General features: G+C 60.1%; 104 protein-coding genes (2 of these 104 running past the window's edge). 58 read left to right on the plus strand and 46 right to left on the minus strand.

Annotated features, from left to right (window positions below):
* The 4 genes from ptsP to V8689_RS04430 all read left to right on the plus strand — a co-directional run.
* Positions 1–1216 carry the final stretch of a phosphoenolpyruvate--protein phosphotransferase gene (gene ptsP, locus V8689_RS04415; RefSeq protein WP_056789547.1) on the plus strand. Its footprint begins 1643 nt before the window's first position, so the window shows 1216 of its 2859 coding nt (coding positions 1644–2859); its start codon lies off the left edge, out of view; it ends in the stop codon at positions 1214–1216.
* Positions 1217–2137 carry a 1-phosphofructokinase gene (pfkB, locus tag V8689_RS04420; RefSeq protein ID WP_056789550.1) on the plus strand — a complete coding sequence of 307 codons (921 nt, stop codon included), beginning with the start codon at positions 1217–1219 and terminating at the stop codon, positions 2135–2137.
* A gap of 11 nt (positions 2138–2148) precedes the next feature.
* Positions 2149–3858 (plus strand): PTS fructose-like transporter subunit IIB, encoded by a 1710-nt coding sequence (locus V8689_RS04425; protein ID WP_056789552.1) that lies wholly within the window; start codon positions 2149–2151, stop codon positions 3856–3858.
* Between the two features lie 190 nt (positions 3859–4048).
* Positions 4049–5590, plus strand: a complete 1542-nt coding sequence (locus V8689_RS04430) for an alkaline phosphatase D family protein (protein WP_056789555.1) — start codon at positions 4049–4051, stop codon at positions 5588–5590.
* Positions 5591–5674: 84 nt separating this feature from the next.
* On the opposite strand, the gene V8689_RS04435 is transcribed toward V8689_RS04430, so the two are convergent.
* Together V8689_RS04435 and V8689_RS04440 are read right to left on the minus strand one after the other, a co-directional pair.
* Positions 5675–8200: a PepSY domain-containing protein gene (locus V8689_RS04435; protein WP_056789557.1), complete on the minus strand. Its 2526-nt coding sequence runs from the start codon at positions 8198–8200 to the stop codon at positions 5675–5677.
* Positions 8201–8323: 123 nt separating this feature from the next.
* The gene (locus V8689_RS04440; RefSeq protein ID WP_056789560.1) at positions 8324–10609 is read right to left on the minus strand and encodes a TonB-dependent receptor; all 2286 of its coding nucleotides are present in this window, start codon (positions 10607–10609) and stop codon (positions 8324–8326) included.
* A 205-nt stretch (positions 10610–10814) separates the two neighbouring features.
* Here V8689_RS04440 and V8689_RS04445 point away from each other — a divergent pair, with 205 nt between their 5' ends.
* Both V8689_RS04445 and V8689_RS04450 read left to right on the plus strand, forming a co-directional pair.
* Complete coding sequence (locus V8689_RS04445; RefSeq protein WP_056789563.1) at positions 10815–11495, plus strand: Fe2+-dependent dioxygenase; 681 nt, start codon at positions 10815–10817, stop codon at positions 11493–11495.
* Between the two features lie 2 nt (positions 11496–11497).
* Positions 11498–12241 carry a tetratricopeptide repeat protein gene (locus V8689_RS04450; protein WP_056789566.1) on the plus strand — a complete coding sequence of 248 codons (744 nt, stop codon included), beginning with the start codon at positions 11498–11500 and terminating at the stop codon, positions 12239–12241.
* Between the two features lie 121 nt (positions 12242–12362).
* Here the strand turns inward: V8689_RS04450 and V8689_RS04455 are convergent, their stop codons facing one another.
* The 5 genes from V8689_RS04455 to V8689_RS04475 form a co-directional block, all read right to left on the minus strand.
* A complete protein-coding gene (locus V8689_RS04455; RefSeq protein WP_014716890.1) occupies positions 12363–13526 on the minus strand; it encodes a type III PLP-dependent enzyme in 1164 nt (387 codons plus the stop codon).
* A 459-nt stretch (positions 13527–13985) separates the two neighbouring features.
* Positions 13986–15143, minus strand: a complete 1158-nt coding sequence (locus tag V8689_RS04460; RefSeq protein WP_003188471.1) for an osmoprotectant ABC transporter ATP-binding protein OsmV — start codon at positions 15141–15143, stop codon at positions 13986–13988.
* A complete protein-coding gene (locus tag V8689_RS04465) occupies positions 15140–15793 on the minus strand; it encodes an ABC transporter permease (RefSeq protein WP_003188473.1) in 654 nt (217 codons plus the stop codon). Before V8689_RS04465 ends, V8689_RS04460 begins: the two co-directional genes overlap by 4 nt.
* A 12-nt stretch (positions 15794–15805) precedes the next feature.
* On the minus strand, positions 15806–16699 hold the full coding sequence (locus tag V8689_RS04470; RefSeq protein WP_032893595.1) for a glycine betaine ABC transporter substrate-binding protein: 894 nt from the start codon (positions 16697–16699) through the stop codon (positions 15806–15808).
* A 19-nt stretch (positions 16700–16718) separates the two neighbouring features.
* Entirely contained in the window at positions 16719–17435 is a 717-nt protein-coding gene (locus tag V8689_RS04475) for an ABC transporter permease (RefSeq protein ID WP_003188475.1), read from the minus strand.
* 332 nt (positions 17436–17767) lie between these two features.
* On the opposite strand from V8689_RS04475, the gene V8689_RS04480 reads away from it, so the two are divergent.
* The 3 genes from V8689_RS04480 to V8689_RS04490 all read left to right on the plus strand — a co-directional run bounded on the left by V8689_RS04480 (position 17768) and on the right by V8689_RS04490 (position 20905).
* On the plus strand, positions 17768–19351 hold the full coding sequence (locus V8689_RS04480; protein ID WP_003188476.1) for a peptide chain release factor 3: 1584 nt from the start codon (positions 17768–17770) through the stop codon (positions 19349–19351).
* Between the two features lie 249 nt (positions 19352–19600).
* Positions 19601–20416 carry a DUF6252 family protein gene (locus V8689_RS04485; protein WP_056789569.1) on the plus strand — a complete coding sequence of 272 codons (816 nt, stop codon included), beginning with the start codon at positions 19601–19603 and terminating at the stop codon, positions 20414–20416.
* A gap of 234 nt (positions 20417–20650) precedes the next feature.
* Positions 20651–20905, plus strand: coding sequence for a hypothetical protein (locus V8689_RS04490; RefSeq protein ID WP_056789572.1), 255 nt, complete (start codon positions 20651–20653; stop codon positions 20903–20905).
* A gap of 72 nt (positions 20906–20977) precedes the next feature.
* Here the strand turns inward: V8689_RS04490 and V8689_RS04495 are convergent, their stop codons facing one another.
* From V8689_RS04495 to V8689_RS04550, 12 genes are all read right to left on the minus strand, one after another.
* Positions 20978–23236 (minus strand): TonB-dependent siderophore receptor, encoded by a 2259-nt coding sequence (locus tag V8689_RS04495; protein ID WP_056789575.1) that lies wholly within the window; start codon positions 23234–23236, stop codon positions 20978–20980.
* Between the two features lie 425 nt (positions 23237–23661).
* Positions 23662–24633: a peptide ABC transporter ATP-binding protein gene (locus V8689_RS04500; RefSeq protein ID WP_056789577.1), complete on the minus strand. Its 972-nt coding sequence runs from the start codon at positions 24631–24633 to the stop codon at positions 23662–23664.
* Positions 24633–25601 carry an ABC transporter ATP-binding protein gene (locus tag V8689_RS04505; protein WP_034126279.1) on the minus strand — a complete coding sequence of 323 codons (969 nt, stop codon included), beginning with the start codon at positions 25599–25601 and terminating at the stop codon, positions 24633–24635. Before V8689_RS04505 ends, V8689_RS04500 begins: the two co-directional genes overlap by 1 nt.
* Before the next feature lie 10 nt (positions 25602–25611).
* Positions 25612–26523 carry an ABC transporter permease subunit gene (locus V8689_RS04510; RefSeq protein WP_003188486.1) on the minus strand — a complete coding sequence of 304 codons (912 nt, stop codon included), beginning with the start codon at positions 26521–26523 and terminating at the stop codon, positions 25612–25614.
* 10 nt (positions 26524–26533) lie between these two features.
* Positions 26534–27544, minus strand: a complete 1011-nt coding sequence (locus V8689_RS04515; protein ID WP_003171721.1) for an ABC transporter permease subunit — start codon at positions 27542–27544, stop codon at positions 26534–26536.
* 76 nt (positions 27545–27620) lie between these two features.
* Complete coding sequence (locus V8689_RS04520; RefSeq protein WP_056789580.1) at positions 27621–29219, minus strand: ABC transporter substrate-binding protein; 1599 nt, start codon at positions 29217–29219, stop codon at positions 27621–27623.
* 80 nt (positions 29220–29299) lie between these two features.
* Positions 29300–30694 (minus strand): OprD family outer membrane porin, encoded by a 1395-nt coding sequence (locus tag V8689_RS04525; protein WP_003188488.1) that lies wholly within the window; start codon positions 30692–30694, stop codon positions 29300–29302.
* A gap of 171 nt (positions 30695–30865) precedes the next feature.
* On the minus strand, positions 30866–32410 hold the full coding sequence (locus V8689_RS04530) for an ABC transporter substrate-binding protein (RefSeq protein WP_370874668.1): 1545 nt from the start codon (positions 32408–32410) through the stop codon (positions 30866–30868).
* A 366-nt stretch (positions 32411–32776) separates the two neighbouring features.
* Positions 32777–34405, minus strand: a complete 1629-nt coding sequence (locus V8689_RS04535; RefSeq protein ID WP_034126282.1) for an ABC transporter substrate-binding protein — start codon at positions 34403–34405, stop codon at positions 32777–32779.
* Between the two features lie 258 nt (positions 34406–34663).
* Entirely contained in the window at positions 34664–36265 is a 1602-nt protein-coding gene (locus V8689_RS04540) for an ABC transporter substrate-binding protein (RefSeq protein ID WP_056789583.1), read from the minus strand.
* A gap of 80 nt (positions 36266–36345) precedes the next feature.
* Entirely contained in the window at positions 36346–39720 is a 3375-nt protein-coding gene (locus V8689_RS04545; RefSeq protein ID WP_434520686.1) for a dermonecrotic toxin domain-containing protein, read from the minus strand.
* A gap of 184 nt (positions 39721–39904) precedes the next feature.
* Entirely contained in the window at positions 39905–40618 is a 714-nt protein-coding gene (locus V8689_RS04550; RefSeq protein WP_056789587.1) for an SIMPL domain-containing protein, read from the minus strand.
* A 205-nt stretch (positions 40619–40823) separates the two neighbouring features.
* On the opposite strand from V8689_RS04550, the gene V8689_RS04555 reads away from it, so the two are divergent.
* From V8689_RS04555 to V8689_RS04565, 3 genes are all read left to right on the plus strand, one after another.
* Positions 40824–42086, plus strand: coding sequence for an ATP-binding protein (locus V8689_RS04555; protein WP_003188495.1), 1263 nt, complete (start codon positions 40824–40826; stop codon positions 42084–42086).
* Positions 42079–42639: a response regulator transcription factor gene (locus V8689_RS04560; RefSeq protein ID WP_003171731.1), complete on the plus strand. Its 561-nt coding sequence runs from the start codon at positions 42079–42081 to the stop codon at positions 42637–42639. Before V8689_RS04555 ends, V8689_RS04560 begins: the two co-directional genes overlap by 8 nt.
* A 100-nt stretch (positions 42640–42739) precedes the next feature.
* Positions 42740–44464, plus strand: a complete 1725-nt coding sequence (locus V8689_RS04565; RefSeq protein ID WP_056789589.1) for an ABC transporter ATP-binding protein/permease — start codon at positions 42740–42742, stop codon at positions 44462–44464.
* A 708-nt stretch (positions 44465–45172) separates the two neighbouring features.
* Here the strand turns inward: V8689_RS04565 and V8689_RS04570 are convergent.
* Positions 45173–45610, minus strand: coding sequence for a YhcB family protein (locus tag V8689_RS04570; protein ID WP_003171734.1), 438 nt, complete (start codon positions 45608–45610; stop codon positions 45173–45175).
* Positions 45611–45756: 146 nt separating this feature from the next.
* On the opposite strand from V8689_RS04570, the gene V8689_RS04575 reads away from it, so the two are divergent.
* From V8689_RS04575 to zapE, 3 genes are all read left to right on the plus strand, one after another.
* On the plus strand, positions 45757–46386 hold the full coding sequence (locus tag V8689_RS04575; protein WP_032893584.1) for an alpha/beta hydrolase: 630 nt from the start codon (positions 45757–45759) through the stop codon (positions 46384–46386).
* Between the two features lie 16 nt (positions 46387–46402).
* The gene (locus tag V8689_RS04580) at positions 46403–47758 is read left to right on the plus strand and encodes a tryptophan--tRNA ligase (RefSeq protein ID WP_056789592.1); all 1356 of its coding nucleotides are present in this window, start codon (positions 46403–46405) and stop codon (positions 47756–47758) included.
* Positions 47759–47837: 79 nt separating this feature from the next.
* Positions 47838–48932 (plus strand): cell division protein ZapE, encoded by a 1095-nt coding sequence (zapE, locus tag V8689_RS04585; protein WP_003188500.1) that lies wholly within the window; start codon positions 47838–47840, stop codon positions 48930–48932.
* Between the two features lie 138 nt (positions 48933–49070).
* Here zapE and V8689_RS04590 read toward each other — a convergent pair whose 3' ends face one another.
* Complete coding sequence (locus V8689_RS04590) at positions 49071–49991, minus strand: GlxA family transcriptional regulator (RefSeq protein WP_169855855.1); 921 nt, start codon at positions 49989–49991, stop codon at positions 49071–49073.
* A gap of 220 nt (positions 49992–50211) precedes the next feature.
* On the opposite strand from V8689_RS04590, the gene V8689_RS04595 reads away from it, so the two are divergent.
* Positions 50212–51348, plus strand: coding sequence for an acyl-CoA dehydrogenase family protein (locus V8689_RS04595; protein ID WP_056789595.1), 1137 nt, complete (start codon positions 50212–50214; stop codon positions 51346–51348).
* Positions 51349–51475: 127 nt separating this feature from the next.
* On the opposite strand, the gene V8689_RS04600 is transcribed toward V8689_RS04595, so the two are convergent.
* Positions 51476–52516 (minus strand): NADP(H)-dependent aldo-keto reductase, encoded by a 1041-nt coding sequence (locus V8689_RS04600; protein WP_032893580.1) that lies wholly within the window; start codon positions 52514–52516, stop codon positions 51476–51478.
* A 250-nt stretch (positions 52517–52766) separates the two neighbouring features.
* Between V8689_RS04600 and rplM the strand changes: the two genes are divergently transcribed.
* The 8 genes from rplM to V8689_RS04640 all read left to right on the plus strand — a co-directional run bounded on the left by rplM (position 52767) and on the right by V8689_RS04640 (position 58564).
* Positions 52767–53195, plus strand: coding sequence for a 50S ribosomal protein L13 (rplM, locus tag V8689_RS04605; RefSeq protein WP_003188508.1), 429 nt, complete (start codon positions 52767–52769; stop codon positions 53193–53195).
* A gap of 14 nt (positions 53196–53209) precedes the next feature.
* Positions 53210–53602 carry a 30S ribosomal protein S9 gene (rpsI, locus tag V8689_RS04610; RefSeq protein WP_002555064.1) on the plus strand — a complete coding sequence of 131 codons (393 nt, stop codon included), beginning with the start codon at positions 53210–53212 and terminating at the stop codon, positions 53600–53602.
* A 266-nt stretch (positions 53603–53868) separates the two neighbouring features.
* Complete coding sequence (gene petA, locus V8689_RS04615) at positions 53869–54462, plus strand: ubiquinol-cytochrome c reductase iron-sulfur subunit (protein ID WP_003188524.1); 594 nt, start codon at positions 53869–53871, stop codon at positions 54460–54462.
* Complete coding sequence (locus tag V8689_RS04620) at positions 54462–55673, plus strand: cytochrome b (protein ID WP_003188526.1); 1212 nt, start codon at positions 54462–54464, stop codon at positions 55671–55673. Before petA ends, V8689_RS04620 begins: the two co-directional genes overlap by 1 nt.
* Positions 55673–56452 carry a cytochrome c1 gene (locus tag V8689_RS04625; RefSeq protein ID WP_014716911.1) on the plus strand — a complete coding sequence of 260 codons (780 nt, stop codon included), beginning with the start codon at positions 55673–55675 and terminating at the stop codon, positions 56450–56452. The genes V8689_RS04620 and V8689_RS04625 overlap by 1 nt, the downstream gene beginning before the upstream one ends.
* A gap of 148 nt (positions 56453–56600) precedes the next feature.
* The gene (locus V8689_RS04630; RefSeq protein ID WP_003188529.1) at positions 56601–57218 is read left to right on the plus strand and encodes a glutathione S-transferase N-terminal domain-containing protein; all 618 of its coding nucleotides are present in this window, start codon (positions 56601–56603) and stop codon (positions 57216–57218) included.
* Between the two features lie 17 nt (positions 57219–57235).
* Complete coding sequence (locus tag V8689_RS04635) at positions 57236–57655, plus strand: ClpXP protease specificity-enhancing factor (protein WP_014716912.1); 420 nt, start codon at positions 57236–57238, stop codon at positions 57653–57655.
* Between the two features lie 159 nt (positions 57656–57814).
* Positions 57815–58564: a FadR/GntR family transcriptional regulator gene (locus V8689_RS04640; RefSeq protein ID WP_056789597.1), complete on the plus strand. Its 750-nt coding sequence runs from the start codon at positions 57815–57817 to the stop codon at positions 58562–58564.
* Between the two features lie 141 nt (positions 58565–58705).
* On the opposite strand, the gene V8689_RS04645 is transcribed toward V8689_RS04640, so the two are convergent.
* Positions 58706–59863: a hypothetical protein gene (locus tag V8689_RS04645; protein WP_056789600.1), complete on the minus strand. Its 1158-nt coding sequence runs from the start codon at positions 59861–59863 to the stop codon at positions 58706–58708.
* A gap of 233 nt (positions 59864–60096) precedes the next feature.
* On the opposite strand from V8689_RS04645, the gene kdgD reads away from it, so the two are divergent.
* The 5 genes from kdgD (at position 60097) to V8689_RS04670 (ending at position 66761) form a co-directional block, all read left to right on the plus strand.
* A complete protein-coding gene (kdgD, locus tag V8689_RS04650) occupies positions 60097–61008 on the plus strand; it encodes a 5-dehydro-4-deoxyglucarate dehydratase (protein WP_032893575.1) in 912 nt (303 codons plus the stop codon).
* 54 nt (positions 61009–61062) lie between these two features.
* The gene (locus V8689_RS04655; RefSeq protein ID WP_056789604.1) at positions 61063–62508 is read left to right on the plus strand and encodes an aldehyde dehydrogenase family protein; all 1446 of its coding nucleotides are present in this window, start codon (positions 61063–61065) and stop codon (positions 62506–62508) included.
* Positions 62509–62691: 183 nt separating this feature from the next.
* Positions 62692–64056: an MFS transporter gene (locus V8689_RS04660; protein WP_003188541.1), complete on the plus strand. Its 1365-nt coding sequence runs from the start codon at positions 62692–62694 to the stop codon at positions 64054–64056.
* Between the two features lie 10 nt (positions 64057–64066).
* Entirely contained in the window at positions 64067–65620 is a 1554-nt protein-coding gene (gene garD / locus V8689_RS04665) for a galactarate dehydratase (RefSeq protein ID WP_056789605.1), read from the plus strand.
* A gap of 199 nt (positions 65621–65819) precedes the next feature.
* Complete coding sequence (locus V8689_RS04670) at positions 65820–66761, plus strand: AEC family transporter (RefSeq protein ID WP_056789608.1); 942 nt, start codon at positions 65820–65822, stop codon at positions 66759–66761.
* 109 nt (positions 66762–66870) lie between these two features.
* On the opposite strand, the gene V8689_RS04675 is transcribed toward V8689_RS04670, so the two are convergent.
* The 6 genes from V8689_RS04675 to gatC all read right to left on the minus strand — a co-directional run bounded on the left by V8689_RS04675 (position 66871) and on the right by gatC (position 72070).
* Positions 66871–67254 (minus strand): carboxymuconolactone decarboxylase family protein, encoded by a 384-nt coding sequence (locus tag V8689_RS04675; RefSeq protein WP_044271602.1) that lies wholly within the window; start codon positions 67252–67254, stop codon positions 66871–66873.
* Positions 67251–68306: a calcium/sodium antiporter gene (locus V8689_RS04680; RefSeq protein ID WP_177343026.1), complete on the minus strand. Its 1056-nt coding sequence runs from the start codon at positions 68304–68306 to the stop codon at positions 67251–67253. The genes V8689_RS04675 and V8689_RS04680 overlap by 4 nt, the downstream gene beginning before the upstream one ends.
* A 50-nt stretch (positions 68307–68356) precedes the next feature.
* On the minus strand, positions 68357–68728 hold the full coding sequence (locus V8689_RS04685) for a septal ring lytic transglycosylase RlpA family protein (protein WP_003188549.1): 372 nt from the start codon (positions 68726–68728) through the stop codon (positions 68357–68359).
* 130 nt (positions 68729–68858) lie between these two features.
* Entirely contained in the window at positions 68859–70304 is a 1446-nt protein-coding gene (gene gatB, locus V8689_RS04690; RefSeq protein WP_005784800.1) for an Asp-tRNA(Asn)/Glu-tRNA(Gln) amidotransferase subunit GatB, read from the minus strand.
* Positions 70305–70314: 10 nt separating this feature from the next.
* A complete protein-coding gene (gene gatA, locus V8689_RS04695) occupies positions 70315–71766 on the minus strand; it encodes an Asp-tRNA(Asn)/Glu-tRNA(Gln) amidotransferase subunit GatA (protein ID WP_014716920.1) in 1452 nt (483 codons plus the stop codon).
* 16 nt (positions 71767–71782) lie between these two features.
* Positions 71783–72070 carry an Asp-tRNA(Asn)/Glu-tRNA(Gln) amidotransferase subunit GatC gene (gatC, locus tag V8689_RS04700; protein WP_003188556.1) on the minus strand — a complete coding sequence of 96 codons (288 nt, stop codon included), beginning with the start codon at positions 72068–72070 and terminating at the stop codon, positions 71783–71785.
* A gap of 210 nt (positions 72071–72280) precedes the next feature.
* On the opposite strand from gatC, the gene mreB reads away from it, so the two are divergent.
* The 8 genes from mreB to tldD all read left to right on the plus strand — a co-directional run bounded on the left by mreB (position 72281) and on the right by tldD (position 83469).
* Entirely contained in the window at positions 72281–73318 is a 1038-nt protein-coding gene (mreB, locus tag V8689_RS04705) for a rod shape-determining protein MreB (RefSeq protein ID WP_002555108.1), read from the plus strand.
* Positions 73319–73487: 169 nt separating this feature from the next.
* Positions 73488–74555 (plus strand): rod shape-determining protein MreC, encoded by a 1068-nt coding sequence (mreC, locus tag V8689_RS04710; RefSeq protein WP_056789611.1) that lies wholly within the window; start codon positions 73488–73490, stop codon positions 74553–74555.
* Entirely contained in the window at positions 74555–75043 is a 489-nt protein-coding gene (gene mreD, locus V8689_RS04715; RefSeq protein ID WP_003188558.1) for a rod shape-determining protein MreD, read from the plus strand. Before mreC ends, mreD begins: the two co-directional genes overlap by 1 nt.
* 51 nt (positions 75044–75094) lie before the next feature.
* Positions 75095–75691 carry a Maf family protein gene (locus V8689_RS04720; RefSeq protein WP_032893566.1) on the plus strand — a complete coding sequence of 199 codons (597 nt, stop codon included), beginning with the start codon at positions 75095–75097 and terminating at the stop codon, positions 75689–75691.
* A 70-nt stretch (positions 75692–75761) separates the two neighbouring features.
* Positions 75762–77219 (plus strand): ribonuclease G, encoded by a 1458-nt coding sequence (gene rng, locus V8689_RS04725; protein WP_003188562.1) that lies wholly within the window; start codon positions 75762–75764, stop codon positions 77217–77219.
* 78 nt (positions 77220–77297) lie between these two features.
* Positions 77298–81113, plus strand: coding sequence for a YhdP family protein (locus V8689_RS04730; RefSeq protein WP_056789612.1), 3816 nt, complete (start codon positions 77298–77300; stop codon positions 81111–81113).
* Between the two features lie 48 nt (positions 81114–81161).
* Positions 81162–82010: a carbon-nitrogen hydrolase family protein gene (locus V8689_RS04735; protein ID WP_056789613.1), complete on the plus strand. Its 849-nt coding sequence runs from the start codon at positions 81162–81164 to the stop codon at positions 82008–82010.
* A 16-nt stretch (positions 82011–82026) separates the two neighbouring features.
* On the plus strand, positions 82027–83469 hold the full coding sequence (tldD, locus tag V8689_RS04740; RefSeq protein ID WP_003188566.1) for a metalloprotease TldD: 1443 nt from the start codon (positions 82027–82029) through the stop codon (positions 83467–83469).
* 45 nt (positions 83470–83514) lie between these two features.
* Here the strand turns inward: tldD and yjgA are convergent, their stop codons facing one another.
* Positions 83515–84036, minus strand: coding sequence for a ribosome biogenesis factor YjgA (gene yjgA, locus V8689_RS04745; protein WP_003188568.1), 522 nt, complete (start codon positions 84034–84036; stop codon positions 83515–83517).
* Between the two features lie 108 nt (positions 84037–84144).
* On the opposite strand from yjgA, the gene pmbA reads away from it, so the two are divergent.
* The 6 genes from pmbA (at position 84145) to V8689_RS04775 (ending at position 89397) form a co-directional block, all read left to right on the plus strand.
* Positions 84145–85491 (plus strand): metalloprotease PmbA, encoded by a 1347-nt coding sequence (pmbA, locus tag V8689_RS04750; RefSeq protein WP_032893561.1) that lies wholly within the window; start codon positions 84145–84147, stop codon positions 85489–85491.
* A 146-nt stretch (positions 85492–85637) separates the two neighbouring features.
* The gene (locus tag V8689_RS04755) at positions 85638–86033 is read left to right on the plus strand and encodes a hypothetical protein (RefSeq protein WP_032893559.1); all 396 of its coding nucleotides are present in this window, start codon (positions 85638–85640) and stop codon (positions 86031–86033) included.
* Complete coding sequence (locus tag V8689_RS04760) at positions 86026–87402, plus strand: class II fumarate hydratase (RefSeq protein ID WP_056789617.1); 1377 nt, start codon at positions 86026–86028, stop codon at positions 87400–87402. The genes V8689_RS04755 and V8689_RS04760 overlap by 8 nt, the downstream gene beginning before the upstream one ends.
* A 27-nt stretch (positions 87403–87429) precedes the next feature.
* The gene (locus V8689_RS04765; protein ID WP_056789621.1) at positions 87430–87858 is read left to right on the plus strand and encodes a hypothetical protein; all 429 of its coding nucleotides are present in this window, start codon (positions 87430–87432) and stop codon (positions 87856–87858) included.
* Between the two features lies 1 nt (position 87859).
* Complete coding sequence (locus V8689_RS04770) at positions 87860–88471, plus strand: superoxide dismutase (RefSeq protein WP_044271631.1); 612 nt, start codon at positions 87860–87862, stop codon at positions 88469–88471.
* A gap of 32 nt (positions 88472–88503) precedes the next feature.
* Entirely contained in the window at positions 88504–89397 is an 894-nt protein-coding gene (locus V8689_RS04775) for a ZIP family metal transporter (RefSeq protein ID WP_056789623.1), read from the plus strand.
* Between the two features lie 118 nt (positions 89398–89515).
* On the opposite strand, the gene V8689_RS04780 is transcribed toward V8689_RS04775, so the two are convergent.
* The 10 genes from V8689_RS04780 to V8689_RS04825 form a co-directional block, all read right to left on the minus strand.
* Positions 89516–89788 (minus strand): HPr family phosphocarrier protein, encoded by a 273-nt coding sequence (locus tag V8689_RS04780; RefSeq protein ID WP_056789626.1) that lies wholly within the window; start codon positions 89786–89788, stop codon positions 89516–89518.
* 16 nt (positions 89789–89804) lie between these two features.
* Positions 89805–90662: an RNase adapter RapZ gene (rapZ, locus tag V8689_RS04785; protein ID WP_003188578.1), complete on the minus strand. Its 858-nt coding sequence runs from the start codon at positions 90660–90662 to the stop codon at positions 89805–89807.
* 2 nt (positions 90663–90664) lie between these two features.
* Positions 90665–91129: a PTS IIA-like nitrogen regulatory protein PtsN gene (gene ptsN / locus V8689_RS04790; RefSeq protein WP_056789628.1), complete on the minus strand. Its 465-nt coding sequence runs from the start codon at positions 91127–91129 to the stop codon at positions 90665–90667.
* 10 nt (positions 91130–91139) lie between these two features.
* Positions 91140–91445 carry a ribosome hibernation-promoting factor, HPF/YfiA family gene (gene hpf / locus V8689_RS04795; protein WP_003171804.1) on the minus strand — a complete coding sequence of 102 codons (306 nt, stop codon included), beginning with the start codon at positions 91443–91445 and terminating at the stop codon, positions 91140–91142.
* A gap of 75 nt (positions 91446–91520) precedes the next feature.
* Positions 91521–93014, minus strand: a complete 1494-nt coding sequence (locus tag V8689_RS04800; RefSeq protein WP_003188580.1) for an RNA polymerase factor sigma-54 — start codon at positions 93012–93014, stop codon at positions 91521–91523.
* A gap of 184 nt (positions 93015–93198) precedes the next feature.
* Positions 93199–93924, minus strand: a complete 726-nt coding sequence (gene lptB, locus V8689_RS04805; RefSeq protein ID WP_003188582.1) for an LPS export ABC transporter ATP-binding protein — start codon at positions 93922–93924, stop codon at positions 93199–93201.
* The gene (lptA, locus tag V8689_RS04810; protein WP_056789631.1) at positions 93924–94457 is read right to left on the minus strand and encodes a lipopolysaccharide transport periplasmic protein LptA; all 534 of its coding nucleotides are present in this window, start codon (positions 94455–94457) and stop codon (positions 93924–93926) included. Before lptA ends, lptB begins: the two co-directional genes overlap by 1 nt.
* Positions 94444–95016, minus strand: a complete 573-nt coding sequence (gene lptC, locus V8689_RS04815; protein WP_056789633.1) for an LPS export ABC transporter periplasmic protein LptC — start codon at positions 95014–95016, stop codon at positions 94444–94446. Before lptC ends, lptA begins: the two co-directional genes overlap by 14 nt.
* Before the next feature lie 8 nt (positions 95017–95024).
* Complete coding sequence (locus V8689_RS04820) at positions 95025–95549, minus strand: KdsC family phosphatase (protein ID WP_056789636.1); 525 nt, start codon at positions 95547–95549, stop codon at positions 95025–95027.
* Entirely contained in the window at positions 95550–96524 is a 975-nt protein-coding gene (locus V8689_RS04825) for a KpsF/GutQ family sugar-phosphate isomerase (protein ID WP_003188589.1), read from the minus strand.
* A gap of 310 nt (positions 96525–96834) precedes the next feature.
* On the opposite strand from V8689_RS04825, the gene V8689_RS04830 reads away from it, so the two are divergent.
* The 10 genes from V8689_RS04830 to hisC all read left to right on the plus strand — a co-directional run bounded on the left by V8689_RS04830 (position 96835) and on the right by hisC (position 104862).
* On the plus strand, positions 96835–97644 hold the full coding sequence (locus V8689_RS04830) for an ATP-binding cassette domain-containing protein (RefSeq protein ID WP_003188590.1): 810 nt from the start codon (positions 96835–96837) through the stop codon (positions 97642–97644).
* Positions 97644–98441, plus strand: coding sequence for a lipid asymmetry maintenance ABC transporter permease subunit MlaE (gene mlaE, locus V8689_RS04835; RefSeq protein ID WP_003188592.1), 798 nt, complete (start codon positions 97644–97646; stop codon positions 98439–98441). Before V8689_RS04830 ends, mlaE begins: the two co-directional genes overlap by 1 nt.
* Complete coding sequence (mlaD, locus tag V8689_RS04840) at positions 98441–98908, plus strand: outer membrane lipid asymmetry maintenance protein MlaD (protein WP_003188593.1); 468 nt, start codon at positions 98441–98443, stop codon at positions 98906–98908. Before mlaE ends, mlaD begins: the two co-directional genes overlap by 1 nt.
* Positions 98909–98919: 11 nt before the next feature.
* Complete coding sequence (locus V8689_RS04845) at positions 98920–99567, plus strand: MlaC/ttg2D family ABC transporter substrate-binding protein (protein WP_056789639.1); 648 nt, start codon at positions 98920–98922, stop codon at positions 99565–99567.
* Positions 99564–99869 carry an STAS domain-containing protein gene (locus tag V8689_RS04850; protein WP_003188596.1) on the plus strand — a complete coding sequence of 102 codons (306 nt, stop codon included), beginning with the start codon at positions 99564–99566 and terminating at the stop codon, positions 99867–99869. Before V8689_RS04845 ends, V8689_RS04850 begins: the two co-directional genes overlap by 4 nt.
* Positions 99870–99983: 114 nt before the next feature.
* Complete coding sequence (locus tag V8689_RS04855; protein WP_032893547.1) at positions 99984–100223, plus strand: BolA family protein; 240 nt, start codon at positions 99984–99986, stop codon at positions 100221–100223.
* A gap of 23 nt (positions 100224–100246) precedes the next feature.
* Entirely contained in the window at positions 100247–101512 is a 1266-nt protein-coding gene (gene murA / locus V8689_RS04860; RefSeq protein ID WP_056789643.1) for a UDP-N-acetylglucosamine 1-carboxyvinyltransferase, read from the plus strand.
* A 213-nt stretch (positions 101513–101725) separates the two neighbouring features.
* On the plus strand, positions 101726–102361 hold the full coding sequence (hisG, locus tag V8689_RS04865; RefSeq protein ID WP_003188599.1) for an ATP phosphoribosyltransferase: 636 nt from the start codon (positions 101726–101728) through the stop codon (positions 102359–102361).
* A gap of 128 nt (positions 102362–102489) precedes the next feature.
* The gene (gene hisD / locus V8689_RS04870) at positions 102490–103806 is read left to right on the plus strand and encodes a histidinol dehydrogenase (protein ID WP_003188601.1); all 1317 of its coding nucleotides are present in this window, start codon (positions 102490–102492) and stop codon (positions 103804–103806) included.
* A gap of 3 nt (positions 103807–103809) precedes the next feature.
* Positions 103810–104862: a histidinol-phosphate transaminase gene (gene hisC / locus V8689_RS04875; RefSeq protein WP_056789647.1), complete on the plus strand. Its 1053-nt coding sequence runs from the start codon at positions 103810–103812 to the stop codon at positions 104860–104862.
* Positions 104863–104985: 123 nt separating this feature from the next.
* On the opposite strand, the gene V8689_RS04880 is transcribed toward hisC, so the two are convergent.
* Positions 104986–106263 carry a uracil-xanthine permease family protein gene (locus V8689_RS04880; protein ID WP_032893544.1) on the minus strand — a complete coding sequence of 426 codons (1278 nt, stop codon included), beginning with the start codon at positions 106261–106263 and terminating at the stop codon, positions 104986–104988.
* Between the two features lie 2 nt (positions 106264–106265).
* Positions 106266–106904, minus strand: a complete 639-nt coding sequence (gene upp / locus V8689_RS04885) for a uracil phosphoribosyltransferase (RefSeq protein WP_003188608.1) — start codon at positions 106902–106904, stop codon at positions 106266–106268.
* A gap of 164 nt (positions 106905–107068) precedes the next feature.
* Here upp and V8689_RS04890 point away from each other — a divergent pair, with 164 nt between their 5' ends.
* From V8689_RS04890 to V8689_RS04900, 3 genes are all read left to right on the plus strand, one after another.
* The gene (locus tag V8689_RS04890) at positions 107069–107626 is read left to right on the plus strand and encodes a hypoxanthine-guanine phosphoribosyltransferase (protein WP_003188610.1); all 558 of its coding nucleotides are present in this window, start codon (positions 107069–107071) and stop codon (positions 107624–107626) included.
* A 3-nt stretch (positions 107627–107629) separates the two neighbouring features.
* Entirely contained in the window at positions 107630–108097 is a 468-nt protein-coding gene (locus tag V8689_RS04895; protein ID WP_056789650.1) for a WbuC family cupin fold metalloprotein, read from the plus strand.
* A gap of 201 nt (positions 108098–108298) precedes the next feature.
* Positions 108299–108586 carry a PA4642 family protein gene (locus tag V8689_RS04900; protein WP_017845962.1) on the plus strand — a complete coding sequence of 96 codons (288 nt, stop codon included), beginning with the start codon at positions 108299–108301 and terminating at the stop codon, positions 108584–108586.
* A gap of 103 nt (positions 108587–108689) precedes the next feature.
* Here the strand turns inward: V8689_RS04900 and mqo are convergent, their stop codons facing one another.
* A complete protein-coding gene (gene mqo, locus V8689_RS04905) occupies positions 108690–110228 on the minus strand; it encodes a malate dehydrogenase (quinone) (protein ID WP_434520687.1) in 1539 nt (512 codons plus the stop codon).
* Positions 110229–110956: 728 nt separating this feature from the next.
* On the minus strand, positions 110957–111190 hold the full coding sequence (locus V8689_RS04910) for a hypothetical protein (RefSeq protein WP_003188617.1): 234 nt from the start codon (positions 111188–111190) through the stop codon (positions 110957–110959).
* Positions 111191–111372: 182 nt separating this feature from the next.
* Between V8689_RS04910 and V8689_RS04915 the strand changes: the two genes are divergently transcribed.
* Positions 111373–111957 carry a YajG family lipoprotein gene (locus V8689_RS04915; RefSeq protein ID WP_003188618.1) on the plus strand — a complete coding sequence of 195 codons (585 nt, stop codon included), beginning with the start codon at positions 111373–111375 and terminating at the stop codon, positions 111955–111957.
* Positions 111958–112016: 59 nt separating this feature from the next.
* On the opposite strand, the gene V8689_RS04920 is transcribed toward V8689_RS04915, so the two are convergent.
* Positions 112017–112226, minus strand: a complete 210-nt coding sequence (locus V8689_RS04920) for a hypothetical protein (protein ID WP_003188620.1) — start codon at positions 112224–112226, stop codon at positions 112017–112019.
* Between the two features lie 182 nt (positions 112227–112408).
* Between V8689_RS04920 and V8689_RS04925 the strand changes: the two genes are divergently transcribed.
* Complete coding sequence (locus tag V8689_RS04925; protein ID WP_056789656.1) at positions 112409–112666, plus strand: hypothetical protein; 258 nt, start codon at positions 112409–112411, stop codon at positions 112664–112666.
* A gap of 164 nt (positions 112667–112830) precedes the next feature.
* On the opposite strand, the gene V8689_RS04930 is transcribed toward V8689_RS04925, so the two are convergent.
* Positions 112831–113557, minus strand: partial view of a 1-acyl-sn-glycerol-3-phosphate acyltransferase gene (locus tag V8689_RS04930; protein ID WP_177343023.1) — the 3' portion only. 437 nt of this gene lie beyond the right edge of the window; only the last 727 of its 1164 coding nucleotides appear in the window; its start codon lies off the right edge, out of view — the gene reads right to left on this strand; its stop codon occupies positions 112831–112833.

Genomic DNA, 113557 nt, shown 5'->3' on the forward strand with positions numbered 1-113557 from the left:
GGTGATGGAAGAAGTCGGCCCTTCGGACGTGGCGCGCTTGGATCCGGTCCGCGTTGCCGGCATTCTCACCGCCCGGGGTGGCGCCACCGCCCACAGCGCCATCGTTGCCCGCGCCCTGGGTATTCCGGCCTTGGTGGGCGCTGGCGCTGCGGTATTACTGCTCAACGCTGGCACGCCGCTGTTGCTCGATGGCCAACGCGGTCGTCTGCATGTCGACCCCGACACCGCCACCCTGCAACGCGCTACCGTGGAGCGCGACAGCCGCGAACAGCGCTTGCAAGCCGCTTCGGCCCAACGCCATGAAGCGGCGCTGACCCGCGACGGCCACGCCGTGGAAGTGTTCGCCAACATTGGTGAAAGCGCCGGCGTGGCCAGTGCAGTGGAGCAGGGCGCCGAAGGTATCGGCCTGTTGCGCACCGAACTGATTTTCATGGCTCACCCCCAGGCGCCGGACGAGGCCACCCAGGAGGCCGAATACCGTCGCGTACTCGACGGCCTCAACGGTCGCCCGTTGGTGGTGCGCACCCTGGATGTGGGCGGCGACAAGCCCTTGCCCTACTGGCCGATCGCCGAAGAAGAAAACCCCTTCCTCGGTGTGCGCGGCATTCGCCTGACGCTGCAACGCCCGCAGATTATGGAAGCGCAACTGCGCGCATTGCTGCGTGCTGCGGATAACCGCCCGCTGCGCATCATGTTCCCCATGGTCGGCAGCGTGGATGAGTGGCGCGCCGCCCGGGACATGACCGAGCGCCTGCGCCTGGAGATCCCCGTGGCGGATCTGCAACTGGGGATCATGATCGAAGTGCCTTCAGCCGCGTTGCTGGCGCCGGTGCTCGCCAAGGAAGTCGACTTCTTCAGCGTCGGCACCAACGACCTGACCCAGTACACCCTGGCCATCGACCGCGGCCACCCGACCCTGTCGGCCCAGGCCGATGGCTTGCACCCGGCAGTTTTGCAACTGATCGACATCACCGTGCGCGCCGCCCATGCCCACGGCAAATGGGTGGGCGTGTGCGGCGAGTTGGCGGCGGACCCGCTGGCGGTGCCGGTGCTGGTCGGCCTGGGTGTGGATGAGTTGAGCGTGTCGGCCCGCAGCATTCCTGAAGTGAAGGCGCGGGTGCGCGAGTTCAGTCTGAGCGAGGCCCAGGGCCTGGCGCAACAAGCACTGGCGGTGGGTTCGCCCGCGCAAGTGCGTGCCCTAGTGGAGGCCGTGTAGATGGCGAATATTCTGACCCTGACGCTGAACCCGGCGTTGGACCTCACGGTACGCCTGGCGCACCTGCAACCCGGTGAGGTCAATCGCAGTGAAGCGATGCTCACCCACGCGGCGGGCAAGGGCGTGAATGTGGCGCAAGTGCTGGCGGACCTGGGCCATTACGTCAGCGTGGGCGGGTTCCTCGGCAGTGCCAACCCCCAGGCGTTCAATGCGCTGATCAAGCGCCGTGGGTTTGGCGATGCCTTCATCCGTGTCCCCGGCGAAACCCGCAGCAACATCAAGATTGCCGAACAGGATGGGCGGGTCACCGACATCAATGCACCGGGGCCGCTGGTGACTGAAGAGGCGCTAAAAGCGCTGCTCAAGATGGTCGCGATCATTGGCCCGGAGTTCGATGCGGTGGTGGTGGCCGGTAGCTTGCCGCGCGGCGTCAGCCCGCAGTGGTTTAAAGGCTTGCTGGAGGCGTTGAAGGACCTCGGTTTGAAAGTCGCCCTGGACACCAGCGGCGAAGCGCTGCGCCTGGGGTTGGAGGTTGGCCCATGGCTGGTCAAACCCAATACCGAAGAGTTGGCCGAGGCCCTGGGTAGCACCACCGATGCCATCAGCCGCCTGCATCAGCAAGGCGTCGAACATGTGGTGGTCTCCGACGGGGCCGCAGGCGTGACCTGGTACCGCCCAGGTGCGGCGCTGCACGCCACGCCGCCCAAGGTGGCAGTGGCCAGTACCGTGGGCGCCGGCGATTCGCTGCTGGCCGGGATGCTCCACGGTTTGCTCAGTGGCGATACGCCGGAGCACACCCTGCGCCGGGCCACGGCGATTGCCGCGATGGCAGTGACACAGATCGGTTTTGGCATCAGCGATGACGCGCAGTTGGCGCATCTCGAAAGCGGCGTCGATGTGCGCACGCTGACAGAACAATAAGAGGGTTTGTGATGAAGTTAGCCATTGTTACTGCCTGCCCGAACGGCATGGTCACCAGTGTGCTGTGCGCCCGCTTGCTGGACGCCGCCGCCCAGCGCATGGGCTTGCACACCAGTGTTGAAGTCGTCGATGTACAGCGCCCGGAGCGCCAGTTGTCCCAGGCGACGATTGATGATGCCGAGTGGGTGCTGCTGGTCAGCAGTACCCCGGTGGATATGCAGCGGTTTGTCGGAAAGCGCGTGTTCCAGAGCACGCCGGCCCAGGCGTTGGCGGATGTCGAAGGCGTATTGCGCCGGGGCGCCGAAGAAGCCCAGGTGTATGTCGCCGACGCCGTCCCGGTGGCGGCCAAGGCTGCGCCGCGTATCGTTGCGATTACCGCGTGCCCCACTGGCGTGGCCCACACGTTCATGGCCGCCGAAGCCTTGCAGCAGACGGCCCAGCGCCTGGGTTATGACTTGCAGGTCGAGACCCAAGGCTCGGTGGGCGCCCGCACGCCGTTGAGCCCGCAAGCGATTGCCGATGCCGATGTGGTATTGCTCGCGGCCGATATCGAAGTGGCCACCGAGCGTTTCGCCGGCAAGAAGATTTACCGCTGTGGCACCGGCATTGCTCTCAAGCAATCCGAAGCCATCCTCAACAAGGCCCTCGCCGAAGGCGCAGTGGAAAGCGCGGCCAGCGGTGCAGCGGCCAAGGCGGAGAAAACCGGCGTCTACAAACACCTGCTCACCGGCGTGTCGTACATGCTGCCGATGGTGGTGGCGGGGGGCTTGCTGATCGCCTTGTCGTTTGTGTTCGGCATCCATGCCTTCGAACAGCCCGGCACCTTGGCGGCGGCGCTCAAGTCCGTGGGTGACCAGGCGTTCCTGTTGATGGTGCCGCTGCTGGCGGGCTACATCGCCTACTCGATTGCCGACCGTCCTGGCCTGGCACCCGGCATGATCGGCGGGCTGCTGGCGGGCACGCTGGGGGCTGGGTTTATCGGCGGCATCCTCGCCGGTTTCGTCGCCGGGTATTGCGTCAAGCTGATCAGCCGCGCGGTGCAACTGCCCCAGAGCCTGGAAGCGCTCAAGCCGATCCTGATCATTCCGTTATTGGCAAGCCTGTTTACCGGCTTGGTGATGATCTACCTGGTGGGCCCACCGGTCGCGCGCTTGCTCACGGGCCTGACGGACTTTCTCAGCACCATGGGCACCACCAACGCGGTGCTGCTGGGCATTTTGCTCGGCGGCATGATGTGCGTGGACTTGGGCGGGCCGATCAACAAAGCGGCGTATGCGTTCTCGGTTGGCCTGCTGGCCGCCTCGAGCGGCGCGCCGATGGCCGCGACCATGGCCGCCGGCATGGTGCCGCCGATTGGCATGGGCATCGCTACGTTACTGGCCCGACGCAAGTTCGCCCAGACCGAACGCGAAGCCGGCAAGGCGGCGATGATCCTGGGGCTGTGCTTTATCTCCGAAGGCGCGATTCCCTTCGCCGCCAAAGACCCGCTGCGCGTGATTCCGGCCAGCATCGCCGGTGGTGCGTTGACCGGTGCGCTGTCGATGTACTTCGGCTGCAAACTCGCCGCGCCCCATGGCGGCTTGTTTGTGCTGGTGATTCCGAATGCGATGAACCATGCGTTGTTGTACTTGTTGGCGATTGTGGCGGGCAGTGTGTTGACCGGCTTGGTGTATGCCCTGCTCAAGCGACCGGAAGCGGCCGAGCTGGCCGTTACTGCCTGACACTCGCAAAAAATGTGGGAGCTGGCTTGCCTGCGATAGCATCGACTAGGTTTGCCTGATACACCGAGGTGTTTGCATCGCAGGCAAGCCAGCTCCCACAGCTGAACTCGACCGTTCTGCTAATCGGTGTCATATCCGCTTCATCCCATCATGCTTAAGTGGCCCTTTTGATACTCAAGAGGGCACCTGCATGAGCCACTTCGATCTCGGTCGCCGCCGTGTGATGCAAGCCGTGGGCGCCGGCCTGTTGTTGCCGGGCCTGGCGCCGGCGGTGATCGCTTCGGTGAAGGACCGGCCGCAACTCACTGACGGCGTGCAGTCGGGCGACCTGCAGGGCGACCGCGCGATAATCTGGAGCCGCAGCGACCGCCCGGCGAAGATGGTGGTGGAGTGGGACACCCGCAGTGTGTTCAGCAACCCGCGCCGATTCGTCTCGCCCCTGGCCGACAGCCGCACCGACTTTACCGCCCGCGTCGAACTCACCGGGCTGCCGGTCGACCAGGCGATTTTCTACCGCGTGCATTTCGAAGACGCCCAGAGCGGCATTGCCAGTGAACCCTGGTTCGGCCATTTGCGTAGCGTGCCGCAACAGCGGCGCGATATCCGTTTTGTGTGGAGCGGCGACACCGTCGGCCAAGGCTTCGGCATCAACCCCGACATCGGTGGCATGCGCATCTATGAAGCCATGCGCCTGCGCCTGCCGGACTTTTTTATCCACAGCGGCGACACCATCTACGCCGACGGCCCGGTACCCGCGCAGCTCACCACCGAAGGCGGGCGCATCTGGCGCAACATCACCACCGAAGCCAAGAGCAAGGTTGCCGAAACCCTCGATGAATATCGCGGCAATTACCGCTACAACCTGCTGGATGAAAACGTGCGACGCTTCAATGCCGAGGTTCCGCAGATCTGGCAGTGGGACGATCACGAGGTGATCAACAACTGGTCATCGAGCAAGCAGTTGGATGAGCGCTACCAGACCCGCGACATCAACACCTTGGTGGGCCGTGCCCGCCAGGCCTGGCTGGAATATTCACCCATGCGCCGACAGAGCGCCGACGCTGGCGGGCGCATTTATCGCAAGCTCAGTTATGGGCCGCTGCTGGATGTGTTTGTGTTGGATATGCGCAGCTATCGCGGGCCGAATGACGACAACCTGGGCGCTGAAAAACCCTTCCTGGGGCGTGAACAGTTGGACTGGCTCAAGCGCGGGCTCAAGGCGTCGCAAGCGCAGTGGAAGGTGGTCGCCGCCGACATGCCCATCGGCCTGGGCGTGCCCGACGGCGAAGTCAGCCCCGGCGTGGCGCGTTGGGAAGCCATCGCCAATGGCGACCCTGGCCCGGCGCAAGGGCGTGAGCTGGAGATCGCCGAACTGCTGGGGTTCCTGCATGAGCACAAGGTGCGCAACCACGTGTGGCTGACGGCCGATGTGCATTACTGCGCGGCGCATCACTACCACCCAGACCGCGCGGCGTTCCAGGATTTCGAACCATTCTGGGAGTTTGTGGCAGGGCCGTTGAATGCCGGAAGCTTCGGGCCCAACCCACTGGATAAAACCTTTGGCCCGCACGTGGTGTTCCAGAAGGCGCCACCGGCACAGAACACCTCGCCGTTTGCGGGTTTTCAGTTTTTTGGTGAGGTGCAGATTGATGGGCAGACGGGGGAGTTGACGGTGATGCTGCGGGACTTGGACGGGGTTTCCGTGTTCGAGCAAAAACTGGAACCGGCCTGATTGGAATGCTGATAAGAGCGGGCGCGGAGCGCCCAGGGCGGCATTCCCACGCGGAGCGTGGGAACGATCAGGAGCAACAAAGGGTCAGTAGACATCCCGACGATAGCGGCCTTGTTCGATCAGGCGCTCCAGCGCCTCATTGCCCAGAATGTCTGCCAGCGCCTGATCCACACCCGTCGCCATCCCCTGCAAGCTGCCACATACATAAATCGCCGCGCCATCCGCCAGCCATTTGCGCAGCACATCCGCTGATTCGCGCAGGCGGTCCTGTACGTAGATTTTCTCCTCCTGGTCCCGGGAAAACGCCAGGTCCAGCAGGGCCAGGTCTCCATTGGCGAGCCAGCCTTGCAGTTCCTCCTGGCACAGGTAGTCGTGGGCGATATTGCGCTCGCCAAACAGCAGCCAGTTACGCTGCTGGCCGTCGGCAATGCGTGCTTTGAGCAAGCTGCGCAGGCCCGCCAGGCCGGTGCCGTTGCCCAGCAGAATCAGCGGCACAGGCGCGTCGGGCAAATGAAAGCCGCTGTTGCGCCGCAGGCGCAGGCTGATGGCCGAGCCGAGGGCGGCGTGTTCAGTCAGCCAGCCGGAGCCAAGCCCCAGGCTGCCGTCGGGGTGGCGCTCCTGGCGCACGATCAGCTCCAGCACACCGTCGCTGGCAATCGAGGCGATGGAATATTCGCGCATGCCCAGCGGTACTAACGCGTCCACCAGTGCCTGGGCGTGCAGGCCGACCAGGTGCGTGCGGTTGTCCGGCAGTTGGCGCGTGGCCAGGGCCTGATCGAGGGTGTGGGCGACGCCGTCGATTACCACGCCGTCGCTGCCGACCAAGCCCAGGCCGGCCAGGAAGTGTTCGATGGCCCAGGGGCAATTGCGCGGCAGAACTTCCACCAGGTCGCCGGCCAGCCAGCTGTGCGCAGACGTGGATGTGAGGCCCAGCAGGTAGACGGGCGAGCCGACACTGTCGGGGTTGAGTAGAGTGCGTTGGCTCAGGGTCCAGTTTTCGTACTGGGCCGTCGGCCAGGCCGCTGCCGGGGCATGGCCGGTGAGCTGGCCCAACTGCTGTTGCCAGGTCTGCAGCGCCAGGGTGTCGCCGCTGTCGACTTCCACCGGGGCAAACAGGGGGTTGCCGCCCTGGTTGGTCAGCCAGAAATGCAGGCGCCGCGCAAAGCCGCAAAAATGCTCGTACTGCCGGTCACCCAGGGCCAGCACCGAGTAGTTCAAGCCTTTGAGGGGCAGCGCCTGGCCGAGCACGCTGCGCTCGAAACCACGGGCGCTGTCGGGGGCTTCACCGTCGCCGAAGGTACTGACCACAAACAGCGCGTTCTGCGATTGGCTGAGGTCGTCGCGGCTGACACTGCCCAGAGGCTGCACCTTCACCGCCAGGCCCGCAGCCTGCAATTGCCCGGCCGTTTGCCAGGCCAGTTGTTCGGCAAAACCGCTCTGGCTGGCGAAGCCGATCAGCCAGGCCGGGGCATCGCTGTGGTTGTCTGTCAGACCTTTACGGGCATCGCGTACCTGGCGTTTTTTGCGGCGTCGGTCGAGGTACAGCAGCCAGCCAGTGATGAAAAACAGCGGCATGAGCAGTGAACTGACGGTGAGGACAATCCGCCCGACCAGGCCGAAATAGCTGCCGGTGTGCAGCGCATACACACTGGTCAACAGCTGCGCCTTGAGGCTTTTGCTGGCGTAGCGCTCGTGGGATTTAACCTCGCCGGTTGCCGGGTCCAGGTTGATCTGGTTCAGCGCGCGGTCATGGGGCGATGAGTTGAGCAGGTAATACACAGTGGCCGGTTGCCCGGCAACCGGCGGCATCCGAATGTTGTAGGCGCTCAAGTCGGGGCCGGCGTTGCTGTAGATGCTGCTCCAGATCGCGTCGTAGTTGGCCACGGGAGCCGGGCCAGCGGGGGCAGGGCCGCGCTTGCGCATGCGCTCGTTCTGCGGCGCGTCGGACAGCAGTTTGGTCACGCCACGGTTGTACCAGTCGTACGACCAATACAGCCCGGTCAGCGCCGCCAACAGATAAAACAGCAGGCACCAGGTGCCGAATACCGAGTGCAGGTCCCAATTGAAGCTGCGGCCCTTTTTGCGCCAGTCCAGGGTCAGCCAGACGCGCCAGCTTTTCACCTGGCGCGGCCAGCGCAGGTACAGGCCGGAGAGGCAGAAGAACAACAGGATCAGGGTGCAGGCGCCGGTGATATTGCGCCCGGTGTCACCGATGGCGAGGAAGCGGTGCAGTTGCAGGATAAAGCCGAACAGATCCTGGCCGACCGCGTCGCCCATGTAGTCGCCGGTGTACGGGTCAAAGTAGCGCATCTGGCCACGGCGCTCGCCCGGTGGTGGGGTGAAGGACACGCGGCCGGCGTTGCCGCTGTCGCTTTCTACCCACAGCATGGCCACGGTCTTGCCTTCGGTGGCTTCCAACTTGCGTACCAGCTCGGCGGGCGGCAGTACACCGGCCTCGCGTTTTTGCACGCTCAACACGGTGGGGTTGAGCGCCCGCAGGATCTCGTCCTGAAACGAGTACGCGGCCCCGGTGACCCCCATCAAGGCCAGCACCAGCCCGGCCGTGATGCCGAAGAACCAATGCAACTGGAACAGGGTTTTCTTCAACACGTCGGAGCGCCTCGCTTAGCTGGATATCTGATCACGGCGCGCATTATGCCGTGAGTTGCCGAAAAACACGCAAAAGCCCCACGCATCCGATGTGTGGGGCTTTTGGCTGGAACTTTACCGCTTTTAGAAGTGGAAGCTGGTGGTCAACAACGCCGTACGACCGGCCGCCTGGTTGGCGAAGTGCGTGGAGAAAGCCTTGTCGTAGTAGGTCTTGTCAGTCAGGTTCTGCACGTTCAATTGCAGGTCGACGTTCTTGGTCAGCTTGTAGCTGGCCATGGCGTCGTAGCGGGTGTAGGAGGGCACATACACCGTGTTGCCGACGTCGCCGTAAACCTGATCGACATAGAAGGCGCCGCCGCCGATGGTCAGCTTGGGCGTGATGTCGTAGGTGGTCCACAGGCTGAACGAGTTCTTCGGCGTGTTGGGCATTTGGTTGCCCTTGCTGGAGCCGGAGCTCACGACACCGTTACGCCCGTTGAGGCCGGATTTAACCAGTTCGCTGTCCAGATAGCTGTAGCCCGCAAACACCTGCCATTGTTCGGTAATTTTGCCGCTGGCGGACAACTCGATGCCGTCGACCTGAGATTCACCGGCGTTCTGGTAGGTGAGTGCATCCACCAGGATGCGGGTGTTTTTCTTCTCGGTGCGGAAGATAGCAGCGGTCAGGGACAGGCGGTCGTGGAACAGGTCCCACTTGGTGCCCAGTTCGTAGTTGACGGTTTCTTCCGGCTGCAAGTCGCTGGTAGCGGCACCGGCAGACAGCGGGTTGCCGTCGGAACCTTCACCGATGAGGCCACCGGCTGGCGTGGCCGATGTTGCGTACGAGGCATAGATACTGCCGTTCTCCACCGGCTTCCAGACCAGGCCGGCCTGCCAGTTGAAGAACTGGCTGTCGTCCTTGATCTTGGTGCGTCCGGCGACGGCGTTGGTGTTGGCTTCGGTGTCAAAGGTGTCGTAACGCAAGCCTACGTTCAGCAGCCATTTCGGATCGAGCTCGATGGTATCGAACACGTACGCGGCGCGGCTGGTGGCTTTGGTGTTGGTGCCGTTGTAGTTGCGGGCGATGCTGCCGTTCCAGGCATCGTCGGGGTTTGGGTTGCTCAGTGAGGTGCACTGGCCGCCCAGGCTGCCCTTGGCGGTGGTGCACACCGGGTTCGCGTTAGGGCTGACGGTGTAGCCACTGACACGGGTTTCTTCACCGGTAAATTCCAGGCCAGTGGAGTAAGTGTGCTTGAAGCCCAGGGCCTGGAAGCTGCCAAACAGGTCGGTCTGGTTGGTGGTTGTGGTCGTGGTGGAGACACGGCTGTTGGCGCGACGCCAGACGGTGCCGTAGCGGTTGACGTTGAACTTGCTGTCATCCGGCTGAGTGAGCACATAGTCCTGGCCGGTGCTGCCGTGGCGCAGGGTGTTTTTCAGCGTCATGTTGTCGTTCAGGTCGTGCTCGATGGAGAACGTGCTGATATCGGCGCGAGTCTTGCGGAAGTCACGGCTTTTCAAACCGTAGAAGTTGTTGCTGTCGCCGCCGTCGTTGGGTTTGTCATGTACGTGGGCCGTGGCGGTCGACGAACCGTAGCCGTAGGGAATCCCTGAGTCCGGCAGGTCATCACTTTCCATATGGTAGTAGCTGAGGTTGACACGGGTCGGTGTGCCCAGGCCAAACGTCAGCGACGGTGCCACGCCCCAACGGTCGTAATTCACCGCGTCGCGGCCAGCGACGTTTTGTTCATGGCTCATCAGGTTCAGACGGAAGGCGGCGCTGTCGTCCAGGAACTGGCGGTTCACGTCGAGCACGTAGCGGCGGGTCTGGTCGGAGCCGTAGGTAAAGCCGCCGTTGGTGAAGTCCCGCGCTTGTGGGGTCTTGCTCACCAGGTTGAGGCTGCCACCGGCCGAGCCACGGCCGCCGAACGAGGAGTTGGGGCCTTTGCTGACTTCGATGGACTCGATGTCGAAGATCTCGCGGCTCTGGCCGCCGGTGTCGCGCACGCCATCGAGGTAGGTGTCGCCCTGGGCGTCAAAACCACGGATGAACGGACGGTCGCCCTGAGGGTTGCCACCTTCACCGGCACCGAAGGTGATACCCGGTACGGTGCGCAAGGCATCCTGCAACGAGGTGGCGGCGGTGTCCTTGAGTACTTGTTGCGGCACCACGGTGACCGAACGCGGCGTGTCCACCAGCGGCGCGGTGTACTTCTGCGACGAGGCTTTTTCCACCTGGTAGGAGGTGTTGTCCTGCTCCTGGCCGGTGATGTTGGTGGCGCCGAGGGAGATAGGGTTGCGCTCGCCTTTTGGCTCGGTATTTTCAGCCGCCTGCGCCAGGTGGGCGGCGGAGCCGGCACTCAGGGCAACGCCGATGGCCGAAGCCAGCATGCGTGGTGAACTGACCGGTATTTTTAGAATAGTGCGCGACATGACGTGTCCCTTCCCCAAGGATGTGAGGCCGCGGAATATAGGGCCAACAAGACTTTGTATCAATTGCGAGATATTGCTATTCGCATCAAATTTACATTCTTTACACTTTTTTGTTACGGAATTTGCCTTCTCGTTCGTCCCCGTGTTTTACAGGTCGGATAAGAATCAATATCATTGACGCCTCTCTGATCGCAGGTATTGCCCCATGTTGCTGCACATTCCCGGCCTGTTCTCTCGCGAGGAGGTGCTGCGTATTCGCCAGGCCCTGGAAGAGACCGAATGGGCTGACGGCAAAATCACTGCCGGGCACCAGTCGGCCAAGGCCAAGCACAACCTGCAATTACCTGAAGGCCACCCGTTGGCCAAGGAAATTGGCGCAGCCATGCTGGAGCGGTTGTGGAGCAACCCGCTGTTCATGTCGGCCGCGCTGCCGCATAAAGTCTTCCCGCCACTGCTGAACTGCTACACCGCAGGCGGCAGTTTCGACTTTCATATCGACAACGCGGTGCGCCAACCCAAAGGCAGCCATGAGCGCGTGCGCACCGACCTTTCGTCCACGCTGTTCTTCAGCGACCCCGACGACTACGACGGCGGGGAACTGGAGATCCAGGACACATTCGGCGTACAGCGAGTCAAGCTGCCTGCCGGCGACATGGTGCTGTACCCCGGCTCTAGCCTGCATAAAGTCAACGCGGTGACCCGTGGCGCGCGCTATGCCTCGTTCTTCTGGACCCAAAGCCTGGTGCGCGAAGACAGTCAGCGCACCTTGCTGTTCGAGATGGACGGCGCGATCCAGCAACTGACCCGCGACGTGCCCGACCACCCCGCGTTGATCCAGCTCACCGGCACCTATCACAACCTGTTGCGCCGCTGGGTCGAGGTCTGACCATGGGCTTTTTATTGCGCCGCGAAGAAGTGCTCAACGTCGAACAATTGCAGAGCATGCTCGATGATTCCCCGGTGCGCGCCGCCCAGGCCATCCTCATCGCGGCCAAGGCAGGCGTGGTCGATGCCCAGGCCCTGCTCGGGCAAATCTTGCTGGAAGGGCGCGGCATCGCACGCGATGAGGCCTTGGCGCTGCGCTGGTTCCAGATTGCCGCGCAGGGCGGGCACCTGATGGCGCGCAATATGATCGGGCGTTGCCGGGAGCATGGCTGGGGCTGTGCCGTCGATGAAGCCGCAGCCGCGCAGGAATATCGCCTGGCGGCACACGCCGGGTTGGATTGGGGGCAGTACAACTACGCCAACCTCTTGGCTACCGGTCGTGGCGTTATTGAAGACCAGGCGCAAGCACTGGCGCTGTATCGCCAGGCCGCCGAGCAGGGCCACGCCAAGTCCATGAACCTGCTCGGGCGTTACCTGGAAGACGGGCAGCATTGCCCCAAGGACCTTGAGGCGGCTGTCGAGTGGTATCGCCGTTCAGCCGAGGCCGGGGATTTTCGCGGGCAGTTCAGCCATGCGGCGGTGCTGGCCGACAGCGGCCAGGTCGATGCGGCACTGGAGTGGTTGCGCAAGGCGCTGGAAGGCGGGAATCTCAAATTCCTGCGAACGGCGCACAAGGCCCTGGCGCTGGCGGATGATCCGCGAATTCGCGCCATGGCCGAGGCCTACCGACAACGAGCCGCGACCTGATCGTTCCCACGCTCCGCGTGGGAATGCCGCCCTGGACGCTCTGCGTCCGCACATGAGCGCGTAACGCAGAGCGTTACAGGAGGCATTCCCACGCAGAGCGTGGGAACGAGCGGGGGAGGGGTTAAACGTAGAAGGATTTCAACGGCGGGAACCCGTTGAACTCAACCGCGCTGTAGCTGGTGGTGTAGGCACCGGTCGACAACCAGTACAGACGATCACCAATGGCCAGGTTCAATGGCAGGCCGTACTTGTAGTTTTCGTACATGATATCGGCGCTGTCGCAGGTCGGGCCGGCGATGACCACTTCTTCCATCTCGCCTTTCTTCTCGGTCCAGATCGGGAACTTGATGGCCTCGTCCATGGTTTCGATCAGGCCGGAGAACTTGCCCACATCCGTGTACACCCAGCGCTCGACGGCGGTACGGGACTTGCGCGCCACCAATACCACTTCGCTGACCAGGATGCCGGCGTTAGCGATCAGCGAACGGCCAGGTTCCAGAATGATTTCCGGCAGGTCGTCACCGAAGTCTTCCTTGAGGAAACGGATGATTTCTTCAGCGTAGGTTTCCAGGCTGTTGGTGCGGGTGATGTAGTTGGCCGGGAAGCCACCGCCCATGTTGATCAGCTTCAGGTGAATGCCGTCTTCTTCTTTCAGGCGTTCGAAGATCACCTTGACCTTGGCGATGGCCGCGTCCCACACGCTGATGTCGCGCTGTTGCGAGCCAACATGGAACGAGATGCCGTAAGGCACCAGGCCCAGGTCGCGGGCGAGGATCAGCAGGTCCATGGCCATGTCGGTCTGGCAACCGAATTTGCGCGACAACGGCCAGTCAGCGGTGGTCGAGCCTTCGGTGAGGATACGCACATACACTTTCGAGCCCGGCGCGGCCTTGGCAATATTGCGCAGGTCGGCTTCGGAGTCGGTGGAGAACAGGCGCACGCCCTTCTCATAGAAGTAGCGGATGTCCTTGGATTTCTTGATGGTGTTGCCGTAGCTGATACGGTCGGCGCTGACGCCGCGGTCCATGACCTTGTCCAGCTCGTAGATCGAAGCGATGTCGAAGCTCGAGCCTTTGTCTTTCAACAGGTCGATGATTTCAACGGCCGGGTTGGCCTTGACGGCGTAATACACCTTGGCGAATTCGAAACCGGCGCGCAGGTCATCGTAGGCCTGGCTGATCATCGCGGTGTCGATCACCACGAACGGGGTTTCTTGCTTGTCGGCGAACGCCTTCATTTTGTCAAAAGTGGCGCGCGCGAAATAATCTTCGACGTTGATCGACATGCTGGGAACTCCTAAGGGCAAACTAATTTGATCAATGGGTGCAAATGAACGTCCTCCGTATCCCCACTTTGGTTCGCCTACTTCCCAAGGCATGTCGCCGAAAGCAAAAAGGCCACGGGCTAAGCTGCCCTTGGCCTTGCTGTCTCGTCGTCAGTACTTGAGCCGGATGGATCGTTTCCAGCATGGACGTTCGGCGCGAACTTTAGGGCTTGGCGGGCGTGGGATCAACTAAAAATGTCGCGTTTTTGCACGCGTTCGTCGCGCGGCCGCGTGCAGCTACTTATGTAACCGACCGGTGTGACGGATTGATGTTCCCCGGATGGGGCCAATCAGATGGATTTGCGGTGTATTCATCGCAGGCAAGCCAGCTCCCACATTTGAACTGCATTCTTATGCTGGAATGCATTCCCCTGTGGGAGCTGGCTTGTCGGGTCGCCGCATCGCTGCGATAGCAATCTATCAAGCCAAAGCAGTTTCGGCCGGGGAGACAATACTGGTCTTGCCCCCACGGGACTTACCAGAGCTCAGGTACTCGGCAATCGACTCCTGGGTCACCTCACCCAAAAACACCCGCTCTGCATCCATCACCGGCAACCACGAGCGGTTGAACTCGTACATGCGCGACAGCAGGATGCGCAAATGCTCGTCATATGCCGCCGTGGCGTTGAACTCGCGCAGGTACTGGCCGCAGGTACCGGCCTGGCGGTGCAGGTCGCGGCGGCGCACATAACCCAGCGCCTTGTTCTCGGCGCAGGTGACCACCACGTAACGGCGGTCATGCTCGTCCATCAGTTCCAGGGCATCGGCCACCGGGGTTTCCGGGCTCACGGACGGGGCGTTGTCCGCCGCGTCTTCGGCTTTGACCAGCAGCAGGCGCTTGAGGGTGCTGTCCTGGCCCACGAAATTGCTGACGAACTCGTCTGCCGGGTGCGCCAGCAGCGTGTCCGGATGGTCGATCTGCAGCAGCTTGCCGGCGCGGAAGATGGCGATCTTGTCACCCAGCTTGATGGCTTCGTCGATGTCGTGGCTGACCATGATCACGGTCTTGTTCAGCGCGCGCTGCATCTCGAAGAACTCGTTCTGGATCATCTCGCGGTTGATCGGGTCGACCGCGCCGAACGGCTCGTCCATCAGCAGCAACGGTGCGTCAGCCGCCAGGGCGCGGATCACGCCGATGCGCTGTTGCTGCCCGCCCGACAATTCACGCGGGTAGCGATGCAGGTACTGCTTGGGCTCCAGCTTGATCATGCTCATCAACTCGCGGGCGCGGTCGTGGCATTTCTGCTTGTCCCAGCCGAGCAGCTTGGGCACCACCACGATGTTCTCTTCGATGGTCATGTTGGGGAACAGGCCAATCTGCTGGATCACGTAGCCGATGTTGCGGCGCAGGGTTACCTCGTCGAGGTCGGTGGTGTCTTCGCCGTTGATCAAAATCTTGCCCGAGGTGGGCTTGATCAGGCGGTTGATCATTTTCAGCGTGGTGCTCTTGCCGCAGCCCGAGGGCCCCAGGAATACGCAAATCTCGCCTTCGTTGACGGTCAGGCTTACATCGTTGACGGCAGTGACAGTCTTGCCGTTGCTTTGAAAAGTCTTGGACAGGTTTTGAAGTTCGATCATTTGAGCAATCCTTTTGGAGTCAGCGAGCGTTGCAGCCATTGCAGAAGCAGGTCGGCGAAGATGGCCAGGAGGCTGACCAGCACGGCGCCGACGATCAGCATCGACATGTCACTGCGGCTGATAGAGGCCAGAATCAGTACACCCAGGCCACCGGCGCCGATGGTGGCAGCGATGGTCATCACACCGATGTTCATCACCACGGCGGTGCGCACGCCAGCGAGAATCACCGGCACCGCAATCGGCAGTTCGACCATGCGCAGGCGCTGGCCGAAGGTCATGCCGATGCCGCGTGCGGCTTCGCGAATGCCTGGCTCTACGCCGGTCAGCGCGAGGTAGGTGTTACGCATGATCGGCAGCAGGGAGTAGAGGAACACGGCGGTAATCGCCGGCATTGGTCCCAGGCCCTGGCCGAACTTGGAGTAGAACGGCAGCAGCAGGCCGAACAGCGCGATGGAGGGCACGGTCAGCAGTACCGTGGCACTGGCTTGCAGGGGGCCTGCCAGGGTCGGAAAACGCGTCATCAGAATGCCCAGGGGCACACCGATAAAAATCGCGAGGATCACGGCGATGCCGACCAGGGTGATGTGCTGCCAGGTCAAGTGCAGCACTTGGGCCCAATCAAGATGGGAAAAGGCGTTCAAAAATTCCATGTCTTCTCCTTTTTAGTTGATTGGATGTTGGCGCAGGAAATCGGCGGCAACGGCGGACGGGCTTTCATGGTCGACGTCGACCCGTGCATTGAGCTGGCGCATGGTTTCGTCGTCGAACAGGTGGGCCAAAGGCTTGAGTTCGGCCGCCAGTTGCGGGTGCTTGTCGAGGTATTCCTGGCGGATCACCGGGGCTGCGGTGTAGTCCGGGAAGTAGTGCTTGTCGTCTTCCAGCAGCTTCAACTTAAAGGCGTTGAGGCGCCCGTCGGTGGTGTAGACCAAACCTGCGAACACCTGGCCGTTACGCAGCGCGGTGTAGACCAGGCCGGCGTCCATCTGCCGGGTGTTCTTACGCGTCAGGTTCATGTCGTACAGCTTGACCATGCCGGCCAGGCCATCGGAGCGGTTGGCGAACTCGGTGTCCAGGGCGACCAGGCGATGCTCTTTGGTCTCCTCGGCCATGGCTTGGGTGAGGTCGCTGATGCTGTTGATCTCGGGATGTTCCTGCGCGACTTTCTCCGGCAGTGCCAGGGCGTAGGTGTTGCTGAAGCGCGACGGCGATAGCCAGACCAGGCCTTTTTTCGCGTCGAGTTCTTTGACCCGAGCGTAGGACTGTTCGCTGTCGAGTTTCTCGTCGATATGGTTGTAGGCCACCAGGGACACACCGGTGTATTCCCAGATCAGGTCCAGTTGCCCGCTTTCCTGGGCACTGCGCGCCAGGTTGCTGCCCAGGCCGCCGGTCACACGGGCGTCGTAGCCCTTGGTGCGCAGGTACTGGGAAGTGATTTCGGCGAGCAGGGTCTGCTCGGTGAACACCCGGGCGCCGATGCGGATCACGGGTTTTTCGGCGGCTTGTGCAATACCTGCAAGCAGCAGGACGCAGCCTAATATCAAGCTCAGTTTTTTCATGTGAGTTCCTTTACCGGGCTTAAGACGGGCGCAACCCGCGTTCCAGCCAGAGGCGGCTGGCCATGGTTACCAGGCCGTCAAGCAGCAACGCCAGCAGCGCGGTACACGCGGCGCCGAGCAACAGTTGCGGCTGGTTGTTCAGGGCGATGCCGGGGAAGATCAGGCTGCCCAAGCTGTTGGCGCCGATCAGGAAGGCCAGCGGTGCGGTACCGACGTTGATCGCCAGGGCCACGCGTACACCGCCGATGATGATCGGCACGGCGTTGGGCAGCTCCACGCGAAACAGCACCTGGCGCGGGGTCATGCCGATGCCGGTGGCGGCTTCTTTCAGGGAGCCCTGAACGTTTTTCAGGCCTTCGTAGGTGTTGCGCACGATGGGCAGGAGCGAGGCGAGGAACAGCGCGAAGATGGCCGGGCCGCTGCCGATGCCGAGGACGCCGAGGGCGATGGCCAGTACGGCCAGGGGAGGGACGGTGTTGCCGATGTTGAAGATCTGCATGAAACGTTCTGCGCGCCCGACCATGTTGGGTCGGCTGAGCAGGATACCGGCGGGGATGCCCACAATCAGGGCTGCCAGCATGGAGACTAGGACGAGAATCAGATGAGCTTGCAGGTAAAACAACAAATCGTCGCGGTACAGTTCGATCGTGTTGATGCCGATCCAGTGGACCAGCAGGGCCAGGAGAGCGACGACAACCACTGCTCCTATCAGCCCTTTGCCATAGCGAATAGCCACAGGCGGACTCCTTTTTTTCTTCTGTCGGCGAACACATTTCCGAGCGGCAGGGCCATGACTGGCTGCCTTGGAATGGGTTCGCGAAAAGCAACTCGCCGATACTGGCAATGCAGTATGCGATCGAGCCATGAGCGCAGCCTCGTCAGGCTAACTTGCTGATTTTTCAGCCCCTGTTCCGAGTGCGATAGCAGGGGAGTGGACGTCTCTACCTTTTAAAAGGTTCCACACTTGGGAGCATTTAGCCACCCCCAATGGGCTCAACGGTGGTCCGTACCCTCGCGTTTGCGCTATACTCGCCGCCCTTTTTTGACTCACCTGCCAGGCGATTTCCCATGACCCACCAGGCCGCCGAAGTCGCGAAACGCCGCACTTTCGCCATTATTTCCCACCCCGATGCCGGTAAGACCACCATCACCGAAAAGCTGTTGCTGATGGGCAAGGCGATCGCGGTAGCCGGCACGGTGAAATCGCGCAAATCTGACCGCCATGCCACCTCTGACTGGATGGAAATGGAAAAACAACGGGGTATTTCCATTACCACGTCGGTCATGCAGTTCCCGTATCGCGAGCACATGATCAACCTGCTCGACACCCCGGGGCACGAAGACTTCTCCGAAGACACCTACCGCACCCTCACCGCGGTGGACTCGGCGCTGATGGTCCTCGACGGCGGTAAAGGCGTCGAGCCGCGCACCATCGCGCTGATGGACGTGTGCCGTCTGCGTGACACGCCGATTGTCAGCTTCATCAACAAACTCGACCGCGATATCCGCGACCCCATCGAGCTGCTGGATGAAATCGAAGCCGTCCTGAAGATCAAGGCCGCGCCGATCACCTGGCCGATTGGTTGCTACCGCGACTTCAAGGGTGTGTACCACCTGGCCGACGATTACATCATTGTCTACACCGCCGGCCACGGTCATGAACGCACCGAAACCAAGATCATCGAGAAGCTCGACTCCGACGAAGCCCGCGCCCACCTGGGCGACGAGTACGACCGTTTCGTCGACCAGCTGGAACTGGTGCAGGGCGCCTGCCATGAGTTCAACCAGCAGGAGTTCCTCGACGGCCAACTGACGCCGGTGTTCTTCGGTACCGCGCTGGGCAACTTCGGTGTCGACCATGTGCTCGACGCTGTCGTGGACTGGGCGCCAAAACCCCTGGCCCGTGTTGCCAACGAGCGCACCGTGGAACCGGTCGAAGAGAAATTCACGGGCTTTGTGTTCAAGATCCAGGCGAACATGGACCCCAAACACCGCGACCGTATCGCCTTCATGCGCATCTGCTCCGGCAAATACGAAAAAGGCATGAAGATGCGCCACGTGCGTACCGGCAAGGACGTGCGCATCGGCGACGCCCTGACGTTCTTCTCCTCCGAGCGTGAACAGCTGGAAGAGGCGTTTGCCGGCGACATCATCGGCCTGCACAACCACGGCACCATCCAGATCGGCGACACCTTCACCGAAGGCGAAGCCCTGGGCTTTACCGGTATCCCGCACTTCGCCCCGGAACTGTTCCGCCGCGTGCGCCTGCGTGACCCGCTCAAGTCCAAGCAACTGCGCCAAGGCTTGCAGCAATTGGCCGAAGAGGGCGCCACCCAGGTGTTCTTCCCCGAGCGCAGCAACGACATCATCCTCGGCGCCGTGGGTGTGCTGCAGTTCGACGTGGTCGCCAGCCGCTTGAAAGAGGAATACAAGGTGGAGTGCTCCTACGAGCCGATCACCGTGTATTCGGCGCGCTGGATTGATTGCAGCGATAAGAAGAAGTTGGAAGAGTTCTCCAACAAGGCCGTGGAAAACCTCGCGATCGACGGCGGTGGGCATTTGACCTACCTGGCGCCGACCCGGGTGAACCTGGCGTTGATGGAAGAGCGTTGGCCGGATGTGAAATTCCGTGCGACCCGCGAACACCATTAAGGTTTGAGCGGTTAAGAGAAGGGCGAAGCTGTGATGGCTTCGCCCTTTTTATTTAATCAGCGGGCTATTGGTTGAGTTGCAGATTATCAAGGGGGCCAAAATTTTTACGCCCGAACTTCCCGTCCCTGTGCCTCCTTAGTGGTTAATCGATTCACTGTCAGAAATGACAGTAGTGGTGCTTCGTCACTCACGCTATAAGTCAGTGTAGGGAGCCTACGGTGCTTGGCGTGATACGAAGAGGATACAAACATGATCAAACAAGCGAAGGCAAATATAGAAGGTGTGTTAACTGCCCGTGTTGATGAGGGAGAGGTCTTTACCGCTGTCAATCACTCATTTTCTTATGATGTGAAAAACTTTACGGTGTCGGGTTATTTTGAAGATGGTCGAAATATTTATTTTTCTTTTGATAAAGATATTGAGCCTGGTACTTATAAGTTTGATGAGGAAAGTAAAATTTCAGCTTGGTATAACGCTGGCCCTGGCTATTCGTGGGTAGCGCTACGAGACGGAATCGGAGAGGTGGTGATTAAAAAGATTTCGGTGCATGAAAACGCATGTGTGGAGTTTACGTTCAAGTTCAAGGCGAAGCAGTTTGAGGGGGACGATTCTACAATAATTACACTCGAGGGGGCGGTAGCGTTGAAAGCCGTTACTGCGCTTGCTACGACCGGGGAAGTTAATGGGCACATTGAAGGTGGCCCCAGTTTCAGTGCGGATAAGCTGTATTTCCTGTCAGAGGGACGTGGCTGTTACGTAGGGGGGGCTAGCAGCGAATACGCTGGGCTTGGCGTGTTTATATATTTTGATTTTCTTGATATCGAAGAGCGTAGTTACGAAATATCAGAAAAGGATAACGTGTATGCTTGGTATAACCCTAGTGAGGCACACAGCAGTTGGTTGGCGACGGAAGGGGCAGTGGACATAAAGTCATTTTCGCTAACCGGGGGGGCTTTTATAAAGTTCGAATACCGGTTCACGGCTGTGGATAGGATAGGGACAGGGGAGGTCGATATCTCGGGAACGGCTGAACTCAGCGGTTTTTCCCGTGCGGCTAATCGATAGATTTTTCTGCGTGTTGAATAGCGCCTGGCAACTGATAGGTGTTTGTCTGCTGATAAGAGGGAACGTTGAAAGCATTATCCAACAGTCCCGCAGAAAAACTCGCACCGCTCCCGCTCATTTTGATCTCATCAAGGCTGTGAATTGGCGGTAATCCGGCATCGCGACTAGCGTAAACGCTGGTGGCGGTTAATGACTGCCGTGCGAGGCCCATTTACTGACTGGACGGAATCGATCATGAGTATTTTTCAACGAGTAGTGCTGTTGATGAAAGTGCTGGTGCTGTTGTCGTTGGGGATGTCGACGGCCTGGGCGCATAACCCGGTGCATGGCTCAGCCAGGGTGACGAGTAGCCAGAGCTCGGACTTGCAGTTGGCCAAGTCCGAAGCGGAACCCGGCGATAAAGGCCAAGGTGGCGCTGAGGGGGATGATGACTCGCCCACCGAAGAGCCAGACAGCGACGACGCAGACGAAGGCGATAGCCAGACGTAGAATGTAAAGCGCTTCAAACAATGCCTTGGATGGGGTTTCCAAGGCATTTTTCTTATTGGCCGCCCACTTTCCTCAGAACGATGTAGTCACCGACGCGAAGTAAGCCCGTCCTGGCTCATTGTAGGTCTGCGCCCCCGCATCCTCGGCGTTGCCTTTGCGCGACAAACGCTTGTCCAGCAGGTTGTTGATGCCCACCCGTACGCTCAGGTTTTTATTGAATTCGTAGCCGCTGCTCAGGCCCATCAGCCCGTACGGGTCGACGTCCTGCTGGGCGCTGCGATCGTAACTGCTGGCGCTGCGTGAGTTGAGCTTAGGCGCCTCCTGCTTGCCGTAATAGGTGCCGCTGACCTGGAAAGACAGCTTGTCAGTGGCTTGCCAGTCCAGCGTGGTGTTGACGGTGTACTTGGGGATGATGCTCAAGGGCTCGCCGGTGTCCTTGTCCTTGGAGTCGATCATGTAGGTCAGGTTGGTGTTCAAGTCCAGATCATCGCGCAGGCTGATGAACAGGTTGCCTTCAACGCCCTGCACCAAGGCGGGCCCGCTGTTTTCCCACTCCAGCACGCGGCGACCGTTGCCCAGGCGGAAGGCCGCCTCGTTACTGGCGTTGATCTTGTTCTTGTAGTCATTACGGAAATACGTCGCACTGGTGCGCCAGGTGCCCTTGTCCAAAGCCAGGCCGATTTCCTTGTTGACGCTGATTTCCGGCTTCAGGTCCCGGTTGCCCACCAGGTAGCAACCGCCCATGTTGGCTTCGCTGGCGTTGCAGCCATTGCCACGGCTGTAGAGCAAATAGTTCGGGTTTGACTGGTACAGGTTGGGGGTCTTGTAGGCGCGGGCAATGCCGCCCTTGATGCTCAGCTCGTCGGTCAACTGGTGCGAAGCGTTGAAGCTGGGGCTCCAGTTGCCGCCGTATTCCTCATGGTCGTCGAAGCGCAAGCCAGGCGTGATCACGGTCTTGCTGCCCAGCTCGATGTTGTCCTCGGCAAACAAGGCGTAGCTTGAGGCGGTGGTCTTGGTGCTGTTGCGGCTGACGCCCGGGATGGCGGGGACGCCGCCGGTGCCTGGGTCGTAGGTTTGCGGGCGCAACGAGCCTGGGTCGTTCATCGACTCGTAGAGGTATTCGCTGCCCAGGGTCAGCACCTGTTCGGCACCGAGGCTCAGGGGCAGGTTGACCTCGGCGGTGGCCCGGGTATTGCGCAAGCGCGACTCGAAACGGCCTGCACTGGCGGAGGGCGCGCCCTCGCCGGAACCGGCCAGGCCTTCGTTGAGGCGTTCGTTGCGGGTCAGGTCGTGGGTCAACGAGGCCAGGGTCGAACCCCAGTCGAATTCGCCGCGATGGGTGGCAGAAAAGCTGCTGCGTTGAATCACGCTGGTTTCCTTGCCCACCAAGCTTTCCACGAACGCGCCACCGCCGTTGAGCATGGTGTCGCCGGCGAAAATATTGCCCTGGCGGCTGTAGCCGGCTTCCAGGTCGAGGGTTTGCTCGGGGGTGAACTGCCAGCTCAGCAAGCCATTCACGTCTTTGTTGCGCACACCTTCGCGGCCGGCTACCAACGAGTCCGGGGTCGCTTGCGCTGCGCGGTTGATGTCGGCGTCATCGGCGTCGGTCTTGTTCAGGCCGCCATAGACGCGGAACGCCAGGGTGTCGGTCAATGGGCCACTGAGGTTGAAGTTGGTGCGCTTGCTCGCGCCTTCGGCATCGTTTTCGGGAAAGGCGGTGTAGGCGGTCAGCGAGCCGTGCAGTTGGTCGGTGGGGCGTTTGGTGATGATGTTGATGACACCGCCCATGGCACCGGAGCCATAACGGGCGGCGGCCGGGCCGCGCAGGATTTCAATGCGCTCGACTTCTTCGGCCGGTACCCAGTTGGTTTCGCCACGGGTATCACGGTCACCACTCCAGCCGTAACGCACAGCGTTGCGGGAGGTGGACGGCTTGCCATCGATCAGAATCAGGGTGTTTTCCGGGCCCATGCCGCGCAGGTCGATCTGACGGTTATTGCCACGACTGCCGCTGGAACTGTTGCCGGTCAGGTTCACACCCGGCTCGCGGCGGATGATCTCCGACAGGTCGTTGGTGGGCGGGCGTTTCTTGATGTCTTCGGCGGTGATGATCGACACGCCGGGCGCTTGCTTGAGTTCTTCGGCGGCGGTGCCCAGTACGCGCGTTTCGCCCAATACCAGGGCTTGGGGCGTGCCATCCACAGGTAGGTCTGTCGCTTCGATCGGCACTTTGTCGCGCTCTTTTTCCACACTCTGCGCCAGCAGCGCGGGGGACGAAAGGGTAGCGATAAACGCCAGCGAGAGATGGCTGAGCCTGAATTGAGACGACATGTCCACAAAGTCCTTTAGGAGGGGCGATTGAACGAGAGGCGTCTGAATTTTTTCGTGCATCCAGCGCTCTCTGTGCGCCGTAATGGTATTGATTCTCAAACAGAAGTAAATTGCATTTACAATCTATACACTTTTCAAAACGGTCTGGCTCAATGTTTTCAGGGCTTTTGGCATGGGTTCAAACGGTATGTTTTCTGTTACAACCGCGCAAAAAAAAGCCCCTCCGGCCAGACTGATGCGCAATCTGGCGGGAAGGGCGATGGAACTCATGCAACGAGATCATCCCCACGCTCTGCGTGGGGATGGATCCTGTGACGCTCCGCGTCACTCTTGCGCAAGGCTTGAGCTGGCGGACGCAGAGCGTCGCCGACGGCGTTCCCACGCAGAGCGTGGGAACGATCCCACACAGGGGAGGTTGGGTTGCTTCAGGCCACGAATTGCTCCGCGTAGTGGCAAGCCACCTGCCGGTTATCCAACGCACGCAACAGCGGCTCCTCGCTACTGCAGCGCTCCGTCGCATACGGGCAGCGCTTGTGGAACGCGCAGCCAGGTGGCGGGTTCAGCGGGTTGGGCAGTTCGCCGACGATCTTGATCTTCGGCTTGCTCGGGTCCGGGTGAATGGTCGGGGTGGCCGACAGCAGCGCCTGGGTATAAGGGTGCAAGGGGCGTGCGTAGATGTCTTCCTTGGGGCCCACCTCAACCGGGCGGCCGAGGTACATCACCATCACATCATCGGCAACATGCTGCACCACCGCCAGGTTGTGGGAAATGAACACGTAGGCGGTGTTGAATTCCTGCTGCAAATCCATGAACAGGTTGAGCACCTGCGCCTGGATCGACACGTCCAGCGCCGAGGTCGGTTCGTCCGCCACCAGCACTTTGGGTTGCAGCATCATCGCCCGGGCCAGCGCGATGCGCTGGCGCTGGCCGCCGGAGAACATGTGCGGGTAGCGCTGATAATGCTCAGGGCGCAGGCCCACTTGCTTCATCATCGCCTGCACTTTCTCGCGGCGTTCGGCGGCGGACAGGTTGGTGTTGATCAGCAGCGGTTCGGCCAGTTGATCACCGACTTTCTGGCGTGGGTTCAGCGAGGCATAGGGGCTCTGGAACACCATCTGCACGTCTTTGCGCAATTGCTTTCGCTGGGCCTTGTCGGCGCCGGCCACTTCTTGCCCGGCGATTTTCAACGAGCCCGAGGAGGGCTCTTCAATCAGCGTCAGGGCACGGGCCAGGGTGGACTTGCCACAGCCCGACTCGCCTACCACGGCGAGGGTCTTGCCGGCTTCCAGCTCAAAAGACACACCATTAAGGGCACGCACGGTGGCGTGGCCCTTGAACAGGCCACGGGACACTTCGTAGTGACGGGTGAGGTCCCGGGCGGTAAGTACGACGGCCATTACGCCACCTCCTGGTTCAGCGGGTAGAAGCAGCGGGCAAGGCTGTGGCTTTTCGGATCGAGGCCCGGGCGCTGGGCGCGGCAGGAGTCCTGCACGTACGGGCAGCGCGGCGACAGCAGGCAACCCTGCGGACGGTCATAGCGACCCGGCACGATGCCTGGCAGCGTGGCCAGGCGCGTGGCACCCAGGCTGTGCTCGGGAATCGCCTTGAGCAGCGCTTCGCTATACGGGTGCGCCGGAATGTCGAACAACTGCGGCACCTGGCCGACTTCCACGGCTTGGCCGGCGTACATCACGCACACGCGCTGGGCGGTTTCAGCCACTACCGCGAGGTCGTGGGTGATCAGCACCAGGCCCATGTTCTGCTCTTTTTGCAGGGCCAGCAGCAGTTCCATGATCTGCGCCTGGATGGTCACGTCCAGTGCAGTGGTCGGTTCATCGGCGATCAGCAGTTTGGGCTCGCCGGCAATGGCCATGGCGATTGCCACGCGCTGGCTCATACCGCCGGACAGTTGATGCGGGTAAGCGTCCATACGGCTGGCGGCGCCCGGGATCTCGACTTTTTCCAACAGCTCAATGGCGCGTTTGCGTGCTTGTTTGCCGGACATTTTCAAATGCAGGCGCAGCACTTCTTCGATCTGGAAACCCACGGTGTAGCTGGGGTTCAACGCGGTCATCGGGTCCTGGAACACCATCGCCAGGTCTTTGCCGACGATCTGGCGGCGCTGGCGGTTGCTCAGCTTGAGCATGTCCTTGCCGTCGAAGTTCAGGGCATCGGCGGTAACGATGCCGGGATGCTCGATCAGGCCCATCAGCGCCATCATGGTCACGGATTTACCCGAGCCCGACTCGCCAACGATCGCCAGTACTTCGCCTTTGTCGACCGAAATGTCGAGGCCATCGACCACCGGCACGGCGGTCTTGTCGCCGAAGCGCACGTTGAGATTCTTGATTTCTAACAGTGACATGGGAATCTCCTCAGGCGGCGTTCTTGAGTTTCGGGTCCAGCGCGTCGCGCAGGCCGTCACCCATCAAGTTGATTGCCAGCACGCTGAGCAAAATGGTCAAGCCAGGCAGGCTCACCACCCACCAGGCGCGTTCGATGTAGTCACGGGCCGAGGCCAGCATGGTGCCCCACTCAGGGGTTGGCGGTTGTACGCCAAGGCCAAGGAAGCCCAGGGCCGCGGCATCGAGAATCGCCGAGGAAAAGCTCAACGTCGCCTGTACGATCAGCGGCGCCATGCAGTTAGGCAGCACGGTGATGAACATCAAACGTGGCAGGCCGGCGCCAGCGAGGCGGGCGGCAGTCACGTAGTCGCGGTTCAGTTCGCCCATCACGGCGGCGCGGGTCAGACGCACATAGGACGGCAGCGACACGATGGCGATGGCGATCACGGTGTTGATCAGGCCAGGGCCGAGGATGGCGACAATCGCCACGGCCAGCAGCAGCGACGGCAGGGCCAGCATGATATCCATCAAGCGCATGATGGTCGGGCCGAGCAAGCGCGGGAAGAACCCGGCGAACAGGCCCAGCAGGATGCCCGGGATCAGCGACATCACCACCGACGACAAACCGATCAGCAACGACAGGCGCGAACCCTGGATCAGGCGCGAGAGCAAGTCACGGCCCAGTTCGTCGGTGCCCAGCAGGAACTGCATCTGCCCACCTTCCAGCCACGCCGGCGGCGTCAGCAGGAAGTCGCGGTATTGCTCGCTGGGGTTATGCGGGGCAACCCACGGGGCGAAGATCGCGCAGAACACGATCAGCAACATGAACAGCAGGCCGGCGACCGCGCCTTTGTTCTTGGAGAAGGCTTGCCAGAATTCTTTGTACGGGGACGGGTACAGCAGGCTCTGATCGACTGCTGACACTTGAGTAGGTGTGGTCATGGTCATGATCTCAGCGCTGGTGACGGATGCGTGGGTTGGCGAAGCCGTAGAGGATATCCACCACGAAGTTCACCAGGATCACCAGGCAGGCGATCAGCAGAATGCCGTTTTGCACCACCGGGTAGTCCCGCGCGCCAATGGCTTCGATCAGCCATTTGCCGATGCCGGGCCACGAGAAGATGGTTTCGGTCAGTACCGCACCGGCCAGCAGCGTGCCGACTTGCAGGCCGACCACGGTGAGCACCGGGATCAGCGCGTTGCGCAGGCCGTGCACGAACACCACGCGAGCCGGCGACAGGCCCTTGGCCTTGGCGGTACGGATGTAGTCCTCACGCAGCACTTCGAGCATCGACGAGCGGGTCATGCGCGCGATCACTGCCAGCGGGATGGTGCCGAGCACGATGGCCGGCAGGATCAGGTGGTGCAACGCATCCCAGAACGCGTCCGGCTCGTCGGCCAGCAGGGTGTCGATCAGCATGAAACCGGTGCGTGGCTCGATGTCGTAGAGCAGGTCGATACGCCCGGAAACCGGGGTCCAGCCCAGGCTCACCGAGAAGAACATGATCAGGATCAGGCCCCACCAGAAGATCGGCATCGAATACCCCGCCAGGGAGATGCCCATCACCCCATGGTCGAACAGGGATCCTCGCTTGAGTGCCGCGATCACCCCGGCCAACAGGCCCAGGATACCGGCGAACAACAGCGCGGCCATGGACAGTTCCAGGGTCGCGGGGAAGAGGGCGGTGAACTCGGTCCACACGCTGGTGCGGGTGCGCAGCGATTCGCCAAGGTCGCCCTGGGCGAGCTTGCCGACATAGTCCAGGTATTGCGCATACAGCGGCTTGTTAAGGCCAAGGCGCTCCATTGCCTGTGCGTGCATTTCGGGGTCAACCCGTCGCTCGCCCATCATGACTTCTACGGGGTCGCCTGGAATCATGCGAATCAACGCAAAGGTCAGCAACGTGATGCCGAAGAACGTGGGGATCAATAACCCCAGTCGGCGGGCAATAAAACTAAACATCTTGGTGTGTACCTCAATCAGCCGGTTAGGCAGGTCCGGCACCGTCAGTGTCGACGGTGCCGAGCGTTTTTCTTATTTACTTCACCTGGGTGGTGGCGAAGTTATTTGTACCCAGAGGGCTTTGGGTGAAGCCTTCTACGTTCTTGCGCATGGCGGTGAACAGTTTCGGGTAAGCCATTGGAAGCCATGGCTGGTCCTTCTCGAAGACATCTTGTGCTTGTTCATAGAGCGCAGCCCGTAAGGCCGGTTCCTTTTCCGCACGAGCCTTGTCGATCAAGTCCTGAAACTCTTTGTTACACCAGCGTGCGTAGTTTTCGCCGTTTTTCGCCGCATCGCAACTCAGGTTCGGAGTGAGGAAGTTATCCGGGTCGCCGTTATCACCGACCCAGCCAGCCGAAACCATGTCGTGCTCGCCGTTTTTAGCCCGCTTGAGCATTTCGCCCCATTCCATGACTTTGATATTGACCTTCAGGCCAACCTGCGCCAGATCCGCCTGCATGCGCTGGGCGCCGAGCATTGGGTTGGGGTTCGTTGGGCCACCGCCGTTGCGGGTGAACAGGGTGAATTCGGTGCCTTCCGGTACGCCAGCTTCCTTGAGCAGGGCGCGAGCCTTGTCCAGGTCACGGGGTGGGTTCTTCAGTTTTTCGCTGAAACCCAGCAAGGTCGGTGGGTAGGGGCCGGTGCCGACCACCGCATTGCCTTTGCCGAACAGGGCTTCGGTGTAACCTGCCTTGTCGAACGCGATGTTAATCGCGTGGCGTACCCGGGCATCGCTCATGTATTTGCGCGTGGTGTTCAATGCGGTGTAGCTGGTGGTCATCGCCGCCAGTTCATCGACTTTCAGGTTCGGATCTTTCTTGATGCTTGGGATGTCATCCGGCTTGGGGAACAGCGCGATCTGACATTCGTTGGCCTTGAGCTTCTGCAGCCGCACGTTGTTATCGGTGGTGATCGCGAGAATCAGCGGGTCGACCGCCGGCTTGCCGCGGAAGTAGTCCGGGTTGGCCTTGAAGCGCGCCTGGGCGTCTTTCTGATAACGGGTGAAGATGAACGGGCCAGTGCCGATGGGCTTGGCATTGAGATCTTCGGTCTTGCCGGACTTGAGCAACTGGTCGGCGTATTCCTTCGAGTGGATTGAAGAGAATGCCATGCCCAGATCGGCCAGGAACGGAGCTTCTGGGCGGGTCAGGGTAAAGACGACGGTGTGATCATCGGTCTTCTCTACGCTCTTGAGCAGTTCCTTGAAGCCCATGCTTTCGAAATACGGGTAGCCCACGAGGGACTTTTTATGCCACGGGTGATTCGGGTCCAGCTGACGCTGGAAGCTCCAAAGCACATCATCGGCGTTCAGGTTGCGCGTGGGTTTGAAATAGTCGGTGGTGTGAAACTTGATGTCGTCACGCAGGTGGAACGTATAGGTCAGGCCATCGGCGCTGATTTCCGGCAGGTCTTTGGCCAGGGCGGGCACCACTTCCGTGGTGCCGGGCTTGAAGTCCACCAGGCGGTTGAACATGGTTTCAGCGGCGGCGTCAGCGGTCACGGCAGTGGTGTACAGGACCGGGTCGAAACCTTCCGGGCTGGCTTCGGTGCAGACCACCAGCGGTTTGGCCGAAACGCCGATCGCCACGCTCAACAGCGCAGCGGCCATGGCGGCTTGTAGTGGGAGCATTTTCATTCAGAGCCCTCTGCAATCGATGGAGCCAGAAAAGCGTAGGCGGCGGGCTCGTCCTGAGCTCGCCGCCTGCCTGGCACTAATTAAAGGATGTTGAACGGGATGGTGGTGACCAGACGGAACTCTTTGATGCTGCCGTCGGACTGGAACTCGCTGCCACGGTGCTCAACATAGGTTGCGCGCACGGTGGTGGCTTTGAGTGGGCCGCTCTGCAGCGCGTAAGAGGCGCCTACACCGTATTCCTGGTGCTTCTCGCCGTCCTGGGACTGGATGCCGTCATAGGCAAACTTGGCCCGGCCGTTGTTGCCGGTGTAGTGGGTGCCGTCGATGCCCCAGCCGCGTGCCGAGTAGGCGTTGAACTTAAGGCCAGGTACGCCGTATTCAGCCATGTTGATGGCATAGGCGATCTGGAAGGATTTCTCGTTCGGGCCGTTGAAGTCAGACGTCAGGGAGTTGGCCAGGTAGATGCCGTTGGTTTCGTGCAGGTAGTCGAAGTACTCGTTACCGTTCACTTGCTGGTAGCCGAAGGTCAGGCTGTGTGCCTGGTGAGTCAGGCCCAGGGAGAGGGAGAAGGTATCGTTGTCGATTTCCCCCATTTCTTTTTTGCCTTCATCGACAGTCTTGTAGTAGTTGAAGCCGGTGGTCAGGCCCAACTGCTGCGCGTCGCCCAGCTCGTGGGTGGCGCCGAAGTAGTACTGGTTCCAGAAGTCCTTCACGTTGGCGGCGAAGAAGCTGGTCTTCAGGCTTTTCAGCGGCTGGTAGTTCACACCCAGGGTCGACACTTTGTCGGTTTCTGCGCCGTTGCCGTATTCGCTGCGGAATTTCGACAGGCTCTGCTCGCTACGTGGGGAAACGCGGTCGAACACGCCGCCTTGGAACGACAGGTTGCTGAACTCTTCGCTGTTGAAGCTCACACCCTGGAAGCTGGAAGGCAGGGCACGGTTGCCGATGGTGTCGACGATGCCGCTGCTGAAGTTCTGACGGCCGGCGGTCAGTGTGGTGTTGGACACACGGAATTGCACGTTGGCCAGGCCCAGTTTGCTCCACTGGTCGACGGCGTCACCGTTGGAGTCGGCCAGGGTACGGTTGGAGCCGCCTTTGATATCACGCTTGCTGCGGTCCAGTACCAGGGCGTTGTACACCGCCACTTCAGTCTTGACCCCAACGGTGCCCTGAGTGAAACCCGAGCTGGCGTTGAGGATGGTGCCTTGCACCCAGTTGGTACGGTTGCGATCGGTCAGGGTCTGGCCGTGTTTCTGGTACGAGAAGGTGCCCCCACGGTATTTGCTTTCATGGGAGTACCAGTTACGCGTGGTGCCGCCCAGGCTGAAATCTTCGATAAAGCCTTTGGCCTCGCTTTGGGCGCTGGTGCCGGCCAGGGTGGTAGGAACGAAGTCCTGGCTTTGCGTTTCAGCGTAGGCGGTGGCCGTGATGCTGCTGATGGCCAAGGCCAGAAGCGCTTTGCTGCTCAGTTTCATGGGTGAAGCTCCTTTGGTTCTCTTTTTTAATGCCGGTCTTTTTGGGTGATCCGGCTATTGGGTGTGGAACTCGTTCAAGCTATTGCAAACGTTTGGCGTAGGAAATTTCCCAACAAAAGCCTGCACGTTTGCCGGGGAGCCGATTTCGCTCCCCGCCATCCGGTTATTGTCTTATGGGTTGATGCTGACGCCCGAGAACACGTTGCGGCCGAAGGGGCTTACCTTGAAGCCTTCGACTTTGGCGCTTAACGGCTGGTTGACCGTCGAGTGGGCGATAGGCGTGATCGGCACCTGCTGCTTGAGCAGTTGCTGCGCCTGTTTGTACAGAACAGTCCTTTGTTCACGGTCGGTCACGACCTTGGCTTGCTTGATCAGCTTGTCGTACGCCGGGTCGCACCACATGGAGTAGTTGTTCCCGCCGATGGCGTCGCAGCTGTAGAGGGTGCCGAGCCAGTTGTCCGGGTCACCGTTGTCGCCGGTCCAGCCGATCAGGCTGACATCGTGCTCACCGTTTTTGGTGCGCTTGATGTACTCGCCCCACTCATAGCTGACGATCTTGACCTTGAGGCCGATCTTGGCCCAGTCGTTCTGTAGCATCTCGGCCATCAGCTTGGCGTTGGGGTTATATGGGCGCTGTACCGGCATGGCCCACAGGGTGATCTCGGTGCCTTCCTTGACGCCGGCGGCCTTGAGCAACTCCTTGGCTTTTTCCGGGTTGTAGGCGGCGTCCTTGATGCTGTCGTCGTAAGACCATTGCGTCGGCGGCATGGCGTTGACCGCCAGTTGCCCGGCGCCCTGGTACACGGCATTGAGGATGCTCTGCTTGTTCACCGCCATGTCCAGCGCCTGGCGTACTTCAAGCTGATCGAATGGCTTGTGGCGCACGTTGTAGGAGATATAGCCGAGGTTAAAGCCCGGCTTTGTCAGCAGTTGCAGGTTCGGGTCGGCCTTGAGGGCTTCGACATCGGCGGGGCGTGGATGCAGGGTTACCTGGCATTCGCCGGCCTTGAGCTTCTGCACGCGCACCGAGGCGTCGGTGTTGATGGCGAAGATCAACTGGTCCAGCTTGACGCGGCTCGGGTCCCAGTACTGTTTGTTGCCCACGTAGCGGATCTGCGAGTCTTTCTGGTAACGCTGGAACACGAACGGGCCAGTGCCGATCGGCTTCTGGTTGATGTCGCTGGGCCGGCCTTGCTTGAGCAACTGCTCGGCGTATTCGGCCGAAAGGATCGCGGCAAAGCTCATGGCGATGTTCTGCACGAACGCAGCGTCGACCGTGTTCAGGGTCATCACCACGGTGTACGGGCCTGTTTTCTCGACCTTGGCGATGTTCTTGTTCAGGCTCATCCCGTTGAAGTACGGAAACTCGGTAGGGTAGGCCTTGCGAAACGGATGGTCGGGGTCAAGCATGCGGTTGAAGGTGAACAGCACGTCATCGGCGTTGAAGTCGCGCGTCGGCTTGAATTCCTTGTTGCTGTGGAACTTCACCCCTTCACGCAGGTGGAAGGTGTAGGTCAGGCCATCCGGGGAGATATCCCACTTGGTTGCCAGCCCAGGGACGACGTCGGTGGCGCCTTTTTCGAACTCCACCAAACGGTTATACAAAGGCTCCGCCGCATCGTTGTCGGTGGCGGTGGTGTATTGCGCAGTGTCAAACCCTGCCGGGCTGCCTTCGGAGCAGAACACCAGGCTCTTCTTTTCGGCGGCTTGGCCCATCGTGGCCACGGCCAGCAGGCTGGTGGCAAACAGAGCGGATACAACGGTTGTATGGCGCATGACGATCCCCGTCCTTGTTTGTAGTTATCAACAGCGAGCCTTCCTGCTGGCGTGCAGCCAGGCAGACTTCACTGATCCCACACACAGCAAGTGCCCTTCACCAGAATGATGCCGCTGCTGTCCTACGACCTTATGGGGCGTTGACCTTGCAGTAAATGCGTCAATTCTGACTGACCTTGTAGGCAACGGAGGCACGGGTCGCAGTTCATTGCTGTAAGACGGCAACGCTTGCAAACGTAGTCTGTTTCCTAAGGTCCAGGCGGATGGAATAACGGCGACGTTATGAAACGTCGCCGTTATTGATCCTTACTTGCCGCTGACGCTAACGCCGTAGAAGGAATTCAAGCCAAACGGGCTGATCTTGAAGTCCTGTACGGTATTGCGCATGGGTTGATACACCGTCGAGTGCGCGATAGGTGTCATCGGGACTGCATCTTTGAGGATATGTTGCGCCTGCTTATACAGCTCGGTGCGTTTGGCGACATCCGATGTGGCCTTGGCTTCTTTCACGATGCCGTCGAATTTCTTGTCGCACCACTTGGAGAAGTTGTTGCCCGACAGCGAGTCGCAGCCGAACAGCACGTTCAGCCAGTTGTCCGGGTCACCATTGTCGCCGCTCCAGCCAATGATCATGGCCTGGTTCTCGCCGCCCTTGGAGCGCTTGATGTACTCGCCCCACTCGTAGCTGACGATGTTGACCTTCAGGCCGATCTGTTTCCAGTCGTTCTGCAGCATCTCGGCCATCAACTTGGCGTTGGGGTTGTAGGGGCGCTGAACCGGCATGGCCCACAGGGTGATCTCGGTGCCTTCCTTGACGCCAGCCGCCTTGAGCAGCTCTTTGGCTTTGGCAGGATCGTACTTGGCATCCTTGATGGTGGTGTCATAGGACCACTGGGTCGGCGGCATGGCGTTGACTGCCAGCTGGCCGGCACCCTGGTACACGGAGTCGATGATCTGCTGCTTGTTTACCGACATGTCCAGGGCTTCACGGACGCGCAGGTCGGCCAGCGGGTTCGCGGCAGTCTGGCCCTTGAGTACTGGCATGACGTTATAGGCGATGTAGCCCAGGTTGAAACCGGCCTGGTGTGGCAGTTTCAGGTCCTTGTCCTCACCCAGCGCCTTGAGGTCGGCCGGACGTGGGAACAGGGTGATCTGGCATTCGTTTTTCTTGAGCTTCTGGATACGCACCGACGGGTCAGTGGTGATAGCGAAGATCAGGTTATCGATCTTCACGTCTTCAGGTTTCCAGTAGTCCTTGTTGCCGGTGTAGCGAATGTTCGAATCTTTCTGGTAGCTCTTGAACACGAACGGGCCAGTGCCGACCGGCTTCTGGTTGATGTCGGCAGGCTTGCCTTCCTTCAACAGCTGCGCAGCGTATTCGGCGGACTGGATCGAGGCGAAGCTCATGGCCAGGTTCTGGATGAACGCGGCGTCCACGGTGCCAAGGGTGAACTTGACAGTGTGGTCATCGATTTTCTCGATGTTCTTGATGTTGGTGTCCATCCCCATGTCCGTGAAGTACGGGAACTCGGTGGGGTAGGCCTTACGGAATGGATCGTCTTTATTGATCATCCGGTTGAAGGTGAACAGTACGTCGTCAGCCGAGAATTCACGAGTAGGCTTGAAGTACGGGGTGGTATGGAACTTGACGCCTTCGCGAAGGTGGAAGGTGTACGTCAGGCCATCCGGGGACACATCCCAGCTGGTGGCCAGGCCAGGAACCACGGCGGTGCCGCCACGTTCGAACTGGCTCAGGCGGTTGAACATGGTTTCGGCCGAGGCATCGAAGTCTGTTCCGGTGGTGTACTGGCCTGGATCAAAACCGGCCGGGCTCCCTTCGGAGCAGAACACCAGGTTAGTTGCCGCAAGGGCTACGGGGGCTGCGGCCATAAGGCCAGCGCTCACTAATAACGGAAGGACTGCGTGTTTAAGCATGTTGGCCTCATGATTTGTTGTCATTTTTGGTGGTGAGGGCGACCTCGTGAGTCGGCCTGCGGATACTTATGCAGGCGCCATACCCAATGCAAGATGCAGAGCGGTTGCAAAGGGAAAACTGTGGTACGAACGTACAGGAATGTCGCAATTATGAAAGTTTCGACACAAAAGTGCTTATTTGGAGGGTTTTTTCGGTGCAAATGGCGCACCAAAAAAGCCCAGCCGAGGCGTCTAGCGCACTCGGTTGGGGCGCAGCTGTTACTTATCTAGACCCACACCGTAGAACGGTGTTAGCCCAAACGGGCTGATCTTGAAGTCCTGCACTTGCTTGCGCATAGGCTGGAAAACCGTCGAGTTCGCAATAGGCGTTATAGGTACTTGTTCCTTAAGGATTTTCTGTGCCTGTTGATACCACTTGATGCGCTGCTCGCGGTCGCTGCTGACCTTGGCCTGCTGCACCAGCTTGTCGTAGGCCGGGTTACACCATTTGGCGTAGTTGCTGCCCTTGACTGCGGCACAACTGTAGAGCACGCCCAACCAGTTATCGGGGTCGCCGTTGTCGCCGGTCCAGCCATAAATCATTGCATCGTGTTCGCCGTTTTTGGCGCGCTTGATGTATTCGCCCCACTCATAGCTGACGATGTTGGCCTTGATGCCGACCTTGGCCCAATCCTGTTGAATCATTTGTGCAGACATCCGCGCATTCGGGTTCGAGGCGCGTTGCACGGTCATTGCCCACAGGTTGATGGTGGTACCTGGTGCAACCCCTGCTTCTTTTAGTAGCAACCGTGCCTTGGTCGGGTCGTAGGGGGCGTCCTGGATATTCGGGTCATAAGACCACTGCGCGGGAGGCAGTGCGTTCTGCGCCAATTGCCCGGCGCCCTGGTACACGGCCTTGATGATCGCGGGCTTGTCGATGGCCATGTCCAGGGCCTGGCGAACCTTGAGTTGATCCAGCGGCGGGTGAGTCACGTTATAGGCCAAAAAGCCCAGGTTGAAGCCTGCTTGTTGCAGCACGCGCAGGTTGGGGTCTTGCTTCATCACCTCGATATCGGCGGGGCGCGGGTAACCGCTGACCTGGCATTCGCCGGCCTTGAGTTTTTGCAGGCGTGCGGCAGCATCGGGCGTGATGGCGAACACCAGGTTGTCGAGCTTCACGTCCTCGGGCTTCCAATACTGTTTATTGGCCACGTAGCGGATCTGCGAGTCTTTCTGATAGCGCTTGAACACAAACGGCCCGGTACCGACCGGTTGCTGGTTGATCTGCTCGGCCTTGCCCTCTTTCAGCAGTTGGGCGGCGTATTCGGCCGATTGCACCGAGGCGAAACTCATGGCCAGGTTTTGCACGAACGCAGCATCGACCGTGTTCAGGTTGAATCGCACGCTATGCTCGTCGAGTTGTTCGACGCTCTTGATCGTGGTGTTCAGGCCCATGTCGGTGAAGTAGGGCGACTCGGATGGGTAGGCCTTGCGAAACGGGCTCTCGGCATCCAGCAGGCGATTAAAAGTGAACAGCACGTCATCGGCGTTGAAATCGCGGGTCGGGGTGAAGAAGTCGGTGGTGTGGAACTTGACGCCTTCACGCAGGTGAAAGGTGTACGTCAGGCCATCCTTCGAAACATCCCAGCTCGTCGCCAGACCAGGCTCGACCTCGGTGCCACCGCGCTTGAACTGGGTCAGGCGGTTGAACACCGTTTCGGCGGAGGCATCGAAATCGGTGCCACTGGTGTACTGGCTGGGGTCGAAGCCGGCGGGGCTGGCTTCGGAGCAGTAGACCAGGGTCGTGGCGGCCTGGGCCATCGGCATAAAGGCCGCAAGGCTTGCGGCGAGGAGCAGTGGCTTGACGGCGATTCTTTGCATGGAGACCCCTGAAATGGCGGGCATATTAAAACTGCCCAAACGAAAACGGCGGTCACCGAGGTTACCGCCGTTCAGCTGGCTTAGGTAGGAGATACGTTTATGCTGGGGGATACTTCTATCCGGATGGGAGCCGATTTGTCGATTGTAACGGGCTGGCCATCTATTTCATTACTTTCACGAAGGGTGAAAGTTCGAGTGGCTGTTATGTTCACGTCATCGGCGGGGGTGGACTCACCTCTAACCTCAGATTTCAGGTGCCATTGGGTGGTTATGGTGACCTCTGTCTCATTTTTTAAAGGGTTGTAATCGATGACGTACCGCCTTTTGCCAACGTTGCTGCTAAAGCCGGGCTTCACTCGGGGAGGCTGCAATTCAAACCACACAGAAGCGGAAGAGCCTTGATGAGCAACCTCTGAAATTGCCGCTCGCATGTCGGGATCGGGCACGATGTGCTCAAATTTATCGATCCCGTCCCGTATAAGATTTTCGCGGATCGATTCTTCCAAGCCATTTGGGATATTCATTCCTTCCATCTGCCGGGGTATGTCGATCTCAACGTCCGCCACGCCAGGGCGTCTTATTGTGTAAGGGTCTCGGTCGATGTCTTTGGCAAATTGGTCGGAGTAATTGCTGGTACCGAACGGGGATGAGGAGGCTCTTTCCGATGCGGATACGGTGAAATCCCCGCTGTCGGCTGTCCAAGAAAAAACAGGGCGATTTTTTAAAACACCGTTGTCTTCCTCGAAGCTGACGCCATATTTATAGTTCGCTTGCTCTTCAACGTTGAAATATTTGTCGAATATGTCAGCGCCTTTCATTTTGGTACCGTTTAACTCAATAAAGTTATCCGATACCTGTGTAGGCGTTTTTATATCGTCACTGGGTGTCGGGGACTCAGAGCGTGGCCACGGCCACGGCAATTTCACCCCGCCATCGCCCGGCGCACGGGCCCACTCTCCATCACGTCCGGGTGTAATGACCATCAGCCCCGCGCCGTTATCAGGGTTGATGACTCTGGCAAACATATCGCCGGTGCGGTAACGCCCCGATATCTCAAATACCTTGCTCGTTCCCGTCTCATCGGTAAGGCGCACGAATTGGCGCAGTGCTCCCTGGCTGTCGGTTATGCGGTAGACACCCAGCGCGTCGCGGGGCGCGTCCTTTATCAACTGTTCACCCTCGGGGACGGCATAGGGCGCCATCGGCAGTAGGGGGCGGGATTTTGGCGCCGCAGCCCCAGCTTCGTTGACCACCTGAGTACCGCTGGATGGGCCGGGTTTTGGTTCTTCTATTTCGGTGATGTGTGGTTGAGCAAGCGGGTCACTCACCGGCAGTTCTTTCTCCGGTGGCAGCGCAAAAGGATCTTCAGGGACGGTACTGGCCCCCATGGAGAATAATGTGTTCAGCACACCATCGAGTGCTCGGGAGGCCCCGTTGTCGCGTTCCGCCTCGGTGTCTCCGGACGCGGATTGTTCGAACCCCAACCCCAGTTCGGTCAACCCGGCAATTACTGCGGCGCCGGTGACCGGTGCCGCGATGGGGGCAAGCTTGGCCAGTAACCCCGCGGCCACGGTAATGTCATTGAGCCAGGTGTCCCGCGTCACTTCGCTGTTGGATTTGACGACAACGTCGGTATCACTCGTCATGCGTTGCTTGGCAGCGGTTGCCAGGGTGGAAAACACGTCCCCCTCGATTTTTGACTGACTGCTTTTATTCACCGGTGTTTTCAGATCGCCGGCGGCCATTTTCTTGAAGAGGGCGTCCAGGCCATCTTGCGTGTCGCCAATACCCGTAAAGCCCCCGCCCGGTACAGCCCCGCTTGCCAGTTGTATGAAAACGCTAGGCTTACGGTTCTGACGATCAGCCAACGAGAAGTGCGCGAGCAGCGACTGGCTTTTTTTCGGGTCCTTGGTCTGGTCAATCACCCATTGATTGAGCTTGTCCAAGGAGTCGAAGCGCAGAAATGCCGGTTTGGCTCCAGGTATGTAAAGCACTTGCCGGCCAGCGTCGTCGTTGCTGAATCGAAGAATGTCGCTGGATTTAAAGCCGTGGATATCAAGGGCATGCACTTGGGGGGTGCTGTTTACTGGCGCTTTAGCCTTTAGCTGTTCAAGGCTCAGGGGGGTGTTTTCGTCGAGTGGAATATTGTTCGCCGCCGCCATTACCAGGCTGTAGTCGCCACGGGTGAACTGATGTTCGCGGGCTTGTAAGGCTCGCTCAGCAGATGACCCGGCTTCGGCGCTCTTCAGTTGTTCCCGGGCCTGGGAAACGAACTCGCCCTTGATTACCGTCTGGTAGTCATCGGTATGCGCGCTCCAGAACGCGTCGAATTTCTGGGTCATCTGGGTCTGAAAGTCGGTTTTCCAGCTTTCGTGCATCACTTGGGACGGCTTGAGGTCGATTTGATTGTGTTTGCCGTAGCCGCCTTTTTCGCTTTGCCCAGCAGGCTGGGTATACAAACCCGCGTCCAGGTCCAGGTTGCCAGGCACCCAGTCGTGCTCGGAGAAGTTTTTCAGCAGGGCGTCGGGCAAGCGCAGCGAAGACCAGGGCTCCTGGAATGTGTGTTCCCAACCGGTCGCCGTGTCCGCGCTTTCGCCGCCTTTGAAGCGATTCAAGTAGACGGTGTCGGAGTCGATAGGTTTGCCTGTGAGTTTGAGCAGCAGGTCATCCGCCCACTTCTTGGCTTCCGCCCGCGTATTGGGCAGGTTGTTGGCGACGTCAACCGCCAGGCGCTTGTAAGCCAAGGCCTGTGGTGCGGTGCTGTAGTACTTGGCGGCGTTGTGTTGTTGCTCTTGCAGCGCCTGTGCCGAGCGGCTGCTGGCAGGGCGCAGGCGGTCATCGGCGGGGATAGGGTCGAAGGTGTCTTTATGTTCCAGGTGCCTGATTTGCGCACGGGCCTGTGTCAGTGTTTGCGGCAGGGTAACGCCTTCAAAGTTGGCCACCACTTTTGCGCTGACCTGTATGGAGTCCTTGCGCAGCCTCACACGCAAATCACCGTTATTGCCAGGGGCGATAACTTTTGCGGCGTCCAGCAATGGCCCTGAAATTTGCCCCCAGCCTGATGTATCCGACAGTTGAAAGGTTTTGGTTTTGCCCTCGACTTCGGCCGACAAGGTACCGGTAGAAGGGTTGATTGAAAGCAGGGTGTCCGCAGCGACGTGTTGTTCGCGCAGCCAGCTCTGGACAACGTTGTTTTCCAAAAGCGTGCGATACAGCCCAAGCCATTGACCCAGAGTACTTTGGGGCGGGACGGTTATAAGCCCGGCATTGCCGTGTAACACCTTGCGCTGTGCGGCCTCGAGATAGGCCTTGAGCAATGCTGTTTCGTCGGGTTGGCCGGTCTTGGCCGTGGGCGGGACTGTGGATGGCGTCTGCGTTTGAGTGCTCGGTGTCGGATAGGCGATTCCCGATGGCAGTGATGCAGAAGAGGGTATTGGGTTGATTGATAGGGACATGAATTCGGCTCTCATTGTGTGAATAAATGCCAGCACAGCCCTCCCTGGTAGCTATGGCAGTAATGAGTCGTGAAAGCCGGGCACTTGATTCCTGCAAGATATGCTGCTGGATATGACGTGGCGCCAACGCGCAAAAAAAAGGCGCACGCCCCGTGGGGCTGCGCCTCTGTCCTGTCTAAAAAAGTTACTGTAAAACTTCGATCACGCCGTCGGCACTCATAGTGACTTGGCTGGTGCCGGCTTCCACTTCAGGCGTCGGCGCTGAGTCGGCCATGGCGGCTTTCATCATCATGCCGCCATTGCGGGCGTAAGGCATCGGGTAGCCATTGGTGTTGAAGTTCAGGTTGACGATCTTGTAGCCCTTGCCGCCGAGTGCATCGGTAGCCAGTTGCGCGCGCGCCTTGAACGCCGCCACCGCGTCTTTGAGCAGCGCATCTTCGCTGGCCTTGCGCGTGGTGTCGGCGATGGCGAAGTCCATGCTGTCCATTTTCAAGGTGTTCAACAACTCGCCGGTGAGTTTGGACAGCGCCGGGAAGTCCGCGCTTTCCAGGCGCAGCTCGGCGCGTTCACGCCAGCCGGTGATCTTCTGGTTCTTGCTGTCGTAGATCGGGTAGCTGTTGCGGCTGCCCTGGCGCAAGGTCACGCCTTTGACTTCGCGCGCCTGGCCCAGGGCCTGGTTCAGGGTGGTGGTGATTTCGGCAGCAAGCTTGGCCGGGTCGGCGTTTTGCGATTCGGTGTAAAGGGTGACGATCATCTTGTCGCGGGCCACTTCCTGGCTGGCTTCGGCGCGCAGGGAGATCTGGTTGTAATGCAATGCATCGGCGGCCATGGCCGGCAGGCTGGCCAGGGCGCTGGCGCTGAGGGTAATGATGGCTGCACTGCGAATGAAACGAGACATGGAAGCTCCTTGAGATAGTCGTGCTCGGTAAGACTGTAGACGTTGGCACTGGGTTCTTCGGGTTTACACATTACCTACAAGTTATGCGGGCGCCGACGAACGGTCATTTACCCGGCCTGCGTCAAAGAGCCACACACGCCGTGCCAGCAGGTCTGCTTCGTTTATACTCGTGCCGATCCGCCTGCAGCGCTCACCGGGAGAGCTCATGCTCGCCGCCGTAAAACTGACTTCCGCCACTCGCCAGAACCTTTGGCGCCTGACGTTCATTCGCACCCTGGTATTGGCCGCGCAGGCCGGTTCCGTCGGGCTTGCCTATTGGTTCGACCTGCTGCCGCTGCCCTGGCTGCAACTGGCCGTGACCCTGGGTTTTTCCACCGTATTGTGTGTGTTCACCGCCATACGATTGCGTACCACCTGGCCTGTGACCGAGCTGGAGTACGCCCTGCAACTGGCCTGTGACCTGTTTATCCACAGCGTGTTGCTGTACTTCTCCGGCGGTTCCACCAACCCCTTCGTTTCCTACTACCTGGTGCCTTTGACCATCGCCGCCGTGACCCTGCCGTGGCGCTATTCGGTGGTACTGTCGGGCATCGCGCTGACGCTGTACACCTTGCTGTTGGCACAGTTCTACCCCTTGCAGACATTCCCCATCGCTCGGGAAAACCTGCAGATCTACGGGATGTGGTTGAGCTTCGCCCTGTCTGCGGCAGTCATTACCTTCTTCGCCGCACGCATGGCCGAAGAACTGCGCCGCCAGGAAGAACTGCGCGCCATTCGCCGAGAGGAGGGCCTGCGTGACCAACAGTTGCTGGCCGTCGCCACCCAGGCCGCCGGCGCCGCCCATGAGTTGGGCACGCCGCTGGCGACCATGAGCGTGCTGCTCAAGGAAATGACCCAGGATCATCATGACCCGGCCCTGCAAGATGATTTGAGCGTGCTGCAGGAACAGGTCAAGCAGTGCAAGCTGACGCTTCAGCAACTGGTGCGCGCCGCCGAAGCCAATCGCCGCCTGGCGGTCGAAATGCAAGACGTCACCCAGTGGCTCGATGAGGCGCTCAACCGCTGGCACCTGATGCGTCCCGAAGCCAGTTACCGTTTCAACCTGCTGGGCCAAGGCAGCGTACCGCGCATGGCGCCACCGCCAGACCTGACCCAGGCGCTGCTCAACCTGCTGAACAACGCCGCCGACGCCTGCCCTGAAGGCCTAGGTGTGCAGTTGGACTGGGACGCCGAAAACGTCACCATCAGCATTCGTGACCATGGCGCGGGTGTGCCGTTGGCCATCGCCGAGCAGATCGGCAAACCCTTCTTTACCACCAAGGGCAAAGGCTTCGGCCTGGGCCTGTTTTTGAGCAAGGCCAGCGTGACCCGCGCGGGCGGCTCAGTGAAGCTCTATAGTCATGAGGAAGGTGGCACGCTCACCGAGCTGCGCCTGCCCCGTGTCGCACGAGGAGATATCGATGAGTGACGAGATCCAAGTCGAAGGCGAAGAACTGCCGCACCTGTTGCTGGTAGATGACGACGCGACCTTTACCCGCGTGATGGCACGCGCCATGAGCCGGCGCGGTTTTCGCGTCAGCACCGCAGGTTCTGCCGAAGAGGGCCTGACCATCGCCCAGGCCGACCTACCGGACTACGCTGCCCTGGACCTGAAAATGGACGGCGACTCGGGTCTGGTGCTGCTGCCCAAGCTGCTGGAACTCGACCCGGAAATGCGCGTGGTGATCCTCACCGGTTACTCCAGCATCGCCACCGCCGTCGAGGCGATCAAGCGCGGCGCCTGCAACTACCTGTGCAAGCCGGCGGATGCCGACGACGTGCTGGCCGCCTTGCTGTCCGAGCATGCCGACCTCGACACCCTGGTGCCGGAAAACCCGATGTCGGTAGACCGCCTGCAGTGGGAGCACATCCAGCGCGTGCTGACCGAACACGAAGGCAATATCTCCGCCACCGCCCGCGCCCTGGGCATGCACCGCCGCACGCTGCAACGCAAGCTGCAGAAGCGCCCGGTACGACGCTGAACGGCGACTGAACAATCCGCTTCAGGCTGCACGGACGCACGAACCGATCACCTATGATCGGTTCAAACGCCTGTCATTCTTTTCCTACCGAGCCTGAACGATGAATCAGAACGCTGAATACCGCGCGGTCAACGATGCGGTGCGTGGGCAATTCTTCCGCCGAACCTGGGCGATGATCACACCCTATTGGCGCAGTGAAGAGAAGGGCAGGGCCTGGCTGCTGCTAGCCGCAGTGATTGGCCTGTCGCTGTTCAGCGTGGCGATCTCTGTGTGGATCAACCACTGGTACAAGGACTTCTATAACGCCCTGGAGAAGAAGGACACCGCAGCCTTCTGGCAACTGATCGGCTATTTCGGCGGGATCGCGGCGGTGGCGATACTCGGTGCGGTGTACCGCCTTTACCTGACCCAGATGCTGACGATCCGCTGGCGCGCCTGGCTCACCGAAAAACACTTCAGCCGGTGGCTCGCCCACAAGAATTACTACCAGTTGGAGCAGGGCGGCTACACCGACAACCCGGACCAGCGGATTTCCGAAGACCTCAACAACTTCACGTCCGGCACTTTAAGCCTGGGGCTCGGCTTGCTGCGTAACGTGGTCAGCCTGGTGTCATTCTCGATCATCCTGTGGGGCGTCTCGGGCAGCATCGAGGTGTTTGGCGTCACCATCCCCGGCTACATGTTCTGGTGTGCGTTGCTGTACGCCGCCGTGGGCAGTTGGCTGACGCACCTGATCGGCCGGCGCTTGATCGGCCTGAGCAACCAACAACAACGCTTTGAAGCGGACCTGCGTTTTTCCATGGTGCGGGTGCGTGAGAATGCCGAAAGTATCGCCCTGTACAACGGCGAGCCGAATGAAAGGCAGCGCCTGAGCACGCGCTTCGGCAAGGTCTGGCAGAACTTCTGGGACATCATGAAAGTGTCCAAGCGCCTGACCTTTTTCACCGCCGGCTACAGCCAGATCGCAATCATCTTCCCCTTTATCGTCGCCGCGCCGCGCTACTTCACCGGCAAGATCGAGCTGGGCGAGCTGATGCAAATCAACTCGGCGTTCGGCAACGTACAAGAGAACTTCAGCTGGTTTATCAACGCCTATTCGGAGCTGGCGACATGGCGCGCCACCAGCGACCGTCTGCTGAGTTTCCAGCAAGCCATGAGCGACAACGAGCAACGCACGCCGGCGATCGACGTGCGCCCTGAAGGCGAGCGCCTGGTGATCAAAGACCTGGGCATGGACCTGGCCGACGGCCGCCATTTGCTCACCGACGCCGACATGACCGTGGAGCCTGGCCAGCGCGTCATGCTCAGCGGGCGTTCCGGCAGCGGCAAGAGCACGTTGCTGCGGGCGATGGGAGATCTGTGGCCCGCCGGTCATGGCAGCATTCGCCTGCCGGCGACACGCTACCTGTTCCTGCCGCAAAAGCCTTACCTGCCAATTGGTACGCTCAAGGCCGTGTTGAGTTATCCACAGGACGATAGCGTCTATGCGCCAGAGCGTTATGCACAGGTGCTGGAAACCTGTCGCCTGCCCCATCTGGTCAATCGCCTGGATGAAGCCAACCACTGGCAACGCATGCTCTCGCCCGGCGAACAACAGCGCCTGGCCTTTGCCCGTGCGTTGTTGTTTGCTCCGCAGTGGCTGTACATGGACGAAGCGACCTCGGCCATGGATGAAGAAGACGAGGCAACCCTGTACCAGGCGTTGATTGATGAACTGCCGGGACTGAGCATCGTCAGCGTCGGCCACCGCAGCAGCCTCAAGCGTTTCCATGGGCGGCATGTGCGCATCGACGGTGGGCGGTTGCAGGAGCAACAACTTACTTGAGCTCTTGCCCGCTCTTACAATTGGTGGGGTGTCTGAGGCAGGTGTGTCAACGGGCACACCGCTATCGCAGCATAGGTATCTACACAACTTTGGTGCGACGCTGGACCTGTGGCGAGGGAGCTTGCTCCCGTGACTTCCGGACAGCCGGCGCCTATCTCCCTGACGCACCGTGATCCAAATGTGGGAGCTGGCTTGCCTGCGATGGCGGCCTGGCAGTCAACACAGTTGGATTGTGTACATATCCATTGCTGCGGTAACGGCCACGTAGGGTTCCGCTCTGACAGCGGCTCACTTTTGAAAGGAGCCCAAAAGTAAGCAAAAGGCTCTTGCCCCACCACTCGGCACCTCGCTTAGGCTCGGTGTGCCCGTAATCCGCCAGTGATTTGGGGGGCCGCCGCCACGCGCCATCCATGGCGCGGGGCGGCTAAACCGGCATCCCTGCCGGTTTACCCCCCAAATCCCTGTCGAATTCCGGCCAGCGTGGTTTGACGGGGCGCCTGAGATCAAGATCAAAAGCAGATCAAGAGCGGCTCGCTTCGCATCGTGGTTACCGTCGGCTGCTACAGCCTACAAAGTTGTGTAGATACCTATGGCTATCGCAGGCAAGCCAGCTCCACAGGGGGCGGGGTTGTCTGGTGGTTCAGGCACCCAACAAAAAAGCCCGGCTGATCATCGATCAGCCGGGCTTTTTTATTGCTCGAAGATGACTTACTTCTTCAAGCCGTAATGCTCATCCAACATGCCTGGGGCGTTTGGCGTTTTTGGCGCGTAGTCCCGTGGTGGCTCCTGGTTTTCCCGTGGTGGGGTCAGGCGTTCCCGTGGGGTTTGCGGTGCATCGGAATGCAGCGCGGCCAGCAGGCGCTGGCGGGTGATGTCGTCGAGGGCCAGGCGGTTAGCGCCATCGGCGAGATGATCCTGTACTTCCTGGTAGCTCTGGGTGAGCTTCTTGACCAGGGTCGCGGTGCTGTTGAAGTGGGTAACAACCTCGTTCTGATAACTGTCAAAACGTTCCTGAATGTCATCCAACTGACGTTGCGTGCGGTTAGGCGCGGCATTCGGCAGCAGGCGGGCAACCAGGAAACCAATGGCGACACCGGCAACCAGGGCAAGAGTCGGCAACAACCAAACTAAGAGCGAGTGTTCCACGAGTCCTTCCTCTATAAACGGCTTTGCTTTACGTTAACGGCTCAAACCTGCGCTGTATACCGCGATTAAGCTCGCAATGATGCCATGCACAGACTTTTAGCTAGACGAGTCGACCCCTTGAGAGGTCACGGAGTTCATCCTTGCTCATGCGTGAAACCCCCGTTTTGATCGATGGCCCGGTGGGCCAATTGGAAGCCTTGTACCTGGATCACCCCGAACCACGTGGCCTGGCGCTGGTTTGCCACCCTAACCCGGTGCAGGGTGGGACCATGCTCAATAAAGTCGTATCGACCTTGCAGCGCACCGCCCGCGATGCCGGTTTGATTACTTTGCGTTTCAATTACCGGGGCGTCGGTGCCAGTGCCGGTACTCACGATATGGCCAGCGGTGAAGTCGACGATGCTGAAGCGGCCGCCACCTGGCTGCGGGAAAAACACCCGGACCTGCCGATCACCTTGCTCGGTTTTTCCTTCGGCGGTTACGTGGCTGCCAGTCTCGGCGGGCGTTTGGAAGCCAAGGGCGAGAAGCTCGCGCACCTGTTCATGGTGGCTGCGGCGGTGATGCGCCTGGGCGAGTCGGACGTGTTGCCCCAAGGCTGCCCGTTGACCCTGATCCAACCGGAAAGCGACGAAGTGGTCGACCCGCAAGTGGTCTACGCCTGGTCCGCCGCCCTGAAACGCCCCCATGAGTTGCTGAAAGTGGCAGAATGCGGACACTTTTTTCACGGCAAGCTGACCGATCTCAAGGATCTGGTGCTGCCACGCCTTTCGAATTGATGACAAGCGAACACCCATGACGACCCGTACCCGTATCCTCACCGGCATCACCACCACCGGCACGCCGCACCTGGGCAACTACGCCGGTGCGATTCGCCCGGCGATCCTCGCCAGCGAAGACGCGAATGCCGATTCCTTCTACTTTCTGGCCGACTACCACGCCCTGATCAAATGCGATGACCCGCAGCGCATCCAACGCTCGCGTATGGAAATCGCCGCGACTTGGCTGGCCGGTGGCCTGGATGTGAACCGGGTAACGTTCTACCGCCAGTCGGACATCCCGGAAATTCCGGAGCTGACCTGGCTGCTCACCTGTGTTGCCGCCAAGGGCTTGCTCAACCGCGCCCATGCCTACAAGGCCTCGGTGGACAAGAACGTCGAAAACGGTGAAGACCCGGATGCGGGCATCAGCATGGGCCTGTACAGCTACCCGGTGCTGATGGCAGCGGACATCCTGATGTTCAATGCGCACAAGGTACCGGTGGGCCGCGACCAGATCCAGCACGTGGAAATGGCCCGCGACATCGGCCAGCGCTTCAACCACCTGTTCGGCAACGGTAAAGAATTCTTCACCATGCCCGAAGCGCTGATCGAAGAAAGCGTGGCCACCTTGCCGGGCCTGGATGGTCGCAAGATGTCCAAGAGCTACGACAACACCATCCCGTTGTTCACCAGCGCCAAGGACATGAAGGACGCGATCTCGCGGATCGTCACCGACTCGCGAGCCCCAGGCGAAGCCAAGGACCCGGACAATTCGCATCTGTTTACCCTGTACCAGGCGTTCGCGACCAAGGCCCAGGAAGCCGAATTCCGTGGCCAGCTGCTAGAAGGCCTGGGCTGGGGCGAGGCGAAGAACCGTCTGTTCCAACTGCTCGACGGCCAGCTCGGCGAAGCGCGCGAGCGTTACCACCAACTGATGTCGCGCCCATCGGACATGGAAGACCTGCTGCAGGTCGGCGCCAAGAAGGCCCGCGCTGTGGCGGCACCGTTCCTGGCCGAGCTGCGTGAAGCGGTGGGCCTGCGTTCGTTCGTCAACCAGGCGGCGGCGCCGGTCGCCACCAAGAAAAAAGCAGCGAAGGCTGCACGGTTTGTGAGCTTCCGTGAAGACGATGGCAGCTTCCGCTTCCGCCTGTTGGCCGCCGACGGCGAGCAACTGCTGTTGTCGCGCAACTTTACCGATGGCAAAGCAGCCGGCGCGGTGACCAAGCAACTGCAAAGTGGCGATGCGCTGGACGTACGCGCCGAGGCCCTGGGCTTCAGCGTGTGGCTGGACGGCGCCGCAGTCGCTGACAGCGCCGAGTACGCCGACCAAGCTTCGCGTGACGCGGCCATCGAAGCCTTGCGCGTTGCGTTAGCCCCAATCGAGGATTAACCCGACCAAGGGTTGATTGCCATTATCCAGGGCCGTCGTTACAGTGTCGGCCCGTTTTTGTTGCCTTGCTAACGAAATTATGACGCCCCTAGAACGATATCAAGCTGATCTGAAACGCCCCGAGTTCTTCCACGACGCGGCCCAGGAAAATGCCGTGCGTCATTTGCAGCGCCTGTACGAGGACCTCGTGGCCGCGTCGCAAAGCAAGCCAGGGATGTTCAGCAAGCTGTTTGGCAAGAAAGACCACACGCCGGTCAAGGGCCTGTATTTCTGGGGTGGCGTGGGCCGGGGCAAGACTTACCTGGTAGACACCTTCTTTGAAGCACTGCCGTTCAAGGAAAAGGTACGTACGCACTTCCACCGCTTCATGAAGCGCGTGCACGAAGAGATGAAGACCCTGCCGGGCGAGAAAAACCCGCTGACCATCATCGCCAAGCGTTTCTCCCAAGAAGCCCGGGTGATCTGCTTCGATGAATTCTTCGTCTCCGACATCACCGACGCCATGATCCTTGGCACGCTGATGGAAGAACTGTTCAAGAACGGTGTGACCCTGGTGGCCACCTCGAACATCGTGCCCGATGGCCTGTACAAGGACGGCCTGCAACGTGCGCGCTTCCTGCCGGCCATTGCGCTGATCAAGCAGAACACCGATATCGTCAACGTCGACAGCGGCGTCGACTACCGCCTGCGTCACCTGGAGCAAGCCGAGCTGTTCCACTTCCCGCTGAACGAAGCTGCACACGAAAGCCTGAAGAAGAGCTTCCGTGCGCTGACGCCGGAATGCACCCAGGCGGTGGAAAACGACAAGCTGATGATCGAGAACCGCGAAATCATCGCGCTGCGCACTTGCGATGACGTGGCCTGGTTCGAGTTCCGCCAATTGTGCGATGGGCCGCGTAGCCAGAACGACTACATCGAGCTGGGCAAGATCTTCCACGCCGTGATCTTGAGTGGTGTGGAACAGATGGGCGTGACCACCGACGATATCGCGCGACGGTTTATCAACATGGTCGATGAGTTCTACGACCGTAACGTCAAGCTGATCATCTCGGCGGAAGTCGAACTCAAGGACCTCTATACCGGCGGCCGCTTGAACTTCGAATTCCAGCGCACCCTGAGCCGCCTGCTGGAAATGCAGTCCCACGAGTTCCTGTCGCGCGGGCACAAGCCTTAAGCAATCTCCAGCTCAATGGAGACCTAATGTGGGAGCCGGGCTTGCCCGCGATGGCGGTGTATCAGTCAACTATAGGCTGGCTGATACACCGCCATCGCAGGCAAGCCAGCTCCCACAGTGGTTTGTGTTGGGCTGAGGTCAGGCGGCCTGTTGGAATTGCTGCCTGTACTGGTTCGGCGACAACTCCGTGTGCTGCCTGAACAACCGCGCAAAGAAACTCGCATCGTCGTAACCCACCTCATAACTGATGGTCTTGATGCTCTTGCGGCTGCCCGAGAGCAGGCCCTTGGCGGTCTCGATGCGCAGGCGTTGCAGGTAATGCAGCGGCTTGTCACCGGTGGCGGTCTGGAAGCGGCGCATGAAGTTGCGGATGCTCATGCCGTGTTCGCGGGCGACGTCTTCAAAGCGGAATTTGTCGGCAAAGTGCTCTTCAAGCCAATGCTGGATCTGCAGGATGATTACATCCTGGTGCAGCTTCTGCCCGCCAAACCCGATACGCCCCGGTGAATAGTTGCGCTGCACCTCATAGAGAATGTCGCGGGCCACGGCCTGGGCGATGTTGGCGCCGCAAAAGCGTTCGATCAGGTAAATATAAAGGTCGCAGGCCGAGGTGGTGCCGCCGGCGCAGTACAGGTTGTCGGCGTCCGTGAGGTGCTTGTCCTGATTGAGCTGCACCTTGGGGAAGCGCTCGCTGAAGGCATTGAAGAAGCGCCAGTAGGTGGTCGCCTCCTTGCCATCGAGCAGCCCGGCTTCGGCCAGCCAGAACACCCCGGTGGCCTCGCCGCACAGCACAGCCCCGCGAGCATGTTGTTCGCGCAGCCACGGCAGCACTTGGGGGTAGCGGGTGCACAGCACATCGAAGTCGTCCCAGAAGGCCGGCAGCACGATGATGTCGGCGTCTTCGAGGCCGCCGTCCACCGGCATGATCACATCGCTGAAGCTGCGCACGGACTGGCCGTCGGGGCTGACCAGGCGCGTTTCGAACCCGGGGGTCAGGCCCAGGCCTTGCTGTTTGCCATGGCGCAGGCTGGCGAGATGGAAGAAATCCTTGGCTTGCATGAGGGTGGAAGCGAATACCCGATCAATGGCCAAAATGCTGACGCGCCGCAACGGCGTGGAGATTTGGTTAGACATAATTTCATTTATTCTTATAGGGGAAAGTGGTCACCAGACGGCTGGATCGTCTTATTTTTTGTCGCATGTGTCCAGTGTCCCGTGACGCCTTCGGGGCATAGGCTCTGTGGTCTCGTCCTTGTCCGACAATCCACACAGGTGACCCATGATCCCCAGAACCTTGTTCAGCTCGGAGCACGAACTCTTCCGTGAGAGCGTGCGCACCTTCCTCGAAAAGCACGCCGTGCCCTTCCATGGGCAATGGGAAAAGCAGGGCTATATCGACCGTAACCTGTGGAACCAGGCGGGGGAGGCGGGCATGTTGTGTTCCCACCTGCCAGAGGAATATGGCGGTCTGGGCGCGGATTTTCTCTACAGCGCGGTGGTGATCGAAGAGGTCAGCCGCCTGGGGTTGACCGGCATCGGCTTTTCCCTGCATTCGGATATTGTCGCGCCGTACATCCTGCATTACGGCAGTGAAGCGCTGAAGCACAAGTACTTGCCCAAATTGATCTCCGGGGACATGGTCACGGCCATTGCCATGACCGAGCCGGGCGCTGGTTCCGACCTGCAGGGCGTCAAGACCACAGCGGTTTTGGACGGCGATGAGTACGTGATCAACGGCTCCAAGACTTTTATCACCAACGGCTACCTGGCCGATCTGGTGATCGTCGTTGCCAAGACCGACCCCAAGGCCGGCGCCAAGGGCACCAGCCTGTTCCTGGTGGAAGCCGATACGCCGGGCTTCGACAAGGGCAAGCGCCTGGAGAAAGTCGGCATGAAGGCCCAGGACACCTCGGAGCTGTTCTTCCAGGACGTGCGCGTGCCCAAGGAAAACCTGCTGGGCCAAGCGGGCATGGGCTTTGCGTACCTGATGCAGGAGCTTCCGCAAGAACGCCTGACCGTGGCGATTGGCGCGCTGTCTTCAGCCGAAGCGGCGTTGCAATGGACCCTTGAGTACACCCGTGAGCGCAAGGCATTCGGCAAGGCGATTGCCGATTTCCAGAACACCCGCTTCAAGCTGGCGGAGATGGCCACCGAGATTCAGATTGGCCGTGTTTTTGTGGATAAGTGCATGGCTATGCACCTGGAAGGCAAGCTGGACGTGCCTACCGCAGCGATGGCCAAGTACTGGGCCACAGACCTGCAATGCAAGGTGCTCGACGAGTGCGTGCAGTTGCATGGCGGCTACGGCTTTATGTGGGAATACCCGATTGCCCGGGCCTGGGCGGATGCGCGGGTGCAGCGCATTTATGCGGGGACCAATGAAATCATGAAGGAGATTATTGCGCGGGCGCTTTGATTGATCGTTCCCACGCTCCGCGTGGGAACGCCTCATGTGACGCTCCGCGTCACGACTCTGAGAGCGGACGCAGAGCGTCCAAGGCGGCATTCCCACGCAGAGCGTGGGAACGATCAGTGCGGATCAATCAAGGTGCTGGATTCGGATGATCCTTCTGAATCGCCTCAATCCCTTCCAACACTTCTTTCGACAATTTCAGATCGGCACTGGCGATGTTGCTGTCCAGCTGTTCCAGCGACGTGGCCCCGATAATATTGCTGGTCACAAACGGTTGCTGCGTCACAAACGCCAGCGCCATCTGCGCCGGGTCCAGGCCATGTTCCCGCGCAAGAGCCACATAGCGGCTGCACGCCGCTTCCGACTGCGGGTTGAAGTAACGGCTGAAGCGGCTGTATTCAGTCAGGCGCGCTTTGGCCGGGCGTGCGCCATTCTCGTACTTGCCACTGAGCATGCCGAACGCCAGGGGCGAATAAGCCAGTAAACCGCACTGCTCGCGAATGGCAACCTCCGCCAGGCCCACTTCAAAGCTGCGGTTGAGCAGGTTGTAAGGGTTCTGGATCGACACGGCGCGCGGCCAGCCACGGGCTTCGGCCAGGGCCAGGAACTTCATGGTGCCCCACGGCGTTTCGTTGGACAGGCCAATGTGGCGGATCTTGCCGGCCTTCACCTGTTCATCCAGGGCTTCGAGCGTTTCCTCCAGTGGGGTGAGGTCGTCTTCGTCCTTGTGCTTGTAGCTCAACTGGCCGAAGAAGTTGGTGCTGCGCTCCGGCCAATGCAGTTGGTAGAGGTCGATCCAGTCGGTCTGCAGGCGCTTGAGGCTGGCGTCGAGGGCTGCGCCGATGTGCTTGCGGTTGTGGCGCAGGTGGCCATCGCGGATATAGTCGATGGTGTTGCCGGGGCCGGCGATCTTGCTGGCAAGCACCCAGTCGGCGCGGTCGCCACGGCTTTTGAAGTAGTTGCCGATGTAGCGCTCGGTGGTGGCGTAGGTGTCGGCCTTGGGCGGCACCGGGTACATTTCTGCGGTGTCGAGGAAGTTGATCCCCGCGGCCTTGGCCCGTTCGATCTGCGCGAAGGCCTCTGCCTCGCTGTTCTGCTCGCCCCAGGTCATGGTGCCCAGCGCGATCGCGCTGACATTCAGATCGGTGCGGCCCAGCTGTCGGTAATCCATCGGGTACTCCTTCGGGGGAAAACAATCATAAAAGCAGGTTGAATTTTTTTTCGCAATCTGCATAATTGCCCACCTCTTTCTGCAGTGGAAGTGATGCGCCGCCTGCCGAAGAATCTTGCCGTTGAACGGACGCGCCGACCCGAGCCCCCGATAGCGTCTGTATCCGGCTGCCTTTGACCTTGTCAAAGTACGCACTATTCAGTAAGATCCGCCGTCTAAATTTACAGGCGGCCCCTGAGGCTATTAAAGAATGACAACTTTTACTGCAAAACCGGAAACAGTTCAGCGCGACTGGTTTGTCGTCGACGCCGCTGGTCAGACCCTGGGTCGTCTGGCCACTGAAGTCGCCAGCCGTCTGCGTGGCAAGCACAAGCCTGAATACACCCCGCACGTTGATACCGGCGACTACATCGTCATCATCAATGCTGAGCAGGTTCGTGTAACCGGCAACAAAGCAAGCGACAAAATGTACTACCGTCACTCCGGTTTCCCAGGCGGTATCAAGTCTTCCAACTTCGAAGGCCTGATTGCCAAGAAGCCTGAAGCCCCGATCGAAATCGCGGTCAAAGGCATGCTGCCTAAGGGCCCACTGGGTCGCGATATGTTTCGCAAGCTGAAAGTCTATGCGGGCGCTGTACACCCTCATGCTGCTCAGCAGCCCCAAGAACTGAAGTTTTAACGGAATAGTTCATTATGTCGGCGACTCAAAATTACGGCACTGGCCGTCGCAAAACCGCAACCGCACGCGTTTTCCTGCGTCCGGGCACTGGTAACATCTCGATCAACAACCGCTCCCTGGACAACTTCTTCGGTCGCGAAACTGCCCGCATGGTAGTTCGTCAGCCGCTGGAATTGACCGAGACCGTTGAAAAGTTCGACATCTACGTCACCGTTATCGGTGGCGGTGTAAGTGGTCAAGCTGGCGCAATCCGCCACGGTATCACTCGCGCTCTGATGCAGTACGACGAAACCCTGCGTGGCGCTCTGCGCAAAGCTGGCTTCGTGACTCGCGATGCTCGTGAAGTTGAACGTAAGAAAGTCGGTCTGCGTAAAGCGCGTAAGCGTCCGCAGTACTCGAAGCGTTAATTCGCTTTACGTTCCACAAAAACGCCCAGCCTCCTCACGGAGCTGGGCGTTTTTTATTGCCTGCGATTTATGCACATTTTTCGCCGTGACAACTTGCCACATCCGTAGACCCCCTATACTACAAGGCCTGGAGGCGGAGCTCCGGGCAATTCCCTTGTCATACGTGGGGCTTTTCATTACCATCCGTCAAAATTTTTATAAGTAAAGATTCAACACTTAGTAGACGCCTGATTTAACAGGCCAAAAAGCTGATGGGAGAGGACTGAATGAGCAATGACGGCGTGAATGCAGGCCGGCGTCGCTTCTTGGTAGCAGCCACATCCGTGGTGGGTGCTGCAGGAGCGGTGGGGGCTGCGGTCCCGTTCGTGGGGTCATGGTTTCCCAGTGCCAAGGCGAAAGCCGCAGGTGCACCGGTGAAGGTGAATGTCAGCAAGATCGAGCCAGGCCAGCAGATGATTGCTGAGTGGCGCGGCCAGCCGGTTTTCATTGTTCGTCGTACCGAGGAAATCCTGGGGAATCTGAAGAAGATCGAAGGCCAGTTATCTGACCCGACATCCGAAAAGTCCGACCAGCCCGCCTACGCCAAGAACGAAGCGCGTTCGATCAAGCCAGAGATTCTGCTGCTGGTTGGTCTGTGTACCCACCTGGGTTGCTCACCTACCTTCCGCCCGGAAGTGGCGCCTGTGGACTTGGGCAAAGACTGGGTCGGCGGTTATTTCTGCCCGTGCCACGGTTCCCACTATGACCTCGCTGGCCGCGTCTACAAATCCCAGCCCGCGCCCCTGAACCTGCCGGTTCCTCCTCACAATTACGAATCTGACGACATCATTGTCATTGGCCTCGACAAGGAGAACGCGTGATGAGCAAGTTCATGGATTGGGTGGATGCGCGCTTCCCCGCCACTAAAATGTGGGAAGACCATCTCAGCAAATATTACGCGCCGAAAAACTTCAACTTCTTCTACTTCTTCGGCTCCCTGGCCCTGTTGGTGCTGGTCAATCAGATCGTCACTGGCGTGTGGTTGACGATGAGCTACACGCCGTCGGCGGAAGAGGCCTTTGCCTCTGTCGAATACATCATGCGTGACGTCGAGTACGGCTCGATCCTGCGCCTGCTGCACTCCACTGGCGCGTCGGCGTTCTTTATCGTCGTCTACCTGCACATGTTCCGCGGCCTGCTCTACGGCTCGTACCAGAAGCCCCGCGAGCTGGTGTGGGTCTTCGGCATGTTGATCTACCTGGCGCTGATGGCCGAAGCCTTCATGGGTTACCTGCTGCCGTGGGGCCAGATGTCGTACTGGGGCGCCCAGGTGATCATCTCGCTGTTCGGCGCAATCCCGGTGATCGGCAACGACCTGACCCAGTGGATTCGTGGTGACTACCTGATCTCCGGCATCACCCTGAACCGTTTCTTCGCCTTGCACGTGGTGGCCTTGCCGATCGTGATCCTGGGCCTGGTGGTACTGCACATCCTGGCGCTGCACGAAGTGGGTTCCAACAACCCGGATGGTGTGGACATCAAGAAGCACAAGGACGAGAACGGCATCCCGCTGGATGGCATTCCGTTCCACCCGTACTACACCGTGAAAGACATTGTCGGCGTGGTCGTGTTCCTGTTCGTGTTCTGCTCGATCGTGTTCTTTTTCCCGGAGATGGGCGGTTATTTCCTGGAGAAGCCTAACTTCGAACAGGCCAACGCCTTCAAGACACCCGAGCATATTGCACCGGTCTGGTACTTCACGCCGTTCTACGCGATCTTGCGCGCGATCCCCGACAAACTCATGGGCGTGATCGCCATGGGTGCGGCCATCGCGGTGCTGTTCGTGCTGCCGTGGCTCGACCGTAGCCCGGTCAAGTCGATGCGCTACAAAGGCTGGCTGAGCAAGATCTGGCTGTGGGTGTTCTGCATTTCGTTCGTGATCCTGGGTGTACTGGGTGTATTGGCACCTACCCCTGAGCGGACGTTGCTGTCGCAGGTCTGCACCTTCCTGTACTTCGCCTACTTTATTCTGATGCCGTTCTATACCCGGCTCGAGAAGACCAAACCGGTTCCGGAAAGGGTGACTGGCTGATGAAAAAATTACTCGTTGCATTCGTGCTTGCGGCACTGCCGCTACTGTCCTTCGCTGCCGAACATGGTGCGCAGCTGGAAAAAGTCGATATCGATGTGTCTGACAAGGCCGCCATGCAGGATGGGCTGCGTACATTCACCAACTACTGCATGGGTTGCCACAGCGCCAAGTTCCAACGCTACGAGCGCGTTGCCGATGACCTGGGCATTCCCCATGAAGTGATGCTCAGCCACGCGGTGTTCACGGGTGCCAAGATCGGCGACCACATGAACATCGGCATGCAGCCGGCCGACGCCAAGACCTGGTTTGGCGCTGCACCGCCCGACCTGACCCTGGTGGCCCGTGTACGCGGTACCGACTGGCTCTACGGTTACCTCAAGTCCTTCTACGAAGACCCTGCGCGCCCCTATGGCGTGAACAATAAAGTCTTCCCGAACGTCGGCATGCCGAACGTTCTGGTCGGCCTGCAGGGGCGCCAAGTGGTAGGATGCAAGCAGGTTCAGGTCGTTGAAGACGGCAAGAAGCAATATGATCCGTTGACCGGCACGCCGCTGACCCATGAAGCGTGCGATCAACTGACCATCGTGCCCAAGACCGGTACGCTGAACGAAGAGCAGTTCGACGAGAAGGTCAAGAACCTGGTGACCTTCCTGGCCTACTCGGCCAACCCGGTCAAACTGCAGCATCAGCGCATCGGTACGTACGTCTTGCTGTACCTGGCTTTCTTCTTCGTATTCGCTTATTTGCTCAAGCGTGAATACTGGAAGGATGTGCATTGATCCAACCGTAAGCAATTGCTGTTAATCTTGCGCGCCCAGCGGCATCTCTGAACACGTAGCGCCGGTTTGAACCGGTCGTTACAGGGATGCTTTCTGGGCGCGCTCGTTTTTGAGCTTTCGATAATTTCAACAAGCGAGGAGGACCGCCATGGGCGTGACCAACCGGTTGGCCTGTTACTCCGACCCCGCCGACCACTATTCCCACCGAGTACGCATCGTGCTCGCAGAGAAGGGTGTCAGCGCCGAGATCATCAGTGTGGAGGCGGGCCGTCAGCCGCCGAAGCTGATCGAAGTGAACCCTTACGGCAGCTTGCCCACCCTGGTCGATCGTGACCTGGCGTTGTGGGAGTCGACCGTGGTGATGGAATACCTGGATGAGCGTTACCCTCATCCGCCTTTGCTGCCGGTGTACCCGGTGGCGCGTGCCAACAGCCGCCTGCTGATCCATCGGATCCAGCGTGACTGGTGCGGGTTGGTGGATGTGATCCTGGATTCGCGTTCCAAAGAAGCCGCTCGTGTGCAGGCGCGCAAGGAATTGCGCGAGAGCCTGACCGGCGTTTCGCCGTTGTTCGCCGACAAACCTTTTTTCCTCAGTGAGGAACAAAGCTTGGTGGATTGCTGCCTATTACCCATACTCTGGCGCTTGCCGATTCTGGGCATTGAACTGCCACGGCCGGCCAAGCCGTTGCTTGATTACATGGAGCGCCAGTTTGCGCGTGAGGCTTTCCAGGCGAGTCTGTCTGGCGCCGAACGCGATATGCGCTAAGGCTTAAGGAGCCGTTGATGAACTCCAGTCGACCTTACCTGGTCCGCGCGCTCTATGAGTGGATTGTGGACAACGATTGCACCCCGCACATGCTGGTCAATTCCGAATTTCCTGCGGTTCAGGTACCTCAGGGTTTTGCCAGTGACGGGCAAATTGTGCTGAACGTATCGCCCAGTGCCGTGCGCCACCTGCACATGGACAACGAAGCGGTGAGCTTCGAAGGGCGTTTCGGCGGTGTGCCCCATACGCTGTTCGTGCCTATCGGTGCCATCCTCGGGATCTATGCCCGGGAAAATGGCCAGGGCATGGTGTTCGATCTGGAGTCGCCTTTAGAGGATGACGAAACGATCGAAGGCGAAGACGGTGATGATGTACCACCACCGGATACCGAGCCGCCGCGCCCTAGCGGTCGGCCAAGCCTGAAAGTGGTGAAGTAGGCGGATTACGCTTACAGACCCATCTGAAAAATGCCTCGACATCTGTCGGGGCATTTTTTTTGCGTGAAGGATATGGATGAAAGTCGCGCCAGAACGGTGATCGTACAACCACCATGGGCTATGATGCGGTCTTTAGTTCGTCGAGAAAGATGGTTCATCATGGAAAACGCCAGCGCCGCCCCACGTCTTCCCCGCAAGCGCCGCAGCCTTGCCCAGGAATTGGTCACGGTGTTGTCCGAGCAGATCCGCGATGGCCAGCTCAAACGCGGCGACAAGCTGCCCACCGAGTCGGCGATCATGAACGCCCATGGCGTCAGCCGGACGGTGGTGCGCGAAGCCATCTCGCGGTTGCAGGCGGCAGGGCAGGTTGAGACTCGCCACGGTATCGGCACCTTCGTGCTGGACACGCCAAGCCCCAGCGGTTTTCGCATAGACCCGGCCACCGTGGTGACCTTGCGTGATGTGCTGGCGATTCTGGAACTGCGTATCAGCCTGGAAGTAGAGTCTGCGGGCCTTGCTGCCTTGCGTCGCAGCGATGAGCAATTGGCGGCCATGCGTGCGGCCCTCGATGCCTTGAATGAAAGTGCGGCCCATGCCGGCGATGCGGTGGCGTCGGATTTTGCCTTCCACCTGGAAATTGCACTGTCTACCGGCAACCGCTACTTCACCGACATCATGACCCACCTGGGCACCAGCATCATTCCGCGTACCCGCCTGAATTCGGCGCGCCTGGCCCATGATGATCAACAGCACTACATGAGCCGCTTGAGCCGCGAACACGAAGAAATCTATGAGGCGATTGCCCGCCAGGATTCGGATGCGGCACGGGCGGCCATGCGCCTGCATTTGACCAACAGCCGTGAGCGGCTGCGCCATGCCCATGAAGAGGCAGAGGCACAACGGGGCTGATCGTTCCCACGCTCCGCGTGGTAACGCCTCTATGGACGCTCCGCGTCCCGATGTGCGTGGATTTTCAAGCCCTACGCAGGGTGACGCGGAGCGTCACAGGCTGTATTCCCACGCAGAGCGTGGGAACGATCATGCCAGCCGTTAGTTGGCGGGTTGGTTTGGCTTGTAGTCCTTAAGCAGCAAGTACGTACTCCACCCCCACCAATCATTGGTCCAGTGCTTGTCGTTCAAATCGTTGACGTCCTTGCGCCGCAGCACCTTGTCCCCCTCCATCTTGAACAGTGGCGAAAAGTTATTCGCCGGGTTTTGCACGGCGTTCAGGTCGGGCACATACCGCGGTGCCTTGTACTCAGCCGGGGAGGGTGCGATGCCGCTGATGAAGGTTTCGAAGATTTCATCCGCCGAGGCCTGTACGGCCCCTTTGACCTGCACGCGATTGTCGGCGTCGATGCTGTCGAAGTAGCGCTTGTCGCCGTAGGCATGCCACTGAGCGCCCATGGCATTGCGCACCTTTAGCCCGAATTTACTGTCTTCATCGTGCATGAAGCGGCTGATCAACGAGCCGAGTTCTCCTGGCGTCACCACTGCCGCCAGTTGTTTACGCGGTACCCGCAGGTGGCCGGCGGAAAACAGGTCGGTCAAAAAGTGATCGGCAAAGCTGTTCATGGCGTAGGCCAATTCCAGGGCTTGATCGGTGCCGGTCTGATGGGCCACCACCGCCTGTTGCAACGCCGCTGTATGGCCGGCCAAGTAGGCGGACAGGGCCCACTCACCGAAGTGGTCGGCGTTGTCCGCTGCCAGTTTCAGGTAGCGGCCCAGTGGCAGGAGAGCCGAAACAGCGCTGCCGCCGCCGGTGATGCGGTTCCACTCCTCGGACAACGTATCACCCAGGGCGTCGTAGGCTTCGTGAGGCTGTTTGCCGTCCTTGATCGCCTGGTTGACGGCGTTGATCTCCTTTTGCATCACCGCCAGGATCTTCTGCGCTTCTTGCCGTGAAGCGGGCAACACGGCGAGAGAGTTGAAAGCGGCGGTGAATCGTTGCACGCGCTCGGCCGGGGAGTTGCCATCGCTGATCGGTTGGCCGGGGATGCCATAGAAGTCGCCGCCCAGGGCGATTACTTGGCCATAAGTGAGCGCGAGCCCGTTGGGCAGGTGCAGTTCGACTTGGCGTGCGGGAATGGCCGGGGCGTCCTTGACGAAGCGAAGCAGGGTGTCGTCGCCGATGGCGGTGTGCTCACCGCCTTCGAAGCGCAGGGTAGGCGGGGTTTTTTCGGGTGCTGCGAGTTCAAGACCTGACATGTTAGCTCCTTGCTATGTCGTAGGAATCTTCCTTGATAACTGTATGTATATACAGTTATCTGAATCATAGATGAGAAATTTCCTACGTCAAGAGCCGCGTCTTAAGCCTTCGCCGGGTTACGGCGGATGAATTGCAGTTGACGAATTTATTTATAGTTGTACGATGACGTACGACATCACCAAAACCAACAACAACCTTTCGTAAGAAAGTCTTCGCCCAGGGTGTTCGAATAATGAATCCACAAGAACTGAAGTCCATCCTCTCCCACGGTCTGCTGTCCTTCCCGGTGACCGATTTCAACGCCCAGGGTGATTTCCACCAGGCGGGTTACATCAAGCGCCTGGAATGGCTGGCCCCTTATGGCGCCAGCGCCTTGTTCGCCGCGGGCGGCACAGGTGAGTTTTTCTCCCTGGCAGCCAGCGAATATTCCCAGGTGGTGAAAACCGCTGTGGATACCTGCGCGTCCAGCGTGCCGATCCTGGCCGGTGTGGGCGGTGCTACCCGCCAGGCCATCGAGTACGCTCAAGAGGCCGAACGCCTCGGTGCCAAAGGGTTGCTGCTGCTGCCGCACTACCTCACTGAAGCCAGCCAGGACGGGGTTGCCGCCCACGTTGAAGCCGTGTGCAAGTCGGTCAAGATCGGTGTGGTGGTGTACAACCGCAATGTCTGCCGCTTGACCGCACCGTTGCTGGAGCAACTGGCCGAGCGCTGCCCGAACCTGATCGGCTACAAGGATGGCCTGGGTGATATCGAGCTGATGGTGTCGATCCGCCGTCGCCTGGGCGACCGTTTCAGCTACCTCGGTGGCTTGCCGACTGCTGAGGTTTACGCCGCAGCCTACAAGGCCCTGGGCGTGCCGGTGTACTCCTCGGCGGTGTTCAACTTCATCCCCAAGACGGCGATGGATTTCTACCACGCCATTGCCCGCGAAGATCACGCCACCGTCGGCAAGATCATCGACGACTTCTTCCTGCCGTACCTGGATATCCGTAACCGCAAGGCCGGTTACGCGGTGAGCATCGTCAAGGCCGGTGCGAAAATCGTCGGTTATGACGCCGGCCCCGTGCGTACGCCACTGACCGACCTGCTGCCGGAAGAGTATGAAGCCCTCGCCGCGCTGATCGACAAGCAAGGCGCGCAATAAATTATCCACAAGGCCGCTGAGCAATCAGCGGCCTTTTGCGTCAGGAGAAGATTCGTGTCCCAGGCAAAGCGTTTTGAGAACTACATCAATGGCGAATGGGTAACCGGCGCCGACTACTGCACCAACATCAACCCGTCGGATCTGTCCGACGCCATTGGCGAATATGCCAAAGCGGACGTGGCCCAAGTCAACGCGGCCATCGACGCTGCCCGCGCCGCGTTCCCGGCGTGGTCCACCTCCGGTATCCAGGCGCGTCACGATGCGCTGGATAAAGTCGGCAGCGAAATCCTCGCCCGTCGTGAAGAACTCGGCACCTTGCTGGCCCGAGAAGAGGGCAAGACCCTGCCTGAAGCCATTGGTGAAGTGACACGCGCCGGCAATATCTTCAAGTTCTTCGCCGGTGAATGCCTGCGCCTGTCGGGCGATTACGTGCCGTCGGTGCGTCCGGGCGTCAACGTTGAAGTGACCCGCGAAGCCCTCGGTGTGGTGGGCCTGATCACCCCGTGGAACTTCCCGATTGCCATCCCCGCGTGGAAAATCGCCCCGGCCCTGGCCTACGGCAACTGCGTGGTGATCAAGCCTGCTGAACTAGTGCCGGGCTGTGCCTGGGCCTTGGCGGAAATCATCTCCCGCGCCGGCTTCCCCGCCGGTGTGTTCAACCTGGTGATGGGCAGTGGCCGTGTGGTCGGCGACGTGTTGGTCAACAGCCCGAAAGTCGATGGCATCAGTTTCACCGGGTCTGTGGGCGTTGGGCGTCAGATCGCCGTCAGCTGTGTCTCGCGCCAGGCCAAGGTGCAGTTGGAAATGGGTGGCAAGAACCCGCAAATCATTCTCGACGATGCCGACCTCAAGCAGGCTGTCGAGCTGTCGGTACAGAGTGCGTTCTACTCCACCGGCCAACGTTGCACCGCGTCGAGCCGCTTGATTGTTACTGCCGGAATTCACGACCAGTTTGTCGCCGCCATGGCCGAGCGCATGAAGTCGATCAAGGTCGGCCACGCGTTGAATAGCGGCACCGACATTGGCCCGGTGGTGTCCCAGGCCCAGTTGGATCAGGACCTGAAGTACATCGACATCGGCCAGAGCGAAGGCGCCCGGCTGGTGAGCGGTGGCGGCCTGGTGACCTGTGACACCGAAGGCTATTACCTGGCGCCCACACTGTTTGCTGACAGTGAAGCGGCGATGCGCATCAGCCGTGAAGAGATCTTCGGCCCGGTGGCCAACGTGGTGCGCGTGGCCGACTACGAGGCGGCGCTGGCCATGGCCAACGACACCGAGTTCGGCTTGTCGGCGGGCATTGCCACCACCTCGCTCAAATATGCCAACCACTTCAAGCGCCACTCCCAGGCCGGGATGGTGATGGTCAACCTGCCGACGGCAGGGGTGGATTACCACGTTCCATTTGGTGGCCGTAAGGGCTCATCCTACGGTTCGCGTGAGCAAGGTCGCTATGCGCAAGAGTTCTACACCGTGGTGAAAACCAGCTACATCGGTTCGTAACACGCAGCACCCTCCCTGTAGGAGCGAGCTTGCTCGCGAAAAACTCGAATTCACCGCGTGCGTCCTGAATGCCCGCGTAATCGTTGAAGTTCTTCGCGAGCAAGCTCGCTCCTACAGGGGGGCGCAACCAGGCAATACAAAATCATTACCCGCAAAAAAAATAATTAGTGGGAGTACTTCTACATGCAAGCGACCAAGCCGACCCACGTCCGCTATTTGATCCTGCTCATGCTGTTTCTGGTGACCACGATCAACTACGCCGACCGGGCCACCATCGCTATCGCCGGCTCCAGCCTGCAAAAAGACCTCGGCATCGACGCGGTCACCCTCGGTTATATCTTCTCTGCATTCGGTTGGGCCTACGTGGCCGGGCAAATTCCCGGTGGCTGGCTGCTCGACCGTTTCGGCTCGAAAAAAGTCTATGCCTTGAGCATCTTCACCTGGTCGCTGTTCACCGTGCTGCAAGGTTATGTCGGTGAGTTTGGCGTCTCCACTGCGGTGGTCGCGCTGTTCATGCTGCGCTTCATGGTGGGCTTGGCCGAGGCGCCGTCGTTTCCGGGAAATGCCCGTATTGTTGCGGCGTGGTTTCCTACTGCTGAACGCGGCACTGCGTCGGCGATCTTCAACTCGGCCCAGTACTTCGCCACGGTGTTGTTCGCGCCGTTGATGGGCTGGATCGTCTATCGCTTCGGCTGGCAGCACGTGTTTATCGTGATGGGCGTGATCGGCATTGTGTTCTCGCTGATCTGGCTGAAAGTTATCCACAGCCCGCGCCAGCATCCGATGATCAACGAGGCCGAGTTCAATCACATCGCTGCCAATGGCGCGATGGTCGATATGGATCAGGACAAGGGCAAAGGTAAGAAAACCGACGGGCCGAAGTGGGATTACATCCGCCAGCTTCTGACCAACCGCATGATGCTCGGCGTCTACCTGGGCCAGTACTGCATCAATGGCATCACCTACTTCTTCCTGACCTGGTTTCCGGTGTACCTGGTGCAGGAGCGTGGCATGACCATCCTCAAGGCCGGCTTCATTGCCTCGTTACCGGCGATCTGCGGCTTTATCGGCGGGGTGCTCGGCGGGGTGATTTCCGACTACCTGCTGCGCAAAGGCCACTCGCTGACCTTCGCGCGCAAGGCGCCGATCATCGGTGGCCTGCTGATTTCCAGCAGCATCGTGGCCTGCAACTACGTGGATATCGAATGGATGGTGGTGGGCTTCATGGCCTTGGCCTTCTTCGGTAAAGGCGTTGGCGCACTGGGTTGGGCGGTGGTGTCCGACACCTCGCCGAAACAAATCGCCGGGCTCAGTGGCGGCTTGTTCAACACCTTCGGTAACCTGGCGTCGATCACCACGCCAATTGTGATTGGCTACATCATCAGCACCACCGGCTCGTTCAAATGGGCGCTGGTGTTCGTTGGCGCCAACGCGCTGGTGGCGGTGTTCAGTTACCTGGTGATTGTCGGCCCGATCAAGCGCGTGGTTCTCAAGGAGCCGCCTACCCAGGGCCCTGAGTTGACCAACCTTTCTCAAGCGCATTCCTGAGGTTCGTGTGATGCAGTTGATTGAACATGCCGACTCGCCGCGCTCGATCCGTTTGCACGAGCGCGACAATGTGGTGATCGTGGTGAACGATCAAGGGGTACCGGCCGGTACCGAGTTTCCCGACGGCCTGGTCACCGTGGATTTCATCCCGCAGAGCCACAAGGTGACGCTGGAAGACATCCCCGAGGGCGGCCAGATTATTCGCTACGGCCAGACCATCGGTTATGCCCTGGCGCCGATTCCGCGCGGCAGTTGGGTGCAGGAGGACCAGTTGCGCATGCCCACCGCACCGCCGCTGGACAGCTTGCCACTGTCCACCGAGGTGCCTGAAACCCAGGCACCCCTGGAGGGGTTTACCTTCGAGGGCTATCGCAATGCGGACGGCACCGTGGGCACGCGCAATATCCTCGGCATTACCACCACCGTGCAATGCGTCACGGGCGTGCTGGACCATGCGGTCAAGCGCATCAAGGACGAGTTGCTACCCAACTACCCCCATGTCGATGACGTGGTGGCGCTGACCCACAGCTACGGCTGCGGCGTGGCGATTACGGCAACGGATGCCTACATCCCCATCCGCACGGTGCGCAACCTGGCACGCAACCCCAACCTGGGCGGCGAAGCCTTGGTGATCAGCCTGGGTTGCGAAAAACTCCAGGCCGGCCAGGTGATGCACGATAACGACAGCTCCGTGGACCTGAGTGATCCGTGGTTGTATCGCCTGCAGGATTCCAGCCACGGCTTTACCGAAATGATCGAGCAGATCATGGCCCTGGCCGAAGTGCGCTTGAAGAAACTCGACCAGCGCCGCCGTGAAACCGTGCCGGCCTCCGAGCTGATCCTGGGCATGCAGTGTGGCGGCAGCGATGCGTTTTCCGGCATCACCGCCAACCCGGCGCTGGGCTACGCCTCGGACCTGTTGCTGCGCGCCGGCGCGACGGTGATGTTTTCCGAAGTGACGGAAGTGCGCGATGCGATTTACCTGCTGACTTCACGCGCGCAGAACGAAGACGTTGCCCGCGAGTTGGTCAGGGAAATGGACTGGTACGACCGTTACCTGGCCAAGGGCGAGGCGGACCGTAGCGCCAATACCACGCCGGGTAACAAGAAGGGCGGGCTGTCGAACATTGTCGAAAAATCCTTGGGCTCCATCGTCAAGTCCGGCAGCAGTGCGATCACCGGTGTACTTGGCCCTGGCGAGCGCTTCAAGGAAAAGGGCCTGATCTTCTGCGCCACACCGGCCAGCGATTTTGTCTGCGGCACCTTGCAACTGGCGGCAGGGATGAACTTGCATGTGTTCACCACCGGGCGCGGCACGCCGTACGGGCTGGCGATGGCGCCGGTGGTGAAGGTTTCGACCCGCACCGAGTTGGCCCAGCGTTGGCCGGACCTGATCGATATCGACGCCGGGCGCATTGCCACGGGGCGCGCGAGCATCGAGGAGCTGGGTTGGGAGCTGTTCCACTTCTATCTGGATGTGGCCAGCGGCAAGAAGCAGACCTGGGCAGAGCGGCACAAGCTGCATAACGACATCACGCTGTTCAACCCGGCGCCGATTACCTGAGACCAGGCGCTAACCCTGTAGGAGCGAGCTTGCTCGCGAAAAACGTCAACGATAACGCGTGTTAACTGAATGGACGCGGCGCCTGGGAGTTTTTCGCGAGCAAGCTCGCTCCTACATTTGAAGTGCGTTGCCCACACGAACCCGCTCGTACTGGCTTATCATTAGCCAACTAACGACGCCCACCAAGGTTCTCCCCGGCATGCTGGCAATCTTCCTCACCACCCTCACCATCACCGCGCCGGTGTTTGCCATGCTGTTCCTGGGCGTGTTCTTAAAGCGCATCAACTGGATCAATGACAACTTTATCCACACCGCATCGTCCCTGGTGTTCAACGTTGCCATGCCGGCGCTGCTGTTCCTTGGCATTCTGCATGCCGACCTGCACTCGGCGCTCAAACCGGGGCTGCTGATCTACTTTTGCGTCGCCACCCTGGTGAGCTTTGCCATGGCCTGGGGCTGGGCGATCTTTCGTTGCAAGCGCGAAGACCGAGGCATCTACGCCCAGGGCGCGTTTCGTGGCAACAACGGGGTCATCGGCCTGGCACTGGCAGCCAGCATGTACGGCGACTACGGCATCTCTTTGGGCGCGATCCTCGCCGCGTTGGTGATCCTCTTTTACAACACGCTGTCGACCATCGTGCTGGCGGTGTATAGCCCGGTGATCAAGTCTGACCCGTGGAGCATCTTCAAAAGCGTAATGGCCAACCCGCTGATTGTCAGCGTGATCGTCGCCACGCCGTTCGCGTACTTCCAGATCGGCGTGCCCGGCTGGCTGGAGAAGTCCTTGCAGTACCTGTCCGACACCACGTTGCCGTTGGCGTTGATTTGCATCGGCGGTACCTTGTCCATGGCCGCGCTGCGCAAGAGCGGCAACATGGCGTTGAGCGCGAGCCTGATGAAGATGATCTGGCTGCCGGTGATCGCGACTCTGGGCGCGTGGTTGCTGGGGTTCCGCGGGCCGGAGTTGGGAATTCTGTTCCTGTATTTCGGCGCGCCGACTGCGGCCGCAAGCTTTGTGATGGCTCGGGCGGCGGAAGGGAATCATGAGTTGGCGGCGGCGATTATCGTAATCACCACGCTGATGGCGGCGGTGACTACGAATATCGGGATTTTTGTGTTGCAGGCGGGTGGTTGGATCTGAAATAGGCGGGTAGCTTGAGGCCCCATCGCAGGCAAGCCAGCTCCCACACTTGAAGGTATCCACACATCCACATGTGGGAGCTGGCTTGCCTGCGATAGCTATCTGGCAGTCACTGCTGATCGGCCTGATACGCCTCAATCACTTCCTGCGCCGCCCGAAACGCATCAATCGCCGCCGGCACCCCGGCATACACCGCGCAATGCAGCAGCGCTTCGCGAATCTCTTCGACCGTACAGCCATTATTCAGCGCACCGCGCACATGCCCCTTGAGCTCCTGCGGGCACTTGAGAGCGGTGAGGGCGGCGAGGGTGATCAGGCTGCGGGTCTTGAGTGGCAAACCTTCGCGGTTCCAGACGCTGCCCCACGCGTGCTCATTGACGAAGTCTTGCAGCGGCTGGGTGAACGCCGTGGCATTGCCCAGGGCGCGGTCGACGAACACATCGCCCATGACCTGGCGACGCACTTCAACCCCGGGCTTTTTCTGATCGGTCATTGCGATTCCCTCTTGTGTTGGCGGTGCCAGGCGCGCAGTGAGGTGAACAACAGCAGAACCCCTAACGCCGGCAGGACGTAGTACAGCATCAATTGTTCAAGTTTGTTGGCCAGCGGCATGCCAGTGGTGAAGGCCATCACATGCAGGCCGTAAGCCAGGTACAGCCCCAGCAGCACCAGCCCTTCGATGCGCGTTACCCGGTAGCCGGTATAAAACACCGGCAGGCACAGGATGATGGCGCCGAGCATCACCGGTAAATCGAAGTCCAGGGCGTTGGGCGATACCGACAGCGGCGTCGGCGCCACCAGGGCGGTAAAACCCAGCACGCCGAGCAGGTTGAACAGGTTGCTGCCGATCACGTTGCCCACGGCGATCTCCCGTTCGCCACGCAAGGCGGCGATCAGCGAGGTGGCCAGGCACGGCAGCGAGGTGCCGACGCCGATCAGCGTGAGGCCGATGACGCGCTCCGACAGGCCCAGGTCGCCCGCCACGTCCACCGCTGCGCCGAGCAACAAATGCCCGGCCAGCACCAGCACCAGCAAACCGCCGAGCATCAGCAGCACACTGCTCAGCCATGGCGCTTTGGCCACGGTGTCCAGAGTGCGCGGGCGGCGGGAATGACGCGTCTGATAATGCAATACGCCAACGTAGGCCAACAGCGCCACCAGCAGCACGGCGCCATCGAAGGGCGTCAGCATTTCATTGGCGGCCAGGATAAACACCAGCAGGCCGGCGACGATCATCACCGGGATATCCACGCGCACCAGCTGCCGCGAGACTCGCAGTGGAATGATCAGTGCGGACAAGCCCAGGGTCACGAGGATATTGAAGATGCTGCTGCCGATGACACTGCCTACGGCAATGTCCGTGTTGCCAGCCAGCGTGGCCTGCAGGCTCACGGTCATCTGTGGCGCACTGCTGCCGAAGGCGACGATGCTCAAGCCGATGATCAGTGGCCGCACCTTGAGGCTGGCCGCCAGGCGCACCGCAGCGCGCACCAGGATTTCAGCGCCGACGATCAGCAAGATCAGGCCGCCCACCAGTTCGAGCAGGCTCCAGGGCGAGAGGGCGTTCAATCCGAAAATGCTCAAGGCTGCCTCGATCAGTTGTTCAGGGCTTGCACGCGAACGCGTGCGGTGCCGCTGCTCAGCATGCGCAGTTGCTCGGCAGCCTTGCGTGAAAGGTCGATCAGGCGGCCACGGGTATGCGGGCCGCGATCATTGATACGCACCACGACAGAACGGTTGTTGTCGAGGTTGGTCACCTTGACCTGGGTGCCGAAGGGCAGGCGCCTGTGGGCCGCGGTCAAGGCGTTCTGGTTGAAAGGTTCACCACTGGCAGTTCTCTTGCCATGGTGCTTGGCGCCGTAATAGGACGCGGTGCCGGTTTCGTCGTAGCCGTTGGGGTCGATGAGGCCGCTGGCGCAACCGGCCAGCAGGGAGGACAGGGCCAGGAGGCCGAGTAGACGCTTCATTTCAAGATGTCCCCGTTGGATCGTTCCCACGCTCTGCGTGGGAATGCAGCCGGTGACGCTACGCGTCACAAAAGCGGACGCGGAGCGTCCCGTGAGACGTTCCCACGCAGAGCGTGGGAACGATCATGGATCAGCCTTCGAGCTTGCTTTTGAGCAGTTCGTTCACCTGTTGCGGGTTGGCTTTGCCCTTGGAGGCTTTCATCGCCTGGCCGACAAAGAAGCCGAACATCTTGCCGCGCTTGGCTTCGTCTGCCGCGCGGTATTGCTCGACCTGCTCGGCATTGGCCGCGAGCATTTCATCGAGTACGGCCGAGATGGCGCCGCTGTCGGTGACTTGCTTGAGGCCACGCTTCTCGATGATCTCGTCGGCATTGCCTTCACCGGCGGCCATCGCTTCGAACACGGTCTTGGCAATTTTGCCGGAGATGGTGTTGTCCTTGATGCGCAGCAGCATGCCACCCAGTTGTTCTGCGGTGACCGGCGCTTCGTCGATTTCCAGGCCCTGTTTGTTCAACAGGCTGCCCAGCTCGACCATCACCCAGTTAGCCGCCAGCTTGGCGTCGCCGGCAATGCTCACGACTTTTTCGAAGTAGTTGGCTTGCTCACGGCTGGAGGCCAGCACGCTGGCATCGTAGACCGACAGGCCGAACTGCTCCTGGAAGCGCTCGCGTTTTTGCTGCGGCAGTTCGGGCAGGGTGGCGCGGATATCATTGAGGAACGAATCCTCCAGCACCACCGGCAACAGGTCCGGGTCGGGGAAGTAACGGTAGTCGTTGGCTTCCTCTTTGCTGCGCATGGCGCGGGTTTCGTCTTTGTTGGGGTCGTACAGGCGCGTTTGCTGGATCACCTTGCCGCCGTCTTCGATCAGCTCGATCTGGCGACGCACTTCGCTGTTGATCGCCTTCTCGATGAAGCGGAACGAGTTGACGTTCTTGATTTCGCAGCGGGTGCCGAACTCGACCTGGCCCTTGGGGCGGATCGACACGTTGCAGTCGCAACGCAGCGAGCCTTCGGCCATGTTGCCGTCGCAGATGCCCAGGTAGCGCACCAGCGCGTGGATGGTCTTGACGTAAGCCACGGCTTCCTTGGCGCTGCGCATGTCCGGCTCGGACACGATCTCCAGCAGCGGCGTGCCTGCACGGTTCAGGTCGATGCCGGTCGCGCCCGGGAATTCTTCGTGCAGGCTTTTGCCGGCATCTTCTTCCAGGTGCGCACGGGTGACGCCGACGCGCTTGATGGTGCCGTCTTCCAGGGGAATGTCCAGGTGGCCCTTGCCGACAATCGGCAGTTCCATCTGGCTGATCTGGTAGCCCTTGGGCAGGTCCGGGTAGAAGTAGTTCTTGCGCGCAAACACGTTGTGCTGGCCGATCTCGGCGTCAATCGCCAGGCCGAACATCACTGCCATGCGCACCGCTTCCTGGTTCAGAACCGGCAGCACGCCGGGCATGCCCAGGTCTACCAGGCTGGCCTGGGTATTGGGCTCGGAGCCGAACGTGGTGGCGCTACCGGAGAAAATCTTCGATTGGGTGGCGAGCTGGGTATGAATCTCCAGCCCGATCACAACTTCCCATTGCATAGTGTTCTCCTCAGAAGCCGGTAGGGGTGCGGGTGTGCCAGTCGGTGTTCAACTGGTACTGGTGCGCCACATTGAGCAGGCGGCCTTCCTGGAAATACGGGGCGAGCAATTGCACGCCCACCGGCAGGCCATCGACGAAACCTGCGGGCATGGACAAGCCCGGCAAGCCCGCGAGGTTGGCGGTGATGGTGTAGAGGTCTTCCAGGTACTCGGCGATCGGGTCGCCGGTCTTGGCGCCGATCTTCCACGCCAGGTTCGGCGCGGTCGGGCCGAGGATCACATCGACTTCTTCAAAGGCGGCCATGAAGTCGTTCTTGATCAGGCGACGGATTTTCTGCGCCTTGAGGTAGTACGCGTCGTAGTAGCCGGCGGACAGGGCATAGGCGCCGACCATGATCCGGCGCTGCACTTCACTGCCGAAGCCTTCGCCACGGGAGCGTTTGTACAGGTCGGTGAGGTCTTTCGGGTTCTCGCAGCGATAGCCGAAGCGCACGCCGTCGAAACGCGACAGGTTGGAAGACGCTTCTGCTGGCGCGATCACGTAGTAGGCGGGAATCGCGTGCTGGTTGTTCGGCAGGCTGATTTCCTTGATCACGGCGCCGAGCTTTTCCAGCTCTTTGATGCTGTTTTGCACCAGCTCGGCGATACGCGGGTCGAGGCCGGCGCTGAAATATTCCTTCGGCACGCCGATGCGCAGGCCCTTGATCGAGGTATTCAGGCTGGCGCTGTAGTCCGGCACGGGCTCATCGATGCTGGTGGAGTCCTGTTTATCAAAACCTGCCATGCCTTGTAACAATATTGCGCAGTCTTCAGCCGTGCGAGCCAACGGGCCGCCCTGATCCAGGCTGGACGCATAGGCAATCATGCCCCAGCGGGACACGCGACCGTAGGTCGGCTTCAGGCCGGTGAGGTTGGTGAAGGCAGCTGGCTGGCGGATCGAACCGCCGGTATCGGTGGCGGTAGCGGCCGGCAGGAAGCGTGCGGCCACGGCCGCAGCCGAACCACCGGACGAACCACCCGGTACGTGTTCCAGGTTCCACGGGTTTTTCACCGCGCCGTAATAGCTCGATTCGTTGGCCGACCCCATGGCGAATTCGTCCATGTTGGTCTTGCCCAGGGTCACGGCACCGGCGGCGGCCAGCTTGGCGACCACAGTGGCGTCGTAGGGCGCCTTGAAGTTGTCGAGCATCTTCGAGCCGCAACTGGTGCGAATGCCCTGGGTGCAGAACAGGTCCTTGTGGGCGATCGGTGCGCCGAGCAGCGCGCCGTTCTCACCGTTGGCGCGACGGGCGTCGGCGGCCTTGGCCTGGCTCAGGGCCAGCTCCTCGGTGAGGCTGATAAAGCTGTTGACCTTCGGATCGAGCGCGGCGATACGCGCCAGCAAGGTCTGGGTCAGCTCTTCGCTGGAAAACGATTTGTCGGCGAGACCGCGGGCGATCTCGGCCAGAGTCATGTGATGCATGAAAGGCTCTTTCCCTTTAGTCGATGACTTTCGGAACCAGGTACAGGCCGTTTTCGACCGCTGGCGCGATGGACTGGTAGGCCTCGCGATTATTGCGTTCGGTCACGACGTCTGCGCGCAGGCGCTGGCTGGCTTCCAGTGGGTGAGCCAGGGGCTCGATGCCGTCGGTATTCACGGCTTGCATTTGGTCGACCAGCCCGAGAATGCTGTTCAGGGCTGCGGTGGTCTGTGGAAGATCGGCATCATTGAGGCCAAGCGAGGCCAAATGTGCGATTTTTTCCACGTCGGAGCGTTCAAGCGCCATGGGATTCTCCAGTGGAAAACAGAACGGAGGGCGTCCGTGTGTTAGATTGTCGGAACACTACCGCATTTCTACGGTCATAAGGCCGCGATTGTGGGGGTTGGTGCACAGAAAGTCGGCCAATTTAGCACATTGGCGCCTTGCCCAAAATCCCTGTCGTTGTTAGAGTTTGCCGCACTTTTTTACCCACGCGTTGCCTAGGGTCCTTTCCCCATGTTCAAGAAACTGCGTGGCATGTTTTCCAGCGATCTCTCCATTGACCTGGGCACTGCCAACACCCTTATTTACGTGCGCGAGCGCGGTATCGTTCTGAATGAGCCATCGGTTGTGGCCATTCGGACCCATGGTAATCAGAAAAGTGTCGTTGCCGTTGGCACCGAGGCCAAGCGCATGCTCGGCCGTACACCAGGCAATATTGCTGCCATTCGTCCGATGAAGGATGGCGTGATCGCCGATTTCAGCGTCTGCGAAAAGATGCTGCAGTACTTCATCAACAAAGTTCACGAAAACAGTTTTCTGCAGCCCAGCCCTCGCGTGCTGATCTGCGTTCCGTGCAAGTCCACCCAGGTGGAGCGTCGCGCCATCCGTGAATCGGCCCTTGGCGCCGGTGCCCGTGAAGTCTTCCTGATCGAAGAGCCGATGGCCGCTGCGATCGGTGCCGGCCTGCCGGTTGAGGAAGCACGCGGTTCGATGGTGGTGGATATCGGTGGTGGTACGACCGAAATCGCCCTGATTTCCCTGAACGGTGTGGTGTATGCCGAATCCGTACGCGTGGGCGGCGACCGTTTCGACGAAGCGATCATCACGTATGTGCGTCGTAACTACGGCAGCCTGATCGGCGAATCCACCGCCGAGCGCATCAAGCAGGAAATCGGCACCGCTTACCCAGGCGGTGAAGTGCGCGAAGTCGATGTGCGCGGTCGCAACCTGGCCGAAGGCGTTCCACGTGCCTTTACTCTGAACTCCAATGAAGTGCTGGAGGCTCTGCAAGAGTCCCTGGCCACCATCGTTCAGGCCGTGAAAAGTGCCCTGGAGCAATCGCCGCCGGAGCTGGCTTCCGATATCGCCGAGCGTGGCCTGGTACTGACCGGTGGTGGCGCCTTGCTGCGCGACCTCGACAAGTTACTGGCCCAGGAAACCGGCCTGCCGGTGATCGTCGCCGAAGACCCGCTGACCTGCGTTGCCCGTGGCGGTGGTCGTGCGCTGGAAATGATGGATAAACACACCATGGACCTGCTCTCCAGCGAATAAGATTGCCTGGATGGTTCATGCTTCGTCGGCAGGCAGCACTTTGCAGTGCTGCCTGTTGGCGTTTATCTTCTTCAATCTGCATCCAGGCCGGTTTGATGCCGTATGAATAAAGAGAACATTTGCCTGGGAGGAGCGGCTTATTAAACCGCTTTTCGCCAAAGGCCCCTCATTGGGTGTGCGCTTATTGGTGCTGACCGTGCTTTCGGTCGCGCTGATGGTGGTCGATGCCCGCTTTGCACTGCTCAAGCCGGTGCGTAGCCAGATGTCGCTGGTGTTGATGCAGACCTACTGGATCACCGACCTGCCGCAACGTCTCTTCCAGGGTGTGTCCAGCCAATTTGGCAGCCGCACCGAACTGGTCGCCGAGAACGAAAAACTCAAGACTGAAAACCTGCTGTTGCAGGGGCGCATGCAGAAGCTGGCGGCCCTCACCGAGCAGAACGTTCGGCTGCGCGAGTTGCTCAATTCTTCCGCACTGGTCAACGAAAAGGTCGAAGTGGCCGAGCTGATCGGCATGGACCCCAACCCCTTTACCCATCGCATCATCATCAACAAGGGTGAGCGCGACGGTGTGGTGCTTGGCCAGCCGGTGCTCGACGCCCGTGGCCTGATGGGCCAGGTGGTCGAGTTGATGCCCTACACCTCGCGGGTGCTGTTGCTGACGGACACGACCCATAGCATTCCGGTACAGGTCAACCGTAACGGTTTGCGCGCGATTGCCAGCGGCACCGGTAACCCGGAACGCCTGGAACTGCGCCATGTGGCCGACACCGCTGACATTAAGGAAGGCGACCTGTTGGTCAGCTCTGGCCTGGGCCAGCGTTTCCCGGCGGGTTATCCGGTGGCGACGGTCAAGGAAGTGATCCACGATTCCGGCCAGCCGTTCGCTATCGTTCGGGCGGTACCGACTGCCGCGCTGAACCGCAGCCGTTACCTGCTGTTGGTGTTCAGCGACAACCGCACCCCGGAAGAGCGCGCCAACGACGCCGCCCAGGCCCAGGAAGCGGAAGACCAGCAGAATGGCACTGCGCCTATCGTGCCGGCCACGGTGCCGAAACCGGCTTTCGTCGGTCCGCCTGCCCCTGCGGCAACAACTGCACCGGCAGCGACGGCACCGGTGGCAACGCCCGCTCAACCGGCAGCGCACACCGCGCGCCCGGCTAAGCCGGCTGTAGCCAAACCCCCGGCTACTGCGCCGAGCACCGCTCCGACCACCACACGGCAGAGGGAGCAATAATGGCCGGTACTCATTCACGCAATGGCTGGATCGTCTGGCTGACCTTCGCCATCGGCCTGCTGCTCAGTGTTTCGCCGCTGCCGCAGTTCATGGAAATCCTGCGCCCGCTCTGGCTGGCCTTGTTGCTGGCGTTCTGGTCATTGAACCTGCCGCACAAGGTCGGCATGGTCACGGCCATGTGCCTGGGGTTGGCCGAAGATGTGCTGTATGGCACCTTGCTGGGCCAGAATGCGTTGATCCTCACCCTGATCACCTTCCTGGTGCTGTCGCTGCAGCAGCGCTTGCGCATGTTCCCGATGTGGCAGCAGTGTTTGGTGATCCTGGTGATCTTCGGCCTGGCGCAGTTGGTGCAACTGTGGCTCAGCGCGTTGACTGGCAACCGCCAGCCGACCCTGGCGCTGGTCTTGCCGGCGCTTGTCAGTGCCCTGTTGTGGCCCTGGATCAGTTTTGGCCTGCGTGGGCTGCGTCGCCGCTATAAAATCAATTGAATGGATTGCGAGGCTCTGCCTGGTTATCGAACCTCACAGGGAGAGGCTGCAATGAATTCGCTTTATCTGGCCTCGGGCTCCCCGCGGCGACGTGAACTACTGGCCCAGATCGGTGTGCCCTTCACCCTGGTCAGCGCCGCTATTGATGAAACGCCCCTGAACAACGAACCTGCCGTTGCCTATGTCGAGCGCCTTGCGCGAGGCAAGGCGACGGCGGGTTTTGTTGCGCTTGGCCACACCTCAAACACCTGCGTACTGGGGGCTGACACGGCGGTGATCGTGGATGGACGGATCCTGGGCAAGCCGGTGGACCAGGCTGATGCACTGGCCATGCTGATGGCTCTTTCCGGCCGCGAGCATGAAGTGCTTACCGCCATCGCCCTGACCGACGGCCAGCAATGTGAAACCCGATGTGTCAGCAGCCGTGTGCGGTTTCGCGAGGTTTCTGTGCAGGAGGCTACCACCTACTGGCACAGTGGCGAACCGCAGGACAAGGCCGGCGGCTATGCTATCCAAGGGCTGGGGTCGGTGTTTGTGGCCGGGCTGAATGGCAGTTATTCCGCCGTGGTGGGCCTGCCAGTCTGCGAAACCGCGCAACTGCTCGCCCAATTCGGCATACCCTGTTGGCAAAACCTTACCGTGTGCTGAACGCCGTATTCCAGCGCCAAGCCTTAAGCGACCGGTCACTATTGTGAAAACGCCTGAACGAGACCCAGCCATGAGTGAAGAGATTCTGATCAATATCACGCCGATGGAATCGCGCGTGGCGGTGGTAGAGAACGGTGTTCTGCAAGAAGTGCACGTCGAGCGCACCCAGAAACGCGGGATCGTCGGCAATATCTACAAAGGCAAGGTGGTGCGCGTATTGCCGGGCATGCAGGCGGCCTTCGTCGACATCGGCCTGGACCGTGCAGCCTTTATCCATGCCTCGGAAATTTCCCTGCGCGAAGGCCCTGCGGTGGAAAGCATCAGCGCCCTGGTGCACGAGGGCCAGAGCCTGGTGGTGCAAGTCACCAAGGACCCCATCGGTTCCAAGGGCGCCCGCTTGACCACCCAGCTGTCGATTCCCTCGCGCTACCTGGTGTACATGCCGCGCACTGCCCATGTGGGCATTTCCCTGAAGATCGAAGATGAAGCCGAGCGCGAGCGCCTGAAGAAGGTGGTCAGCGACTGCGTCGCCGCCGAGGGCATCAAGGAAGCGGGCGGGTTTATCCTGCGCACTGCCGCCGAAGGTGCTGGCGCTGATGAAATCCTCATGGATATTCGCTACCTGCGGCGTTTGTGGGACCAGATCGACGCACAGATCAAAACCATCGGCGCGCCCAGCGTCATTTATGAAGACCTTGGCCTGGCGTTGCGCACGTTGCGCGATCTGGTCAGCCCGAAGATCGAGAAAATTCGCATCGATTCGCGGGAAACCTTCCAGCGCACCACGCAATTTGTTGCTGAGTTGATGCCAGAAATCGCCGATCGCCTGGAACACTACCCCGGCGAGCGGCCGATATTCGACCTGTATGGCGTCGAAGACGAAATCCAGAAAGCCCTGGAGCGCAAGGTGCCACTCAAGTCCGGCGGCTACCTGGTGGTGGACCCGGCAGAAGCCATGACCACCATCGACGTCAACACCGGTGCCTTCGTGGGCCATCGCAACCTTGAAGAGACCATCTTCAAGACCAATCTCGAAGCGGCCACGGCCATCGCTCGTCAACTGCGCCTGCGCAACCTGGGCGGCATCATCATCATCGACTTCATCGACATGGAAGATGAAGAGCACCAGCGCCAGGTGCTGCGTACGCTTGAGAAGCAACTGGAGCGCGATCACGCCAAGACCAACATCATTGGCATCACCGAGTTGGGCCTGGTGCAGATGACCCGCAAGCGCACGCGCGAAAGCCTTGAGCAGGTGCTGTGCGAGCCGTGCAGCAGCTGCCAGGGCCGCGGCAAACTGAAGACCCCGGAAACGGTTTGCTACGAGATTTTCCGCGAGATCCTGCGCGAGGCGCGCGCCTACCAGGCCGAAGGTTATAGAGTACTTGCCAATCAGAAGGTGGTGGATCGCCTGCTGGACGAAGAGTCCGGTAACGTCGCCGAACTGGAAAGTTTTATCGGTCGCACGATTCGCTTCCAGGTCGAAACCATGTATTCACAGGAACAATACGACGTGGTGTTGCTCTGATCCCCAGCTGTGCACTTTCTTCGAGACCGGCAGACCTTGATCTGCCGTCCGCTAACTGTTTTTTGAGGGTCGCCTGACATGGAGCGTCTGATACGCTTTTTTGCCGCTTTGACCCGTTGGGGCCTGGGCCTGTGTGCGTTGCTGCTGGTATTGGCAGCGGTGTACGTGAGCCTGGGGCGCGAACTCACCCCGCTGGTGGCCGAATACCGCGCCGAAGTCGAAGCCAAGGCCCAGGCCGCGCTGGAGACGCCGCTGCATATCGGTAGCCTTGAAGGCCGCTGGAGCGGGTTTGCCCCGGTATTACTGGCCCACGACGTCATGGTCGGCGAAGGCAGCAGTGCCTTGCGCCTGGACCAGGTGGAAGTGGTGCCGGACATGTGGGCCAGCCTGTTGGCCCGCGAAGTGCGTATCGCCCATCTGCAAGTCAGTGGCCTGCAACTGAGTGTCAAGGAAGACCAGGACGGCCGCTGGACCCTGCAAGGCTTGCCGGTGCAGGACGACCAGCCGTTGGACCCGCAACAGTTGCTGACGCGCATGCAGATGGTCAAGCGCGTGTCGGTGCTGGACAGCCAGGTAACCTTGCAACCCTTCGATCAGGCCCCTGTGACCGTGACCTATGTGGGCCTGAGCCTGCATACCGGCATGAGCCAGCAGCGCCTGGACGCTCGCCTGACATTGCCCGACGGCCAACCGTTGGCGGTCAGCCTGCGTAGCCGCATTCGCGCGAGCCAGTGGCAAGACGCTGAGGTCGATGCCTACCTGAGCCTGCCGCAAAGCGACTGGGCCAAGTGGATCCCTGTCAGGCTGACCCAGCAATGGAAGCTGACGCAATTGAAGGCCGGCGGCGAGTTTTGGCTCAGTTGGGCCAAAGGTACGGTGCAAAGCGCGGCGGTACGCCTCAATTCGCCCCAAGTGAAGGGCAGCTACGCCGACCGTAAGCCGGTACACCTGGAAAACCTGGCCCTGACCGCCTACCTGCAGCGCAGTGACACTGGCCTCAAGGTGCTGTTTGATTCCCTGGCGATGAACATTGGCGAAACCCGCTGGGAGTCGCGCCTGCAATTGCAGCAAAGCCTGGCGACCGGCAAGGAACAGGAAGTGTGGAAGTTGCAGGCCGACCGTCTCGACCTGACGCCCATCACTCCGCTGCTCAACGCCTTGGCACCGCTGCCGGACGGTTTCGCCAAGGCCGTCGAACACCTCAAAGCCACCGGCCTGTTACGCAATGTGCTGGTGGACTTCCGACCCCAAGACACCACCGACCGCAAACTCAGTTTTGCGGCCAACCTGGAGCGTGTCGGCTTCGATGCGTACTTCGGCGCGCCGGCCGCACGCAATGTGTCCGGCAGTATCAGTGGCGACTTGGGCCAGGGCGAGTTGCGCATGGACAGCAAGGACTTTGCCTTGCATCTGTATCCGATCTTCGCCAAGCCGTGGCAGTACATCCAGGCCAATGCGCGCCTGACCTGGAAGCTGGACAAGCAAGGCTTCACCCTGATCGCCCCGTATATCAAGGTACTGGGCGAGGAAGGCAAGGTGGCGGCGGACTTCTTGATTCGTCTGCATTTCGACCACAGCCAGGAAGACTACATGGACCTGCGGGTCGGCATGGTCGATGGCGATGGCCGTTTCACTCCCAAGTACCTACCGGCCGTGTTGAGCCCGGCGCTGGATGAATGGTTGCGCACGGCGATCCTCAAGGGGGCGGTGGACGAAGGCTTCTTCCAGTACCAGGGTTCGCTCAGCCACAATGCGCTGCCGGCGTCGCGCAATATCAGCCTGTTCTTCAAGGTGCATGATGCCGAACTGGCCTTCCAGCCGGGCTGGCCTCATGTGAACAAGGTCAATGGGGAAGTGTTCGTCGAGGAGAGCGGTGTACGCATTCTGGCGAGCAAGGGCCAGCTGCTCGACACCCAGGTCAAGGATGTCTACGTCAATATCCCCCACGCCCCAGCGGGCGGGGACAGTCATCTGCTGCTCACGGGCGGGTTCTCCGGCGGTTTGGGCGACGGCCTGAAGATCCTTCAAGAAGCCCCTATCGGCACGGCGTCCACGTTCGCTGGCTGGAAAGGCGAGGGCGACCTGCAAGGTAGCCTGGACTTGGACGTACCGTTGGCCAAAGGCACTGAGCCCAAGATCGTGGTGGACTTCAAGACCGACAAGGCGCGCCTGCAATTGGCGGAACCGCCGCTGGACCTGACCCAGCTCAAGGGTGATTTTCGCTTCGACAGCGCCAAGGGCCTGAGCGGGCAGAAGATTTCGGCCCAGGCGTTCGACCGCCCCATCACGGCGCAGATTTTTGCCGAAGGCAAGCCGGGCAATATCAGCACGCGCGTGACCGCCAATGGCCAGGTCACCGTCAAGCGCCTCACGGACTGGTTGAAAATCAGCCAGCCGTTGCCGGTCTCCGGCGATATTCCGTACCAGTTGCAAGTGATCCTCGACGGCGCGGACAGCCAGTTGATGGTCAACTCCAACCTCAAAGGCGTCGCGGTGGACCTGCCGGCACCGTTCGGCATGCCCGCCAGCCAGGGGCGTGACAGCACCTTTCGCATGACCTTGCAGGGCGCTGAACGCCGTTACTGGTTTGATTACGGCGAGCTGGCTAACTTCACCTTTGCTGCGCCGCCGGACAAGTTCAATGATGGTCGCGGCGAACTGTTCCTCGGCGATGGTGATGCCGTGCTGCCCGGTGCCAAGGGCCTGCGCATTCGTGGCGTGCTGTCGGAACTGTATATCGATCCCTGGAAGAAACTCGTGGATCGCTACGCGGGAAATGATCCAGGTGGCAATGCCAAGCAACTGCTCAGCGGTGCCGACTTCAAGGTGGGCAAGCTGACCGGGTTTGGTACCCAGTTTGACCGGGTCAGCTTGCAGCTTGATCGCAAACCAGCGGCCTGGGGCCTGCAACTCGATAGCCAGCAAGCCAAGGGCACGGTGAACCTGCCGGACGCCAAGGGCGCGCCGATTGCGGTCAACCTCAAGTATGTGAAATTGCCTGCGGCAGACCCAACCGCGCAGGCCGACGAAAACGCGCCGGACCCGCTGGCCGATATCGACCCCAAGAGCATTCCGGCCCTGGATATTGCCGTCGATCAATTGTTCCAGGGTTCGGACCTGATCGGGGCCTGGTCGCTGAGAATCCGTCCGACCGCCAAGGGCCTGGCCTTCAATAACCTCGACCTTGGCCTCAAGGGCATGCTGCTCAAGGGCGCCGGGGGGTGGGAAGGTGTGCCAGGCGCCAGCAGCAGTTGGTACAAAGGCCGCCTCGATGGCCGCAACATTGCCGATGTGCTCAAAGGGTGGGGTTTTGCGCCTACGGTGACCAGCGAAGACTTCCACCTGGACGTGGATGGCCGCTGGCCGGGTTCGCCGGCCTGGGTCGGGCCCAAGCGGTTTTCCGGCAGCCTGGATGCTGCGTTCCGTAAAGGTCAGTTCGTCGAAGTGGAGGGCGGGGCCCAGGCATTGCGAGTGTTTGGCCTGCTTAACTTCAACTCCATTGGCCGGCGTTTGCGTTTGGACTTTTCCGACTTGTTCGGCAAGGGTTTGAGCTACGACCGGGTCAAAGGCTTGTTGGCCGCCAGTAATGGCGTGTTCGTGACCCGCGAGCCCATCACCATGACCGGGCCTTCCACCAATCTGGAGCTTAACGGCACCCTGGATCTGGTTGCCGATCGCGTCGACGCCAAGTTGCTGGTCACCTTGCCTGTGACCAACAACCTGCCGATTGCAGCACTGATTGTCGGCGCGCCGGCCATTGGTGGTGCGCTGTTTTTGATCGACAAGCTGATCGGTGACCGGGTTTCGCGCTTTGCCAGTGTGCAATACAAGGTGCAAGGCCCCTGGAAGGATCCGAAAATCACCTTCGACAAGCCATTTGAAAAGCCAAACTGAGAGGCTGTGGAGTAGCATGGCCCCATGCCCTGTATGGAGTGTCGGCCCATGTCCTTTGCGGTAATTCAAATGGTCAGCCAGAGTGACGTGCTGGCCAACCTCGCCCAGGCGCGTCGCCTGCTGGAGCAGGCGGCGGCCGGTGGCGCGAAACTCGCGGTGCTGCCAGAAAATTTCGCCGCCATGGGGCGCCGTGACGTGGCCGACATTGGCCGCGCCGAGGCGTTGGGCCAAGGGCCTGTGCTGCCTTGGTTGAAACAGGCCGCCCGCGACCTCACCTTATGGATAGTGGCCGGTACATTGCCGTTGCCGCCCCAGGACCAGCCCCACGCCAAACCCAATGCTTGCTCGCTGCTGATCAACGATCAGGGTGAAATCGTCGCTCGCTACGACAAACTCCATCTGTTTGATGTGGACGTAGCGGACGCTCGCGGTCGTTATCGCGAATCTGACGACTATGCTTTCGGTAGCCAGGTAGTGGTGGCGGATACGCCGGTGGGCCGTGTGGGGTTGACGGTGTGTTACGACCTGCGTTTCCCGGAGCTGTACAGCGAGTTGCGCGCGGCGGGGGCTGAACTGATTACCGCGCCTTCGGCTTTCACGGCGGTGACCGGGGCTGCGCACTGGGATGTGCTGATTCGTGCGCGGGCCATCGAAACCCAGTGCTACCTGCTGGCGGCCGCCCAGGGTGGTGTGCACCCAGGCCCACGGGAAACCTTTGGCCACGCAGCGATTGTCGACCCTTGGGGCCGAGTGCTGGCGCAACAGGATCAAGGCGAAGCGGTGTTACTGGCCGAACGCGATAGCAGTGAACAGGCGTCGATACGGGCGCGCATGCCGGTGACCAATCACCGGCGCTTTTTCTCGCAGGGCGCGCAGCGGCCTGCTTCAGAACGATGAATTTAAGGCCAAACCTATGAGCGAGTTGTTGTCCTCAGTCAGTGATCACCTCCTGGCACCCGGTGGCGTGACCATCGAAAGCCTGCAAACCGTGCTCGGCGATCTGGCCGGGCCGGGTATCGATGCGGCTGACCTGTATTTCCAGGGGCAGATCTCCGAGTCCTGGGCGCTGGAAGATGGGATCGTCAAGGAAGGCAGTTTCAACCTTGACCAGGGCGTAGGCGTTCGCGCGCAATCGGGTGAGAAGACCGGCTTTGCCTACAGCAATGCGATCACCCTGGAGGCCCTGGGCCTGGCGGCGCGTGCCGCCCGTTCGATTTCCCGTGCCGGCCAGAATGGCACAGTGCAGGCGTTCAGTACCCAGGACGTGGCCCAGCTGTATGCGCCGGATAACCCCTTGGAAGTGATCAGCCGTGCGGAAAAGGTCGAGCTGCTCAAGCGTATCGACGCAGCTACCCGTGCCTTGGACCCGCGTATCCAGCAAGTGACCGTGAGCATGGCCGGCGTGTGGGAGCGCATCCTCGTGGCGTCCACCGACGGTGGGCTGGCGGCGGATGTACGGCCGCTGGTGCGTTTCAATGTGAGCGTGATCGTCGAACAGAACGGGCGCCGCGAGCGCGGTGGCCATGGTGGCGGCGGGCGCACCGACTACCGTTATTTCCTCGCTGACGACCGTGCCATGGGCTATGCCCGTGAGGCGCTGCGCCAGGCATTGGTCAACCTGGAAGCGATTCCGGCACCGGCCGGCACCTTGCCGGTGGTGCTGGGCTCGGGCTGGTCTGGGGTGTTGCTGCACGAAGCCGTGGGCCATGGCCTGGAAGGCGATTTCAACCGCAAGGGCAGTTCCGCTTATAGCGGGCGCATGGGCGAAATGGTTGCGTCCAAGCTGTGCACCATTGTCGATGACGGCACCCTGGCCGGCCGCCGTGGTTCGCTGAGTGTCGATGACGAAGGCACGCCGACCGAATGCACCACCCTGATCGAGAACGGCGTGCTCAAGGGCTATATGCAAGACAAGCTCAACGCCCGCCTGATGGGCGTGGCGCGCACCGGTAATGGTCGTCGTGAGTCCTATGCGCATCTGCCAATGCCGCGCATGACCAACACCTACATGCTCGGTGGCCAAAGCGATCCGGCAGAAATCATTGCCTCGGTCAAACGCGGTATCTACTGCGCCAACCTCGGCGGCGGCCAGGTGGACATCACCAGCGGCAAGTTTGTGTTCTCCACCAGCGAGGCGTACCTGATCGAAGACGGCAAGATTACCGCACCGGTCAAAGGGGCGACGCTGATTGGTAATGGGCCGGAAGCCATGAGCAAGGTGTCGATGGTCGGTAACGACCTGTCGCTGGACAGCGGCGTGGGTACGTGCGGCAAGGATGGGCAGTCGGTGCCGGTAGGTGTCGGCCAGCCAACCTTGAAAATTGATGCGATCACCGTGGGTGGCACGGGGTCGTAGGAGCGGGAGCTTCGGGTGGCGAAGACCGCCACCCGGGGAAGAGGATCAGCGCAGGCCGCGTTGAGTCTCGTCCAGCTCACGGATGTACTTGAAGATTTTACGGCTGGTGGCTGGCGCCTTGTTATGCGCCAGCTCGTGCTGGGCCTGACGGATCAGGGAGCGCAATTGCTGGCGGTCCGCGTCCGGGTAGTCCAGTACGAATTTCTCCAGCACCGCGTCATCGCCCGAGATCAGGCGGTCACGCCAACGTTCCAGGTTGTGGAAGCGTTCGTTGTACTGGCGAGTGGAGGCATCGGTTTGATCGAGCAAAGTCAGAATGGCGTCAATGTCTTGGTCGCGCATCAGTTTGCCGATAAACGAGATGTGCCGTTTACGCGCGATATTCGCGGTGTGCTTGGGCGCATCGGCCAGCGCCCGACGCATTTCGTCGGTCAGTGGCAGTTTTGCAACCAAATCCTTTTTGAGCGTTGTAAGGCGCTCGCCAAGGTCAACCAGAGCATGCAGCTCACGTTTGACCTGGGTTTTGCTTTTCTCCCCATCGAGGGAGTCGTCGTAAGAATCAACCATGGTGGCAGTCCGCAAAGAAACGCCGCCATGATAACCAGTCGGGGGCCGCTTGTCCGGCCCGGTCGCTCGATGGCCATAACCGAAAGCAGAATTTGAGTGGAGAAAACCATGAGTGCAGCCCAAAGCGTCGGTCCGCAAGCGTTACCGGCACTGCAGGAACAAGTCGAGCAGATCCTTGCCGAGGCCAAGCGCCAGGGGGCCAGCGCCTGTGAAGTGGCGGTGTCGCTGGAGCAAGGGTTATCGACTTCGGTGCGCCAGCGGGAAGTGGAAACGGTTGAGTTCAATCGCGACCAAGGGTTTGGCATTACCTTGTATGCAGGCCAGCGCAAAGGCTCGGCCAGCACCTCAGCCAGTGGTCCGGAGGCGATTCGCGAGACCGTCGCCGCGGCACTGGCGATTGCCAAGCACACCTCCGAGGATGAAAGCTCGGGCCTGGCCGACAAAGCGCTGATGGCCAAGGATGTGCAGGATTTCGACCTGTTCCATGCCTGGGACATCACCCCTGAGCAAGCCATCGAGCTGGCATTGACCTGCGAAGCGGCAGCCTTCGATGCCGATGCCCGCATCAAGAATGCGGACGGCACCACCTTGAGCACCCATCAGGGCTGCCGCGTCTACGGCAACAGCCATGGCTTTATCGGTGGTTATGCCTCCACGCGTCACAGCCTCAGTTGCGTGATGATTGCCGAAGCCAACGGTCAGATGCAGCGTGATTACTGGTACGACGTAAACCGCCAAGGCGAGTTACTGGCAGACCCTGCAAGCATTGGCCTGCGTGCAGCGCAACGGGCTGCGAGCCGCCTGGGCGCGCGCCCGGTGCCGACCTGCGAAGTGCCTGTGCTGTTTTCCGCAGAGTTGGCCGGTGGTTTATTCGGCAGCTTCCTTGGGGCGATTTCCGGGGGCAACCTGTATCGCAAGTCTTCGTTCCTGGAAGGCGCCATCGGCCAGAAGCTGTTCCCTGAGTGGCTGACCATCGACGAGCGCCCGCATCTGATGCGCGCGATGGGCAGTTCTTCGTTCGACGGCGATGGCTTGGCAACCTATGCCAAGCCGTTTGTCGAGAAGGGTGAGTTGGTGTCCTATGTGCTGGGCACTTATGCCGGTCGCAAGCTGGGCCTGCCAAGCACCGCCAACGCGGGCGGCGTGCATAACCTGTTCGTGACCCATGGCGATGAAGACCAGGCGGCGTTGTTGCGGCGGATGGGGCGTGGGTTGTTGGTGACTGAATTGATGGGCCATGGCCTGAACATGGTCACCGGTGACTACTCGCGCGGTGCGGCGGGTTTCTGGGTGGAGAACGGCGAGATTCAGTTCGCCGTCCAGGAAGTGACCATCGCCGGCAATATGCGCGATATGTTCAAGCAGATCGTTGCCGTGGGTAACGACCTGGAACTGCGCAGCAATATCCGTACGGGTTCGGTGCTGATCGAACGCATGACGGTCGCTGGCAGCTAATCCTCCAGCACGTCCTTAAAAGGCGCGCCATCGCAAGATGGCGCGCCTTTTTTATTGCAGCTCTTTTCTCAGGATCAATGGGCTACTCTTGTTTTGATTCTCAATATCATTTAATAATAAATATCATTACCGAGTGAGTGTGGCTCATGAGTTCTGTCCTGCATGAGGATCCCTATCTGGAAAGCTGGCGTTGGATGAGCCGCCAGATTCGCTGTGGCCTGGATCCCAATGAACCCCGCCTGATCGAGCATTACCTCAACGAAGGTCGGTACCTGGCGTGTTGCACCGCAACCCATCCGTGGACGATCGCTGAAACCTCATTTCGCTTGTTGATCGACACCGCCAGCGATATCGCCTTGCCCTGGCATTGGCGCTCCCTGTGCCTGGACCAGGCCTGGCGGCCACTGCGCGACCTGGAAAAACTCTCCCACTGTGCCTGCCGCCTCAAGCGCTGGCAGACCTTTGCCTGGCAATTGGCGAGCTGCGAATTACTGCCTTCGATTTCCGTTTCTGACTTGGTGCAAGGATCTAATGATGAGTAACACCCGTATCGAACGCGACAGCATGGGCGAACTGCGTGTGCCGCAAGACGCTTTGTACGGCGCGCAAACCCAGCGTGCCGTGAATAATTTTCCGATCAGTCATCAACCCATGCCGGCGCAATTCATTCGCGCCCTGATCCTGGCCAAGACTGCCGCAGCGAGAGTCAACGTCGATCTCAAGCAAATCAGCGAAGGGCAGGGCAAGGCCATTGTCGATGCCGCCCAAGGTCTGCTGGAAGGCGACTACATGCAGCACTTCCCGGTGGATATCTTCCAGACCGGCTCAGGCACCAGCTCCAACATGAACGCCAACGAAGTGATCGCGACCCTTGCCAGCCGTTTGCTCGGCGAGGCGGTCAACCCTAACGACCATGTCAATTGCGGCCAGAGCAGCAACGACATCATCCCCACCACCATCCACGTCAGTGCCGCGTTGGTGCTGCACGAGCAAACACTGCCGGCCCTGTTGCATCTGGTGCAAGTCATCGAGCAAAAAGCCGAGGCGGTTCACCCGTTCATCAAGACCGGCCGCACGCATTTGATGGACGCCATGCCGGTGCGCATGAGCCAGGTGCTCAACGGCTGGGCGCAGCAGCTCAAGGCCAATATCGGCCACTTGCAGGACCTGCTGCCGGCGCTGCAAGCACTGGCCCAGGGCGGCACGGCGGTCGGTACCGGGATCAACGCGCACCCCGAGTTTGCCGGGCGTTTCAGCCAGCAACTGAGCCTTTTGACCGGGGTGAAGTTCACCCCCGGCAAGAACCTGTTTGCGCTGATTGGCTCCCAGGACACCGCCGTTGCAGTCTCTGGCCAGTTGAAGGCCACGGCGGTGTCACTGATGAAGATCGCCAATGACCTGCGCTGGATGAACTCCGGCCCATTGGCCGGCCTCGGTGAAATCGAACTGGAGGCGCTGCAGCCGGGCTCGTCGATCATGCCGGGCAAGGTCAATCCGGTCATCCCGGAAGCGACCGCCATGGTGGCCGCCCAGGTTATTGGCAACGACACAGTGATCACCGTGGCCGGCCAATCGGGCAACTTCGAGCTGAATGTGATGCTGCCGATCATTGCCCAGAACCTGCTCAGCAGCCTGGAGTTGCTGGCCAATGCCAGCCGGTTGCTGGCGGACAAGGCCATTGCCAGCTTCAAGGTCAACGAACCCAAACTCAAGGAAGCGCTGTCGCGCAATCCCATCCTGGTCACCGCACTTAACCCGATCATCGGTTATCAGAAGGCCGCTGAAATCGCCAAGAAGGCGTATCAGCAAGGCCGCCCGGTGATCGATGTCGCCCTCGAACACACCGACCTGCCTCGCAGCCAACTGGAAGTCCTGCTGGACCCGGAAAAGCTCACGGCCGGCGGCGTGTAATCAACGACTCTGCTTTGGAGGCTCACCATGGAGCACTGGAAACGCACGATCGAACGGGCCAATCGCTGCTTTATGGCAGGTGAGCTGGTTGACGCTCGCGAGGCCTATCTGCAAGCCCTGGCCCTGGCCCAAGTGTTATTCGAACGCTGGGCGGATGCTGACGAAGCAGTGGCGGCTTGCGTCATTTCCCATCACAACCTGGCGGACCTGCACTTGCGGCTGAACCAGCCTGAGGAAAGCGCGGAATACCTCTGCGCTATCCACCAGCGCCTGCTGCAGACCATGCAGGACCCGCGCCTCAGCCCGTCATTGCGCGAGGCCGCGTTGCGCCAGAGCAGCAAGACCTACGTCGAGCTGCTGAATTTTATCAGCGATCACGGCGAATACCCGCGCACTCATCGGCTGCTGGGCAGTGCTGCGACGCCAACGTCCACGCCTCAATATGGAGCACATTGATATGACCTATACCTTGCCGGCCTTGCCTTACGCCTACGACGCCCTCGAGCCGCATATCGACGCGCAAACCATGGAAATTCACTACACCAAACACCACCAGACCTACATCAATAACCTCAATGCCGCGGTCGAGGGCACTGAGTTCGCCGGCTGGCCGGTGGAGAAGCTGGTCTCCAGCGTCCAAACATTGCCGGAGAAATTACGCGCCGCCGTGGTCAACCAAGGAGGCGGGCATGCGAACCACTCGTTGTTCTGGGCGGTCATGTCACCGACAGGGGGCGGCAAACCCGAGGGTGCGCTGGGCAAGGCCATCGACGAGCAACTTGGCGGCTTCGACAGCTTCAAGGAAGCCTTTACCAAGGCGGCGTTGACGCGTTTCGGCAGCGGTTGGGCTTGGCTGAGCGTTACGCCCCAGAAAACGCTGGTGGTGGAAAGCAGCGGCAACCAGGACAGCCCGCTGATGAGCGGCAATACGCCCATCCTTGGTCTGGACGTCTGGGAACACGCTTACTACCTGCAATATCAAAACCGACGACCCGAGTACATCAATGCATTTTATAGCGTCATCAACTGGCCGGAAGTTGCCGCGCGCTATCAGGCGGCCCTGGCCTGACACTCACTCCATAACAAGATCTAAGGCCGACTATGGGCACTCAAACACTGGCGATCGGTAGCGTACGAATGTTTCGTTATGCGTTTGGCACGCTGCTGCTATTGGCAGGTACTGCGTTATTGGTGGCCCATGGGCTGGCCTGGTTGAACCTGGAACCGCGCATCCTGCGTGCTTTGCAGGGCGGGGCGATCTGCGCGCTCGGCACGGCGCTGGGCGCGGTGCCGGTGTTGGTGATTCGGCGCATGCCGATGGCGCTGAGCGATACCCTACTGGGCTTTGGGGCCGGTGTGATGCTGGCGGCTACCGCTTTTTCCCTGGTCGTGCCGGGTATCGCGGCTGCTGAAAGCCTGGGGCTGTCGCCCTGGGGCGCCGGTGGCCTGATCAGCTTCGGCATCATGCTCGGAGCGTTCGGCCTGTACCTTGTGGACCGTAAGGTCTCTGGCGCCAGCCCGGAAATGCTGGTGGGTACACCGGATAAACCGGTGATTCCGCCGCGTATTTGGCTATTCGTGTTTGCCATCATTGCGCACAACATCCCTGAAGGCATGGCTGTGGGCGTGTCTGCTGGCGGAGGCATGGCGGATGCCGACAGCCTTGCCATGGGCATTGCCTTGCAGGATGTACCTGAAGGACTGGTGATTGCGTTGGTATTGGCTGGGGCGGGAATGTCGCGGCTCAAGGCCTTCTTGATTGGCGCTGCATCAGGCTTGGTTGAACCGGTATTTGCGGTGCTCTGCGCATGGCTGGTAAGCCTTGCCGAAGTGTTGTTGCCGCTGGGTCTGGCGCTGGCCGCTGGGGCAATGTTGCTGGTGGTGACTCATGAAGTCATCCCCGAGTCGCGCCGCAATGGCCATGACAAACTCGCCAGCCTCGGGCTGTGTATCGGGTTTTGCCTGATGATGGTGATGGATACAGCGTTGGGCTGAGAATGGTTCCCTGTAGGAGCGAGCTTGCTCGCGAAGAACGCAAGAGCACTGCGTTAAACCAGGATGCCCGCGTTATCGTTGACGTTTTTCGCGAGCAAGCTCGCTCCTACAGTAGGAGTTATTCGCCTTCGTCGAAGTAGTTATTGATCAGCGCGACCAGTGCGTCCATAGCCTCCTGCTCTTGCTCGCCTTCGGTGCTCAGGTGGATCTTGGTGCCTTTGCCGGCCGCCAACATCATCATCGCCATGATGCTTTTGCCATCGACCATGGACTCTGGCGTGCGCCCTGCACGGATCTGGCAGGGGAACTGCCCGGCCACTCCAACGAATTTAGCCGACGCCCGGGCGTGCAGGCCCAGCTTGTTGATGATTTCAATTTCCCGAGCCGGCATCGCAGTGGTGTTCCTTTCAGCTAAGGTCGCGGTGGCGAACCTGGACGTTCTTGAGGGTTTGTTGCAGCACCTGGCCCAGCCGTTCAGTCAAATAAACCGAGCGGTGGTGGCCGCCAGTGCAGCCAATGGCAATGGTGACATAGGCCCGATTGCTGGCGGCAAAGCGCGGCAACCATTTGAGCAGGTAGCTGGAGATGTCCTGGAACATCTCTTCCACATCCGGTTGTGCAGCCAGGTAGTCGACCACAGGCTGGTCCAACCCCGACTGATCGCGTAATTCCGGCTTCCAGTAAGGGTTGGGCAGGCAGCGCACGTCGAACACCAAGTCGGCATCGACCGGCATGCCACGCTTGAAGCCAAACGACTCGACTAGAAACGCCGTCCCCGGCTCAGGCTGGTTCAGCAGGCGCAGCTTGATCGCATCGCGCAACTGATACAGGTTCAGGTTGGTGGTGTTGATCTTCAGGTCGGCCAGGTCAATGATCGGCCCCAGCAGTTTGGTCTCGTCCTCGATGGCTTCGGCCAGAGAGCGGTTGGCACTGCTGAGGGGGTGACGTCGACGGGTTTCGGAGAAACGCTTGAGCAGGGTTTCTTCGTCGGCATCCAGGTACAGCACGTCGCAATGAATGTGCTTGGCGCGCACTTCTTCCAGCAGTTCCGGGAACCGCGAAAGGTGGCTGGGCAGGTTGCGCGCATCAATCGAGACAGCCACCAGTGGCTGTGCCAATTCGGTATGGATCAATGCACGTTCCGCCAGCTCTGGCAGCAGGCCGGCCGGCAGGTTATCGATGCAATAGAAGCCGTTGTCCTCAAGCACATTGAGGGCGGTGCTCTTACCCGAGCCGGAGCGACCGCTGACGATGATCAAACGCATGATTACTGCCCGTTTTGTTCATCCAGGACAACTTGGTACAACGCCTCATTGGTGGGGGCGCTGCGCAGTTTGTCGCGTACATCCTTGCGGTCAAGCATGCTGGCGATCTGCCGGAGCAGTTCCAGGTGCGCATCGGTGGCGGCTTGCGGGACCAGCAGAACGAACAGCAGGTCAACCGGGGCACCGTCGATGGCGTCGAAGTCGATGGGTTTTTCCAAGTGCAGCAGGGCGCTGACCGGGGTATCGCAGCCTTCGAGGCGGCAGTGAGGAATGGCGATTCCATTACCAAAACCGGTCGAGCCGAGTTTTTCACGAGCAATCAGAGCTTCGAAAACATCTTGCATCTCCAGCTCAGGCACTTGGCTGCTGATCAGGTTGGCAATTTGTTCGAGGGCGCGCTTTTTACTGCCGCCCGGCACGTTCACGAGGGAACGGCCGGGGGTCAGGATGGTTTCAAGTCGGATCATGGGGGGAGAGTTAACGACCTGTACCTTGCATCAGGTGCAGATTCTTTTCCTTATGCTTTATGAGTTGGCGGTCGAGCTTGTCGTAGAGCGAGTCGATTGCCGCGTACATGTCTTCATGTTCCGCATTGGCGACGAGCTTGGCATTCGGTACGTGCAGGGTGGCCTCGATTTTCTGCTTGAGCTTATCGACCTCCATGATGACCTGCACGTTGGTGATCTTGTCAAAATGCCCCGCAAGCTTGTTCAGCTTGCTCTCGGTGTATTCACGCAGGGGCTTGGTGACTTCCAGCTGGTGTCCACTGATGTTGACTTGCATACAGCTTCTCCTTCGTTGCCAGTGCATAAAGCGGTGGGCAGGAATACCCACCACTGGAACGCTGTGGCCCGCCCGTCACATCAACCGCTTACGCTCGCTGGAAGGCGCGATCCCAAGGGACTCGCGGTACTTGGCGACGGTTCGACGGGCGACCTGAATGCCTTGTGCCTCCAGTAAACCAGCGATCTTGCTGTCACTCAACGGCTTTTTCTGATTTTCCGCGGCAACCAGTTTTTTGATGATCGCGCGGATCGCCGTGGACGAGCATTCGCCGCCTTCGGAGGTGCTGACGTGGCTGGAGAAAAAGTATTTCAGCTCATAAATACCCCGTGGGGTATGCATGAATTTCTGCGTGGTGACCCGGGAAATCGTCGATTCATGCATGCCAACGGCTTCGGCGATGTCGTGCAGCACCAGAGGCTTCATGGCCTCGTCGCCGTATTCCAGGAAACCGCGCTGGTGTTCGACGATCTGGGTCGCGACTTTCATCAGGGTTTCGTTGCGGCTTTGCAGGCTCTTGATGAACCACCGCGCTTCCTGCAACTGGTTGCGCATGAAGGTGTTGTCGGCGCTGGTGTCAGCGCGGCGCACAAAACCTGCGTACTGCGGGTTGACCCGCAGGCGCGGTACCGACTCCTGGTTCAGCTCCACCAGCCAGCGTTCGTTGTCCTTGCGCACGATGACGTCGGGGACCACGTATTCGGCTTCGCTGGATTCGATCTGCGAGCCCGGACGCGGGTTGAGGCTTTGCACCAGCTCGATGACCTGGCGCAAGTCATCTTCCTTGAGCTTCATGCGGCGCATCAGTTGGCTGTAGTCGCGACTGCCCAACAGGTCGATGTAGTCACTGACCAGGCGTTGCGCTTCGGTGAGCCATGGCGTCTTGGCGGGCAGTTGGCGCAGTTGCAGCAACAGGCACTCGCTGAGCGTGCGGGCACCGATGCCGGCGGGCTCGAATTGCTGGATGCGGTGCAGGACGGCTTCGATTTCGTCCAGTTCGATGTCCAGTTCCGGGTCGAAGGCCTCGAGGATCTCATCGAGGGTTTCGTCCAGGTAGCCCTGGTTGTTGATGCAGTCGATCAGGGTGACCGCGATCAGGCGATCGGTATCGGACATCGGCGCCAGGTTCAGTTGCCACAACAAGTGGCTCTGCAGGCTCTCGCCCACCGACGTACGGGTGGTGAAGTCCCACTCGTCATCATCGTTGCTCGGCAGGCTGCTGGCGCTGGTCTGGTAGACGTCTTCCCACGCGGTGTCCACGGGAAGCTCGTTGGGAATGCGTTCGTTCCAGTCGCCTTCTTCCAGGTTGTCCACCGTCGGGGCGGTTTCCTGATAGGAAGGTTCCTGCACGTCGGGGTTGGGTTTTTGCTCGATGTTGTCGGCCAGCGGATCTGCGTTGTCGAAGTCGTCGCCTTCTTCCTGGCGTTCGAGCATCGGATTGGACTCCAGGGCCTCCTGGATTTCCTGTTGCAGGTCCAGGGTCGACAATTGGAGCAGGCGGATGGCCTGTTGCAGCTGCGGTGTCATCGTCAGCTGCTGGCCCATTCTCAGGACTAGCGATGGTTTCATGGCAGGGGCTTAACACCTTATTCGCCGGCGCAATGCGCCATCCACGACAGGGCGCGTGAGCGCCAAACATAAGCAAATTATATGCCTGATCTCGGGGCCTTTGCCTAGAGCGCGGTAACAATAAAAAAACCGAGGTTTCTATTGACTCCCGCGCGCTCCAGGGAAAAGCGCGATACCCCTGTGTTTACAGGCGGAACTCGTGACCCAGGTACACTTCCTTCACCAGCTCGTTAGCCAGAATCGTCTCGGCATCGCCTTCGGCAATCAGCTGACCATCGTTGACGATATAAGCGGTTTCGCAGATATCGAGGGTCTCGCGCACGTTGTGGTCGGTGATCAGCACCCCAATGCCCTTGGCCTTGAGGTGATGGATGATCTGCTTGATGTCACCCACCGAAATCGGGTCGACACCGGCGAAGGGTTCATCCAGCAGGATGAATTTCGGCGCGGTTGCCAGGGCGCGAGCGATTTCCACGCGGCGACGCTCACCACCGGACAAGCTCATGCCGAGGTTGTCGCGAATATGGTTGATGTGGAATTCCTGCAACAGGCTTTCCAGCTCCTGGCGGCGGCCATCGCGATCGAGTTCCTTGCGGGTCTCGAGGATCGCCATGATGTTGTCGGCTACCGACAGTTTGCGGAAGATCGACGCTTCCTGGGGAAGATAGCCGATACCTGCCCGTGCACGACCGTGCATGGGTTGGTGGCTGACGTCCAGGTCGTCGATCAATACGCGACCCTGGTCTGCCTGGACCAGCCCGACGATCATATAGAAGCAGGTGGTTTTGCCGGCGCCGTTAGGGCCGAGCAAACCGACGATCTGGCCGCTGTCGATCGACAGGCTGACATCGCGTACCACCTGGCGGCTTTTATAGGCTTTGGCCAGGTGCTGGGCTTTCAGGGTTGCCATTACTCGGCCTTCTTCTTCGGCTGGATAACCATGTCGATGCGTGGGCGCGGTGCGGTGACCTTGTTGCCGTTGGCGCGACCGGCGTTGGCGATCTGCTTGACGGTGTCATAGGTGATTTTTTCACCTTCGGTCGAGTTGCCGTCGGGGCTAAGTACCTTGGCCTGGTCGATCAGTACGATACGATTCTGCTGGGCGTGATACTGGATGGTCTTACCGTAGCCCTTCATCGGGCCGGTGTCGGTGGCGGACTGCTTCTGCTCGAAATAAGCCAGGTTGCCCACCGATGTCACCACGTCAATGTCGCCTGCCTGGGTGCGCGTCAGGGTCACCGTGTTGCCGGTGATCTTCATCGAGCCCTGGGTGATGATCACGCCGCCGGTATAGGTGGCGACACCTTTCTTGTCATCGAGCTGTGCATCGTCAGCCGAAATATGGATCGGTTGCTGGCTATCGTTCGGCAGAGCCCAGGCGCTCACGCTTCCCAGTGCTGCGCCCAGACCGAGCAAAATAGGGAGGGTTTTAACGAGCCTCATACTGTCCTCTTACGTTCGATAGCAGGTGTATCCTGCTTTCTTTCAAATACGCTTTCATTCCCTTGCCAGTCGATACACCGCCAGCGCCGTCGATTCTAACGTCTTGCTCGGTCTGCGCATATTGCTTCTGTGGGAATACGGTCATGCGACTGCTGGTAATGATGGTGTCACGGTTCTGCGCGTCTGTACGTGCGACGCGAACCGAGTCGATCAGTTCAACTTCGGTGCCGTCCGAGTTCACTTCGCCACGCTTGCTGGTCACGTGCCAGGGAAATTCGGTGCCGCGATACAGGTTCAGGTCCGGATTGGTCAGCAGGCTGACGTCGGCTACCTTCAAGTGCTCGACCTTGTCCGACGTCAATTCATACTGCACCTTGCCGTCGGGCAGGTACTGAATGCTGTAGGCATTGGTGGCGTAATAGTCGATTAGGCCTTCGTCAACCTGCGCAACAGGCTTGTCGAGAAAGCGCTCCGGGCTGATATTCCAGTAGCCCACCGCCAGGAGCAGCGCGGCGATGACCCCGAATAACAGGAAGTTGCGAATCTTTTTGCTCAGCATATAACGCTCTATAGGTAGGCGGCGTGGGCCGCTTCAAGACTGCCCTGGGCACGCAGGATCAACTCGCAGAACTCGCGGGCGGCACCTTCGCCGCCACGGGCGGTGGTGATGCCATGGGCGTGTTCGCGCACAAACGTTGCGGCATTCGCGACGGCCATGCCCAGGCCCACCCGGCGAATCACCGGCAGGTCTGGCAGGTCGTCGCCCAGATAGGCGACCTGTTCATAGCTTAGGTTGAGTTGGCCAAGAAGCTCGTCCAGTACCACCAGTTTATCCTCGCGGCCCTGATACAGGTGAGGAATACCGAGGTTTTGTGCGCGGCGTTCCACAACCGGTGTTTTTCGACCGCTGATAATTGCGGTTTGCACGCCCGCTGCCATCAGCATCTTGATGCCTTGGCCGTCGAGGGTGTTGAAGGTCTTGAATTCGCTGCCGTCTTCGAGGAAGTACAGGCGGCCATCCGTCAGCACGCCGTCAACGTCGAAAATCGCCAGTTTGATGTTCTTACCGCGTTGCATCAGGTCGCTGGTCATTTACATCACTCCTGCGCGCAGCAAGTCGCCAAGGTTAAGGGCCCCGATCGGCCGATCATCGTGGTCGACCACTATAAGAGCGCCTATCCGGTGGTCTTCCATGATTTTCAACGCTTCGGCCGCGAGCATTTCGGCGCGGGCGGTCTTGCCGTGAGGGGTCATCACGGCGTCGATGGTGGCGGTATGGATATCAATGGTGCGGTCCAGGGTACGACGCAGGTCGCCGTCGGTGAATATCCCGGCCAGCCGGCCATCGGTCTCGACGATGGCGGTCATGCCCAAGCCCTTGCGGGTCATTTCCATCAGCGCATCCCGCAAAAGGGTACCGCGTGGAACGCTCGGCAATTCTGTGCCGCTGTGCATCACATTTTCCACTTTCAGCAACAGGCGACGGCCCAGTGCACCACCGGGATGGGAAAACGCGAAGTCTTCAGCGGTAAACCCGCGAGCCTCCAGCAGTGCCACCGCCAGGGCATCACCCATCACCAGTGCGGCGGTGGTGGAGGAGGTGGGCGCCAGGTTCAGCGGGCAGGCCTCGTGGGCCACGTGCACGTTCAGGTTGACGTCGGCGGCCTTGGCCAGCGTTGACTCAGGGTTGCCTGTGAGGCTGATCATCTGGATGCCCAAGCGCTTGATCAGCGGCAACAGGGTCACGATTTCGTTGGTGGTGCCGGAGTTGGACAGCGCCAGAATCACGTCATCCTTGGTGATCATGCCCATATCGCCGTGGCTGGCTTCGGCCGGGTGCACGAAAAACGCCGTGGTCCCGGTGCTCGCCAAGGTCGCGGCGATCTTGTTGCCAATGTGGCCGGACTTGCCCATGCCGACCACCACAACGCGGCCCTTGCTGGCCAGAATCATCTCGCAGGCGCGCACGAAATCCGCGTCGATATGCGCCAGCAAGCCTTCTACGGCTTCAAGCTCAAGGCGTATGGTGCGTTGTGCGGATTGAATAAGGTCGCTGGATTGGCTCATGTCTGAAATCGTATAGCCTGACGAAAAGTCGGCGATTATAGCGGTAATGATCGATTCCCTCACGCAAGTTCGTCAGGCTTTGTGCGCGGGATAACTGAAAAGCACCGTCGGTAACATAGCAAGCAACGTTTTTTCCCTGTCTCAAATCTGAACCAGCGCTGTTCCGGCCTTGGGCGCTCTGTACCAGCAGTGATATAGTTCGCCGCCAGTTCGGTCCGCCCAACCCATGTGCCTTATTATTGCGCATCAGTTGAAAACGAAAGTCGCACACATGGTGTCTGAGTGAAAGGCTGCATCCCAAGGAGATTAGATGAGTGCCGATAACGCCTACGCGGTCGAGCTGAAGGGTCTTACCTTCAAGCGCGGGACGCGCAGCATCTTCAATAACGTCGATATTCGCATTCCTCGCGGCAAGGTCACGGGCATCATGGGGCCTTCCGGTTGCGGCAAGACCACCCTGTTGCGCTTGATGGGCATGCAATTGCGCCCCAGTGCCGGGGAAGTGTGGGTCAACGGCCAGAACCTGCCGACGCTGTCGCGCAGCGATCTGTTCGATGCGCGCAAGCACATGGGCGTGCTGTTCCAGAGCGGCGCGCTGTTCACCGACCTCGATGTGTTCGAAAACGTGGCCTTCCCGCTGCGGGTGCACACCCAGCTGTCCGACGAGATGATTCGTGACATCGTGTTGCTGAAACTGCAGGCCGTGGGCCTTCGCGGTGCCATCGACCTGATGCCGGACGAGTTGTCCGGCGGCATGAAGCGCCGTGTCGCCCTGGCGCGGGCCATTGCCCTCGACCCACAGATCCTCATGTACGACGAGCCATTCGTGGGCCAGGACCCGATCGCCATGGGCGTGTTGGTGCGCCTGATCCGTCTGCTCAACGATGCACTGGGGATCACCAGTATCGTGGTGTCCCACGACCTGGCCGAAACCGCGAGCATTGCCGACTACCTCTATGTAGTCGGTGATGGTCAGGTGCTGGGGCAGGGTACGCCTGAAGAGTTGATGAACGCCGATAACCCGCGCATTCGCCAATTCATGACCGGCAACCCCGATGGCCCGGTGCCTTTTCACTTTCCGGCAGCGGACTACCGCTCAGATCTTCTGGGGAAGCGCTGATGCGCAAGACATCTCTTATCGAGAAGGTTCGCCTTTTCGGTCGCTCGGGCATCGACATCGTCGAAGTGCTGGGGCGTTCGACCATTTTCCTGTTCCACGCCTTGCTGGGGCGCGGCGGCATCGGCGGCGGCTTTGGCCTGCTGGTCAAGCAGCTGCACTCGGTGGGGGTGATGTCCCTGGTGATCATCGTGGTCTCCGGCGTGTTCATCGGCATGGTGCTGGCGCTGCAGGGTTTCAATATCCTCTCCAGCTACGGCTCGGAGCAGGCGGTAGGGCAGATGGTGGCCCTGACCCTGTTGCGTGAGCTTGGCCCGGTGGTTACCGCCTTGTTGTTCGCGGGGCGTGCAGGTTCGGCGCTGACTGCTGAAATCGGCAATATGAAGTCCACCGAGCAGCTGTCCAGCCTGGAAATGATCGGCGTGGACCCGCTCAAGTACATTGTTGCCCCGCGCCTGTGGGCCGGCTTCATTTCCCTGCCATTGCTGGCGATGATCTTCAGCGTGGTGGGTATCTGGGGTGGTTCGTGGGTGGCGGTTGACTGGCTGGGAGTCTACGACGGCTCCTACTGGGCCAACATGCAAAACAGCGTGACCTTCACCGGTGACGTGCTCAACGGCATCATAAAGAGCATTGTCTTTGCCTTTGTGGTGACCTGGATTGCCGTATTCCAAGGCTATGACTGCGAGCCCACTTCAGAGGGGATCAGCCGTGCCACTACCAAGACCGTTGTGTACGCCTCGCTGGCGGTACTGGGCCTTGACTTCATTTTGACCGCCTTGATGTTTGGAGATTTCTGATGCAAAACCGCACTGTGGAAATCGGTGTCGGCCTTTTCTTGCTGGCTGGCATCCTGGCTTTACTGTTGTTGGCCCTGCGAGTCAGCGGCCTTTCGGCCAGCCCTACCGCCGATACCTATAAACTTTACGCGTACTTCGACAATATCGCCGGTTTGACGGTCAGATCCAAAGTGACCATGGCCGGTGTCACCATCGGCAAGGTCACGGCAATCGATCTGGATCGCGACAGCTTTACCGGTCGGGTGACGATGCAACTGGACAAGAAGGTAGATAATCTGCCGACTGACTCCACAGCATCTATCCTCACTGCGGGGTTGCTGGGCGAGAAGTACATCGGTGTCAGCGTGGGTGGGGAAACAGCCCTGCTCAAGGATGGTTCGACCATCCACGACACACAGTCGTCGCTGGTGCTTGAAGACCTGATCGGAAAATTTTTGCTCAATACGGTCAATAAAGACGCCAAATGAGGAATCTGTTCATGATCTCTACCTTGCGACGTGGCCTGCTGGTACTGCTTGCAGCATTGCCGATGATGGCCAACGCGGCAGGTTCTGCCCACGATTTGGTGCAGGACACCACCAGCAGAATGCTGGCTGACCTCAAGGCTAACAAAGAACAGTACAAGCAAGACCCTTCCAAGTTCTACAACGCGCTCAACACGATCGTTGGCCCTGTGGTCGATGCTGAAGGCATCTCCAAGAGCATCATGACGGTCAAGTATTCGCGCAAGGCTACGCCTGCCCAGATGCAAACGTTCCAAGAGAACTTCAAGAAGGGTCTGTTCCAGTTCTACGGTAACGCCCTGCTGGAGTACAACAACCAGGGCATTATCGTTGACCCGCCCAAGGACGAGTCGGGCGACCGCGCCGAAGTCGGGATGAAAGTCTCCGGCAGCAATGGTGCCGTGTACCCAGTGTCCTACACCCTGACGAAGATCAATGGCGAGTGGAAACTGCGCAACGTGATCATCAACGGTATCAACATCGGCAAGCTGTTCCGTGACCAGTTCGCCGACGCGATGCAGCGCAATGGCAACGACCTGGACAAGACCATCAATGGTTGGGCCGGTGAAGTGGCCAAGGCCAAGGAAGAAACCGACAAAGCTGCCGGGAAGCCTGCGCAATGACCGAGTCGGCTGTTCGTATCGGCGATGCCGGCGAGCTGTTCCTCAGCGGCGTGCTGGATTACCGCACCGGGCCTGACCTGCGCAAGCAAGGCCAGGCGCTGATCAAGGCCAGCAAGGCGCCAGAGCTGGTGCTCGATTGCTCGGCGGTGACCAAGTCCAGCAGTGTCGGCCTGTCGTTGTTGCTGTGCTTCATGCGTGATGCCGAAGCGGCAAAAAAGCCGGTCAGCATCCGTGCGTTGCCGGAAGACATGCGTGAAATTGCCGAAGTTTCCGGTTTGACCGAGCTGCTGGCGCATCCTTAATACACATTATTAGAAAAGCCCCCCGTCAGAGTCCTGCTATGCGGGGTTCGCAGGCGCGGGGCTTTTTTGTATGATGTGCGACCCGTGCGCACTGGGCGCCGATAGAGGTTGAGCATGCAGGCCCTAGAAGTTAAGAGCTTCCTTGAAGGAAAGCTGCCGGAAACGAACATAGAAGTTGAAGGCGAAGGCTGCAATTTCCAGCTGAACGTGATTAGCGATGAACTGGCGGCATTGAGCCCGGTCAAGCGTCAGCAGCAGATCTATACCCATTTGAACCCATGGATCGCCGATGGCAGCATCCACGCGGTCACTATGAAATTTTTCAGCCGCGCGGCCTGGGCCGAGCGCACCTGAGCCCCCAAGGCGTCGAGATTCTTATGGATAAATTGATTATTACCGGCGGTGCCCGCCTTGATGGCGAGATCCGCATTTCCGGTGCGAAAAACTCCGCCTTGCCGATCCTGGCAGCGACCCTGCTGTGCGATGGCCCGGTGACCGTGGCCAACCTGCCGCACTTGCACGACATCACCACCATGATCGAGCTGTTCGGTCGCATGGGCATTGAGCCGGTGATCGACGAGAAGCTGGCCGTTGAAATCGACCCACGCACCATCAAGACCCTGATCGCACCGTACGAACTGGTGAAAACCATGCGTGCGTCGATCCTGGTGCTGGGCCCGATGGTTGCCCGTTTCGGCGAAGCCGAAGTGGCCTTGCCTGGCGGTTGCGCCATTGGTTCGCGTCCGGTCGACCTGCACATCCGTGGCCTTGAGGCCATGGGCGCAGTCATCGACGTCGAAGGCGGCTACATCAAGGCCAAGGCGCCAGAAGGCGGTCTACGGGGCGCGAACTTCTTCTTTGATACCGTCAGTGTGACCGGTACCGAGAACATCATGATGGCCGCTGCCCTGGCCAAAGGCCGCAGCGTGCTGCAGAACGCCGCGCGCGAGCCGGAAGTGGTCGACCTGGCTAACTTCCTCAACGCCATGGGCGCGAAGGTTTCCGGTGCTGGCACCGACACCATCACGATTGATGGCGTAGAGCGTCTGCACACCGCCACTTACAAAGTCATGCCTGACCGCATCGAGACCGGCACCTACCTGGTTGCCGCTGCCGTGACCGGTGGCCGTGTGAAGGTCAAGGACACCGATCCGACCATCCTTGAAGCCGTCCTGGAAAAACTCAAGGAAGCCGGCGCAGAGATCACCACCGGCGAAGACTGGATCGAGCTGAACATGCACGGCAAGCGGCCAAAAGCTGTCAACGTGCGTACCGCTCCGTACCCGGCGTTCCCGACCGACATGCAAGCGCAGTTCATCTCCCTGAACGCGATTGCCGAAGGCACCGGTGCCGTGATCGAGACCATCTTCGAAAACCGCTTCATGCACGTGTATGAACTGCACCGCATGGGCGCCAAGATCCAGGTCGAAGGCAACACCGCCATCGTCACCGGCATCGACAAGCTCAAGGGCGCGCCAGTCATGGCCACCGACCTGCGTGCTTCGGCCAGCCTGGTAATCTCGGCACTGTGCGCCGACGGCGACACCCTGATCGACCGCATCTACCACATAGACCGTGGTTACGAGTGCATCGAAGAGAAACTGCAGATGCTCGGCGCAAAAATCCGCCGCGTACCGGGCTAGTTCCCGCTGCCCTGTAGGAGCGAGCTTGCTCGCGAAGGCCTCATGTGCACCGCGTTGACTCTGAATAAACGCGTTATCTTTGACGTTCTTCGCGAGCAAGCTCGCTCCTACAAACACTGGTTTGTTTCAAATCGAGGCTGTCATGGCCTCGATCTGTGTCTGGCGCCGTTTGCGACCGGACAGCAATAGCCTGATGAAGGACTGACATTTCCCATGTTGACCATCGCACTGTCCAAGGGCCGCATCCTTGACGACACGTTGCCGCTTCTGGCTGAAGCGGGCATCGTGCCGACCGAGAATCCGGACAAGAGCCGCAAGCTGATCATCCCCACGACCCAGGACGACGTGCGCCTGCTGATCGTGCGGGCTACCGACGTGCCGACTTACGTTGAACATGGCGCCGCCGACCTGGGTGTCGCCGGCAAGGACGTGCTGATGGAATACGGCGGCCAGGGCCTGTACGAGCCCTTGGACCTGCGCATCGCCCTGTGCAAGCTAATGACCGCCGGCCGTGTCGGTGACGTCGAGCCCAAGGGGCGCCTGCGGGTCGCCACCAAGTTCGTCAACGTTGCCAAGCGCTACTACGCCGAACAAGGTCGTCAGGTCGATATCATCAAGCTCTACGGCTCCATGGAGCTGGCACCGCTGATCGGCCTGGCCGACAAGATCATCGACGTGGTCGACACCGGCAACACCCTGCGCGCCAACGGTCTGGAGCCCCAGGATTTCATCGCTGACATCAGCTCCCGCCTGATCGTCAACAAGGCATCGATGAAGATGCAGCACGCCCGTATTCAGGCGTTGATCGACACCCTGCGCAAGGCAGTGGAGTCTCGACACCGCGGTTGACTCACCCGCGTAGCTGAAAAGCTGCGCCCGTCTATCCGCCTCATAGCCAGAATTCTCAGGTGCCCAAGCGGAAACGACTGCTAGTTTAGGGCGCCTGAGTTTTTGCCAATTCTATTGAGGCCCTCGCTATGACCACGTCCACTGCAATTGCCCGACTCAACGCTGCCGACCCGGATTTCGCCCATCATCTGGATCATCTGCTGAGCTGGGAAAGCGTGTCCGACGACTCGGTCAACCAGCGGGTGCTCGACATCATCAAGGCCGTGCGCGAGCGCGGTGATGCGGCGCTGGTGGACTTCACCCGCCAGTTCGACGGCTTGGACGTAAAGTCCATGGCTGACCTGATCCTGCCGCGTGAACGCCTGGAGCTGGCGCTGACGCGCATTACCGCACCGCAGCGCGAAGCCCTGGAAGTCGCAGCGGCGCGGGTACGCAGCTACCACGAAAAACAGAAGCAGGACTCCTGGAGCTACACCGAGGCCGACGGCACGGTGCTGGGCCAGAAGGTCACGCCACTGGACCGCGCCGGCTTGTACGTGCCGGGCGGCAAGGCGTCGTATCCATCGTCGGTGTTGATGAATGCGATCCCGGCCAAAGTCGCCGGCGTGACCGAAGTGGTCATGGTGGTGCCGACCCCCCGTGGCGAAATCAACGAGTTGGTGCTGGCTGCCGCCTGCATCGCCGGCGTCGACCGGGTGTTCACCATCGGTGGCGCCCAAGCCGTCGCAGCGCTGGCCTATGGCACCGAAAGCGTGCCGAAGGTCGACAAGGTGGTTGGCCCTGGCAACATCTACGTCGCCACCGCCAAGCGCCATGTGTTTGGCCAGGTCGGTATCGACATGATCGCCGGCCCTTCGGAAATCCTTGTGGTGTGCGACGGCCAGACCGACCCGGACTGGATCGCCATGGACCTGTTCTCCCAGGCGGAGCACGATGAAGACGCCCAGGCGATCCTGGTCAGCCCCGATGCCGAGTTCCTCGACAAGGTCGCCGCCAGCATCAATAAACTGCTGCCGACCATGGAGCGTGCCGAGATCATCGAAAAATCGATCAACGGCCGTGGTGCGCTGATTCTGGTGCGTGACATGGAGCAGGCCATCGAAGTGGCCAACCGCATCGCACCTGAACACCTTGAGCTGTCCGTAGCGGACCCACAGGCTTGGTTGCCGTCGATCCGTCACGCCGGGGCGATCTTCATGGGCCGCCACACCAGCGAAGCCCTGGGCGACTACTGCGCCGGCCCCAACCACGTGTTGCCGACCTCCGGCACGGCACGTTTCTCGTCGCCGCTGGGGGTGTATGACTTCCAGAAGCGCTCGTCGATTATCTTCTGCTCGCCACAAGGCGCTTCCGAGTTGGGCAAGACCGCCTCGGTGCTGGCCCGTGGTGAATCCCTCAGCGCGCACGCACGCAGCGCTGAATACCGCATCGTCAAGGGAGAGTGAGGCATGAGCAAATTCTGGAGCCCTTTCGTCAAGGACCTGGTGCCTTACGTACCTGGTGAGCAACCGAAGCTGACCAAGCTGGTCAAGCTCAACACCAACGAAAACCCCTACGGCCCATCGCCCAAGGCGCTGGCGGCAATGCAGGCCGAGTTGAACGACAACTTGCGCCTGTACCCGGACCCCAACAGCGACCTGCTCAAGCAGGCCGTGGCCAACTATTACGGGATCGACGCCGGCAAGGTGTTCCTGGGCAACGGTTCCGATGAAGTCCTGGCGCACATCTTCCATGGCCTGTTCCAGCACGATCTGCCGCTGCTGTTCCCGGATATCAGCTACAGCTTCTATCCGGTGTACTGCGGCCTGTACGGCATCACGTTCGACGCGGTGGCATTGGACGAGCAGTTCCAGATTCGCGCCGCTGACTATGCCAGGCCCAACGGCGGGATCATCTTCCCCAACCCGAACGCGCCCACCGGCTGCGTGCTGGCGCTGGACGCGGTGGAGCAGATCCTCAAGGCCAGCCCGGATTCGGTGGTGGTGGTCGATGAAGCCTATATCGATTTCGGCGGTGAAACCGCCATCAGCCTGGTCGACCGTTACCCGAACCTGTTGGTAACCCAGACCCTCTCCAAATCGCGCTCACTGGCCGGTTTGCGCGTAGGCCTGGCCGTGGGCCACCCAGACCTGATCGAGGCACTGGAGCGGGTCAAGAACAGCTTCAACTCCTACCCGTTGGATCGGTTGGCGATTGTTGGCGCGGCGGCCGCGTTTGACGACCGTGAATACTTTGAGAAAACCTGCCAGTGGGTGATCGACAGTCGCAATCAGGTCGTCGCGCAATTGCAAGGCAAGGGGTTTGAGGTGTTGCCGTCGGCGGCGAACTTCATCTTCGCGCGTCACCCGCAGCATGACGCTGCAGGGCTGGCCGCCAAGTTGCGCGAGCAAGGGGTGATTGTGCGGCACTTCAAGCAGGAGCGGATTGCCCAGTTCCTGCGGATCAGTATCGGGACGCCAGAGCAGAACCAGGCGCTGATCGACGGGCTCGGCGAGCTCTGATTCTTCATAGGCTATAAGGGCCTCATCGCGGGCAAGCCCGGCTCCCACAGGAAACTGCATTTCCCTGTGGGAGCCGGGCTTGCCCGCGATGAGGCCATGAGCTACACCTGAAAACTGGGAGGCTTAGATCAGCGGCTCATCATCCGGCTTCTTGTTCTTCCAGCCATCATTGCCCGGTAGCAGCAAGTTCAAGCCAATCGCTACCACCGCACACAGGGCGATGCCCTTGAGGCCGAAATCATCCGGGCCGGTGCCGGTACCCACCAGCACACCGCCAATCCCGAACACCAACGTTACCGACACAATCACCAGATTGCGCGCCTCGCCCAGATCGATCTTGTGGCGAATCAGCGTGTTCATCCCCACCGCGGCAATCGAGCCGAACAGCAGGCACAGAATCCCGCCCATCACCGGCACGGGGATGCTCTGCAACAGCGCGCCGAACTTGCCGATGAACGCCAGGCTGATGGCAAACACTGCCGCCCAGGTCATGATCTTCGGGTTGTAGTTCTTGGTCAGCATCACGGCGCCGGTCACCTCGGCGTAGGTGGTGTTCGGCGGGCCGCCAAACATGCCGGCAGCCGTGGTGGCGATACCGTCACCCAGCAGCGTGCGATGCAGGCCAGGCTTTTTCAGGTAATCGCGGCCGGTCACGCTGCCTACCGCAATCACACCACCGATATGCTCGATCGCCGGGGCCAGGGCCACCGGGACGATAAACAGGATCGCCTGCCAGTTGAACTCCGGCGCGGTGAAGTGGGGCAGGGCGAACCACGGTGCCGCGGCGATTTTCGCCGTGTCGACCACACCAAAGTAGAACGACATGGCAAAGCCCACCAGCACACCGGAGATGATCGGCACCAGGCGGAAAATGCCCTTGCCGAACACGGCCACGATCAAGGTGGTGAGCAGCGCTGGCATCGAGATCAGCATCGCCGTCTGGTAATGGATCAACTCGGCACCGTCGCCGGACTTGCCCATGGCCATATTGGCGGCAATCGGCGCCATGGCCAGGCCGATCGAGATGATCACCGGGCCGATCACCACGGGCGGCAGCAGCCGATCGATAAAACCGGTGCCCTTGACCTTCACGGCCAGGCCCAGGAACGTATAGACGAAACCCGCCGCCATCACCCCGCCCATGGTCGCGGCCAGGCCGAACTGGCCCTTGGCGAGAATGATCGGGGTGATGAACGCGAAGCTCGATGCCAGAAATACCGGCACCTGCCGCCCTGTCACCACCTGGAACAGCAATGTGCCCAGGCCTGCGGTAAACAGCGCGACGTTTGGATCAAGACCTGTGATCAGCGGCATCAACACCAACGCGCCAAATGCTACGAAGAGCATTTGTGCGCCAGACAGGATCTGGCGCCAAAGCGGGTCGTTGAATTCATCCTGCATGCTCACGCGTCCTTCTGCTTGGTGCCGAAGATCTTGTCACCGGCATCGCCAAGGCCCGGGATGATGTAGCCGTGTTCGTTCAGGCGCTCATCGATGGACGCGGTGTAGATCTGTACATCCGGATGGGCCTTCTCGACGGCGGCGATGCCTTCGGGCGCGGCCACCAGCACCATGGCGCGGATGTCCCGGCAACCGGCTTTTTTCAGCAGGTCGATGGTGGCAACCATGGAACTGCCGGTGGCGAGCATCGGGTCGATGATCATGGCCAGGCGTTCGTTGATTTCCGGGACGAGTTTTTCCAGGTAGGTGTGGGCCTGCAGTGTTTCTTCATTGCGGGCTACGCCCACGGCGCTAACCTTGGCGCCGGGGATCAGGCTGAGTACACCTTCAAGCATGCCGATACCGGCACGCAGGATAGGGACGACGGTAATTTTCTTACCGGCGATTTTCTCCACCTGTACGGGACCGGCCCAACCGGGGATCTCGTAGGTTTCCAGGGGCAAATCCTTGGTGGCTTCGTAAGTGAGCAACGCTCCGACTTCCTGAGCAAGCTCACGGAAGTTCTTCGTGCTAATGTCGGCACGGCGCATAAGGCCGAGTTTGTGTCGGATCAGCGGGTGGCGGATCTCGCGAGTGGGCATAGGAAAGGCTCCGGCGGCGGGCAAAAAAACCGGCCTAGATTAATCTATCCGAGGGTGTTGTCCTATAGACATCAAGTACGTTAGTCCATAAAGGCTTGATTGGAGCGCACGAGAAGCGTACCTTCGCCCGCTTTTCTTGCCACAGCACCCCCTTGGAGAGCGCCATGTCTGCTGATCTCGAGCATATCCGTCAAATCATGCACGAGGCTGACTGCCTGTACACCGAAGCGCAAGTCGAAGCAGCGATCGCCAAGGTCGGCGCGCACATCACCCGCGAAATGGCCGACACCAACCCGGTGGTCTTCTGCGTGATGAACGGTGGCCTGATCTTCGCCGGCAAATTGCTGACTCACCTGCAGTTCCCGCTGGAAGCCTCTTACCTGCATGCCACCCGCTATCGCAATGAAACCAGCGGCGGCGACTTGTTCTGGAAGGCCAAGCCGGAAGTGTCGTTCATCGACCGTGACGTGCTGATCATCGATGACATTCTCGATGAAGGTCACACCCTGGGTGCGATCATCGACTTCTGCAAACATGCCGGCGCACGCAAAGTGCACACTGCTGTGCTGATCGACAAAGACCACGACCGCAAGGCTCGCCCAGAGCTCAAAGCCGATTTTGTCGGGCTGCCGTGCGTCGACCGTTATATCTTCGGGTATGGCATGGACTACAAGGGCTACTGGCGTAACGCCAATGGCATCTACGCCGTTAAAGGAATGTAATCGATGGCCCGCTTTCTTGATCAGACGCTGTTTGCCGAGTTGGCCGAGAAAGCGGCCGCCAGCCCCCGTGGCCGTCAAAACGTTAACTTCCATGAGATGCAAGAGCCTTGTCATCGCATGGCGGTCGGCTTGCAGCCCAGCACCTATGTGCAGCCTCACCGCCACCTGAGCGCCGATAAGGCGGAGACCTTGCTGGTGCTCAAAGGGCGCCTGGGTATCCTGATTTTCAGCGAGACAGGTGAGGTGTTGAGCACCCGTGTATTGCAAGCGGGCGGGGAATGCCAGGGCGTCGACCTGTCGCCCGGCGTGTTCCATGGCTTGGTAGTGCTTGAACCGGACAGCATCATGTTTGAATGCAAGGCTGGCCCTTACCGCGCAGTCGGTGAAGGTGAGCTGGCCGACTGGGCACCCCGCGAAGGCGAGGCTGGTATGGCTGAGTATCATCGCTGGATGCTTGCCCAGTTCGACTGAACACTGACATCCAAATGTAGGAGCGAGCTTGCTCGCGAAAAACGTCAACGATAACGCGTGCTTGCTGAATAAACGCGACGCCTTTGAGTTTTTCGCGAGCAAGCTCGCTCCTACAGGTATTAGGGTAAGCCCCCTCCCACATCCGGCGTCGCGCAGGTAGACTTCAAACCCCGTGTAAATGTCTGCAGGCTGGAGTCGGTAATGCGTAAAGATAAGAAACAGGTGATTGGCGACGAAATCGGTGACGACCAGATCAAGTTGTTCCTGGACTTCGAGCCGGTTGATGCGACGTCGCCGTCCCTGCACAAACTGATCAAGGCTTATCGCGGCCTGCGTATCGACGACTTCGAGCGGTTCCTGGGCTTTTTCAAAGCAGCAGGCCTGGATCTGGACGGCAAGGACGAGCATGGCCAGACCTTCGTCGACCTGATCAAGGACCAGCGCAACGCCGCCGAATACATCGAGCTGATCGACAACGCCCGCGGCTGATTATCCGAGCCACAAAAAAACGCCCCGGCCTCATGAGAGTCCGGGGCGTTTTGCTTTTACCTGTAGGAGCGAGCTTGCTCGCGAAGAACCTGAGAGCGCTGCGTTAATCCACTTGCGCTGCGTTATCGTTGACGTTTTTCGCGAGCGAGCTCGCTGCTACAGGGTCCACCAGCTCAAGGCTGATGTTGTTTTGCGTGTTGATCTGGCGATACAGCTCGGCATCCGTCTCCAGCACTTTCTCGCGCGCCGGGAAGATCTCGTGCAGCTTGGTAGCCCACTCACCGGCAGCTTTCTGCGGGAAGCAACGCTCGATCAACTCCAGCATGATCGAGACGGTGACCGAAGCGCCTGGGGAGGCACCCAACAGTGCCGCGAGCGAACCCTCCTTGGCTGCGACCAACTCAGTGCCGAATTGCAGCACGCCGCCTTTCTTTGGGTCTTTCTTGATGATCTGCACGCGTTGGCCGGCCACTTCCAGGCGCCAGTCTTCGGCTTTCGCCTCGGGGTAGAAGCGACGCAGGGATTCCAGGCGCTGTTCCATGGACTGGCGCACTTCGCTGACCAGGTACTTGGTCAGGTCCATGTTGTCGCGGGCCACGGCCAGCATCGGGCCGATGTTGCCGGCGCGAATCGACATCGGCAGGTCAAGGAACGAGCCGTGCTTGAGGAACTTGGTGGTGAAGCCGGCGTATGGCCCGAACAGCAGGGATTTCTTGCCATCCACTACGCGGGTGTCCAGGTGCGGCACGGACATCGGTGGCGAGCCCACGGCAGCCTGGCTGTAGACCTTGGCCTGGTGCTGCTTGACCACTTCCGGGTTGTCGCAACGCAGCCACTGGCCGCTCACCGGGAAGCCGCCGAAGCCTTTGCTCTCTTCGATGCCCGAGGCCTGCAGCAACGGCAGCGCCGCGCCGCCAGCGCCGAGGAACACAAACTTGGCGTCGACGTCGCGGCTGTTGCCGCTGTTGACGTCCTTGATGCTCACGGTCCAACCCGCGCCGTTGCGCTTGAGGCCGGTTACGCGCTTGCAGTACTTGACCTGGGCGTCTGGCGAACTGGTCAGGTGGCTGAGCAGTTGGTTGGTCAGGGCGCCAAAGTTGACGTCGGTGCCGTTCATCACGCGGGTGGCGGCAATTTTTTCGTCGAGCGGGCGGCCGGGCATCATCAGCGGCATCCACTCGGCCATTTCACTGCGGTCTTCGGTGTAGTGCATGTCCGAAAACGCGTGGTGCTGGCTGAGGGTCTCAAAGCGCTTCTTGAGGAAAGACACGCCTTTGTCGCCCTGCACGAAGCTCAGGTGCGGCACCGGGCTGATGAACGACTTGGACGAGCCAAAGGTGCCCTTCTTGGTCAGGTAAGCCCAGAACTGTTTCGACACCTCGAACTGGGTGTTGATGTGCACGGCTTTCTTGATGTCGATGGAACCATCGGCGGCCTGCGGCGTGTAGTTCAGCTCGCACAGCCCGGCGTGGCCGGTACCGGCGTTGTTCCACGGGTTGGAACTCTCCGCGGCACCCGAATCCATCAGCTCAACGACTTCCAGCGTGAGGCCGGGGTCGAGCTCTTTGAGCAGTACGGCCAGGGTGGCACTCATGATGCCGGCCCCTACCAGTACTACGTCGACTGCTTCGTTATGCGCCATTTAACGCGTCTCCAAAATCTGCAGCACCAAATTGTCGGCATGGCTGCCAGGAGTGACGGGGCGGTTCACGTGTTGCCCCAGGTTACCCATGGCCAGGATCGCCATGTCCGATTCGCAATTCTTTGCAACTTCAGCACACGCTTCCTGCCGGGCTAATCTGCCTATGAACGCATTCATGGGCGCCTGTGGCAATTCGACTTATGGTCAAAGCGTGCGATTCGTGCAACCAATCCGTAGCGGACAGGCTCAAGCTCCGGTTTTTGAGGCGTGCTCGGTCCTGTGTAATTGGGCTGTTCCAGACGCTGATGGTGCTTGTACAAACGCCAAACTATTCATTTGCTCGCCACACTCTTGTGAAGTTGTGAAAACCCGTTTTTTCACGCTCTTTTGAAGACGTGAACCTCAAAAAAGGGCTGCCCCAGCCTGGCACCTGGCCCGCAAACCTCTGCCGACACGCGGCAAAACGGGCAAACAACTCAAGTGGCCGAGCGCAATGGCAGCTCTGGCAGATTCGATAAAAGACGGGGTGGTTTGCAAAGGAAACAGCAAGCACGCCAGCTTCACTCGATCTGTGTGGGCGGCTCTCTGTGGGCGATTTTGGGGGCTAATGCCTGGGCATTAACGATGCTGCGAGGCCCGATCAGGAGACGTCCTTATAATCGGGGGGAGATTGTAGCGAAGAACGCCAGGGAAATGGGCGTGTTTTATGACTTTTATTAGGGCGTCGGTCAGGAGGCCAACGCTTGCCGGTGCCGTGGGCGAAAAACCTGCGGGCTGACCCGGGCGCTGGCCGGCAGTGGGCGGTGCATCCAGCCCAGGTGAGTCTCGGTTACTTCCACCCAGCCTTCACCGACGGGCGGCAGGCTGCACTGCTTGAAAGCCAGGCAATGACCGTGGGCGTCGAGCAGGGCAAAGTGGCGGTGACGGGCGTGCGACATGAACAGGGTCTTGAGAAGGCGCATGGCTGTGTACCTGGTGTGTTACATGCTTGAAGGTTGCCAGTGTGGCATGACACTGGGGTGACGAATTTATGCGAATTTGTAATTTGCACAGCGGCTTCAGCCGTCGTTCAGGATCGCTGGTGAGTGGCGCGCGTGCACCGTTATACTGGCGACCTGTCTGCGCCTAGTCCTGGAGAAATGCGATGTTGCAACGCCTGTTGTTCGGTTTGATCACTGTGACCAGTTTGACCCTTGTCGGCTGCGCCAACAGCCCGCAACAACTCAGCCCGCAACCTAAAGTCACTGCGCCGTTGGCTGCGGTAGGCCATGGCCAGCCGGTGTCGGTACGCGTGGTAGACGGTCGTCCGTCGCCGACCCTGGGCTCGCGTGGCGGCCTGTACCCGGAGACTGCACTGATTTCGGTGAACGGCCAGGATGTGCTGCCCAAGTTGCAGGCCCAGGCCGAAGCCGCCGTGCGCTTGTTGGGTTTTACGCCAACCAACTCGCCAGGCGTGCCGCAACTGACCGTGACCCTGGCGGAGCTGAAATACCAGTCGCCCAAAGACGGCCTGTATGTGACCGAGGCTTCCATCGGCGCCACTTTCAAGTCTGACGTCAGCGCCGGTACCCGCCGCTACAGTGGCCGCTACGCTGCCTCGCTCAACCAGCGTTTCGGCATGTCGCCCAACCAGGAAACCAACACCAAGCTGGTCAGCGACGTGCTCAGCGATGCCTTGACCCGCCTGTTCAAAGACCCAAGCATCGGTCAACTGCTCAGCGCGCAATAAGTCGCACACAAAAAACCGGGCTCATCACTGGGCCCGGTTTTTTTGTGCCTGTGGTTTGGTCATGCCGCCGTATCGACATAAAAGTCCAGCATGCTCACACCGGTGAGCAAATCCAGCTCCGGCAGGTCGGCATGCTGGTGCCCGCCGAGGGCGCAATACACCAGCCAATGGCGGTCCTGAACGTTGAACGCGAGGCTGCCGATCAGCGCCTCCTGTTCCTCGCTCTGGGCGATCAGGTACAGCCGATCCTGGTTTTGCGCATGCAACATGACAAGCTCCTCAAGCGTCGAAGGGCAACAGAGTGGCTTGTTAAGGTGACGTTCAGGTGACGGCGTAAATTACTGGATACATTAGCCGTCCATGGGGAAGGAGCATTAAAGGCGCAGGAGGCGACTGTCGTTCAGGTGTGTATCTGGACTGATACCCGAACACTGGTTCACCGAGGTTTGCGATGGCGCTGCCCGCACTGCTCATTAATATTGTTGCCCTATTGGTTGCCTGCTCGGGCGCCTGGGTGCTGTTCATCACCCGCCTGCATGCACAACGTGCGATGGCCGAGCTGGCCCTGCGCAGCGAAGAGCGCGCTATCGACCAGCCGATGCTGTTTCTGGATACGCGCACCGAGCGGGCGCATCGCCTGGCGTACCGCGTCGGGTTCGCCTGCCTTGGCCTGGCCCTGGCCATCTCCTGGCTCAGCACCCGCTTTTAAGGCTACTGCAAGTCAAATGTGGGAGCGGGCTTGCCCGCGAAGGCGGCGTATCAGCCACTGAATCTTTAACTGAACCACCGCTATCGCAGGCAAGCCAGCTCCCACACTGGCCATGTACTGCCTGCAGAATCAGCGCCTGCCACATATCCCCTGTGGGCTCACTGTTACAGGGGGATCCCAGCCTTGACTCGGTATTGGTTGCGTACCGGCGTCGCATACTGCACCACCAGGTAAGGCCGGTGCTCCGCCGGGCACTCGTTCAGGCGCCGCTCCCATTCCGCCTTGGCCTTGGCCAGTTCATCGGCCGGGAACACATCCGCCGCCTTGGGCACCTGCAATTGCGGGTCGGCGTCACTCCACTGCGCGTACGCCAGGTAGTGCACCGGAAACAAGCGGTAGCCACCGAGGATCTGCCGATCCATTTCCAGTGCCAGCAGCTTGGTGTCTTCAAAGCGCTCGGTGATCGGCGGCGCAAAGTTCACGTGCACCCGACCTTTATAGCCGGTAATGCCCAGGGCAATGCTCACATCATCCTCGCCCGGTGCCTTGGTGTAGGTGCCGGTGGTGGCGCGGATATACAGCTCGCGGGCCTTGGCGGCATCGCAAGGGTCGTACTCGTAGCTGATGGACACCGGCGTCAGGTTCAACGACTGGATGACCTCGGCAAACGGCTCGTCCTTGCGGCTGACGTGGAACATCTTGAGAATCGCCGATTCGGTACGGTCATCACCATCCTTGGCCCGGCCTTCAGCCTGGGCGATCCAGATCGACTGGCAGTCGTTGCGGATCGAGTGGTTGATGTAGGCCGACAGCAGGTTGTAAGCCGCCATCTTCTCCTTTCGCCCGGTGATCGAACGGTGCACGATGAAGCTCTTGTTCAGGCGCATCAGG

Origin of the sequence: Pseudomonas sp. AK181 (genome assembly GCF_051122975.1) — a bacterium.
Classification (GTDB): domain Bacteria; phylum Pseudomonadota; class Gammaproteobacteria; order Pseudomonadales; family Pseudomonadaceae; genus Aquipseudomonas; species Aquipseudomonas lactis.

What these genes read in the sequence shown, in the direction of transcription:
- tldD (WP_003188566.1), top strand. Translation starts at nt 82,027, where the DNA reads ATGAGCGAGTTGTTGTCCTCAGTCAGTGATCACCTCCTGGCACCCGGT.
- V8689_RS04800 (WP_003188580.1), bottom strand. Translation starts at nt 93,014, where the DNA reads ATGAAACCATCGCTAGTCCTGAGAATGGGCCAGCAGCTGACGATGACA.
- lptB (WP_003188582.1), bottom strand. Translation starts at nt 93,924, where the DNA reads ATGGCAACCCTGAAAGCCCAGCACCTGGCCAAAGCCTATAAAAGCCGC.
- yjgA (WP_003188568.1), bottom strand. Translation starts at nt 84,036, where the DNA reads ATGGTTGATTCTTACGACGACTCCCTCGATGGGGAGAAAAGCAAAACC.
- gatA (WP_014716920.1), bottom strand. Translation starts at nt 71,766, where the DNA reads ATGCATCACATGACTCTGGCCGAGATCGCCCGCGGTCTCGCCGACAAA.
- pmbA (WP_032893561.1), top strand. Translation starts at nt 84,145, where the DNA reads ATGAGTGCAGCCCAAAGCGTCGGTCCGCAAGCGTTACCGGCACTGCAG.
- rapZ (WP_003188578.1), bottom strand. Translation starts at nt 90,662, where the DNA reads ATGCGTTTGATCATCGTCAGCGGTCGCTCCGGCTCGGGTAAGAGCACC.
- V8689_RS04645 (WP_056789600.1), bottom strand. Translation starts at nt 59,863, where the DNA reads ATGTCAGGTCTTGAACTCGCAGCACCCGAAAAAACCCCGCCTACCCTG.
- V8689_RS04455 (WP_014716890.1), bottom strand. Translation starts at nt 13,526, where the DNA reads ATGTCGATCAACGTCGAAGATTATTTCGCGCGCGCCACTTTTGACAAA.
- V8689_RS04460 (WP_003188471.1), bottom strand. Translation starts at nt 15,143, where the DNA reads ATGATCGAACTTCAAAACCTGTCCAAGACTTTTCAAAGCAACGGCAAG.
- V8689_RS04555 (WP_003188495.1), top strand. Translation starts at nt 40,824, where the DNA reads ATGCTCGCCGCCGTAAAACTGACTTCCGCCACTCGCCAGAACCTTTGG.
- V8689_RS04490 (WP_056789572.1), top strand. Translation starts at nt 20,651, where the DNA reads ATGAGTATTTTTCAACGAGTAGTGCTGTTGATGAAAGTGCTGGTGCTG.
- V8689_RS04920 (WP_003188620.1), bottom strand. Translation starts at nt 112,226, where the DNA reads ATGTTGCATGCGCAAAACCAGGATCGGCTGTACCTGATCGCCCAGAGC.
- V8689_RS04495 (WP_056789575.1), bottom strand. Translation starts at nt 23,236, where the DNA reads ATGTCGTCTCAATTCAGGCTCAGCCATCTCTCGCTGGCGTTTATCGCT.
- V8689_RS04915 (WP_003188618.1), top strand. Translation starts at nt 111,373, where the DNA reads ATGTTGCAACGCCTGTTGTTCGGTTTGATCACTGTGACCAGTTTGACC.
- V8689_RS04450 (WP_056789566.1), top strand. Translation starts at nt 11,498, where the DNA reads ATGGGCTTTTTATTGCGCCGCGAAGAAGTGCTCAACGTCGAACAATTG.
- V8689_RS04500 (WP_056789577.1), bottom strand. Translation starts at nt 24,633, where the DNA reads ATGGCCGTCGTACTTACCGCCCGGGACCTCACCCGTCACTACGAAGTG.
- V8689_RS04535 (WP_034126282.1), bottom strand. Translation starts at nt 34,405, where the DNA reads ATGCTTAAACACGCAGTCCTTCCGTTATTAGTGAGCGCTGGCCTTATG.
- lptC (WP_056789633.1), bottom strand. Translation starts at nt 95,016, where the DNA reads ATGCTGAGCAAAAAGATTCGCAACTTCCTGTTATTCGGGGTCATCGCC.
- V8689_RS04430 (WP_056789555.1), top strand. Translation starts at nt 4,049, where the DNA reads ATGAGCCACTTCGATCTCGGTCGCCGCCGTGTGATGCAAGCCGTGGGC.
- V8689_RS04440 (WP_056789560.1), bottom strand. Translation starts at nt 10,609, where the DNA reads ATGTCGCGCACTATTCTAAAAATACCGGTCAGTTCACCACGCATGCTG.
- V8689_RS04515 (WP_003171721.1), bottom strand. Translation starts at nt 27,544, where the DNA reads ATGTTTAGTTTTATTGCCCGCCGACTGGGGTTATTGATCCCCACGTTC.
- V8689_RS04850 (WP_003188596.1), top strand. Translation starts at nt 99,564, where the DNA reads ATGACCGAGTCGGCTGTTCGTATCGGCGATGCCGGCGAGCTGTTCCTC.
- upp (WP_003188608.1), bottom strand. Translation starts at nt 106,904, where the DNA reads ATGCCCACTCGCGAGATCCGCCACCCGCTGATCCGACACAAACTCGGC.
- V8689_RS04540 (WP_056789583.1), bottom strand. Translation starts at nt 36,265, where the DNA reads ATGCAAAGAATCGCCGTCAAGCCACTGCTCCTCGCCGCAAGCCTTGCG.
- mreB (WP_002555108.1), top strand. Translation starts at nt 72,281, where the DNA reads ATGTTCAAGAAACTGCGTGGCATGTTTTCCAGCGATCTCTCCATTGAC.
- V8689_RS04485 (WP_056789569.1), top strand. Translation starts at nt 19,601, where the DNA reads ATGATCAAACAAGCGAAGGCAAATATAGAAGGTGTGTTAACTGCCCGT.
- mreD (WP_003188558.1), top strand. Translation starts at nt 74,555, where the DNA reads ATGGCCGGTACTCATTCACGCAATGGCTGGATCGTCTGGCTGACCTTC.
- V8689_RS04530 (WP_370874668.1), bottom strand. Translation starts at nt 32,410, where the DNA reads ATGGGCCAAGCCGCCGAAAAGAAGAGCCTGGTGTTCTGCTCCGAAGGC.
- zapE (WP_003188500.1), top strand. Translation starts at nt 47,838, where the DNA reads ATGACGCCCCTAGAACGATATCAAGCTGATCTGAAACGCCCCGAGTTC.
- V8689_RS04720 (WP_032893566.1), top strand. Translation starts at nt 75,095, where the DNA reads ATGAATTCGCTTTATCTGGCCTCGGGCTCCCCGCGGCGACGTGAACTA.
- rng (WP_003188562.1), top strand. Translation starts at nt 75,762, where the DNA reads ATGAGTGAAGAGATTCTGATCAATATCACGCCGATGGAATCGCGCGTG.
- V8689_RS04625 (WP_014716911.1), top strand. Translation starts at nt 55,673, where the DNA reads ATGAAAAAATTACTCGTTGCATTCGTGCTTGCGGCACTGCCGCTACTG.
- garD (WP_056789605.1), top strand. Translation starts at nt 64,067, where the DNA reads ATGCAGTTGATTGAACATGCCGACTCGCCGCGCTCGATCCGTTTGCAC.
- V8689_RS04730 (WP_056789612.1), top strand. Translation starts at nt 77,298, where the DNA reads ATGGAGCGTCTGATACGCTTTTTTGCCGCTTTGACCCGTTGGGGCCTG.
- rpsI (WP_002555064.1), top strand. Translation starts at nt 53,210, where the DNA reads ATGTCGGCGACTCAAAATTACGGCACTGGCCGTCGCAAAACCGCAACC.
- V8689_RS04900 (WP_017845962.1), top strand. Translation starts at nt 108,299, where the DNA reads ATGCGTAAAGATAAGAAACAGGTGATTGGCGACGAAATCGGTGACGAC.
- ptsN (WP_056789628.1), bottom strand. Translation starts at nt 91,129, where the DNA reads ATGATCCGACTTGAAACCATCCTGACCCCCGGCCGTTCCCTCGTGAAC.
- V8689_RS04470 (WP_032893595.1), bottom strand. Translation starts at nt 16,699, where the DNA reads ATGAAAAAACTGAGCTTGATATTAGGCTGCGTCCTGCTGCTTGCAGGT.
- V8689_RS04670 (WP_056789608.1), top strand. Translation starts at nt 65,820, where the DNA reads ATGCTGGCAATCTTCCTCACCACCCTCACCATCACCGCGCCGGTGTTT.
- rplM (WP_003188508.1), top strand. Translation starts at nt 52,767, where the DNA reads ATGACAACTTTTACTGCAAAACCGGAAACAGTTCAGCGCGACTGGTTT.
- V8689_RS04445 (WP_056789563.1), top strand. Translation starts at nt 10,815, where the DNA reads ATGTTGCTGCACATTCCCGGCCTGTTCTCTCGCGAGGAGGTGCTGCGT.
- V8689_RS04565 (WP_056789589.1), top strand. Translation starts at nt 42,740, where the DNA reads ATGAATCAGAACGCTGAATACCGCGCGGTCAACGATGCGGTGCGTGGG.
- hisG (WP_003188599.1), top strand. Translation starts at nt 101,726, where the DNA reads ATGTTGACCATCGCACTGTCCAAGGGCCGCATCCTTGACGACACGTTG.
- murA (WP_056789643.1), top strand. Translation starts at nt 100,247, where the DNA reads ATGGATAAATTGATTATTACCGGCGGTGCCCGCCTTGATGGCGAGATC.
- V8689_RS04685 (WP_003188549.1), bottom strand. Translation starts at nt 68,728, where the DNA reads ATGAAGCGTCTACTCGGCCTCCTGGCCCTGTCCTCCCTGCTGGCCGGT.
- V8689_RS04845 (WP_056789639.1), top strand. Translation starts at nt 98,920, where the DNA reads ATGATCTCTACCTTGCGACGTGGCCTGCTGGTACTGCTTGCAGCATTG.
- mlaE (WP_003188592.1), top strand. Translation starts at nt 97,644, where the DNA reads ATGCGCAAGACATCTCTTATCGAGAAGGTTCGCCTTTTCGGTCGCTCG.
- hpf (WP_003171804.1), bottom strand. Translation starts at nt 91,445, where the DNA reads ATGCAAGTCAACATCAGTGGACACCAGCTGGAAGTCACCAAGCCCCTG.
- V8689_RS04590 (WP_169855855.1), bottom strand. Translation starts at nt 49,991, where the DNA reads ATGCAAGCCAAGGATTTCTTCCATCTCGCCAGCCTGCGCCATGGCAAA.
- V8689_RS04660 (WP_003188541.1), top strand. Translation starts at nt 62,692, where the DNA reads ATGCAAGCGACCAAGCCGACCCACGTCCGCTATTTGATCCTGCTCATG.
- V8689_RS04820 (WP_056789636.1), bottom strand. Translation starts at nt 95,549, where the DNA reads ATGACCAGCGACCTGATGCAACGCGGTAAGAACATCAAACTGGCGATT.
- V8689_RS04600 (WP_032893580.1), bottom strand. Translation starts at nt 52,516, where the DNA reads ATGGATTACCGACAGCTGGGCCGCACCGATCTGAATGTCAGCGCGATC.
- V8689_RS04550 (WP_056789587.1), bottom strand. Translation starts at nt 40,618, where the DNA reads ATGTCTCGTTTCATTCGCAGTGCAGCCATCATTACCCTCAGCGCCAGC.
- V8689_RS04575 (WP_032893584.1), top strand. Translation starts at nt 45,757, where the DNA reads ATGCGTGAAACCCCCGTTTTGATCGATGGCCCGGTGGGCCAATTGGAA.
- V8689_RS04775 (WP_056789623.1), top strand. Translation starts at nt 88,504, where the DNA reads ATGGGCACTCAAACACTGGCGATCGGTAGCGTACGAATGTTTCGTTAT.
- V8689_RS04425 (WP_056789552.1), top strand. Translation starts at nt 2,149, where the DNA reads ATGAAGTTAGCCATTGTTACTGCCTGCCCGAACGGCATGGTCACCAGT.
- V8689_RS04560 (WP_003171731.1), top strand. Translation starts at nt 42,079, where the DNA reads ATGAGTGACGAGATCCAAGTCGAAGGCGAAGAACTGCCGCACCTGTTG.
- V8689_RS04765 (WP_056789621.1), top strand. Translation starts at nt 87,430, where the DNA reads ATGGAGCACTGGAAACGCACGATCGAACGGGCCAATCGCTGCTTTATG.
- V8689_RS04830 (WP_003188590.1), top strand. Translation starts at nt 96,835, where the DNA reads ATGAGTGCCGATAACGCCTACGCGGTCGAGCTGAAGGGTCTTACCTTC.
- hisC (WP_056789647.1), top strand. Translation starts at nt 103,810, where the DNA reads ATGAGCAAATTCTGGAGCCCTTTCGTCAAGGACCTGGTGCCTTACGTA.
- V8689_RS04825 (WP_003188589.1), bottom strand. Translation starts at nt 96,524, where the DNA reads ATGAGCCAATCCAGCGACCTTATTCAATCCGCACAACGCACCATACGC.
- V8689_RS04895 (WP_056789650.1), top strand. Translation starts at nt 107,630, where the DNA reads ATGGCCCGCTTTCTTGATCAGACGCTGTTTGCCGAGTTGGCCGAGAAA.
- V8689_RS04620 (WP_003188526.1), top strand. Translation starts at nt 54,462, where the DNA reads ATGAGCAAGTTCATGGATTGGGTGGATGCGCGCTTCCCCGCCACTAAA.
- kdgD (WP_032893575.1), top strand. Translation starts at nt 60,097, where the DNA reads ATGAATCCACAAGAACTGAAGTCCATCCTCTCCCACGGTCTGCTGTCC.
- V8689_RS04520 (WP_056789580.1), bottom strand. Translation starts at nt 29,219, where the DNA reads ATGAAAATGCTCCCACTACAAGCCGCCATGGCCGCTGCGCTGTTGAGC.
- gatB (WP_005784800.1), bottom strand. Translation starts at nt 70,304, where the DNA reads ATGCAATGGGAAGTTGTGATCGGGCTGGAGATTCATACCCAGCTCGCC.
- pfkB (WP_056789550.1), top strand. Translation starts at nt 1,217, where the DNA reads ATGGCGAATATTCTGACCCTGACGCTGAACCCGGCGTTGGACCTCACG.
- V8689_RS04595 (WP_056789595.1), top strand. Translation starts at nt 50,212, where the DNA reads ATGATCCCCAGAACCTTGTTCAGCTCGGAGCACGAACTCTTCCGTGAG.
- V8689_RS04925 (WP_056789656.1), top strand. Translation starts at nt 112,409, where the DNA reads ATGGCGCTGCCCGCACTGCTCATTAATATTGTTGCCCTATTGGTTGCC.
- V8689_RS04755 (WP_032893559.1), top strand. Translation starts at nt 85,638, where the DNA reads ATGAGTTCTGTCCTGCATGAGGATCCCTATCTGGAAAGCTGGCGTTGG.
- V8689_RS04735 (WP_056789613.1), top strand. Translation starts at nt 81,162, where the DNA reads ATGTCCTTTGCGGTAATTCAAATGGTCAGCCAGAGTGACGTGCTGGCC.
- V8689_RS04510 (WP_003188486.1), bottom strand. Translation starts at nt 26,523, where the DNA reads ATGACCACACCTACTCAAGTGTCAGCAGTCGATCAGAGCCTGCTGTAC.
- mlaD (WP_003188593.1), top strand. Translation starts at nt 98,441, where the DNA reads ATGCAAAACCGCACTGTGGAAATCGGTGTCGGCCTTTTCTTGCTGGCT.
- V8689_RS04855 (WP_032893547.1), top strand. Translation starts at nt 99,984, where the DNA reads ATGCAGGCCCTAGAAGTTAAGAGCTTCCTTGAAGGAAAGCTGCCGGAA.
- V8689_RS04675 (WP_044271602.1), bottom strand. Translation starts at nt 67,254, where the DNA reads ATGACCGATCAGAAAAAGCCCGGGGTTGAAGTGCGTCGCCAGGTCATG.
- V8689_RS04580 (WP_056789592.1), top strand. Translation starts at nt 46,403, where the DNA reads ATGACGACCCGTACCCGTATCCTCACCGGCATCACCACCACCGGCACG.
- lptA (WP_056789631.1), bottom strand. Translation starts at nt 94,457, where the DNA reads ATGAGGCTCGTTAAAACCCTCCCTATTTTGCTCGGTCTGGGCGCAGCA.
- mqo (WP_434520687.1), bottom strand. Translation starts at nt 110,228, where the DNA reads ATGGCGCATAACGAAGCAGTCGACGTAGTACTGGTAGGGGCCGGCATC.
- hisD (WP_003188601.1), top strand. Translation starts at nt 102,490, where the DNA reads ATGACCACGTCCACTGCAATTGCCCGACTCAACGCTGCCGACCCGGAT.
- V8689_RS04465 (WP_003188473.1), bottom strand. Translation starts at nt 15,793, where the DNA reads ATGGAATTTTTGAACGCCTTTTCCCATCTTGATTGGGCCCAAGTGCTG.
- V8689_RS04880 (WP_032893544.1), bottom strand. Translation starts at nt 106,263, where the DNA reads ATGCAGGATGAATTCAACGACCCGCTTTGGCGCCAGATCCTGTCTGGC.
- V8689_RS04480 (WP_003188476.1), top strand. Translation starts at nt 17,768, where the DNA reads ATGACCCACCAGGCCGCCGAAGTCGCGAAACGCCGCACTTTCGCCATT.
- V8689_RS04635 (WP_014716912.1), top strand. Translation starts at nt 57,236, where the DNA reads ATGAACTCCAGTCGACCTTACCTGGTCCGCGCGCTCTATGAGTGGATT.
- V8689_RS04760 (WP_056789617.1), top strand. Translation starts at nt 86,026, where the DNA reads ATGAGTAACACCCGTATCGAACGCGACAGCATGGGCGAACTGCGTGTG.
- V8689_RS04525 (WP_003188488.1), bottom strand. Translation starts at nt 30,694, where the DNA reads ATGAAACTGAGCAGCAAAGCGCTTCTGGCCTTGGCCATCAGCAGCATC.
- V8689_RS04545 (WP_434520686.1), bottom strand. Translation starts at nt 39,720, where the DNA reads ATGTCCCTATCAATCAACCCAATACCCTCTTCTGCATCACTGCCATCG.
- V8689_RS04890 (WP_003188610.1), top strand. Translation starts at nt 107,069, where the DNA reads ATGTCTGCTGATCTCGAGCATATCCGTCAAATCATGCACGAGGCTGAC.
- V8689_RS04770 (WP_044271631.1), top strand. Translation starts at nt 87,860, where the DNA reads ATGACCTATACCTTGCCGGCCTTGCCTTACGCCTACGACGCCCTCGAG.
- V8689_RS04505 (WP_034126279.1), bottom strand. Translation starts at nt 25,601, where the DNA reads ATGTCACTGTTAGAAATCAAGAATCTCAACGTGCGCTTCGGCGACAAG.
- V8689_RS04630 (WP_003188529.1), top strand. Translation starts at nt 56,601, where the DNA reads ATGGGCGTGACCAACCGGTTGGCCTGTTACTCCGACCCCGCCGACCAC.
- V8689_RS04910 (WP_003188617.1), bottom strand. Translation starts at nt 111,190, where the DNA reads ATGCGCCTTCTCAAGACCCTGTTCATGTCGCACGCCCGTCACCGCCAC.
- petA (WP_003188524.1), top strand. Translation starts at nt 53,869, where the DNA reads ATGAGCAATGACGGCGTGAATGCAGGCCGGCGTCGCTTCTTGGTAGCA.
- V8689_RS04640 (WP_056789597.1), top strand. Translation starts at nt 57,815, where the DNA reads ATGGAAAACGCCAGCGCCGCCCCACGTCTTCCCCGCAAGCGCCGCAGC.
- gatC (WP_003188556.1), bottom strand. Translation starts at nt 72,070, where the DNA reads ATGGCGCTTGAACGCTCCGACGTGGAAAAAATCGCACATTTGGCCTCG.
- V8689_RS04780 (WP_056789626.1), bottom strand. Translation starts at nt 89,788, where the DNA reads ATGCCGGCTCGGGAAATTGAAATCATCAACAAGCTGGGCCTGCACGCC.